At 54.3% G+C, this 112,308-nt stretch carries 121 protein-coding genes, 4 tRNA genes, 1 pseudogene and 1 other annotated feature (2 of these 127 running past the window's edge); of the genes and pseudogenes, 91 read left to right on the top strand and 35 right to left on the bottom strand.

All coding sequences use genetic code 11. The annotated features are described in order from the left end of the window. Window positions 1-544, bottom strand: the start of a protein-coding gene (gene mtaB / locus Dform_RS06545) for a tRNA (N(6)-L-threonylcarbamoyladenosine(37)-C(2))-methylthiotransferase MtaB (protein WP_076005091.1). It extends 656 nt beyond the left edge of the window; 544 of the gene's 1,200 nt are visible here — the first part of the coding sequence; the start codon lies at window positions 542-544; its stop codon lies off the left edge, out of view. A 114-nt stretch (window positions 545-658) separates the two neighbouring features. Here mtaB and Dform_RS06540 point away from each other — a divergent pair, with 114 nt between their 5' ends. Then, window positions 659-1,669 carry a DUF128 domain-containing protein gene (locus Dform_RS06540; RefSeq protein ID WP_076004308.1) on the top strand — a complete coding sequence of 337 codons (1,011 nt, stop codon included), beginning with the start codon at window positions 659-661 and terminating at the stop codon, window positions 1,667-1,669. A gap of 101 nt (window positions 1,670-1,770) precedes the next feature. On the opposite strand, the gene Dform_RS06535 is transcribed toward Dform_RS06540, so the two are convergent. Both Dform_RS06535 and Dform_RS06530 read right to left on the bottom strand, forming a co-directional pair. Further along, on the bottom strand, window positions 1,771-2,250 hold the full coding sequence (locus tag Dform_RS06535) for a ferritin-like domain-containing protein (RefSeq protein WP_076004307.1): 480 nt from the start codon (window positions 2,248-2,250) through the stop codon (window positions 1,771-1,773). A 23-nt stretch (window positions 2,251-2,273) separates the two neighbouring features. Beyond that, window positions 2,274-2,849 carry a superoxide dismutase gene (locus Dform_RS06530; protein ID WP_076004306.1) on the bottom strand — a complete coding sequence of 192 codons (576 nt, stop codon included), beginning with the start codon at window positions 2,847-2,849 and terminating at the stop codon, window positions 2,274-2,276. Window positions 2,850-3,016: 167 nt separating this feature from the next. On the opposite strand from Dform_RS06530, the gene Dform_RS06525 reads away from it, so the two are divergent. After that, on the top strand, window positions 3,017-3,226 hold the full coding sequence (locus Dform_RS06525) for a ferredoxin (RefSeq protein ID WP_076004305.1): 210 nt from the start codon (window positions 3,017-3,019) through the stop codon (window positions 3,224-3,226). Between the two features lie 19 nt (window positions 3,227-3,245). Beyond that, on the top strand, window positions 3,246-3,743 hold the full coding sequence (locus Dform_RS06520) for a CBS domain-containing protein (protein ID WP_076004304.1): 498 nt from the start codon (window positions 3,246-3,248) through the stop codon (window positions 3,741-3,743). 7 nt (window positions 3,744-3,750) lie between these two features. Here Dform_RS06520 and Dform_RS06515 read toward each other — a convergent pair whose 3' ends face one another. Continuing rightward, complete coding sequence (locus Dform_RS06515) at window positions 3,751-4,353, bottom strand: indolepyruvate oxidoreductase subunit beta (protein ID WP_076004303.1); 603 nt, start codon at window positions 4,351-4,353, stop codon at window positions 3,751-3,753. After that, a complete protein-coding gene (iorA, locus tag Dform_RS06510; protein ID WP_076004302.1) occupies window positions 4,350-6,149 on the bottom strand; it encodes an indolepyruvate ferredoxin oxidoreductase subunit alpha in 1,800 nt (599 codons plus the stop codon). Before iorA ends, Dform_RS06515 begins: the two co-directional genes overlap by 4 nt. 336 nt (window positions 6,150-6,485) lie before the next feature. Here iorA and Dform_RS06505 point away from each other — a divergent pair, with 336 nt between their 5' ends. The 4 genes from Dform_RS06505 to Dform_RS06490 all read left to right on the top strand — a co-directional run bounded on the left by Dform_RS06505 (window position 6,486) and on the right by Dform_RS06490 (window position 9,591). Next, window positions 6,486-7,214: a DUF362 domain-containing protein gene (locus Dform_RS06505; protein ID WP_076004301.1), complete on the top strand. Its 729-nt coding sequence runs from the start codon at window positions 6,486-6,488 to the stop codon at window positions 7,212-7,214. Between the two features lie 192 nt (window positions 7,215-7,406). Next, on the top strand, window positions 7,407-7,946 hold the full coding sequence (locus tag Dform_RS06500) for a sigma-70 family RNA polymerase sigma factor (protein ID WP_076004300.1): 540 nt from the start codon (window positions 7,407-7,409) through the stop codon (window positions 7,944-7,946). Further along, window positions 7,943-8,860, top strand: a complete 918-nt coding sequence (locus tag Dform_RS06495; protein WP_076004299.1) for a DUF5667 domain-containing protein — start codon at window positions 7,943-7,945, stop codon at window positions 8,858-8,860. The genes Dform_RS06500 and Dform_RS06495 overlap by 4 nt, the downstream gene beginning before the upstream one ends. Window positions 8,861-9,003: 143 nt before the next feature. Further along, a complete protein-coding gene (locus Dform_RS06490; RefSeq protein WP_076004298.1) occupies window positions 9,004-9,591 on the top strand; it encodes a hypothetical protein in 588 nt (195 codons plus the stop codon). Here Dform_RS06490 and Dform_RS06485 read toward each other — a convergent pair. Beyond that, a complete protein-coding gene (locus Dform_RS06485) occupies window positions 9,588-10,574 on the bottom strand; it encodes a tagatose 1,6-diphosphate aldolase (RefSeq protein WP_076004297.1) in 987 nt (328 codons plus the stop codon). The genes Dform_RS06490 and Dform_RS06485 overlap by 4 nt on opposite strands. Before the next feature lie 137 nt (window positions 10,575-10,711). Between Dform_RS06485 and Dform_RS06480 the strand changes: the two genes are divergently transcribed. The 11 genes from Dform_RS06480 to Dform_RS06430 all read left to right on the top strand — a co-directional run bounded on the left by Dform_RS06480 (window position 10,712) and on the right by Dform_RS06430 (window position 22,808). Beyond that, the gene (locus Dform_RS06480) at window positions 10,712-10,954 is read left to right on the top strand and encodes a helix-turn-helix domain-containing protein (protein WP_076004296.1); all 243 of its coding nucleotides are present in this window, start codon (window positions 10,712-10,714) and stop codon (window positions 10,952-10,954) included. A 3-nt stretch (window positions 10,955-10,957) separates the two neighbouring features. Beyond that, a complete protein-coding gene (locus Dform_RS06475; protein ID WP_076004295.1) occupies window positions 10,958-11,650 on the top strand; it encodes a LuxR C-terminal-related transcriptional regulator in 693 nt (230 codons plus the stop codon). Between the two features lie 75 nt (window positions 11,651-11,725). Next, window positions 11,726-14,071, top strand: a complete 2,346-nt coding sequence (locus Dform_RS06470; protein ID WP_076004294.1) for a GspE/PulE family protein — start codon at window positions 11,726-11,728, stop codon at window positions 14,069-14,071. A gap of 194 nt (window positions 14,072-14,265) precedes the next feature. Continuing rightward, window positions 14,266-15,480, top strand: coding sequence for a type II secretion system F family protein (locus tag Dform_RS06465; protein ID WP_076004293.1), 1,215 nt, complete (start codon window positions 14,266-14,268; stop codon window positions 15,478-15,480). Between the two features lie 9 nt (window positions 15,481-15,489). Continuing rightward, window positions 15,490-15,909, top strand: coding sequence for a type IV pilus modification PilV family protein (locus Dform_RS06460; RefSeq protein ID WP_076004292.1), 420 nt, complete (start codon window positions 15,490-15,492; stop codon window positions 15,907-15,909). Further along, a complete protein-coding gene (locus Dform_RS06455) occupies window positions 15,906-16,418 on the top strand; it encodes a PulJ/GspJ family protein (RefSeq protein WP_076004291.1) in 513 nt (170 codons plus the stop codon). Before Dform_RS06460 ends, Dform_RS06455 begins: the two co-directional genes overlap by 4 nt. Window positions 16,419-16,435: 17 nt before the next feature. After that, window positions 16,436-17,701, top strand: a complete 1,266-nt coding sequence (locus tag Dform_RS06450; RefSeq protein ID WP_076004290.1) for a hypothetical protein — start codon at window positions 16,436-16,438, stop codon at window positions 17,699-17,701. Window positions 17,702-17,736: 35 nt separating this feature from the next. After that, entirely contained in the window at window positions 17,737-18,333 is a 597-nt protein-coding gene (locus tag Dform_RS06445) for a hypothetical protein (RefSeq protein WP_076004289.1), read from the top strand. A 4-nt stretch (window positions 18,334-18,337) separates the two neighbouring features. After that, window positions 18,338-19,801 carry a pilus assembly protein PilM gene (gene pilM, locus Dform_RS06440; RefSeq protein ID WP_076004288.1) on the top strand — a complete coding sequence of 488 codons (1,464 nt, stop codon included), beginning with the start codon at window positions 18,338-18,340 and terminating at the stop codon, window positions 19,799-19,801. Window positions 19,802-20,090: 289 nt separating this feature from the next. Continuing rightward, the gene (locus Dform_RS06435) at window positions 20,091-21,212 is read left to right on the top strand and encodes a type IV pilus twitching motility protein PilT (RefSeq protein ID WP_083635487.1); all 1,122 of its coding nucleotides are present in this window, start codon (window positions 20,091-20,093) and stop codon (window positions 21,210-21,212) included. A gap of 117 nt (window positions 21,213-21,329) precedes the next feature. Beyond that, window positions 21,330-22,808, top strand: a complete 1,479-nt coding sequence (locus Dform_RS06430) for an ArnT family glycosyltransferase (RefSeq protein ID WP_158513477.1) — start codon at window positions 21,330-21,332, stop codon at window positions 22,806-22,808. On the opposite strand, the gene Dform_RS06425 is transcribed toward Dform_RS06430, so the two are convergent. The 4 genes from Dform_RS06425 to Dform_RS06410 all read right to left on the bottom strand — a co-directional run bounded on the left by Dform_RS06425 (window position 22,771) and on the right by Dform_RS06410 (window position 25,387). Next, window positions 22,771-24,066, bottom strand: coding sequence for a glycosyltransferase family 39 protein (locus Dform_RS06425; protein WP_076004285.1), 1,296 nt, complete (start codon window positions 24,064-24,066; stop codon window positions 22,771-22,773). The genes Dform_RS06430 and Dform_RS06425 overlap by 38 nt on opposite strands. A gap of 43 nt (window positions 24,067-24,109) precedes the next feature. Beyond that, complete coding sequence (locus tag Dform_RS06420; RefSeq protein ID WP_076004284.1) at window positions 24,110-24,472, bottom strand: type II secretion system protein; 363 nt, start codon at window positions 24,470-24,472, stop codon at window positions 24,110-24,112. 120 nt (window positions 24,473-24,592) lie between these two features. Next, complete coding sequence (locus tag Dform_RS06415; protein WP_076004283.1) at window positions 24,593-24,928, bottom strand: type IV pilin protein; 336 nt, start codon at window positions 24,926-24,928, stop codon at window positions 24,593-24,595. Window positions 24,929-25,015: 87 nt separating this feature from the next. Next, a complete protein-coding gene (locus Dform_RS06410) occupies window positions 25,016-25,387 on the bottom strand; it encodes a type II secretion system protein (RefSeq protein ID WP_076004282.1) in 372 nt (123 codons plus the stop codon). A gap of 1,389 nt (window positions 25,388-26,776) precedes the next feature. Between Dform_RS06410 and Dform_RS06405 the strand changes: the two genes are divergently transcribed. The 3 genes from Dform_RS06405 to Dform_RS06395 all read left to right on the top strand — a co-directional run bounded on the left by Dform_RS06405 (window position 26,777) and on the right by Dform_RS06395 (window position 31,520). Next, the gene (locus tag Dform_RS06405; RefSeq protein WP_076004281.1) at window positions 26,777-27,547 is read left to right on the top strand and encodes a prepilin peptidase; all 771 of its coding nucleotides are present in this window, start codon (window positions 26,777-26,779) and stop codon (window positions 27,545-27,547) included. A 122-nt stretch (window positions 27,548-27,669) separates the two neighbouring features. Then, entirely contained in the window at window positions 27,670-30,294 is a 2,625-nt protein-coding gene (locus Dform_RS06400) for a PAS domain S-box protein (protein ID WP_076004280.1), read from the top strand. A gap of 83 nt (window positions 30,295-30,377) precedes the next feature. Further along, complete coding sequence (locus tag Dform_RS06395) at window positions 30,378-31,520, top strand: GuaB3 family IMP dehydrogenase-related protein (RefSeq protein WP_076004279.1); 1,143 nt, start codon at window positions 30,378-30,380, stop codon at window positions 31,518-31,520. 217 nt (window positions 31,521-31,737) lie between these two features. Here the strand turns inward: Dform_RS06395 and Dform_RS11820 are convergent, their stop codons facing one another. The 4 genes from Dform_RS11820 to pdxS all read right to left on the bottom strand — a co-directional run bounded on the left by Dform_RS11820 (window position 31,738) and on the right by pdxS (window position 36,798). After that, the gene (locus Dform_RS11820; protein WP_076004278.1) at window positions 31,738-32,118 is read right to left on the bottom strand and encodes a c-type cytochrome; all 381 of its coding nucleotides are present in this window, start codon (window positions 32,116-32,118) and stop codon (window positions 31,738-31,740) included. 88 nt (window positions 32,119-32,206) lie between these two features. Beyond that, window positions 32,207-32,998, bottom strand: coding sequence for a phosphoribosylformylglycinamidine synthase subunit PurQ (locus Dform_RS06385; protein WP_225973652.1), 792 nt, complete (start codon window positions 32,996-32,998; stop codon window positions 32,207-32,209). Then, window positions 32,974-35,820: a phosphoribosylformylglycinamidine synthase subunit PurL gene (gene purL, locus Dform_RS06380; protein ID WP_225973651.1), complete on the bottom strand. Its 2,847-nt coding sequence runs from the start codon at window positions 35,818-35,820 to the stop codon at window positions 32,974-32,976. Before purL ends, Dform_RS06385 begins: the two co-directional genes overlap by 25 nt. An 84-nt stretch (window positions 35,821-35,904) precedes the next feature. Beyond that, complete coding sequence (gene pdxS, locus Dform_RS06375; RefSeq protein WP_076004277.1) at window positions 35,905-36,798, bottom strand: pyridoxal 5'-phosphate synthase lyase subunit PdxS; 894 nt, start codon at window positions 36,796-36,798, stop codon at window positions 35,905-35,907. A gap of 1,304 nt (window positions 36,799-38,102) precedes the next feature. Here pdxS and Dform_RS06365 point away from each other — a divergent pair. Further along, window positions 38,103-38,720: a hypothetical protein gene (locus Dform_RS06365; protein WP_145925541.1), complete on the top strand. Its 618-nt coding sequence runs from the start codon at window positions 38,103-38,105 to the stop codon at window positions 38,718-38,720. A gap of 23 nt (window positions 38,721-38,743) precedes the next feature. Here Dform_RS06365 and Dform_RS06360 read toward each other — a convergent pair whose 3' ends face one another. Further along, on the bottom strand, window positions 38,744-39,616 hold the full coding sequence (locus tag Dform_RS06360; RefSeq protein WP_076004274.1) for an IS1595 family transposase: 873 nt from the start codon (window positions 39,614-39,616) through the stop codon (window positions 38,744-38,746). A gap of 36 nt (window positions 39,617-39,652) precedes the next feature. Continuing rightward, the gene (locus Dform_RS06355) at window positions 39,653-39,895 is read right to left on the bottom strand and encodes a hypothetical protein (protein WP_145925540.1); all 243 of its coding nucleotides are present in this window, start codon (window positions 39,893-39,895) and stop codon (window positions 39,653-39,655) included. 144 nt (window positions 39,896-40,039) lie between these two features. On the opposite strand from Dform_RS06355, the gene Dform_RS06350 reads away from it, so the two are divergent. Next, the gene (locus tag Dform_RS06350) at window positions 40,040-40,744 is read left to right on the top strand and encodes a CDGSH iron-sulfur domain-containing protein (RefSeq protein ID WP_076004272.1); all 705 of its coding nucleotides are present in this window, start codon (window positions 40,040-40,042) and stop codon (window positions 40,742-40,744) included. Between the two features lie 49 nt (window positions 40,745-40,793). On the opposite strand, the gene frr is transcribed toward Dform_RS06350, so the two are convergent. The 6 genes from frr to Dform_RS06320 form a co-directional block, all read right to left on the bottom strand. Continuing rightward, window positions 40,794-41,354, bottom strand: coding sequence for a ribosome recycling factor (gene frr, locus Dform_RS06345; RefSeq protein WP_076004271.1), 561 nt, complete (start codon window positions 41,352-41,354; stop codon window positions 40,794-40,796). Beyond that, a complete protein-coding gene (pyrH, locus tag Dform_RS06340; RefSeq protein ID WP_076004270.1) occupies window positions 41,351-42,085 on the bottom strand; it encodes a UMP kinase in 735 nt (244 codons plus the stop codon). The genes frr and pyrH overlap by 4 nt, the downstream gene beginning before the upstream one ends. Before the next feature lie 110 nt (window positions 42,086-42,195). Then, window positions 42,196-42,699, bottom strand: a complete 504-nt coding sequence (locus Dform_RS06335; RefSeq protein WP_083635485.1) for a translation elongation factor Ts — start codon at window positions 42,697-42,699, stop codon at window positions 42,196-42,198. Window positions 42,700-42,725: 26 nt separating this feature from the next. Then, window positions 42,726-43,502, bottom strand: coding sequence for a 30S ribosomal protein S2 (rpsB, locus tag Dform_RS06330; protein ID WP_076004268.1), 777 nt, complete (start codon window positions 43,500-43,502; stop codon window positions 42,726-42,728). Between the two features lie 141 nt (window positions 43,503-43,643). Then, window positions 43,644-44,096 carry a DUF4064 domain-containing protein gene (locus tag Dform_RS06325; protein ID WP_076004267.1) on the bottom strand — a complete coding sequence of 151 codons (453 nt, stop codon included), beginning with the start codon at window positions 44,094-44,096 and terminating at the stop codon, window positions 43,644-43,646. 64 nt (window positions 44,097-44,160) lie between these two features. Beyond that, complete coding sequence (locus Dform_RS06320) at window positions 44,161-44,961, bottom strand: CPBP family intramembrane glutamic endopeptidase (protein ID WP_076004266.1); 801 nt, start codon at window positions 44,959-44,961, stop codon at window positions 44,161-44,163. Between the two features lie 57 nt (window positions 44,962-45,018). On the opposite strand from Dform_RS06320, the gene coaE reads away from it, so the two are divergent. Then, a complete protein-coding gene (gene coaE, locus Dform_RS06315; RefSeq protein WP_145925539.1) occupies window positions 45,019-45,651 on the top strand; it encodes a dephospho-CoA kinase in 633 nt (210 codons plus the stop codon). On the opposite strand, the gene Dform_RS06310 is transcribed toward coaE, so the two are convergent. After that, a complete protein-coding gene (locus Dform_RS06310; RefSeq protein WP_076004264.1) occupies window positions 45,641-46,531 on the bottom strand; it encodes a complex I NDUFA9 subunit family protein in 891 nt (296 codons plus the stop codon). The genes coaE and Dform_RS06310 overlap by 11 nt on opposite strands. 134 nt (window positions 46,532-46,665) lie before the next feature. Here Dform_RS06310 and amrS point away from each other — a divergent pair, with 134 nt between their 5' ends. From amrS to Dform_RS06215, 20 genes are all read left to right on the top strand, one after another. After that, on the top strand, window positions 46,666-47,682 hold the full coding sequence (amrS, locus tag Dform_RS06305) for an AmmeMemoRadiSam system radical SAM enzyme (protein WP_076004263.1): 1,017 nt from the start codon (window positions 46,666-46,668) through the stop codon (window positions 47,680-47,682). 9 nt (window positions 47,683-47,691) lie between these two features. Continuing rightward, window positions 47,692-49,014: an AmmeMemoRadiSam system protein B gene (gene amrB / locus Dform_RS06300; RefSeq protein WP_076004262.1), complete on the top strand. Its 1,323-nt coding sequence runs from the start codon at window positions 47,692-47,694 to the stop codon at window positions 49,012-49,014. A gap of 38 nt (window positions 49,015-49,052) precedes the next feature. After that, on the top strand, window positions 49,053-49,685 hold the full coding sequence (locus Dform_RS06295; RefSeq protein ID WP_076004261.1) for a hypothetical protein: 633 nt from the start codon (window positions 49,053-49,055) through the stop codon (window positions 49,683-49,685). Between the two features lie 106 nt (window positions 49,686-49,791). Further along, window positions 49,792-51,138, top strand: coding sequence for a replication-associated recombination protein A (locus Dform_RS06290; protein ID WP_076004260.1), 1,347 nt, complete (start codon window positions 49,792-49,794; stop codon window positions 51,136-51,138). A 234-nt stretch (window positions 51,139-51,372) separates the two neighbouring features. Beyond that, window positions 51,373-51,555 (top strand): hypothetical protein, encoded by a 183-nt coding sequence (locus Dform_RS06285; RefSeq protein ID WP_076004259.1) that lies wholly within the window; start codon window positions 51,373-51,375, stop codon window positions 51,553-51,555. Window positions 51,556-51,710: 155 nt separating this feature from the next. Then, on the top strand, window positions 51,711-53,258 hold the full coding sequence (locus tag Dform_RS06280) for an acyl-CoA carboxylase subunit beta (RefSeq protein WP_076004258.1): 1,548 nt from the start codon (window positions 51,711-51,713) through the stop codon (window positions 53,256-53,258). Window positions 53,259-53,381: 123 nt separating this feature from the next. After that, complete coding sequence (locus tag Dform_RS11380) at window positions 53,382-53,543, top strand: hypothetical protein (protein WP_158513476.1); 162 nt, start codon at window positions 53,382-53,384, stop codon at window positions 53,541-53,543. 11 nt (window positions 53,544-53,554) lie between these two features. Further along, window positions 53,555-55,561: a pyruvate carboxylase subunit B gene (locus Dform_RS06275; protein WP_076004257.1), complete on the top strand. Its 2,007-nt coding sequence runs from the start codon at window positions 53,555-53,557 to the stop codon at window positions 55,559-55,561. Window positions 55,562-55,669: 108 nt separating this feature from the next. Next, entirely contained in the window at window positions 55,670-56,923 is a 1,254-nt protein-coding gene (locus tag Dform_RS06270) for a 3-isopropylmalate dehydratase large subunit (RefSeq protein ID WP_076004256.1), read from the top strand. A 1-nt stretch (window position 56,924) separates the two neighbouring features. After that, window positions 56,925-57,419: a 3-isopropylmalate dehydratase small subunit gene (locus Dform_RS06265; protein ID WP_076004255.1), complete on the top strand. Its 495-nt coding sequence runs from the start codon at window positions 56,925-56,927 to the stop codon at window positions 57,417-57,419. Between the two features lie 61 nt (window positions 57,420-57,480). Next, on the top strand, window positions 57,481-58,557 hold the full coding sequence (locus Dform_RS06260; protein WP_076004254.1) for an isocitrate/isopropylmalate dehydrogenase family protein: 1,077 nt from the start codon (window positions 57,481-57,483) through the stop codon (window positions 58,555-58,557). A 41-nt stretch (window positions 58,558-58,598) separates the two neighbouring features. Then, the gene (locus Dform_RS06255; protein ID WP_076004253.1) at window positions 58,599-58,823 is read left to right on the top strand and encodes a type II toxin-antitoxin system HicB family antitoxin; all 225 of its coding nucleotides are present in this window, start codon (window positions 58,599-58,601) and stop codon (window positions 58,821-58,823) included. After that, window positions 58,820-59,053 carry a type II toxin-antitoxin system HicA family toxin gene (locus tag Dform_RS06250; RefSeq protein ID WP_076004252.1) on the top strand — a complete coding sequence of 78 codons (234 nt, stop codon included), beginning with the start codon at window positions 58,820-58,822 and terminating at the stop codon, window positions 59,051-59,053. Before Dform_RS06255 ends, Dform_RS06250 begins: the two co-directional genes overlap by 4 nt. A gap of 3 nt (window positions 59,054-59,056) precedes the next feature. After that, a complete protein-coding gene (mdh, locus tag Dform_RS06245) occupies window positions 59,057-59,980 on the top strand; it encodes a malate dehydrogenase (protein ID WP_076004251.1) in 924 nt (307 codons plus the stop codon). Between the two features lie 57 nt (window positions 59,981-60,037). Continuing rightward, entirely contained in the window at window positions 60,038-60,883 is an 846-nt protein-coding gene (locus Dform_RS06240; protein WP_076004250.1) for a fumarate hydratase, read from the top strand. Continuing rightward, the gene (locus Dform_RS06235; protein WP_076004249.1) at window positions 60,880-61,452 is read left to right on the top strand and encodes a Fe-S-containing hydro-lyase; all 573 of its coding nucleotides are present in this window, start codon (window positions 60,880-60,882) and stop codon (window positions 61,450-61,452) included. Before Dform_RS06240 ends, Dform_RS06235 begins: the two co-directional genes overlap by 4 nt. Then, window positions 61,449-61,790, top strand: coding sequence for a histidine triad nucleotide-binding protein (locus tag Dform_RS06230; RefSeq protein ID WP_076004248.1), 342 nt, complete (start codon window positions 61,449-61,451; stop codon window positions 61,788-61,790). Before Dform_RS06235 ends, Dform_RS06230 begins: the two co-directional genes overlap by 4 nt. A gap of 1 nt (window position 61,791) precedes the next feature. After that, a complete protein-coding gene (locus Dform_RS06225; RefSeq protein WP_083635379.1) occupies window positions 61,792-62,286 on the top strand; it encodes a GNAT family N-acetyltransferase in 495 nt (164 codons plus the stop codon). Beyond that, window positions 62,279-62,986 (top strand): AzlC family ABC transporter permease, encoded by a 708-nt coding sequence (locus tag Dform_RS06220; protein ID WP_076004246.1) that lies wholly within the window; start codon window positions 62,279-62,281, stop codon window positions 62,984-62,986. Before Dform_RS06225 ends, Dform_RS06220 begins: the two co-directional genes overlap by 8 nt. Then, window positions 62,986-63,306, top strand: a complete 321-nt coding sequence (locus Dform_RS06215; RefSeq protein WP_076004245.1) for an AzlD domain-containing protein — start codon at window positions 62,986-62,988, stop codon at window positions 63,304-63,306. The genes Dform_RS06220 and Dform_RS06215 overlap by 1 nt, the downstream gene beginning before the upstream one ends. Before the next feature lies 1 nt (window position 63,307). Here the strand turns inward: Dform_RS06215 and Dform_RS06210 are convergent, their stop codons facing one another. From Dform_RS06210 to Dform_RS06195, 4 genes are read right to left on the bottom strand one after another with little or no spacing between them, the layout of a single operon-like run. Further along, window positions 63,308-63,838, bottom strand: a complete 531-nt coding sequence (locus Dform_RS06210; RefSeq protein ID WP_076004244.1) for an NUDIX hydrolase — start codon at window positions 63,836-63,838, stop codon at window positions 63,308-63,310. After that, on the bottom strand, window positions 63,831-64,301 hold the full coding sequence (locus tag Dform_RS06205; RefSeq protein WP_076004243.1) for an N-acetyltransferase: 471 nt from the start codon (window positions 64,299-64,301) through the stop codon (window positions 63,831-63,833). The genes Dform_RS06210 and Dform_RS06205 overlap by 8 nt, the downstream gene beginning before the upstream one ends. After that, window positions 64,302-65,144, bottom strand: coding sequence for an NAD(+)/NADH kinase (locus Dform_RS06200; protein ID WP_076004242.1), 843 nt, complete (start codon window positions 65,142-65,144; stop codon window positions 64,302-64,304). It abuts the gene before it with no gap. Between the two features lie 30 nt (window positions 65,145-65,174). Continuing rightward, window positions 65,175-65,498 carry a hypothetical protein gene (locus tag Dform_RS06195; RefSeq protein WP_076004241.1) on the bottom strand — a complete coding sequence of 108 codons (324 nt, stop codon included), beginning with the start codon at window positions 65,496-65,498 and terminating at the stop codon, window positions 65,175-65,177. Between the two features lie 154 nt (window positions 65,499-65,652). Between Dform_RS06195 and ribD the strand changes: the two genes are divergently transcribed. From ribD to Dform_RS06160, 7 genes are all read left to right on the top strand, one after another. Continuing rightward, the gene (ribD, locus tag Dform_RS06190) at window positions 65,653-66,750 is read left to right on the top strand and encodes a bifunctional diaminohydroxyphosphoribosylaminopyrimidine deaminase/5-amino-6-(5-phosphoribosylamino)uracil reductase RibD (protein WP_076005088.1); all 1,098 of its coding nucleotides are present in this window, start codon (window positions 65,653-65,655) and stop codon (window positions 66,748-66,750) included. Between the two features lie 4 nt (window positions 66,751-66,754). Further along, entirely contained in the window at window positions 66,755-67,381 is a 627-nt protein-coding gene (locus tag Dform_RS06185; protein WP_076004240.1) for a riboflavin synthase, read from the top strand. Between the two features lie 12 nt (window positions 67,382-67,393). Next, entirely contained in the window at window positions 67,394-68,635 is a 1,242-nt protein-coding gene (locus tag Dform_RS06180) for a bifunctional 3,4-dihydroxy-2-butanone-4-phosphate synthase/GTP cyclohydrolase II (protein WP_076004239.1), read from the top strand. Then, a complete protein-coding gene (gene ribH / locus Dform_RS06175) occupies window positions 68,628-69,092 on the top strand; it encodes a 6,7-dimethyl-8-ribityllumazine synthase (RefSeq protein WP_076004238.1) in 465 nt (154 codons plus the stop codon). Before Dform_RS06180 ends, ribH begins: the two co-directional genes overlap by 8 nt. Before the next feature lie 136 nt (window positions 69,093-69,228). Then, window positions 69,229-69,465, top strand: a complete 237-nt coding sequence (locus Dform_RS11115; RefSeq protein ID WP_076004237.1) for a hypothetical protein — start codon at window positions 69,229-69,231, stop codon at window positions 69,463-69,465. Window positions 69,466-69,480: 15 nt separating this feature from the next. After that, window positions 69,481-70,089 (top strand): biotin transporter BioY, encoded by a 609-nt coding sequence (locus tag Dform_RS06165; RefSeq protein WP_076004236.1) that lies wholly within the window; start codon window positions 69,481-69,483, stop codon window positions 70,087-70,089. Between the two features lie 48 nt (window positions 70,090-70,137). After that, window positions 70,138-70,214, top strand: a tRNA-Val gene (locus Dform_RS06160). Window positions 70,215-70,421: 207 nt separating this feature from the next. Here Dform_RS06160 and Dform_RS06155 read toward each other — a convergent pair. Both Dform_RS06155 and Dform_RS06150 read right to left on the bottom strand, forming a co-directional pair. Next, the gene (locus Dform_RS06155) at window positions 70,422-71,501 is read right to left on the bottom strand and encodes a type IV pilus twitching motility protein PilT (protein WP_076004235.1); all 1,080 of its coding nucleotides are present in this window, start codon (window positions 71,499-71,501) and stop codon (window positions 70,422-70,424) included. A gap of 279 nt (window positions 71,502-71,780) precedes the next feature. After that, window positions 71,781-71,975 (bottom strand): hypothetical protein, encoded by a 195-nt coding sequence (locus Dform_RS06150; RefSeq protein WP_076004234.1) that lies wholly within the window; start codon window positions 71,973-71,975, stop codon window positions 71,781-71,783. Between the two features lie 432 nt (window positions 71,976-72,407). On the opposite strand from Dform_RS06150, the gene Dform_RS06145 reads away from it, so the two are divergent. From Dform_RS06145 to Dform_RS06125, 5 genes and pseudogenes are all read left to right on the top strand, one after another. Continuing rightward, window positions 72,408-74,093 carry an ABC transporter substrate-binding protein gene (locus Dform_RS06145; protein ID WP_076004233.1) on the top strand — a complete coding sequence of 562 codons (1,686 nt, stop codon included), beginning with the start codon at window positions 72,408-72,410 and terminating at the stop codon, window positions 74,091-74,093. A gap of 81 nt (window positions 74,094-74,174) precedes the next feature. Further along, entirely contained in the window at window positions 74,175-75,092 is a 918-nt protein-coding gene (locus Dform_RS06140; protein ID WP_076004232.1) for an ABC transporter permease, read from the top strand. Window positions 75,093-75,103: 11 nt separating this feature from the next. Further along, window positions 75,104-76,015 (top strand): ABC transporter permease, encoded by a 912-nt coding sequence (locus Dform_RS06135; RefSeq protein WP_076004231.1) that lies wholly within the window; start codon window positions 75,104-75,106, stop codon window positions 76,013-76,015. A 1-nt stretch (window position 76,016) separates the two neighbouring features. Next, the gene (locus Dform_RS06130; RefSeq protein WP_076004230.1) at window positions 76,017-77,018 is read left to right on the top strand and encodes an ABC transporter ATP-binding protein; all 1,002 of its coding nucleotides are present in this window, start codon (window positions 76,017-76,019) and stop codon (window positions 77,016-77,018) included. Beyond that, window positions 76,997-77,989 (top strand): annotated as a pseudogene (locus Dform_RS06125) (ABC transporter ATP-binding protein). Before Dform_RS06130 ends, Dform_RS06125 begins: the two are co-directional and overlap by 22 nt. Window positions 77,990-78,016: 27 nt before the next feature. Here the strand turns inward: Dform_RS06125 and Dform_RS06120 are convergent. Next, entirely contained in the window at window positions 78,017-78,301 is a 285-nt protein-coding gene (locus Dform_RS06120; RefSeq protein ID WP_076004229.1) for a hypothetical protein, read from the bottom strand. 196 nt (window positions 78,302-78,497) lie between these two features. Here Dform_RS06120 and Dform_RS06115 point away from each other — a divergent pair, with 196 nt between their 5' ends. The 15 genes from Dform_RS06115 (at window position 78,498) to Dform_RS06045 (ending at window position 86,827) form a co-directional block, all read left to right on the top strand. Then, entirely contained in the window at window positions 78,498-79,475 is a 978-nt protein-coding gene (locus tag Dform_RS06115) for a GNAT family N-acetyltransferase (protein ID WP_076004228.1), read from the top strand. Next, window positions 79,472-80,692 (top strand): glycosyltransferase, encoded by a 1,221-nt coding sequence (locus Dform_RS06110; RefSeq protein ID WP_076004227.1) that lies wholly within the window; start codon window positions 79,472-79,474, stop codon window positions 80,690-80,692. The genes Dform_RS06115 and Dform_RS06110 overlap by 4 nt, the downstream gene beginning before the upstream one ends. Further along, window positions 80,679-81,386, top strand: coding sequence for a PIG-L deacetylase family protein (locus tag Dform_RS06105; RefSeq protein WP_225973649.1), 708 nt, complete (start codon window positions 80,679-80,681; stop codon window positions 81,384-81,386). Before Dform_RS06110 ends, Dform_RS06105 begins: the two co-directional genes overlap by 14 nt. 180 nt (window positions 81,387-81,566) lie before the next feature. Continuing rightward, window positions 81,567-81,639, top strand: a tRNA-Thr gene (locus Dform_RS06100). A 13-nt stretch (window positions 81,640-81,652) separates the two neighbouring features. Continuing rightward, window positions 81,653-81,737, top strand: a tRNA-Tyr gene (locus tag Dform_RS06095). A gap of 56 nt (window positions 81,738-81,793) precedes the next feature. Then, window positions 81,794-81,869, top strand: a tRNA-Thr gene (locus Dform_RS06090). 35 nt (window positions 81,870-81,904) lie between these two features. Further along, window positions 81,905-83,107, top strand: coding sequence for an elongation factor Tu (gene tuf, locus Dform_RS06085; RefSeq protein ID WP_076004225.1), 1,203 nt, complete (start codon window positions 81,905-81,907; stop codon window positions 83,105-83,107). Between the two features lies 1 nt (window position 83,108). Further along, the gene (gene rpmG / locus Dform_RS06080) at window positions 83,109-83,273 is read left to right on the top strand and encodes a 50S ribosomal protein L33 (protein WP_076004224.1); all 165 of its coding nucleotides are present in this window, start codon (window positions 83,109-83,111) and stop codon (window positions 83,271-83,273) included. Between the two features lie 23 nt (window positions 83,274-83,296). After that, complete coding sequence (gene secE, locus Dform_RS06075) at window positions 83,297-83,524, top strand: preprotein translocase subunit SecE (protein ID WP_076004223.1); 228 nt, start codon at window positions 83,297-83,299, stop codon at window positions 83,522-83,524. Between the two features lie 47 nt (window positions 83,525-83,571). Continuing rightward, window positions 83,572-84,090 (top strand): transcription termination/antitermination protein NusG, encoded by a 519-nt coding sequence (gene nusG, locus Dform_RS06070; RefSeq protein ID WP_076004222.1) that lies wholly within the window; start codon window positions 83,572-83,574, stop codon window positions 84,088-84,090. Between the two features lie 23 nt (window positions 84,091-84,113). Further along, window positions 84,114-84,536: a 50S ribosomal protein L11 gene (gene rplK, locus Dform_RS06065; RefSeq protein ID WP_076004221.1), complete on the top strand. Its 423-nt coding sequence runs from the start codon at window positions 84,114-84,116 to the stop codon at window positions 84,534-84,536. 1 nt (window position 84,537) lies between these two features. Continuing rightward, a complete protein-coding gene (gene rplA / locus Dform_RS06060) occupies window positions 84,538-85,251 on the top strand; it encodes a 50S ribosomal protein L1 (RefSeq protein ID WP_076004220.1) in 714 nt (237 codons plus the stop codon). Between the two features lie 40 nt (window positions 85,252-85,291). Continuing rightward, window positions 85,292-85,431: a sequence feature (ribosomal protein L10 leader region), on the top strand. A gap of 12 nt (window positions 85,432-85,443) precedes the next feature. After that, on the top strand, window positions 85,444-85,983 hold the full coding sequence (gene rplJ / locus Dform_RS06055; protein WP_076004219.1) for a 50S ribosomal protein L10: 540 nt from the start codon (window positions 85,444-85,446) through the stop codon (window positions 85,981-85,983). A 27-nt stretch (window positions 85,984-86,010) separates the two neighbouring features. Beyond that, window positions 86,011-86,391 carry a 50S ribosomal protein L7/L12 gene (rplL, locus tag Dform_RS06050; RefSeq protein WP_076004218.1) on the top strand — a complete coding sequence of 127 codons (381 nt, stop codon included), beginning with the start codon at window positions 86,011-86,013 and terminating at the stop codon, window positions 86,389-86,391. 190 nt (window positions 86,392-86,581) lie between these two features. Then, a complete protein-coding gene (locus Dform_RS06045) occupies window positions 86,582-86,827 on the top strand; it encodes a hypothetical protein (protein WP_076004217.1) in 246 nt (81 codons plus the stop codon). On the opposite strand, the gene Dform_RS06040 is transcribed toward Dform_RS06045, so the two are convergent. Together Dform_RS06040 and Dform_RS06035 are read right to left on the bottom strand one after the other, a co-directional pair. Then, entirely contained in the window at window positions 86,824-87,483 is a 660-nt protein-coding gene (locus tag Dform_RS06040) for a DUF502 domain-containing protein (RefSeq protein WP_076004216.1), read from the bottom strand. The genes Dform_RS06045 and Dform_RS06040 overlap by 4 nt on opposite strands. 7 nt (window positions 87,484-87,490) lie before the next feature. Further along, on the bottom strand, window positions 87,491-89,011 hold the full coding sequence (locus Dform_RS06035) for a YifB family Mg chelatase-like AAA ATPase (RefSeq protein WP_076004215.1): 1,521 nt from the start codon (window positions 89,009-89,011) through the stop codon (window positions 87,491-87,493). Window positions 89,012-89,232: 221 nt separating this feature from the next. On the opposite strand from Dform_RS06035, the gene nusA reads away from it, so the two are divergent. The 14 genes from nusA to Dform_RS05965 all read left to right on the top strand — a co-directional run bounded on the left by nusA (window position 89,233) and on the right by Dform_RS05965 (window position 103,647). Beyond that, window positions 89,233-90,723, top strand: a complete 1,491-nt coding sequence (gene nusA / locus Dform_RS06030; protein ID WP_076004214.1) for a transcription termination factor NusA — start codon at window positions 89,233-89,235, stop codon at window positions 90,721-90,723. After that, window positions 90,710-91,000 carry an RNase P modulator RnpM gene (rnpM, locus tag Dform_RS06025; RefSeq protein ID WP_076004213.1) on the top strand — a complete coding sequence of 97 codons (291 nt, stop codon included), beginning with the start codon at window positions 90,710-90,712 and terminating at the stop codon, window positions 90,998-91,000. The genes nusA and rnpM overlap by 14 nt, the downstream gene beginning before the upstream one ends. After that, window positions 90,993-92,756, top strand: coding sequence for a translation initiation factor IF-2 (gene infB, locus Dform_RS06020; RefSeq protein ID WP_076004212.1), 1,764 nt, complete (start codon window positions 90,993-90,995; stop codon window positions 92,754-92,756). Before rnpM ends, infB begins: the two co-directional genes overlap by 8 nt. After that, the gene (rbfA, locus tag Dform_RS06015; RefSeq protein ID WP_076004211.1) at window positions 92,753-93,118 is read left to right on the top strand and encodes a 30S ribosome-binding factor RbfA; all 366 of its coding nucleotides are present in this window, start codon (window positions 92,753-92,755) and stop codon (window positions 93,116-93,118) included. The genes infB and rbfA overlap by 4 nt, the downstream gene beginning before the upstream one ends. Window positions 93,119-93,184: 66 nt before the next feature. Further along, window positions 93,185-94,075 (top strand): tRNA pseudouridine(55) synthase TruB, encoded by an 891-nt coding sequence (gene truB, locus Dform_RS06010; RefSeq protein WP_076004210.1) that lies wholly within the window; start codon window positions 93,185-93,187, stop codon window positions 94,073-94,075. A 120-nt stretch (window positions 94,076-94,195) separates the two neighbouring features. After that, complete coding sequence (locus Dform_RS06005; protein ID WP_076004209.1) at window positions 94,196-95,311, top strand: inositol-3-phosphate synthase; 1,116 nt, start codon at window positions 94,196-94,198, stop codon at window positions 95,309-95,311. A 33-nt stretch (window positions 95,312-95,344) separates the two neighbouring features. Beyond that, window positions 95,345-96,529: a glycosyltransferase family 4 protein gene (locus Dform_RS06000; RefSeq protein ID WP_076004208.1), complete on the top strand. Its 1,185-nt coding sequence runs from the start codon at window positions 95,345-95,347 to the stop codon at window positions 96,527-96,529. Window positions 96,530-96,543: 14 nt separating this feature from the next. Further along, complete coding sequence (locus tag Dform_RS05995) at window positions 96,544-97,128, top strand: CDP-alcohol phosphatidyltransferase family protein (RefSeq protein WP_076005087.1); 585 nt, start codon at window positions 96,544-96,546, stop codon at window positions 97,126-97,128. 97 nt (window positions 97,129-97,225) lie between these two features. After that, entirely contained in the window at window positions 97,226-98,509 is a 1,284-nt protein-coding gene (locus Dform_RS05990; RefSeq protein ID WP_076004207.1) for an adenylosuccinate synthase, read from the top strand. Window positions 98,510-98,668: 159 nt separating this feature from the next. Continuing rightward, a complete protein-coding gene (locus Dform_RS05985; protein WP_076004206.1) occupies window positions 98,669-100,066 on the top strand; it encodes a dihydrolipoyl dehydrogenase in 1,398 nt (465 codons plus the stop codon). Window positions 100,067-100,199: 133 nt separating this feature from the next. Next, the gene (locus tag Dform_RS05980; protein ID WP_076004205.1) at window positions 100,200-100,949 is read left to right on the top strand and encodes a sensor histidine kinase; all 750 of its coding nucleotides are present in this window, start codon (window positions 100,200-100,202) and stop codon (window positions 100,947-100,949) included. After that, a complete protein-coding gene (locus Dform_RS05975; protein ID WP_076004204.1) occupies window positions 100,946-101,644 on the top strand; it encodes a response regulator transcription factor in 699 nt (232 codons plus the stop codon). The genes Dform_RS05980 and Dform_RS05975 overlap by 4 nt, the downstream gene beginning before the upstream one ends. Before the next feature lie 87 nt (window positions 101,645-101,731). After that, window positions 101,732-102,940 (top strand): NAD(P)H-dependent flavin oxidoreductase, encoded by a 1,209-nt coding sequence (locus Dform_RS05970; RefSeq protein WP_076004203.1) that lies wholly within the window; start codon window positions 101,732-101,734, stop codon window positions 102,938-102,940. Beyond that, window positions 102,940-103,647: a carbon-nitrogen hydrolase family protein gene (locus tag Dform_RS05965; RefSeq protein ID WP_076004202.1), complete on the top strand. Its 708-nt coding sequence runs from the start codon at window positions 102,940-102,942 to the stop codon at window positions 103,645-103,647. The genes Dform_RS05970 and Dform_RS05965 overlap by 1 nt, the downstream gene beginning before the upstream one ends. Before the next feature lie 112 nt (window positions 103,648-103,759). On the opposite strand, the gene Dform_RS05960 is transcribed toward Dform_RS05965, so the two are convergent. Both Dform_RS05960 and efp read right to left on the bottom strand, forming a co-directional pair. Next, window positions 103,760-104,665 (bottom strand): amino acid--tRNA ligase-related protein, encoded by a 906-nt coding sequence (locus Dform_RS05960; protein ID WP_076004201.1) that lies wholly within the window; start codon window positions 104,663-104,665, stop codon window positions 103,760-103,762. A gap of 6 nt (window positions 104,666-104,671) precedes the next feature. Continuing rightward, complete coding sequence (efp, locus tag Dform_RS05955; RefSeq protein WP_076004200.1) at window positions 104,672-105,232, bottom strand: elongation factor P; 561 nt, start codon at window positions 105,230-105,232, stop codon at window positions 104,672-104,674. Window positions 105,233-105,513: 281 nt separating this feature from the next. On the opposite strand from efp, the gene Dform_RS05950 reads away from it, so the two are divergent. Continuing rightward, on the top strand, window positions 105,514-106,278 hold the full coding sequence (locus tag Dform_RS05950) for a fumarylacetoacetate hydrolase family protein (RefSeq protein ID WP_076004199.1): 765 nt from the start codon (window positions 105,514-105,516) through the stop codon (window positions 106,276-106,278). A gap of 29 nt (window positions 106,279-106,307) precedes the next feature. On the opposite strand, the gene Dform_RS05945 is transcribed toward Dform_RS05950, so the two are convergent. Next, window positions 106,308-106,682 carry a hypothetical protein gene (locus Dform_RS05945; RefSeq protein ID WP_076004198.1) on the bottom strand — a complete coding sequence of 125 codons (375 nt, stop codon included), beginning with the start codon at window positions 106,680-106,682 and terminating at the stop codon, window positions 106,308-106,310. A gap of 168 nt (window positions 106,683-106,850) precedes the next feature. On the opposite strand from Dform_RS05945, the gene Dform_RS05940 reads away from it, so the two are divergent. The 5 genes from Dform_RS05940 to acs all read left to right on the top strand — a co-directional run. Further along, window positions 106,851-107,417, top strand: a complete 567-nt coding sequence (locus Dform_RS05940; protein ID WP_225973648.1) for a cob(I)yrinic acid a,c-diamide adenosyltransferase — start codon at window positions 106,851-106,853, stop codon at window positions 107,415-107,417. 18 nt (window positions 107,418-107,435) lie between these two features. Continuing rightward, window positions 107,436-108,527 (top strand): fructose-1,6-bisphosphate aldolase/phosphatase, encoded by a 1,092-nt coding sequence (fbp, locus tag Dform_RS05935; RefSeq protein WP_076004197.1) that lies wholly within the window; start codon window positions 107,436-107,438, stop codon window positions 108,525-108,527. Between the two features lie 66 nt (window positions 108,528-108,593). Beyond that, window positions 108,594-109,190: an XTP/dITP diphosphatase gene (locus Dform_RS05930; RefSeq protein WP_076004196.1), complete on the top strand. Its 597-nt coding sequence runs from the start codon at window positions 108,594-108,596 to the stop codon at window positions 109,188-109,190. Between the two features lie 167 nt (window positions 109,191-109,357). Next, window positions 109,358-110,440, top strand: coding sequence for a nucleotidyltransferase family protein (locus Dform_RS05925; RefSeq protein WP_076004195.1), 1,083 nt, complete (start codon window positions 109,358-109,360; stop codon window positions 110,438-110,440). 16 nt (window positions 110,441-110,456) lie between these two features. Continuing rightward, window positions 110,457-112,308, top strand: the 5' portion of a protein-coding gene (acs, locus tag Dform_RS05920) for an acetate--CoA ligase (protein WP_076004194.1). The gene runs 137 nt beyond the window's last position; 1,852 of the gene's 1,989 nt are visible here — the first part of the coding sequence; the start codon lies at window positions 110,457-110,459; its stop codon lies beyond the right edge, outside the window.

Below are 112,308 nucleotides of genomic sequence, written 5' to 3'. Positions count from 1 at the left end.
TGCCGGTGAGGACTACCTCACGGAAACCCTCGGCCTGCCGCGCTTTGATCTGTTCGACGATGGTTCCCGCGGGAACGCAGCTTTTGAGGGACCTGACCAGTGGGACGACGCAGTAGGAGCACCGGTGATCGCAGCCGTCCTGAATTTTGACCATGGAGCGCGTCCGGCCCGCTTCGGCTTCGAAAGGAACTTCAGAAGGGGCGAATCCAAGGCGTTCAAACTCACTGGCGATGTTATTCTTGGCGTCATTTCCCAGTGTCGCCAGGATTCCGGGCAGTTTTGTTAACGTTTCTGCGTCCCGTTCAACGTAGCAGCCGGTAATGATGACCTTTAACCTGGCATTGGCCTTGATCGCCGAGCGCACGGCTTGCATTGCCTTGCGGTCGGCAACACCGGTGACGGTGCAGGTGTTCAGAAGCAGGACGTCGGCGTTATCGACGGCTTGAACGATACGGTAACCCGCCGCCGCTAAATCGCGGCGCATAACCTCCGATTCGGCCTGGTTCAGCTTGCAGCCGAGGGTCTCTATATATACGGTTACCACGATCACATTATATCAAAAATGATACCCGCGACGCCGGAAGATTGACCTGGCTGCTTGAATCCGTGGTATAATGGCAAATAAAATTATTAAATTGCCGTATCAATTTGAGGTCAAATGGCTAAAATAGACAGCCGCGAAGTTGAAAGAGAAAAGCTGGCCATCCTGAGGGTCCTGGGGAGTTCCTCCGGGTCGCTGGGGAGCCAGGTTATCGCCCGGCGCCTGCGCGATGAATACGGCATCGAACTCTCGGAACGCGCCGTGCGTTACCACCTGGGGCTGCTGGATGAGCAGGGCTTGACCACCAAGGTTTCCCGGCGCAGCGGCCGGAGTGTCACCACGGCTGGCCTCGACGAGCTTTCCAACGCGCTGGTTACCGACAAGGTCGGCTTCGTATCCGACAAGATCGAACTCCTGGCTTACCAGAGCACCTTCGATGCCGGAACCCAGTCCGGGCTTATTCCGGTGAACATCTCCCTGTTCCAGGCCGATCAGTTCAAGGACGCGCTCAAGGCGATGATCCCGGTGTTCAAAGCCGGTATCTGCGTCGCCGAAAAGGTGGCGGTGGCTGAAGCCGGGGGATCGCTTGGCGGGTTGCCGGTGCCTCAGGGTTACGTCGGTTTTGCCACGGTGTGTTCCATCGTGATCAACGGTACGCTGCTCAAGTCAGGCGTGCCAATGGATTCACGTTTCGGCGGCACGCTGCAGTTCCGCCAAAACCGGCCATGGCGGTTCACCGATCTCATCCACTATTCCGGGTCCTCTTTGGACCCCTCGGAGATATTTATCGCCAGCCGGATGACCGCGGTCGGCGAAACCGCCCGCCGCGGGGCAGGCAAGGTTCTGGCTAATTTTCGTGAGGTTCCGGCCATGAGTCTGCCGCTGGTGAGAGACCTTTTTGCCAAGCTGGAGAAAGCCGGCATTCGCGGCCTGGTGGCCATGGGTGAAAGCGGCAAGCCGGTCTGCGAGGTACCCGTCGGGTTGAACAAGGTCGGGCTGGTGCTCAGCGGCGGGTTGAACCCGGTGGCTGCCGCGGCTGAGGCCGGGATCGGCACCCGTAACCGCGCCATGAGCGGCCTGATGGACTTCAACAGCCTGCAAAGTTTCTGGGATGTAGTCAAGAAATAACCAATAACCAAGAGACAAATCCCACACAAATTTTCAAATCCCAATATTCAAATTCCAAAACTGTTTGTTTCTTGAGATTTGATATGGTTATTGTATCTTGGTCATTGTAATTTGGTTTTGATCTCCGCCAGTTTCCGCAGGTGTTCTTTTTCCTCGCTGATGATCTTGCCGATGCTTTCCGAGGCATCGCCCCCGGCAATGTCCTGCAGCTGCTCGTAAAACAGGATGGAATCCTTTTCCGCCCCCATCCCGATCTCGACCGCTTCCTTATCGCTGTCCACCTTGGTCACCAGTTCGCTGGTAGCCAGGTCGTCGTTGAATATGGCGGAATCGACCAGGGCTTTGAAGTAAGCGGCGTATTCCTCATCGCCATACCCTTCGCCGAAGGTTTTTGGGGCGGATGCCAGCATTTTTTGAAAAGCCTGGATATGCTGGTGCTCCATCGCCGCCAGCGCCAGAAACGACTGTCTTACCAGGTCGTTCTGGGAGGATCGGGCCAGGGTGTCGTAAAACGCGGCCCCCCTGCGTTCAACGGCGATGGCGATGTTGTAGAGCTCTGCCGGGGAGAAGGCGATAGTCATGTTTTCTCTCCTTATCGATAACTTTACTTGAGGCGTTTCTCGCAGGCCGCCCAATCGATATTCTTGAAGAAGGCATCGATATAGTCGGCGCGCTTCAGCCCGTAATCGATCATGAAGGCATGTTCCCAGACGTCCATTACCAGGAGGGGATTGCATCCGGCCAGGTGCCCGGATTCGTGGAGATTGATCCAGCAGTTGAATAAGGCGCCGCTAACCGGATCCTGGTAGAGCACCGCCCAGCCGACGCCCCGCAGCGAACCGACAGCCCGGAAATCCTTCTCCCACGCCTCGCGGCTGCCCCAGGCCTCAGCCAGTTTTTTCTCCAGCTTGACCGCGGGCGCCAGCAAACCGTCGCCGCCGAGGTTGCCGAAATACAGCTCGTGCAGTCTCATGCCGTTCCACTCGAAACCGAAGCGGCGCTGCAGTTCGGCGAATTCGGGGGTATCGGACTTGCCCGCTTTGGACAGGGCATCGAGCGTTTCGAAGAGCTTGTTGGTGTTTTTGATGTAACCCTGGTACAGAGTGAAATGGTTGTTAAGCAGAGTCTCGGAAAATCCCGGCATTCCTTTCAGGTGATTGAAATCCGTGGCGGTGTACATCGAGAGTCCTCCCTGATTATCGATCGCAATTGAGGATGCTTGTCCTCGAATCCATTATATAGTATCGAGAACACGGCTCAAACCATCATCACAAAAACATGCGCCGGGGCAGGTTGATAGATTGGGCGCATACCGGTGTTACAATGTCATTAGGGAGGGATGAATTCATGAGAGTAGAGATAGACCGCGACAAATGCATCGGCGCCGGGGACTGCGTTGAGGAAGCCCCGACGGTTTTTGAGCTCGATTCTTTCGGCAAAGCCGTACTCCTCGATCCTAAATCAGTGGATGACGGGAAGTTGTTGGCCGCCGCCCGTTCTTGCCCGGTTGATGCCATCGCCGTTTTCGATGATAATGGTAACCGCCTGTATCCCTGAAATGGCGAAAGGAGAACCAATGGACGAAACTCGAGTCCGGGACGTGATGATTTCCGGGGCAAAAGCCGTGTTTGCCGCCGAGGATGAACCCATGGAAAAGGCTATAAATGAATTTCTCTCCCAGCCCGACGTGCACACTCTTTTCATCGTCGACAGGCACAATAAATACAAGGGCGCCGTAAAACTGCATTACATCCTGAACTGGGTCAAACTTAAATTGGGCATGGAAATTGTCAGCCGCTCGAGCATACGGTCCGTCGATTCGCTCCAGGCTTTCGAAGTGGTGAAGCTGTGCCAGTCCCAGACGATCGGCGATATTCTTTCATCTGGGCCGGAGGTAAACCCGGAGGCGACCCTGGCCCAGGCGCTGCAGATCATGGTCCTCGAACAGGCCACCGAACTCCCGGTGGTAGATAAGGCCGGGGTGTTTTTAGGGGAGATAAAATTGCCTCAGCTTCTTTCAAAGATGCTGGGCGATGCTCTGAAAACCGGTCCGGTTTGCGAGACCGGGACTTAACCCGAAATTATTCCTGCCGGAACTGACCTGCGGCCAGGTCCCTGCCTGTTTCAAAGGCCGCCAAGTTTGTTTTCCGAAGCTTTTCCGGTAAGCCGGCTTCTATGGCAGAGGTGAGAATTCCCGGTTCGATATCCAACCAGCGGGAGGCGTAGCCTAGAAGCACCGTATTGACCATTTTGGGGTTGCCCAGGTTGGCGGCGGCGGCTGTCGCCGGAACCAACCGAATATTGGTCGAAAAAGCCGAAAGCATATCCAGCAGGTCTTGATCAGAAGGGTAGGTCTCGGTCCCGAGGGTTACCGATAACGGCGGCATGGCCAGGTCGTTGACGATGGCCGCGCCGTCAGGCTTCAGGAAATGAGCCCACCGGGCCGCTTCGAGTTTTTCAAAAGCGATAAGCAAATCGGCTTCTCCCGCCGGGATAAGCGGTGAGGCCACCGATCCGGCGTACCTTAAATGGGAGACGACGCTGCCGCCGCGTTGCGCCATGCCCAGCGTATCGGTTTTTTTGACCTCATAACCAGCCCTCAGCGCGGCTTCAGCCAGGAAATTGGAAGCCAGGACTACGCCCTGGCCGCCGACCCCAACGATCAGAATATCCTTGCCGCTCATGAGGAAACCTCTTTTGCCGAGATCGCGCCGCGAGCACAGAGTTGCAGGCAAAGAGTGCAATTCTCCCCCAGGCAGGCGCCGGGGTCGATCGTAATCTTACCGTTTCCGGTTTTCATGATGGCCGAACAGCCGATCAACAGGCAGGCGCCGCAATCGTCGCATTTTTGCGCCGAGAGTTCGAGCGGTTTGGCTTTTTTTCGTGCCAGGGTGGGACATTCGCCCCGGATGATCAGGACTTCGAGGGATTCGGAGGACATCGCTTGTCTCAATGCAGAACGGATTGTTTTCAAATCGAAGGCGTCGATGATGGCAACGTTTTTTACCCCGGCTCCCCGGACCAGGTCTTCGATGACCACCCGGTTGCCTGACTGGCCTTTAACCGATACCCCGCTTCCGGGATGTCCCTGGTGTCCGGTCATCGCCGTGGTGCCGTTGTCCAGGATGATGACGCAGATCTTGGCCTGATTGTAAACCGCGTTTATCAGGCTGTTGATGCCGGAGTGCATGAAGGTGGAATCGCCGATCACCGCCAGCGGTTTTTCGCTGATTCCAGCCTGGGCCATGCCGGCAGCGTGGGATATTCCGGCGCCCATGCAGCCGCAGGTATCGATGACGCCGAGAGGCGGGTAGGCGCCCAGGGTGTAGCAGCCGATGTCTCCGCAGACGGTGAGTTTCGGGGTTCGCTGGGTCTTTCCGGGCAACGTCGAGCGGTGTCCCATGCTGGACAGAGTGAAGAAAAAGCCGGCATGAGGACAGCCGGGGCAAAGCAGGGGCGGCCGTTTGGCCAGGCCTGAGGCGGGCGCCGGCTTCGATTTGGCTCCGGTGATGATGCCGGCTCTGGCGGCTGAGTCGCGGATGACGTCGGGAGAGAACTCACCTGTCCGCGGCAAGAATTCTTTACCGGTCACAGCGATGCCCATGGCTCGAAGCTCGGTTTCGATGAAGCCGTCCAGTTCCTCGATCACCAGCGGTCTCCCGACCTGCCCGGCAAAATCCCGAACGAGTTTTTCCGGCAGGGGGTAAGAAATTCCCAGTTTCAGAAACGAAGCACCCGGGAATACTTCGCGCGCGTACTGGTAGGAGATGCCGTTGGCGACGATGCCCAGGTCGGTCTTTCCAACGATGATTTTGTTGAGACCGGATGTTTCAGCGTAGAGGGAGAGTTGCCGCAGCCTTTCGATGATTTTGGCCCAGCGCATCCTTGCCGCACCGGGCAGCATCACGAGTTTGCCGGGGTCATGACGGAATTCGGGGTTTTGTCCGATAGGGTTTTTTTCTCTTGGAGCGACGATGCTCTTGGAATGGCAGACGCGGGTCGTCGGGCGCAGCAGCACCGGGGTATCGAATTCCTCGCTGATTTGAAATGCCGCGCGGGCAAAATCGTAGGCTTCCTGCGAATCTGAAGGCTCAAGGCAGGGAACTTTGCCCAGCCGGGCGTAATTTCGGGAATCCTGTTCGTTCTGCGACGAATGGATCCCAGGGTCGTCCGCGGAGACAATTACCAGACCGCCTCTGACGCCGGTGGTAGCGGCGGCCATGAAGGCATCGGCTGCCACGTTGAGACCGACGTGTTTCATGCACGCCATGGCGCGGACGCCGGTGTAGCTGGCTCCGGTGGCTACCTCGACCGCGACTGCCTCGTTCGACGACCATTCGCCGTAGATGTCCGGAATCCGGGAGATGGCTTCCATGATCTCGGTCGACGGCGTGCCCGGATAAGCAGCGGCGATCTTTACACCGGCATGGGCTGCGCCTAAAGCGATCGCTTCGTTCCCGGACAGCAAGAGACGTTCCAATTCGGCTCCTTGGCGATAGTGATTCAGGATAAATTACGGGCCGTTCAAAGTCAAACCTGACGTCTTATCCGATAGGAATGGGGTGATTTTGTCTCAAACCCTATTGACGAGAATGTTAAAATGAATGTATAGGAGGGGTTAGTTCTAGCCCGTTTCATCGCGTAAGCTGTGCCGAGATTAAGGCCTTGCGCCTTGGGTCTTTGGCCTGGTAAGAATACTCACTTGGGACCGATGCCAACTGACTTCGCACTTTGCACGCGTCTCAAGTTTTTTATTTTAGATTTGCCAAAAAGACTGCCCTAACCACATAAACATTCCTGAGAAGGGTTTTTCGAGTTGATATATAACGCATCGCAGTTTGTGTTCAAAGCCCCGGAAGCCATTTCACGGGCCAGGCGGGTCCTGATTAAACCCTCGGCTCATTTTGCCGCGGGCTACCCGGTGACCACCAGTAAGGATATTATCGCTCGCATCATCAAGGGCATCCGCTGGATTTCCGATGCGGACATAATCCTTTTGGACGGCACGCCTAACGGGGAACCTATCCGTCCCATTTATCAATCACTCGGATACGATTTTCCAAGGGTGCTGACCCTGGACGTGAAGGATTCCACCTGGGTTGAGGTGGATAACCCTTTACCGAAACCGTTCATCATACCAACGTTCTGGGTGCCCAATATTATCCTGTCCTCGGACTACCTGATATCGGTGTCGCCGCTCAGAGTGAACAAAGGGCAGGGCGAACTTACCATGTCCAACCTCATGTCGCTGCTGCCCATAGCCAAGTACGGCGGCAATAAAGACGGTTGGCGGAACCTGTATGCTCTCGGCTTGGACAAGGTGCTGGCTGACCTTTATTTTACCCTCCCCTTCGATATGAGCATCATCGAGGCGAAGCAAAAATTCATCGTCGGGGATGATCCGGTCCACGGCACCGCGGAAGAAGTGGGAAAGATATTCATGGGCAGGCCCCTTGATGTGGACACGGAGATTTCCGAAACCCTTGGCATCAAGGCTGACTACCTGGAGAATATCAAGCTGGGACGCCAGGAAATCGAAGTCTGACACTCCGTTCGTCATTAGAAGAAAGCCCGGGCAGCTCCCGGGCTTTCTTTTTTAAGCTCCCGCCCGGATTGGAACCATCCTGGTGCTATCCCGGCGCCAATCCTTTCGTTATAATTGTTGCACCGACTTAAAACCGGACGGTGTCGGTAGAAACTTCAACATTACGCTTGCCGACAAGGGGGTTTTTTCAAGGTGCAGGATGAGCAAAGTCTCATAACGCGGGCACAATCCCGCGATCCGGAGGCCTTTGGCCAGTTATATGAGGCCTATTTCGAAAAGATTTACCGGTACGTGGCGATCAAGATCGGCAACCGTACCGAGGCGGAAGATTTGACACAACAGGTATTCGTTAATGCCCTGGAATCGATCTGTTCCTACAAAATGCGGGAAGTTCCCTTCAGCGCCTGGCTCTACCGGATAGCTCACAACCAGGTAGTGGACACTCTCAGGAAAAGATCGCGGCGGCCGACTATGGAACTCGATGAATCCTTGGCGATTCCGGCTGACGGCGACCTGGTCGAAGAAACCGAACTGAAGCTCGAAACTAAAGAACTGGTAGAGGCGGCCAAGAAATTAACGAAATTACAGCAGGAGGTGATTGCCCTGCGTTTCGGCGCCGATATGCCGATAGCCCAGGTGGCGAAGGTCATGGGCAAGAACGAAGGGGCGATCAAAGCCTTGCAGCACAGCGCTGTCGGCGCTCTGCGGCGTATCATGGGTGAATCCAAATGAACAAAGCCAACGAAATAGATCAGATTTTCAGTACCTGCCTGGATGAAGTTCTCACCGGAGAATCTACCGTAGAGGACTGTCTCAAGCGTTATCCGGAGTATGCCGGGGAACTCAGGGATCTCCTCGATACCTCCCTCGATATTTCTAACGCCGCCAGGATCGAGGCGCCCGCGGGCGCCAGAATGCGGATCCGGGTCGCCTTGAACGAGCGCATGGCGGAGATGTCCGGCCGTACCGCGAAATCCAGGCCCTTCTGGCGGATCGGTTGGGCCAACGCCATCGTCACTTTCGTGTTGGGGCTGTCCATGGCGGGCGGCGGCGTGGCTTATGCCGCGTCTTCAGCCATGCCCGGACAGGCTCTTTACCCCTTGAAGCTCGATCTCGAACAGGCGCTGGTGAATGTTACCTTCTCCTCCGAAGCCAAAGTACAGTTGTATACTGCCCTTAATGATCGGCGGGTAAGCGAGATCGTTTACCTTGCCCAAAAAGGTGATTCTCAGGGTATCGCCCAATTGACCAGCCGAATCGAAGGCAACCTTTCGGCGGCAGCGTCCGCTCTCGGGCTTTCCGCCAACGATTATGCCGCCGCCAAGGCTTCTTCAAATTTCCCGAGAACACCGGGCAATACCGTCACGGATACGACCTCACCCGGAGTCACCCCGCCTCCCGGCAGCTCCACGGTAGCCGGAACCGCCGGTCCTCCGGAGGCGAATATCCCGATTTTTGGGACATCGGTAACCGCGCCGCAGAATGGCTCGGCGATCGATTCCGGTATCGTTGTCAGTGCCAATAACCAGATCGCTTCTCTTTCCGGCGCTTTCAACCCCTCCAATTCCCCGGCGGTTCAGCAGGCGCTTGACAGAGCTTTGGCGGCGATTGTGAATGGTTACCAGGCTTTGATCGAAAATCCCTGAACCTTTCTCAGCTTTCATTTTAGATCATACCTTGGGTGTTTCGGTTCTTTGGTGATTGACAGCCTCTGCCTGTCACCTTATACTTCCTGGTGATTGCACGATTGGCCCAAAGCTGTAGGGCCGGTCTCTGCCGGAGGTCCGGATTGAACGACAGGGACAACGAACCATCCAACGTTTTCGAAGGCAAGGCGAGGATGCTCGCCGAGATTGAAGAACTGGCGCGCCGCGAAGCCGAGTCTCTGATCCGTCAGTTGGAAGAACATATTCCCGCCGGCCAAAAAGCTAACGTTGACTGTACCGCCATCGGAGTTCCGGACAGGCCTGATCCCGAAATTAACGCCATCGGAGAACCCGATGCGTCACCGATTCGTCAACCCTGCTTGACCGGGGAACAAGAACAGGAAGGCACCGGCGTCGACATCAAGAATCCGGATGGTTCACCGGATGCAACGATTGAGGCACCCATTGTAGAGGTTGCCGAAGAATTCGCCCCCGGAAACTATCTGTTACAACTGACCCGGTTTACAACCCCGGACGCGATTGCATTTCAGAATGCTTTGAGAAAAATACCCGGAATCATGATTATGACTACGTGCGGGGCAGCATCGGGAATAAAATTACACCTAAAACTGGGCGCGGCCCTGCCCGGGGACTTCTTTTCGAAGATGCCGGGAGTGACGGGCTTGAACCGCAAGAATGACCAGGTATGTGTCTCCGGCCGTTCCCCCTAGTACCGTTCATGCCACCCCTCGTCCACCGCCGCCAGGAATCCCAGCTCGAGGCCGAGCCTGCGATACCAGGGACGCCCGGAGTTTTCCGCGATCAGGCTGATTTCTTTTAATCGCCCGGCTGCCACCGTATTCAGGAATTTGATCCTTTTATCGTCCGTTTCTTTTGCGACCGCTTCCTGCCACAACGCCCGGCCCGCCAGAAAACCCGAAGCCCCCGCCTTGCAGGCTATCTCAACTTCTTTTCGGAATACCTCGAATTCCGCTCCCGCGGACAGGATGACCCATGGTTTGGCGGATGCTTCATCCAATCTGCGGCAGGCTTCAAGCATGGCATCATCGCTGCCTGACGCCGTGTCCGCCGGGAACTCCGCCTTGAGAACGTCTATAGGCAGCGCGGTCATGACCCTGGCTGTCTCGATTACCAGTTCAGTCTTCCTGGAATGGAAATCCGCGGCGGTTTCGGACTCCAGGGGGTACGCTACCGGTTCAACCAGGAATGGTATATCAAAATTGCGGCACTCGATGGCGGTTTTTTCTACTGTCGATAGCTGGGTTGCCGCCAGTCTCCCGGTATCCGGCCGGAAATAGACCAGCATCTTGACCGCTGAGGCCCCCATCCGCTTGATCTTCTCCACTCCCCACCCTTCCAAAATCCGGGTGACTCTGGCGGTGCTCTGCCCCTCGTAGCCGGTGGCTTCGACGCTGACCAGCAGGCCTGTCCCTTTCGGCAACACCGAGCTTGAGATGGCTTGGGCCGCTCCGTAGATAGGGTCCAGCAGCACGGCGCTGGCAAAGGGCGCCAGGGCCCGGCACAGTTCCATTTTGAACTCGACCATCTCGGCGTAACACTCCGGACCGTCAACCCGGCACAAGCCGCGCTCCAGCGAACCGCGGTGGTCGAGCGCCGCCATGGTGAAGATGCCGCCGCTACCCGCTATTTGCTGCAGCCCCCGGATTTTCCCGATACCTAAACTTTCGTTCATACCGTCATTATGCTACTCGGCTTCATGGGACGCAAAAATATTTTTCCATTAGTACGAAAGTCATCTTGTGGAGGTACTTTCAATGAGTTATAGTTCTTTCTTGTAAGTTATGGTAAGGTTGAGAAAGGTAAATCAGCATGGCTCAGAAAAACGGGTCGCCAGTCACTCCGATGCTCACCACGAGCGAAGTGGCGTCGATACTTAACGTCCACATCAATACCGTCCGGCGCTGGAGCAACCAGGGCAACCTCAAGGCTTACCAGCTTGGCCCCCGCGGCGACCGGCGCTTCCGGCGCGAGGATATCGACGAGTTCCTGGCGGTGCACCAGAATCACAACGGCGCCGAAGAAGCGGCTGAAGACAGCAAGGAGATGGCATAAAACATGACCAGAATTATGGTTTGCGATGAACAACCCTTTTTCCGTTCCGGCGTCGCCCAGGCGCTTTCATCCCGGGAGAACCTGGAAGTAGTCGAATGCGATCCCAACGAAGACCCCCTGGGCAAGGTGGAAGCCGCCATGCCCGATATCGTCCTTTTGGGCTCTGACCTGACCGCCGCCAACGGCCTGGAACTGGGCAGGAAGATCGTGCGGTATTACCCCAACATTCGCGTCATCATCCTGTCCCCGGATCCCAACGACACCGAACTCTTCGATGTCATCCGCACCGCAGCCGTGGCCTGCCTCAAGAAGAGCACCACCGCCGGCGAACTCCTGGAGACCATCGACCGCGCCGCCCGCGGCGAATATCCCATCAACGAACTGCTCACCCGTCCCCTCATCGCCCAGCGGGTGTTGAAAAACTTCCAGGAGCTCTCCGAGATGGACGCCGGCCTGGATGTCGTCGCCCCCCTCACCTCCCGCGAGCGCCAGATCCTCATCCACGTCACCGACGGCCATACCAACAAGCAGATCGCCCTGGCCCTGAAGATCTCGGAACAGACGATCAAAAACCACATTTCGGCCATCCTGCGCAAGCTGAACGCCAATGACCGCGCCCACGCCGCCGTGCTGGCTATCCGCCGCGGCTATATCCCCTTGGGCCGTGAAACGGAACAACCGACAAAGGCAAGTTGAACAATATTAGATAGTTAGTATTCATATGATTTATAATTCACGATACACTTCTACTGAATGCGAGGTCAGGCTCCTATGACACCGACCAAGGTTGCCGAAAAGAAGTCCATCGGCGCCCGCTTGTCCGCCTACCTCACCAGCCAGGGCTACGAGGTCACGGAGCAGGCCAAGCTTAAAGGCCGCTCCGGCCTGGAGCATAATTTCGACGTCCTGGCCCGGCGTGACGACGGTTTTGCCCGGCGCACCATCGCCTTCGCGGTGTTGACCGGCCTTGCCGACCAGTCGGCGGCCGAAGCCTCCATCTTCGCTTTCGCCAACAAGACCTATGACTCCGGCATCTCGGAGCGCGCGGTCATCCTGCCCACCGATCTCGCCAAGCAGGCCCAGGAGTTCGCCGACAGCCAGAAGGTCCAGCTTTTCGATGAAGCCTCCCTCCAGGTCCTCTTCAGCCATGCGGAAACGTCCCCCGCCCCCGAAGCCCCCAACCTGGACCGCCCCCTGAAGTTTGTCGATAAGGCCGACCTCATCGAATCGCTCAAGAAGACCGGCTACAAGGTGGATGAGAACGCGCGGCTGACCGGCAAGAGCGGCATCGAGCACACCTTTGACCTGGTCGCCTGCTCACTTGGCAACGGTGCCCAGGAGCACTGCCTCGGCATAGACATCATCAACCACGCCCCGGTGCTGAACCTGGAAGAGATCGCCCTGTTCGACACCAAGGCCTATGACGCCCGGGTCGGCTCCAAGTTCATCGCCACCTCCGCCCACCTGTCCGAGGAAGCCGAGAAATTTGCCGACAGCCAGAAGATCCGCATCATCACCTTTACTCCCAAGGCGGATGAAAAAGTCACGCCGCTCACCACCGTCCCCGTCACCGCCCCGCCCCCCCAGATGGAGATCAAGCCCGCCGAAGGCGGCAAGCTGGGCCGGGAACTGCGCCAGCTGCCCACCCCGGAAGCTTTGAAGATCATCCCGGAGATCATGGCCCGGCGCTACAACGCCATACCGGTGCGCCTCACCGGCAATACCCTGGAAGTGGCCATGGCCAACCCGTCGGACATCCTGGCGCTGGAAGCCCTGACCGCCTACTCCAAGCGGCGCATCAAGGCCCTGCCTGCCGATGAGCGTGAACTCCGTGAGGCAATTGACTTCAACTACAAGGGTTACGGCGAGGTCGACAAGTTCCTGTCCCGCATGTCCATGTCGGCGGACATCTCCGATGAAAAACTGGCCGTGGACGCCGCCGTCGACGCGCCCCTCGCCCAGGCCCTCAACCTCATTATCGAAGAAGCGGTCAAGGCCCGCTCCTCGGACATCCACCTGGAGCCCGATGAAGAGCGCCTCCGCGTCCGCTTCCGCATTGACGGCTCGTTACAGGAAATGATGAGTCTGCCCATCTCGGTGCAGCGGGCCATAATTTCACGCATCAAGATTCTGGCGTCTTTGAACATCGCCGACCATCACCACGCCCAGGACGGCCAGTTCTCGGTCACCGCCGGCGGACGGTCCATCGATATCCGCGTCGCCACCGCCCCCACCGTCCACGGCGAGATGTCGGTCATGCGCCTCCTAGATAAGTCCCGCGGCCTGATGCAGCTGCCCCAGCTCGGCTTCAACAAAGAGTCGATGGCCAAGTATGAGAGCATGCTGCGGGTGCCTTACGGCATGATCCTGATCTCCGGCCCCACCGGCGCCGGCAAGACCACCACCCTTTACGCCTCGCTGGCCACGGTCGATACCAAGACCCGGAACGTCATCACCATCGAGGACCCCGCCGAATACCGCTTCAAGGACATCAACCAGATCCAGGTCAACGTCCAGGCCGGCATCACCTTCGCCTCGGGCCTGCGCTCCATCCTCCGCCTGGATCCGGACGTCATCATGGTCGGCGAAATCCGCGACGCCGAAACCGCCAACATCGGCGTCCAGGCCGCCCTGACCGGCCACCTGATGCTTTCATCCATCCACGCCAACGACACCGTCGGCGTCCTCTTCCGCATGGTAGACCTGGGCGTTGAGCCCTTCCTCATCTCGTCGGCCGTCATCGGCGTCGTCGCCCAGCGCATGGTTCGCCGCGTCTGCCCCTATTGCAACCACCAGGTTGAAGCGCCGGTGGTGGAGCAGCACGCCTATGAGCGTGAGACCGGGGAAAAGCGCGCCAAGTTCAATTACGGCACCGGCTGCAAATCCTGCGCCTACACCGGCTACCTCGGCCGCGTCGGCGTCTATGAGATCATGTACTTCTCTGAAACGCTCAAGCGGATGATGCTCGACGGCGCTAGCGCCGTCGATATGCGCGCCCAGTCCATCCGCGAGGGCATGGTCACTATGATGAAAGACGGCATGCTGAAAGTACGAGAGGGTATAACCACGCCATCGGAAGTACTAAAGAATGCCTATTCACCAGAAGAAAGTTTCTAAAATAACAAAACGTGTCACGATTGGGTGGATTGTATAGAGGGGTATAATTATATAAATAACGGCGTTCCGTTTTGGAGATTAGGCGCTCATAAATTTAGATTGTAAAATTAATTAAGAAATATTCAGCAATAGTTGTTCAACTGGCGGAAACTGATAACTGATAACTGTAAACTGAAAACTGGCAGGATTTATCGATGAATTACGCCTACGTAGCATACACCCAGGATCGCAAATTGGTGCAGGGCAAGATCGCGGCCATGGACCGTGACTCCGCCGCCAAGCTGCTTGTCCATAACGGCTACCAGGTCCTTTCCCTCAAGACCCAGTCCCGCCTGTTTTCGATGCCTGATTCCAGCATGTTCGCCAAAAAGGTGAAACTGCAGGAGATCATCCTCTTTTCCCGCCAGCTTGCCCTCCTCCTGGAGTCCGGCACGGATATCGTGACCTCGCTGGAACTCCTCCAGGAGCAGACCACCAACCCCACCTTCAAAAAGACCCTCGGCGCCGTTGCCAACGACATCCGCGGCGGTTCTTCGCTCTCCGCCGCCATGAGCAAGCACCCCAAGGTCTTTTCGGCTCTCTTCCACCGCGTCCTTTCCGCCGGCGAACAGGGCGGCAACATGGAAGCCGTCCTCCGCAACATGGCGGACTTCCTTTCCCGCATGAACGAGACCCGCAAGAAGTTGAAGAGCGCCATGACCTATCCGGTCGTGGTTGCCGTTGTGGCTGTCGTTGTGGTGTCGATCCTGATGCTTTTCGTCATGCCGACGTTCACTGATCTCTATCGAAACCTGGGCGTTAACCTGCCGACAGCCACCAAGATACTTATTACCCTTACCGATTTCTCAGCCAAATGGGGCATTTACATCCTCGGCGCTCTGGTTTTGACTGTGGTTGGTTTGGTAATGTGGGCCAGGACGCCAAACGGCCGGTACAACATAGATAAGGGTTTGTTGAAGACCCCGGTGATTGGCCGGATCATTCAGCTTTCGGAACTTTCCCGCGCCTGCCAGACCATTGCCCTCCTGTTCCGGGCTGGTCTACCCCTCCCTGAGATCATGGCCCAGGCCCAGAACGCTACTTCGAATAAGATTATCAGCGAAAATTTGGGGCAGGTACAGAAAGAACTCATCCGCGGCGAGGGCCTGTCCGGCCCAATGAAACGGCGCAAGGTTTTCTTACCCATGATGGTCGCCATGGTCGGTGTCGGTGAGGAAACAGGTAAATTGGATGATACCCTGTCCACTGTCGCTCATACCTATGACATGGAAGCTGATGACAAGATTAAATCTGCCGTTGAACTGATTCAACCAGCTATGACCGTCATTATCGGTTTGATAGTTGCCTTTATCGCTGTCGCCCTTGTGGGTTCGATGTACTCGATGTACGGTCAACTGGGCGCTCAATAGGAACTTGAAATGGGATCCGCTGCCGAACGAAACAAAAAGAAAGGGCAAAAAGGCTTCAGCCTTGTTGAAGTCCTGGTAGCTATGGCGATCATGGCGGTTATCGCGGGTGCGGTGTTGTCTGGATTGGCGACCTCCCAAAAAGCGACCCGTCTTACTGATATCCGGACTCAATCAGAAACAATCGCCCGGAGCCAGATCGAGTATCTTAAAGCACATGTTGACACTTGGTACGATGTCTCGGATCCCCCGAACTACGATGCATACATTTTGCCGCCGCCCTCAGGATATACGGTTTCCATTGTGGCGGAGCGCATGGATCCTAAGCAAGATGGCTACACCAACGACGATGAACTTCAACAGATCACCGTAACCGTGTCTCATCGAGGCGAAGTAATCCTCAGTTTGACAGATTTTTTATTTAAGCCATGAAGCGATTTTTAACTCATATCGGGAATGCGCGAAAGGGCTTTACATTGGTGGAGCTTCTAGTAGCAATTTCGATCGCTGTCGTGATTGGAATCGCACTTGCTACCACTGTATTCCAATTGTTCGTGATCAGCGCCAGAAGTGATTCCCAGATGGAAGCCGTTCGTCAGGTGCAGATTGCCGGACGTTGGATTAGTGACGATACCCAGCGGGCTGAGTCCGCACTTCCGGATACTCCCGTTGGTTCCCTGGTCACTTTGAGTTGGAAGGATTTGTCAGGCCACACCACTTATACCGTCGTTTACACAATCGTTAACGGTGACCTGTGGCGTGCTTACTCGGAGAACAACCATCAGGTGAGCAATGTTATCGTCGCCAAATATCTGGATTCCACACAGACAAGTTTCACGCTTGATTCCGTTGGGGTGACATTTATCGCGACGGTAACGGTGGGAGACATTACCCAGTCTCATACATACACCATTTTGTCCAGGCTTTATACTCCTGCTTAAACAGGTGGAGGCTCAAGATGATTGCCGTTAGATGGCCGAAAAAGTTAATACGGGAGGAAAAAGGAGTAACCTTTATCCTCGCTTTAATTGTGTTGGCTGTGGGCAGTCTCATCATGGTTCCGATGCTTAGTTTTATGGCTAGCGGATTGGCGGTTGGGACCAAGTTCGAAAATAAAACCGAAGAATTGTATGCTGCAGATGCGGGGGTCGCTGATGCGGTCTGGCAGATAAAAAACGGTACGGAACGCGTACCGGTCAATCAATTTGAAACTCTCGGGCCTTATTATTTAAACAACGATGATTCATCGTTTAGGGTAAATAATCAGGTTGTGAAAGTTAGTATCCAATTGTGGGATCAGCATGATCGGATTTATAAAGTCGTATCTGAAGCGACAAACCCTAGTGGCAAGAAAACAACGGTCCAAACCTACGTCACGCCTTCAGGATTGCCAATCATTTTCACCGAGAACGCTATAACCAGTCCCGGGAACGTGTCGTTGGGATCGAATGCGACCGTGAACGGTCCTGTCATGTATAACGGATTTATGGATAACAAGGGTACGATAACTGGCGACATTACTAAGAATCCCATCCCAAATTGGCCATACACGCAACCCAATCCAGAAGCACCAGCTTCCTGGGTTCCACCTACCTCAGGTGATCAGGTGGCGTATTTTTATTGGCAGCAAGTGAAAAATCTCAGTCCCCTTTATTATCCTGATAGCAAAATAACCGTCGCTCCCGGGGGCACGATTGGGCCGTTATTCAGGTATGGTGACCTGGAGATTCAAAGCGATACCAAATATCCCACCTATGTGTCTACAGATCCTACGTCCTACACTACTTTGAACGGAACAATTTTTGTAAATGGTGATTTTAAGATAGCGGAAAACGGTCAGAAAAATCCAATCATTAATCTTAACGGGAACACCATTTACGTCAATGGTTCAGTAAGTATTGCTTCAGCCATTAAATTAGTTGGAGCCGGCTGCATCATCGCTAAAGGGGATATCGATTTTTATCCCAATACATCCGCGGCAGGCTTCATTTTTATCATGTCCATCGAGGGCACCACTCAATTGAAGCCAAATGGGGATTTCATGGGTTCAGTGGCAGGTGCGGCTGAAGTTGAACTCCAACCTGGAGCCGAACTCGTTCACCCTAGCACATTTGAGCCTCCTAACGATGTTGTCCCACCATTGAATGTGCCCGATTTTGCCACACTAGGCGGTACCCCTGACATCCGATGGAAGACACTGCTCTGGGAAGTAACTGTAAGTTAGTCGAATCCAACGCCAAAACCTGTTAAGGAGAGTCAATGAAGATCAGCAAAGCTTTTATATCGGTTCTCTTCCTCGGTTTAATCGCAATTGGGGCCGGACTTCTCTACACCATGTACCAAAAAGAGCTTGATCGTCAGTCAACGCTTAATGATACCCTGAATTCAACATCGGCGCTGTTGCCACCAATACAGGCTAACATCACTAAGGCGCAGGCTGATTTAGCAGCTGCTCAGGCCAAAGTTGCTGCAGCTCAAGCTAACCTGCAAGCATACAAAGCTAAATTCCCCACCCCACCGCCCGTGGCAGCCATCCAATCTATAGATTACGGTGAAAAACTATTCATTCTTGCTGCGAACAATACCTTGAATTTGACTGAATTTAGCGCCTCTGGACCGGATAAGGTAACCATTGATAAGATCGCGTACCAAAAAACCGTAATGGTTATCAAAGTATCGGGTGCCATAGAACGTATCAATGATTTTGTAGGCAACCTGGAAACCGGCACCGCCTATCTCACCGCGACGATCGATTCGGTCGATATCACCTTCTATACCGAATTCGACACCGAACTCGGCGCCGTACCGCCGCCGGATGCCACTATCACAATCAGCCTGATGGCGCTGGAAGGATAAACTGATGGCAAAAACTCTTACTACCGTCTACATCGAAGACAACGAGATAGAACTCCTGGTCACCGCCGGCAAGCAGGTTGAAAAATGGGCCATGGCCCCCCTTGATTCCGGCATGGTCAATGAGGGCGTCATCATGCAGGAAGACGCCGTTGCGGAACGCCTGAAGAAACTGGCATCGGACAACGGTGTTGCCGGGCATCAGGTTGTTGCCGCCGTTTCCGGCCAGAACTCGATCTTCAGAATAATCAACATACCGGAAGTGCCCAAGAATATCCTGGATGATGCCATTATGAGTGAGGCCACCCGCGTTATTCCCGTCCCCATGGACCAAGTCTATGTTGCGCGCCAGGAATTACAGACCAAGGTTCCTCACGAGATGCGCTTTTTCCTCGCCGCCCACCCCAAGAACGCCACAGACTCCCTGATGCGCACCCTCACCAAGGCCGGCCTCAAGAGCAAGGTGCTTGACGTCGCCCCGCTGGCCCTGGCTCGCAATGTCAACCGCTCCCGCTGCGTCGTCGTCAACACCTGGCTTTCCACCATCGATATCATCGTCTTGGTTGACCGCGTTCCGGAAGTCATCCGCAGTTTCTCCCTCGGTTCTGAACACCTGACGGACTCGGAGCGCCTCGGTACCATCGCCGAGGAGATCTCCCGCACCGTCGTCTTCTATAATTCATCCCATACGGAAGACCCCCTGGGTGCTGAAGTTCCCATTCTGGTCGCCGGTGAACTTGCCGCTGATAAAGAGCAGTGGTCTGTTCTGGGCGGCACCGACGGCCGGCCGGTGGAGGCTTTGACCACCGAATTTACCGCCCCTGAAGGCTTCGATGCCTCCCGTTTCATGGTCAACCTGGGCATGGCCCAGCGGGACCTACCGAATGAGTTCGGTTCGGTCATCAACCTGAACGCCATTCCGGCTATCTACCTGCCCCGCGGCGTCAACTGGTTCAATATCCTGGCGCCGGCTGTCGGCGTGCTTTTGATCGGCGCGCTGGTTTATGGCTGGACCTACGTCGATAAAGCCAAGAAAGACGCTGATGCCATCCAGCCCCAGATAGACGCCATTACGCTGCAGGTAACCCAGGCTCAGGCTAAACTTGCTGGCATTAAACCTCAAATTGATGCCGCTAACGCCGCCGTTACCCCGGTGCAGACGGAAGCCGCCGCCTATGCCTCCTTCTACCAGGTGCTCCAGGACCAGCGCTCCATGGCTTCAGGGTACGTCCGCAGCGCCTGGCTGGAAAAGAGGAATATTACCCAGATCCAACTGGATTCGATCTCGTGGGACGGCACCAGCGTCGTTATCGTCGGCACCGCCACAACGTCTGAGTCTATCGTCTTTGACTATGCCACGGAACTACGGGACACCTACCGTTTCCAGAACGTCATCGTCACGTCGATAGTCAAAGAACTGACCACCGACACCATGGTCTATGTCTACCACTTCACCCTGACCTGTGTTTAAACTGAAATCCCCTCGCCCGCGTAAAAAGGGCCATTCATTTTTATTCCCTCTCCCTCTGGGAGAGGGCTTGAGAGTGAGGGCGCGCGGGAGAGGGTAGGGTGAGGGCGAGATAGTCTTACCTGATGGTCACGCCTCATTGTTATTAATTGCATTTTTGGAACATTGGACAGATTGGATAATTGGTATTATTGGTGACATTGGTATTATTCTGTAAATGGCCACTGATAACTGACAACTGATAACTGATAACTGATAACTGATAACTATTGACTGTGAACTTCATAAAATGATCGACGTCTTTTCACTCATAACCCAGGCCCGCGACCGAGGCGGTTCAGATCTCCACCTCGTGGTGGACTCCCCGCCGATGGTGCGCACCAAAGGTTCCCTGGAGAAACTGAACACCCCGCCCCTCTCCAGCCAGGACACCGCCGAGGCGCTCAAACAACTGGCCTTGCCCGGCGACCTGGACACTTTCCAGCGGGAACTGGAATTGGATTTCGGCTTCACCATGCCGGGCGTCGGCCGCTTGCGCTGCAACGCCGCCCAGCAGCGCGGCGCCATCAGCTTGGCAATCCGCCTTCTGCCTCCCGTCATCCCCACCATTGACGAACTTGAACTCCCTGATATCTGCAAAGACCTGGTCTCCCGTCCCCGGGGCCTCGTCATCGTCACCGGCCCCACCGGCAGCGGCAAGTCCACCACCCTGGCCGCCATGATCCAGCATCTTAATCATACCGAGGCCAAGCACGTCATTACCATTGAAGATCCAATTGAGTATATCTATCCCTCGATAAAATGCGCCGTCACCCAGCGGCAGCTGGGCACCGATACCAAATCTTTCGCCCAAGCCCTCAAGCACGTCCTGCGACAGAATCCTGACGTTATCCTTGTCGGCGAAATGCGTGACCTGGAGACCGCCGCCGCCGTTTTGACCATCGCCGAGACCGGCCACCTTGTCCTCTCCACCAGCCACGCCCCCAGCGCCCACCAGGCCCTGGAGCGAATCATAGACCTCTTCCCGCCCCATGAGCGTCACCTGGCTTATACCAGGCTTGCCTCGCTTCTTGTCGGCGTCCTGTGCCAGGCACTGGTGCCGCGGCATCCTATTGACGGGCGTATCGCCGCTGTTGAAGTCCTTCTTGCCAACACCGCCGTCCGTAATCTGATCAGGGAAGAAAAGATCTACCAGTTGCCCAATGTCCTCCGCACCAGCCGGGACGAGGGCATGGTCTCCCTCGATGATTCCCTCGTTGATCTCTACCGGAATCAGAAGATATCCCGTGAGACCGTTTTTGACTATTGCGATGATCCGGATGAGGTGGGGAGGTTGCTTGGGGGACGGACCAAAAAACCGGACCAACGCCGCAGACCACCCTCAAGCGGCGGCATGATTTCCTCGTTCCTCTAATCCATGGGGAGTACACTTAGGTTGTGGTTGCAACTTCGCATTAGATTATTTTCTATCTTCAAACGCCCCGATATTCTAATTCTTCTTGGCATTCTGTGCGTTCATTTGTTCGTGAGAATGTGGTATGCCCAGCATTTATTCGCTTGGATCTATGACTATGATGAAGGCGCTTATTCTCTCGGCGGAAGGTTTATCTCGGAAGGATTCTTGCCGTACCGTGATTTTACGCTAGTTCATCCACCTCTTTATGATCTGACACTCGGCTTTATATATAAGATATTCGGGTACGACTTTTTCTTAGGTCGGTATTTTTCAGTACTCCTTTCTGTTCTTTGTATCATTCTGGTTTTCATAATTATTCGCAAGTTGTTTAATTCAACCGCAGCGCTCGTAGGCGCTGCTTTGGTTGCTTTTTTCCCCGGATTTTTTCTTCTTTGGTATAGGGCTGTTCAGGAACCTTTGGGCATTTTCTTTGTTTTATTGAGTCTGTTTTTTGCCATTGATTTTATTCGCGAAAATAAGATTGGGTGGAGAATATTATTAAGTGGCGTGTGTCTGGGATTAGCATTAGCGACTAAGTACACATTCTTGCCTGTTGTCGCCGGTCTGTCACTCGGATTTTTATTCTTATCCATGCGAGGAAGGTGGACTTCACTCAGAGATTGGTTTAGTAGAGAAAACCTTTTATTTGGCGGTGGAGTTGTTTTTGGGTTTTTAGTGGTCACCGGTTATTTTATTGTCTTGTTTCCTGATCAATTCATCTCACAGACTTTATCGGCACAGGTGGGATATCGTCTTAATTTCGTGATGCCCGATTTGTTACATTTTTTCAACTTCTTTCAACTTCCTCTTTGGAGCCAGAAAATTACCTCCATTTGCGTTATCCTTGTCATCGCAGTGGCATTTTTCGCCTATTTCAGGAGGAAAGTATCCCGCGCCAATTCTTTTATATTTATCGCCCTGTTCGTTTCCCTTGTTTTGAGTTCCACCTTCAATAGGTTTGGCGAACTAAGGTATTTCGTGAGTCCATTTTTAATGACAATCATCATGATTGCCGCTTTTGTTCCTGAGTTAGATGCCAAAACGATTGTTCAGCCGATTGAACGGCTATCCATACACAAATTGAGTTCTTTCGCCTTTGGTTTGGCTGTTCTTATTTTTGGGGTTGCCAGCCTTCTCATTCTCCAGAGATATGATTATAGTTACACCGGTCCCGAGGGGATAACTTTTGAAAAAACTGCGTATGATCAAGTAAACAGATATCTTGAAGGACATCCTGACAAAACAGTTTATTCAATGAGCCCGATTATTCCGGCACTATCCTCAAAGATAGACACTACTCTACAATTCGACACGTTTGCGTTTCTGGAAATCTTCGGAGAAGATCCAGAGGCGCTTATTTTAAGAGAGCAAAGCCTGGGAGTTGATTATTTCATCGTTGATCCGCTTTACCTTCTCGGATTCCAAAAGCCTCAATTTGGCGTTTTGGCTGCTGATCTCGATGCACGTGGAAAATTGATCGCATCTTTTGTTCCCGCCGGCTTAAAAATTCTTTCAGTTAACGTCTACGAAGATTATTCAACTTTTCCGCGCTAAGTGGCTCATAATTACCCTCACTATTGGTGAACAGTCTGAATATTGTGTATACCATCACGCATATCGGCAGTTTCCAGATATAGGGTACGGGCGCTAAAAAGGCGAAAATGGCGAGTTGGGCTAGTACAAATCCTGGTATGATCCATTTTGAGATTGAGGTTGATACCGATTTTACATTTGTAAAATAATTAACAAGATCCCAAAGTGAAACCGCTACCGCCATGCAGATTGCCCCAACTGTGGGATAAAAATAGAAAACATAACTGGTTCGGTCTGTTATGAGACTGATCGGTATCCATAAAATAAACGTGCCGGTGAACCATGCGGCGATGAACTTAGCGGCCTTATCGCCCTTGATTGATTTATAGACCATATACCCTATTGAAGGGACTATTGCTATCCAAATTGGGGGGCTAATCATCGCAAGGTAATGCGGATCTGCCCAGTAGGTAATTATCTTAAGGTTAATTATCCAGTCCCAGGGCCTGCTCAAGATTGGGTCATGGATTGTGGCGAAGGTTGAGACGCTGTTCAGATCAAGCATCGTCATGGTTTCTATGACCGGGTTGACGAATTTGCCCCAGATGATGAAGTCGAGGGGAACCAGAAGCGAGAGATATAGCATCGGTACTGCAGCTATAGCTGGAACGAAATGCTGCCAACGATTCCTGTTGGTAAGCAGCCAATGCAACGCTATAACCGGGATCGCCAGGATACCGGTGAATTTGGTTAAGGCTGATAGAGCGATCAATGCCCCGCTTGTGAAACACCTATTCTTCAGATACGCCAGGAACGCAGCCAGCATAAAAGTTACACTGAAGACATCAAGCATGGAGATGCTGGATTGAACGAAACTGAGATTTTCGAAAGCTAAAAGGAACGCCGCCAGCCAGGCCAGTCTGTTCGGTAGTTTCAACTCGAGGCAAATATAGAACAGCAGAACAATTCCACCAGCCCCAAAAATTATTGGGAAAAGCCGCCAACCTAAGCTGTTATCCCCAAAGATAAAAATTCCGGATGTGATTAATAGCTTACCTAGAGGTGGTTGCTGAGGAAACGACGTGCCTAGGCCGTTTATGATATTTGTGCCAGCGTCGGCTGCATACCATTGTTCGTCGAAAATATACTCTTGAGGTTGATTGATTACAGAAAAATGGAGTATCAGGACAGCCAAAACGAGAAGCGCCAGCCAAAAGTGATGCTGGCGCTTTAATTTATCTACGAAGGATCGCGTTTTACCGATTAGAGATCCAACCACGGCCTAAGTTTACTCGTTTTGGCAGTGATTATTAATTGAACGTTTATTTGAGGGGATTATTGGTTCCGGGGCTTAACACTCCGCCTGTGGTGATGATCCATTCAAATTCAGTACCGTTGTGGAGATACTTGGCAGGATCGTTATCCGCAGCGTCAGCATTTGCATACACTTTGCCGCTGCTTGTGTAATCCGAAACAATAGCTCCGCCACCCTCTTTCATCGCCACCCCGACCGCGACGATGAGATTATGTTCTTCCTCGAGAGCCGCGTTTCGGTTACCAACTCCAATATATTGCAACACATTTGGAATCGCTATCGCGGCGAGAACCCCGAAAATTACAAGGACGACAAGCACTTCCATGAGGGTGAAGCCATGTCGCCGCTTCGTAAGATTAATTAACGACAATTTTCCGCCTCGGATAGAAGAAATGATATTTAGAATAGAATATCAGACAACTGTAATCAAGATGGTTTTATTGCGAGTTTGTAGCGTTTTGTTGTCACGTTTCGGTGGCAATTCAGGCGTTTAGGAGACTCTGCCACCTTGTGTAATGTTTCCAGAAGCATCTATCGTATATTTGAATTCAGTGTTCTGAACAAGAAATTTACCGACACCAACGCCTACGATAATTTGTGCGTCATCAATGGTCGGATCTACCGGAGGATTTGAGGCAAGAGCTGCAGACGTTGCAGCTGCGACATTTAACAATTCTTGTTTAGCGGCGGCGTCGTTTCCCTTGCCGATGAAACTTAAAACGTTGGGAATTGCTACAGCAGCAACAACCCCCAAAATCGCAATGACCACGAGAAGTTCAATTAAAGTAAAACCGGCTTGTCTTTTACTAGTTCGATTGGAAACCATATTTGTCTCCGGATTTTCGCTTTAGTAAAAAACGGAGGCATTCCTTTTGAGATCTGCCTCCGTTTTTCATTATTTGTTTGGAAGTTTTTAGTTAGCTGCAGACCCCAAGGATCCGAGCGGATTACCATTTGCTTTGGTATCAGGTGAGACGGTACCAGTGTCGGTGATCACCCATGGGTATTCAACATTGTTGATGAGGTAAGTTCCGTAACTACCCTTCGTACCCACGCCGATCGTTTCGGCAACCGCTACTCCGTCATGCTCAGCCATATATGCGGCAACGGCGACCTGAACGTTATGCTGCTCAGCCTTGGCGGCCTCGGTCTTGCCGGAGCCCATGAAGCTGAGGATGTTCGGCACGGCGACGGCGGCGATGACGCCCAGGATGGCAATGACCACCAAAAGTTCGATCAGGGTAAAACCTTTGCGGCCCTTGCGGATTTTCTGTAAGAACTTCATCTGTTTGTCACCACCTTCCCGTTCTAGTTTATTTTATTTACTCACTGAATTAGCGTTCAGTTAAGTACCCAAGGATTATAAGTGGGCGGCTTGGATATAGTCAATAGTATTTTAGTTTACCTGTTTTAACGAATTATTAGGTTTTTACCCGTACTGGGGTACTGATTCCGAGCTTTCAGCCTGACGCTGGTACTCCATATTGCGAACTTTGTCAGGTAAGTATAGGTGATGTCGGGTCGCCTGTGTATAGCGATTACGATGAAATATGACGGCGTAACGTTGTGTGATCATAGCGGTCTGTTGTCATCAAAACCGCTACAACTATCGTTCCCCGCCCGCCAAGACCTTTGTCTTTCTGAACGTAGTGAAGAATCTCGGTTTCACATTTAGTAAACATTCATTTAATACTCTGTCTTTGCGAGTCCGCGATGAAATCGGGACCTGTCCCCGATAGAATCGGGACGTGGCAATCTCCAATTAATATTGTGTCTTTGCGAGGAGTTGCCAGTTGGCAAATCCGTGGCAATCTCCCACTGAGTCCACCGATGCCATTGGGTAGGGGGCGAGCGGCAGCTCGCCCGCCCAGTCTCACTTTCCCCTCGCCCGCAGTCTTGCGGGAGAGGGCTAGGGTGAGGGCAAGACAATCTTTCCTTCAAACCTCCGATCCATCGTACCAACGGTGGCACAAGTGTGATCAGGCGGATCATCTTGCCCGTCTCACTAGACATAACAAAATATCGCCCCAAAAACGACACCAAACGCTTGACATCCCCAACGAACTCATGTGCTATAGTAATCTCCTCGCCCACGTACGATTGGCCCTTCATTTTTATTCTCTCTCCCTCTGGGAGAGAGCTTGAGAGTGAGGGAGTGTGGGAGAGGACTAAGGTGAGGGCAAGACAATGTCTCCCAAATTGTCTTTGCGAGCCCCCGATGAAATCGGGGGCGTGGCAATCTCCTCGTCACGAAATTGTCCACCGATCCCGGGAAATGCCGGAACCTATTGGCGGGTGGGTGATGGTAGGGGCGGGCGGCGGCTCGCCCGCCTCGTACTGTCAACTGATAACTGTAAACTGATAACTGATAACTGTAAACTGTCAACTATTTGAACGTATTGAATGAATTGATTGAATTGACCGCACCAAACAACTCCACGATTGGACGATCCAAAACCCAATCGTAAAAATCGTAGTTGTTTCCCCAAATCTCCTTTTTTGTGCCCGTTCAATTCACGATCGATCGGGGATCCGGGGGAACTGATTGCTGAAAGCCGATGGCGATAGCTCGATACTGTTAACTGTAAACTGATAACTGATAACTGATAACTGTGAACTGTGAACTATCCAACATGTTTGACACTTGTCCCCCAACCCGCCACAATATCGCGAAATGGAAATAGCCTACGCCGTCATCTTCGCCCTGTTCGGCGCCGTCATCGGCAGCTTCCTGAACGTCCTGTGCGACAGGCTGCCCCAGGAACAATCGGTAGTGGCGCCGCCTTCGCGATGCCCCGGCTGCGGCCGGCGGCTCACTCCTCTCGACATGATCCCGGTTATCTCCTGGCTGGCCCTCCGGGGCCGGTGCCGCACCTGCGGGGAACAAATCCCGCAAAGGGTATTCTGGGTGGAACTGGTGACCGCGCTGGCTTTCGCCGGGCTATACCTCTATTTCGGCTTCTCGGCGGTGCTGTGGCTGAGCCTGGTTTACGCGGCCTTCACCATCGTCATCTTCGTCATCGATATGGAACACCAGCTGATACTGAACGGCATCCTTATTGCCGCGTCGATAGTGGCTCTGGCCGCCAGCGTCTTCCATTCTCAGATCGATCTTTCACCGAATCTACTGCACGCGGTCATCGGCGGGGTGGTGGGATTCCTGATCTTCCTGGTCGTTTACGTCGTTTCTCGCGGCGGCATGGGCGAGGGCGATGTGAAACTCGGCGCCTTCGCCGGGCTGGTGACCGGCTGGCCCAACATCATCGCCGCGGTCATCATGTCCTGGATTTTGGGCGGCATCATCGCCATCGGGCTGCTCATATTCAGCCGCAAAGGCCGCAAGGAGGCCATCCCCTTCGGTCCTTTCCTCGCCCTGACCACCTTCATCACCTTCCTGTGGGGGAACCAAATCATTGACTGGTATCTCGGGGTTTTCACCCGTTAGAACAATCGGCATGCAATTGACAAATACCGGGCTTTGGTACATCATTACGATTATTAATTAGCGCATCGGTCCGGGACCCGGTGCGTCCACCCGCGCAAACCAACCATTCTAAACGGGGAACGATGACGGGAAACGGAAACAGGTCTCACAAATCCCTGCGGCAGGACATCTTGCGCATCGAGCGCATCGGCCGCGTCCTCGGTTTCGGCAACTGGGAGATAGACCTCCAGTCCAAAAAAGTCACTGCCTCCGATGCCGCCAGGGCTATCTACGGCCTTGAAGGCGACCACTGGTCGCTGGCCACCATCCAGGGCATGCCGCTGGAAGAGTACCGGGCATTGCTCGACGACGCTCTGCACAACCTGATAGAGCACGGCCAGCCCTACAACGTCGAGTTCAAGATCCGCCGTCCCTCCGACGGCGCCATCGCCGACGTCCAGTCCGTCGCTGAGTATGACGCCGCTGCAGGCAAGGTTTTCGGCGTCATCAAGGACATCACGGAGCAGAAGCGGGCGGAGAACGCCCTCCGGGACAGCGAGCACCGCTACCGCCTCATCGCCGAAAAGTCGACCGACGTCATCTGGACGTTGTCCCTCGACGGCAGGTTCACCTACGTCAGCCCGTCCGTGTACGAGCTGCGCGGTTACACCCCGGATGAAGTGCTGCGGCAATCGATCGAAGAAGCGGTTTGCCCCGGTTCTCTTTCCGCAGTCGCCCAGGGGATGAAACTGGCCGCCGCTGAGATCATGACTGGTGACAGGCAGGGTCCTGCTCCGCTTTATGAGGTTGAACAGCCCCGCAAGGACGGCACGACAGTATGGACGGAGGTTTCGGCATCGCTGGTCTATGACGAAGGACGGCCGTCGCACATCCTCGGCGTCTCCCGCGACATCACCGAACGGAAGCGCACCGAAGACGCGTTGAGGGAACGCGAGGGCAAGCTCGATGCCATATTCAGGACGGCACCGGTCGGCATCGCGGTCGCGGTCAACCGGATCATCAAAGAGGTTAACGATACCATTTGCCGGATGGCCGGCTACACGCGCCAGGAATTGATCGGACAGAGCACCCGCGTGTTGTACGATGACGTGGCCGCTTACGAGAGCATGGGCCAGACCATCCAGGACGAACTAACAGCCCGCGGCCAATTTACCACCGAGATCAACGGACGGCGCAAAGACGGCAGTCATTTCCCGATGATACTGTCCGTGACTCCGCTCGATGCCTCGGATCCCTCAAAAGGGATTGTGTTTACGGCGCTCGACACCTCGGAATCTGCCCGGGTCGAGGCAGCGCTGCGTGAGTCCCTGTCGGAGTTATCAGCCACACTGGAATCAACCGCCGACGGCATCCTGGTAGTTGGCCTCGGCAGAAAGGTCCAACGGTATTCCAGCCGGTTCGCCAAAATGTGGGGCATCCCCAAACAGCTCTTGGAGCAGGGCGACGATCCGGAATTGATCAAATTTGTTCGGGGACAACTCATTGATGATCAAGGGTTCGTCAGGAGAATCGATGAAATTTTAGACCAACCCGAACTTTCAAGCACCGACAGTCTTCTGTTGAAAGACGGTCGTGTTTTCGAGCGTTATTCCCGCCCGTTACGTCTTGAAGGCAAGATTGTCGGCCGGGTATGGAGCTTCAGGGACGAGACGGAACGCAAGCGGATGGAGCTCCGGCTGGTGCGGGCGGCCCAGGAATGGCGGTCCACCTTCAACGCCATCGCGACGCCGATTTCAATCCAGGATGCTAACTTTAAGATTGTTCGTGTTAACAAGGCCTTCGCCGAGGCTTTGAAGACCACGCCTGAGGCGCTCGTGGGGAAAACCTGTTACCAGGTATCCCATGGGTCTTCGGAACCGGTAACGGGGTGCCCGCATGTTCAAACTATTAAAAAGGGTGTGCCCGCTGAAGTTGAGATCCATGACGCCGACAAGGGAACCTACACCCTCGTTTCAACCTACCCGATGTTCGGTCCTTCGGGAGATGTGATAGCTACTGTCCATATTTCCCAGGATATCACTGAGCGCAAGCGGATGCAGGAAAAGTTGATGGTAACGGACAGACTGGCTTCCGTCGGAGAACTGGCGGCCGGAATAGCGCATGAAATCAACAACCCTCTGACCGGCGTACTTGGTTTTTCGGAGTTGGTTCTTTCTTCGGACATACCGGCAGGTATCCGCCAGGACGTCCAAACGATTCACTCCGAAGCCAGGAGGGCTGCGGAGGTTGTCAAGAATCTTCTGGTTTTCGCCAGGAGGCACAGCCAGGTTCGACAGAACCTTCTGGTAAGTGAAGTGATCGATAAAGTGCTGGCCCTTCGCGCCTACGAGCAAAAAACAAACAATATTTCTGTCACAACCGAATATGACGCAAACCTGCCAGAGATTGAAGCGGATTATTTCCAGCTTCAACAAGTGTTTCTTAACATCGTCATCAACGCCGAGTTCTTTATGGCTAAATCTCACGGCAAGGGTAACTTGCTGATAAGCACCAATACTCTTCCTGATATGGGTGGTGTACGCATAACCTTTTCCGACGATGGCCCAGGCATTCCGGCAGAAACATTGTCAAAGCTGTTCGATCCCTTCTTTACAACTAAAGATGTCGGGCAAGGGACCGGATTGGGATTATCTATCAGCCACGGTATTATTCAGGGTCATGGCGGCCGGATATGGGCGGAGAGTGAACTCGGTAAAGGGGCCACCTTTTTTATTGACCTTCCCTTATTTTCCCCCGCTTCATCTTGAATTTGTGAAGTCAGTCATGCCTGAAATTCTTGACCCAAGTTGAGCCTATTTGTTATAGTAACTCTTCAAACAAGGAGGCACTGATGACCCATCCCCAATTCAAAGAGCTGAGGCGCTCTTATGGTTTCGATGAAGTTGCGATCGTTCCAGGCGATGTGACCATTAATCCTGAGCAGACCGATATCGGATTTGCTATCGGTGATGTTAAGTTCAAAATTCCCGTTATCGCAGCGGCGATGGATGCCGTTACCGATGTAAAAATGGCCGTGAAGATGAGTCAACTCGGTGGTTTAGCGGTTCTTCATGGTGAAGGCATTCAGGCTCGTTACCATGACGCTGAAGCCGTTCTGGCCGAAATCGCTGTAACACCACAGGCAGAAGTTACTGCTTTACTGCAAAAGATATACACTGAACCCATTAAAGATGACCTCGTCGCCGAGCGGGTCAAAGCCATTAAAGCCGCGGGCGGTACAGCAGCCGTTGCTTGTATGCCCGCCAATGCCAAGAGGTTGGCTCCGGTAGTCGCCGAGGCCGGCGCCGATATCTTTGTCGTTGCTTCGACAGTTACTACTGCCCGTCATATTTCCAAGAGCTATCGCGGATTGATTTTTTCCGAGCTTTGTTCGTCACTGAAGATCCCGGTAATGGTTGGCAACTGCGTCAGCTACTCCGCGACATTAGAACTGATGCGGCAGGGCGTATCAGCCGTTCTGGTCGGTGTTGGGCCCGGCGCCGCCTGCACCTCCCGTGAGGTACTGGGTTTAGGGGTGCCACAGATCACTGCCACCATGGATTGTGCCGCCGCCCGCGAGACATACCTGGCGGAAACCGGCCGTTATGTGTCCATCATCACCGACGGCGGCTTCAAAAAGGGCGGCGATTTCTGCAAGGCTATCGCTGCCGGCGCAGATGCCGCTATGTTCGGTTCCATTATCGCCCAGGCTAAAGAAGCACCCGGCCACGGCTATCACTGGGGGATGAGCCACCCACATCCGTCGTTGCCTCGGGGTACGCGGATTAAAGTGGGGACCACGGTCCCGCTTGAGCAAATCCTGTTTGGCCCAACTTCAGTTGTGGATGGCAGTCAGAACTTCGTTGGCGCTCTCAAAACTGTGATGGGTGTTTGTGGCGCCGCCACGATCCGAGATATGCAGCGCGCCGAAATGGTCATTGCGCCGGCCATTACTACCGAAGGAAAAAGCTACCAGCTTTCCAAGTGCGTTTAACTACGTAAGGTAATTTGAAGAGGGGCGAAAGCCCCTCTTTTTTTATTTCTCCCTAATATAGACCGAAACTCCTCCATCTTTGTACCCAACAATTATCGATCCCAAAAACTGGCGATCGAACCGATAGCTGTCCGTAAGACCCGGATGGTTCGGTAAATATTAAAGAGGGAGAGCAAACGCTCTCCCTCTCGGTCAAAGACATCCCGGCTAAAGTTTATTACGGGGCTTTTAGAAACTGGGCAATTTGAGTATTTTGATCAGCCGTGAGGTTTTTACCGGTCTGATGACCGGCGATAAATGTGGCGAGGCTGGCTTCAGTGGTGAACTTTGTAATTGTAGGCGAAGTTACCAGAACTGCAGGACCGATGACTGTAGTTCCGGAAGTTACACCTTGGCGGTTCTCACCATGGCACACCGCGCAGCTGGCCTTGTAAAGGGCAGCGCCCGGGCTTGTGGTCGGGGGCGCGGTTGTGGTCGTGGGAGGATTCGTCGTGGTTGTCGATGTCGTGCCGCCGCCACATGCGATCAGTGTGGTAGAGGCTAACACGCTAATAATTACGAGAACGCTGCAAACAACAAACTTCCGAGTAATGCGCATTTACAACTCCCTTAGCTACTCTTTATTTTTAGTAATAATCTACCATAGAGCGTTTGGAAAATAAAATGTAACAACCTTCACGTTGAGGTCAGAAATCACGTGCTGCCGCTATCCCATTTCTGAAGATTTGGAGACCCTGCCCCGGTTCATCGATATCTCGGCGAGTCCATTGAGGGTGTTGAGACGCGCGAACGAATCTTTCTGGATGGGGCATTAAGGCGAAAACTCGTCCCGTGTCATCGGTGAGCCCTGCGATGTTATTCACCGATCCGTTAGGATTGGACGGGTAGGTCGAGGTCGGCTGCCATTTGCTGTTAGCGTAATAGAACACCGGGCGAAGCCTTGAGAGCATTTCCGGCGCGGCAATCAATTTTCCCTCACCATGGGCTATGGGGGCTTCCATCCGATCGATATTATTCGTCCAGACACAACTTGCCGTCGGCTCGGATACTAATTTGATCCATCGGCATTCAAATTTACCGGAGTCGTTATTGGTCAGTGTCACGTGGGGAAGTTTAGGATCCGGGGGCCCTGGAAGTATTCCCGTTTTGATGAGGGCTTGAAACCCGTTGCAGACTCCGAGGATGAGGCTGCCTCTTTCAACAAAGGTTTTAAGATCATCGAAAATTCGAAGGCGCATTTCATTGGCCTGCACCTTCCCCGCTCCTAAATCATCGCCGTAGGAAAAGCCGCCCGGTAGAGCCAGAATGTGATAATCAGCAAGTTTCTGGGAGCCAGAAATGAGTTCATTGATGTGAGTCAGCCGTGCCGTGCCACCGGCAAGTTCAAATGCGAATGCCAATTCGCGATCGGCATTGGTGCCGGGTGCGCGCAAAACCATCACCCTAACGTTTTTTACCATTTGAGCGGTCTTTGCCATGCTTCCTTCAAGTCGGCTATCAGTTGATTGACAATAATGGTACTGTCCAAACCTTCAATCTCGAGTCTATCTGTGTTTGTCACTTCGCCAATGATGTTGATTTTGGTATCGCCCATGACCGTTTCGAAATCGTGCCGATGCTCCGGCGAGATTTCAACGATAAAGCGCGAGTTGGATTCGGAAAACAGCAGATAGTCATCCCGTTTCAGACTTCCATCCTGGGGTATCCGGGAGAGGTGAACCCGCGCTCCCAACCCTCCCGCGAATGCCATTTCCGAAAGGGCAACGCCCAATCCGCCCTCGGACAGGTCATGGCAGGAACTGACGAGTTTGTTTTCGGTAGCCGCCGCTAACCGATCATAAAGGTATTTTGAGATCGACGGGTCAACTCCCGGGGCTTTGTTCCCGATAAATCCTTTTGAAGCGAAATACGCCGAGCCACCCAATTCAGCTTTGGTCTCACCGAGGACATAGATGAGATTTCCCGCAGCCTTAAAGTCCATCGAAACGGCTTTTTCGGCATCCGGCATGACGCCAAAGGCGGATATCAACAGCGTGTGGGGGATGGAAACTATTTTATCTCCCGCACGGAATTGGTTATTCAGAGAATCCTTGCCTGAGATGAAAGGCGTTTCATAGGCTAATGACAGGTCCGCACATGCCTGGGTGGCTCTTACGAGAGCGCCGAGCGACTGCTCATCGGTTGCCGAGCCCCAGCAGAAATTATCCAGCAGCGCCAGGCGCTCCAGGGAGCCGCCCGAAGCGATTACATTCCGGACTGCCTCATCGATGGCCGAGGCGGCCATGTTGTAAGCGTCAATGCCGGAGTAAGATGGGTTGATGCCGCAGGCGACGATAACCCCTCTGTTGGAATCCAGAACAGGACGTATGATAGACGCGTCGCCGGGGCCGTCGCTCTGGTCACCGACGAGCGGTTTGAGAACGCTCGCTCCCTGAACTTCATGGTCATACTGGCGGATGACCCATTCTTTAGAGCAGGTATTCCAGCGCCCGAGCAATCTCAGAAGATCATCGTCGAGGCGCGGCGGACATGGGAATTCGGGTTCCGGATAGCTGGGAGGGTTATAGGTGGCTTTTAAAGTAATCTGCGGTCTACCGCCATGCAGGAACACCATATCGAGATCGCAAACAAGACGATCCCGATAGTAGAGTATGAGATGTTTATCATTAGTGAATTCGCCGATGGAAGTCGCTTCGACGCCCTCACCACGGCAAATCTCGAGTAGCCGATCCAAATTCTGGGGTGGGACAGCCAGAACCATGCGTTCCTGGGATTCGGAGATCCAGATTTCGGAGTATGAAAGGCCTGAATATTTGAGCGGCACCCGGTCGAGATATACCCTGGCGCCGGTGTCCTCGCCCATCTCGCCTACAGCCGATGATAAACCGCCGCCGCCGACGTCGGTGATGCGGACGAACAGCTTTTCGTCGCGGGCCTTTAATATAGCCTCGGCCATCCGCTTTTCAACAATCGGGTTGCCGATTTGGACCGACGAGAAGGACTGCTCGGTGGATTTATCGGATAACGCCTCGGAGGAGAAGGTGACGCCGTGGATACCGTCGCGGCCGGTTCGCCCTCCCATGAGGATGATCAGGTCCCCCGGCGATTGTTTGCCCGGCTTGGCCGCCCAGACCGGCATTATTCCGGCCGTGCCGCAGTACACCAGCGGATTACCGGCGTAGCGCTCATCGAACAGGATCGCACCGTTTATCGTCGGTATGCCGATTCGGTTACCATAATCGGCAACGCCGGCTCTAACCCCTTTGAACACCCGTTTTGGGTGCAGGGCCCCAGCTGGCAGGTCGGCGTAAGGCATGTCCGGCTCGCCAAAACAAAACACATCGGTATTGAATATCGGACGAGCCGCAAGCCCGGTGCCTAAAACATCGCGGATCACCCCTCCCAATCCGGTGGCGGCGCCGCCGTAGGGTTCGACCGCCGAGGGATGGTTGTGAGTCTCCACCTTGAAGCAAACGGCGTTCTCGCCATCAAAGTCGATGACTCCCGAATTGTCCACGAACACAGAAAGGCACCATGGCTTGTCCAGTTGTTTGGTGGCGCGCGCGATCGTCGATTTTAGAAGATTGTCGATGACCTGCCCGTCGAAATCGAATCTGGCTTTGAAGGTCTTATGGACGCAATGTTCGCTCCACGTTTGAGCCAACGTTTCGAGTTCAACATCTGTCGGCTTGCGGCCGATTTTGGCATAGTAACTGGCGGCTGCTTGAATTTCCGAGGGCGAGAGGCAAAAGAGTTTGCCGACATCGCACAATGCCGCAGGGTTCCCAGGTAAATCGATCTCTCGAAGCTTGAAATGGTAAACCGGGTTTTCGCCAAAGATCACGGAATCAGCGGTGACCGCGTGCTGGACGATAGGATTAAGCAGGCGCTGGTTGGTAATGGCATTCAGGGTAGCGGCATCGAATTCACCGCCGAGGAGATATAGCCGCCCGGTTCTCGCCGCCTCGAGGTTAATACCCAGGTCTGAAGCGGCTTTGAGAATCGTTTCTTCGATCGGGTCGGTAACGCCGGCGTTGTGGGCGACAAGCACGGAATGATCGGCTGTCGAATTCTCGGTCGGCTGATCAAGTTGGAAAGTTTCGGTTACCGGGTCGGTCAAAGCCTCTCGTGCCAACCGTTCGACGGAAGGGGAGTCAATCTCACCCTTGAGCCAGTAGACATCGATAACCCGGGCTGAAGCCGGTCCGGAAAAATTCAGGTCCTTGATGTCTTTAAGCAGCGCCGCGCCACGGCGGTCAGGCATGCCCGCGGCGGGAAGAACGTCAATGCGGTAAATCAAGATATCGTAATTATAGCTAAAAAAGTCCGAGGGGGCTAGTATCGCCGTCCCTCGAACCGGTTTTCTTTTATTTGACCGTGGTAGCTACCAACCGCGTTTGGCCAAAAGTTGCTCAGGTTTGATCTGGCCGATCTCGATGCCGGGCATGGCCTCGCCAAGAGCTTCTGAAACCTCGGCGATGACAACCGGGTCCTGGTAGTGAGTGGTGGCTTTGACGATGGCATGAGCGCGCCGGGCCGGATCGGAACTCTTAAAAATACCGGAACCGACAAACACGCCCTCGGCGCCAAGTTGCATCATCAGCGCGGCGTCGGCAGGAGTGGCGATGCCGCCAGCGGCAAAATTGACAACCGGCAGTTTCCCGGTATTATGCAACGCGAGGATTTGCTCAAACGGAGCATTGAGTTCCTTGGCAATCGCCATGAGTTCTTCCATCGGCGCCGCGACAACCCGTCTGATACCATCCTGGACTGCCCGCATATGCCGGACGGCTTCGACAACATTACCGGTTCCGGCTTCACCCTTGGTCCGGATCATGGCGGCGCCTTCGCCGATGCGGCGCAAAGCTTCTCCCAGGTCACGGCAACCGCAGACGAACGGGACTTTGAAATCTTGTTTCCAGACATGATAAGCCTCATCGGCGGGGGTCAGGACTTCTGATTCGTCGATGAAGTCCACTCCCATGGCCTCCAGAACCCGGGCTTCCACGAAATGTCCGATGCGGCATTTGGCCATCACCGGGATGCTGACGGCTTTCATGATGGCCTTGATAACCGTGGGATCAGCCATCCGGGCAACCCCGCCCTCGGCACGGATATCCGACGGCACACGCTCCAAAGCCATGACCGCACAAGCACCTGCCTCTTCGGCGATGCGGGCCTGGTCCGGGGTAGTGACGTCCATGATGACGCCACCCTTGAGCATCTGGGCTAAGCCGCTCTTGACTTTAAACGTACCGACGGTTACTTCCTGTTCCATTTTCCGAACCCCTTCAACAGACGATGAACTATAATTCTACAATCTCGGTGCCTGCGATAGCAATCGAAACGTTTGTCCGGGCGCAGATCATACGATTTTTAGAAACGACACGATTGGATTGTTAGGGTTCCAATCGGGGAGTCGTATGGCATACTTGGGCTGTCAGCAATCAGCTTTCAGCTATCAGACCTCCCTCAAAGTTTACAGTTCACAGTTGACAGTTAACAGTTTGTCCCGGACGAAAACGAATGGAACGAATCCCGCCTTTCAGGAATACCACCAATACTACCGATGCCAAATACGACCAATAAGGCAAAAACAAAGGGAACAATCCGTTCTGATTAACGCGGGGCGGCGGGTGGCATTTGTTTTTCGGCGTTTCGGAAAACCTTTTAATGCGAAACGAATCCCTGAATTTTAGCTTTGACGCAATCGTAGGAATTGTTTTCAAAACCAAATCATTTCGAATCCCGCCCGGAGGGAAAGATACCAATAATACCAATGTCCAATATTCACCGCCCCGCCCGGGTTTGAATTGTTTGGGCGCGGGCGACGAATTTTTGGGAAACGACACGATTGGGTTATGAAGGTTTTAATCGTGGAGTCGTATCGCACGTTCAATTCATTCAATCCTTTCAATTCGAACAAGTCGACAGTTATCAGTTTTCAGTTATCAGTTGACAGTACGAGGCGGGCGAGCGGCCGCTCGCCCTACCCCTGCCCACCCAATAGATTCCGGCATTTCCCGGGATCGGTGGACAATTTCGTGGGGAGGAGATTGCCACCCCCGATTTCATCGGGGGCTCGCAAAGACAGTGAAGGGTAGGATTTGTTGGGCGAGCGATATTATAGCACAAGGGTTCGTTAGGGGTGTCAAGCGTTTCGTGTCGTTTTTGGCTAAATATTTTTGGTACATATCCCTTAGGGACAAGTATTGCGTTTAAATAGCTTAGGGATATAATAAAGGCACGGCGGATTGATCATCCCGCTTTAGTTAGGTGTCGACCGATAGAACGGCGGCACTATCACTTTTTGCCCGTTCACGTATTTTGTATATCCGTGAACATAGACGATCTTTTTATCCCCTTGTGTTTTAGCCATCGTCTTCTCCTTTCTCGGCTATTAGCCGCGCCTTTTCAGCTAAATTGCCAAGTGGATTAGACGTAGGATTCCGCCGTGCCTACCCTTTCGGGTGAGTTTATTCTACTCTCAAAAATAAGTCTGTCAATGAAATAGTTCTATGTAAGTTGGGACGTTTGAAGTATACTACTCTTCAAATTGTAGTTTATTTGGGAGCTTTGATTGTGGCAATAACTGATTGGGGTAGTCCTACTTCAATCGTAACGCTTGCCATTTTGATTTTAACGGCGATCATTTTACCTTTAATCAGATGGGGATATTCAACTAATCTTAAACACAATCCATTCAAGATTGAGCATGGATATAAAAAGGGATCCATTTCAGATCCAACCGATGCTGATATTAGAGGGGGGAGGGCACAAGAAGCACTTCCTCAAAACTGGTTACGCCAAGACCAAATAAGACTGATCAAGCATTCTCAAAAAGACGACAGGCATGTCATATTTTTAGAATTACAACCCAGAAAATCTTGGAGTGTCGATGGAATCTCCTTGAGATTGGTTGGGGATGACAAAAATAAACCCAGGCTGATTAAGATATCGGACTTAAACCAACAATCGTTAAATATAACTAAGACATATGGTAAAAGATTAGGTGATGTTGATATTTGGTACTCGCCCGAATTACATAGCCACAAAAATAAAACCCTTGATTATTTGGTACAATTCTTTACGAACGGGGAATGGAACGGGGATTTAGTAACAACGATTCATCTGTTTAACGAATCGTCACGTCAACTTAAATCCTTCGAGTTGAAGGTTGTAGATGAAACAGCAAAATGAAAGTATTACGCGAGATCAATTTTTCAAGGACTTAAAGAAGGCTTGCTCGCGATCTGACCAAGGAAAGACTGAAACATCGGAGTCTCGTCCTGGCGATGATTGTAACGAAACGCATACTCATTCACATAGTTCTGCAAATACTTGGGTGAAACAGCGTGGTAAACACCCGAAATCCCGCGCTTCATCAAGGACCAAAAACCCTCAATAGTATTCGTGTGAACGTCCTCGCGTACCCATTCGTCATTATCGTGATCTACAGTCTCGTGTTCACCAACGTAGAAATCTAATCCATCATATCCTCGATAATTGTCTGTGTATAGCTTGGTATGCCAGTCAACGTGATTGTTGATAAACGGTTGAAGTGAATTACATTTGCAATCACCGACCACTTTAGCGGCTATCTTTCCTTTGCGCTCCACAATACCGACAACGGGAGTTTTACCCGCAGCACCACGTCCGCGCTTGCCCTTCCTTGCGCCACCGATATATGTCTCGTCAGCCTCTGCTTGCCCCTTAAATACGCCTACATTCTCTTGAAGTAGTGTCCTTATATGGTGAAACATTCGCCACGCTGTTTTATAGGTTACGCCTGTCTCGCGTTGAATTTGCTTGGCAGAGATCCCGCACCTTGTTTGGCTCATCAGGAATATGGCATAAAACCAAGTCTTAAGAGATGTACTGGATTTCTCAAAGATTGTACCAACCATCGGATAGACTTGAGTTCCGCAATTATCACAAACAAAACAGGCGCGGTTGGTAACGCGATGATGCTTAGTTACCTTGCCACAAGCCTTGCAAGTAATCCCTTCAGGATACAGATAACCTCTTAACCATTCGAGACAAGAGGCATCATCGGGAAAGTCCTTGTTGAAGTCTTTGATTGTGTAGCGTTCCATAGTCAACCCCTTTGGAGTAAATTATGAGATCAATCGTTACTGATTCTTGGTACTACCATAATCTGCAAGATAAGAGTGAATGCGCTCAACATCAGACTTCGATTCCACAGAAATATAGGCTGCTATCCAATATCGTTTCTTGTTTTCGTCGATGTATTCGCCGCTTTTACCAAAAATCTCGACACCGCGAGTCGCAATAGGAAGTTCCCTGTTAATGATGTCGCGTTCAAGTTCTTTAAGGTTGTTTATCATCGTGTATCTAAGTTCTGAATCCAGCACTTGAACACCTCTCTAACTTATTAAACCCAGTCTAGCATAGGTGAGTACTTGTTGTCAAGGGATAATTACCATATTTTTTATCGAGAAAATGCCGGTGGAATCCTCCTCTCATGATATAATAATGCACTTTTCTGAGGATGTCGTATGAATACGGGACACGAACCGAGTGAAGATAGTTACCGGATCAAGATCACCAAAAACGGACCCTATGTAGTGAGCGGCGGCCTGCCGCTTGCCGAACAGATCATTTGCCAGGACGCGGAGGGTCATTGCCACGGCTGGCGCCAGGGAAAGGTATTTGAAGTTCCTGAAACATACACCCTGTGCCGGTGCGGCAAGTCGAAGAATAAGCCGTTCTGCGATGGATCACATTACCGGTCGGGTTTCGACGGTACCGAAACTGCCAGCCGTGCGTCTTTTTCCACTCAATCAGTCGAAGTCGTAGGTCCGGATTTGACCTTATCTGAAGTGCCGATTCTATGCGCCGAAGCGCGTTTCTGCCAGCGAGCCGGAGACACCTGGCACCTGGTGAAAAAATCGGACGATCAGGAATGCCGTAAGATCGCCATTGAAGAAGCGTCAGAGTGCCCGTCCGGAAGAATCGTTTTGAAAGACAAGGACGGTAACGTTATCGAGCCCGAGTTAACGCCTTCGATCGGGCTTATCGAGGACGTTCCGGCCGGGTTTTCAGGTCCAATCTGGGTGCGGGGCGGCATCCCCATCGAATCGTCCGATGGCTTCGATTACGAACGGCGTAACAGGGTTACCCTCTGCCGCTGCGGCCATTCCAGCAACATGCCTTTTTGCGACGGCAGCCACCTGGAATTCAAATTCAGATCGAGCGAATAACAGACAGGGCGCCTTTGGGGGCGCCCTGTTCATCAACCAGATACGAAGATCAGCCGCTGAGCAGTTCCTGCTCTTTGTCCTTGCCCAGTTTCTCAGCCCTGGCGGTGTAGGCGTCGGTAACTTTCTGAAGCTGGTCCTGGGACCTTTTGCTCTCATCCTGTGACAACTCTTTGTCTTTTTCCAGTTTCTTGATCTGTTCCAGGGCATCGCGCCGCAAGTTACGGATGGCCACTTTATCTTCCTCGACGCGCTTATGCACCATTTTGGTCAGGTCCAACCGGCGCTCCTGGGATAACGGAGGGATGATGAGGCGAATCACTTGACCGTCACTGGAAGGCGTCAAACCCAGGTCCGACTTCATCAGCGCTTTTTCAACATGACCCACCATGGTCCGGTCCCAGGGCTGAATCAAAATCTGCCGGGCGTCCGGGACCGAAATATTCGCCAGGTGATGGATCGGTGTCGGCGTGCCGGCGTAATCAACCCTGACATGCTCGATAATAGCCGCCGAAGCCCGGCCGGTCCTGATGGCTCCCAATTCCCTGTGGAGCACATCTATCGAGGTGGACATTTTCCTTTCGATCTGCTGCATGATCTCGGCTACAGTCATGGCGTTACACCTTCACTCGAAATTAACGTGCCGACAGCCTCCCCGGCGACGGCCCGCTCCAGATTACCCGGGGCGGTCATGTCGAAAACAATGATGGGAAGTTTGTTTTCAAGGCAAAGGGACAGCGCGGTGGAATCCATCACCATCAGCCTTTTGGACAAAGCCTCGATGTGGGTTAAACGATCGAACTTCACCGCGTCTTTGTGCTTCAGAGGATCGGCCGAATACACGCCGTCAACTCTGTTTTTCGCCATCAGGAGCACCTGGGCCTCTATTTCGATCGCCCGCAGCGCCGCGGCCGTATCCGTGGTCATGTAGGGGTTGCCCGTACCTCCGGCAAAGATGACCACGCGGCCTTTTTCCATATGGCGGATGGCCCGCCGGTAGATGAAGGGCTCAGCGACCTGCTGAACGGTTATGGCAGACTGGGTGCGGGTGGTAACGCCTTCTTTTTCCAGGCTGTCCTGAAGAGCCAGCGCGTTGATGACGGTGGCCAGCATACCGGCGTAGTCAGCGGTGACCCTGTCGATACCGTGCCTGGAAACGGTGGCGCCGCGCCAGATGTTCCCCGCTCCGACAACGATACCAACCTGAACGCCCATCTGAGAAAGGGCCTTTATCTGCCGGGCAATGCCCCTGACGATGGGAATGTCGATGATAGAGTTGCCGGTTCCGGCGAACGCTTCGCCGGAAAGTTTAAGGAGAACCCGACGGTATTTCAGTTCGGTCAAGTCAGTCGGCTCCCGTTTTTTATTACACGTCCCGGAGGACGAAAGGCGCTTATTAACAATCGCGGCGCCGTAGTCCCAGAGGACACGCGCGCCGCGAGATCAAGCCTAGGTTAACCGCCCAGTTCGAACCTGACAAACCTTTTAAGGCGGATATTCTCACCGGTGCGCGCAATACCCTCGGTAATAAGATCTTTGATCGTCCTCGAAGGATCCTTGATGAAAGGTTGAAGCATCAAGCAAGCGCTGCTGGCTTCAACTTCACAGGTCTCCGGACGGTCGGACTCGTTGACGTAGATCGGGCACATAGCGGCCACCTGCATCGCAACGTCATGAGCCAGTTTTTTGAATTCGTCAGTCCTGGCGACAAAGTCGGTTTCGCAATTGAGTTCGATCAGGGAACCAACGCGCCCGCCGGTATGCACGTACGCTTCAACCAGGCCCTGTCCGGTGACCCTCTCGGCTTTTTTGGCAGCCTTTAAAAAGCCCTTGGCCTGAAGGGCCTCGAATGCTTTGTTGACGTCACCCTGCGATTCGACCAGGGCATTCCGGCATTCCATAACGCCCGCGCCGCATTTTTCGCGCAGTTCTTTTACTTGTTCGGCTGATATCTGCAATTTCATAAACCTCTAATTAATTCAGCTTAGGCACCGAGTTCGGCGTCGGCAGCCTGTTTTTCAAGGAGTTCGGCCTCGGCCGGGGCATTGTTCACCTGTTCGACCTCGACCTTGGAAAGCCCTTCTCTGGCGGCGATAGCGGTGTCGGCGACTTTGCCGAGAACCAGCTTGATGGCCCTCATGGCGTCGTCGTTCGAGGGAATCGGATAATCAATACCCTCCGGGCTGCAGTTGGTGTCGACCATGGCGACGATCGGGATACCCATGCGCCGGGCTTCCGCCAGGGCGATCTTCTCTTTAGTCGGGTCAACAATGAGAATGACATCCGGTAAGGCAGTCATTTCTTTGAAGCCGCCCATCATCTTGTTCAGACGGGCCATTTCATCGGCCAGGTTCTGCTGTTCCTTCTTGGGCAGGCGGGCCAATTCGCCCCGGGCCTGCTGGTCTTCCAGCCTGACCAGGTAATCAATCCGGTTTTGAATGGCGGCAAAATTGGTGAGGATACCGCCGATCCATCTCTGGTTAATGTAGTACAGGCCGCCGCGCTTGGCTTCCTCAGCGACGATTTCCTGGGCCTGCTTTTTGGTGCCCACGACGAGGATTTTGCCGCCCTCGGACACAATTTTATCGACAAACGCCAGCGCCTTATCCAGCATGACGACCGTCTTTTCCAGGTCGATAATGTGGATATCGTTACGCTTGGTGAAGATGTACTTCTTCATTTTGGGGTGCCAGCGGCTGGTCTGGTGACCGAAGTGCGCCCCGGACTCTAGTAATTCCTTAATGGTGGTTGTGGTCGGCAAGTGATCTCCTCCTAAATTTAGGCACGCGTATTTAGCCAAGTGGTAAGTATAACACAGCAGTATATCACAACGCCATAAGCCGGGCAACGGAAATAAACCGGTGCTTGCGCCCCGGATCCGCCTTCGGCGGGCAGCAAGAGACTAGCCGCCGTGCGGGGTTCCCGGGGGATTTAGACGGTTTGGTTGATCTTCGCCCGGGAAAGTCTGCCGGGAAGCCCTAGATTCAAACTCCGGTTTGGACAGGGCCATGAAAACCAGGGCGGGAATAGCGGTGGGTAAAAAGACAAACAAGCCAACGATCGAACCCGCCAAACCCAAACCCCATGCCCTACGTTTGAGGGCATAAGCACCTGCCACGATAATGAAAATGGAGAGAAGTATGCCCGCTACAGCCATGAAGGAGAAAACCCCGGTCATCAAATCTGCGGCCGCCTGTATCTCAGCCGGAGTGAGGGTGGTATCAGGTTGAAAAGCCGGATCGGTCATGGTCCGGTGGATCAAAGGAATAAAGGCGAGTAAAGCCAGGGAACCCAGAATCCCGATACTGCCAGTAATTATGGTCAGTATTCCGGCGGGTTGCGATTTATTGGCCATCAGATTTTCTCCAGTGTTTTGGCGGCGTATCTAAGTATACCATTGATAACCGGGGTGAGGCCGTTCAGGTCATAAAACTGACCTGGATCATGGACACCAGGTTCCAGGTGGCGTGGATTACAAGCGGAGCATACAAAGAGCCCGTCCTCAGCCGGACGGTGGCCAGCACCAGTCCGAGGACCATGATCACGCCCCTGTCGAAGCCGCCGTACTGGGCATGCAGCAGCCCCCACCATACGGATGGCAGGATTATGGCGAGCGCGGGACCAAGGCGGGTCCGGAGGAATCCTTGAAACATGAAACCGCGGAACATGACCTCTTCAAAAACCGGCGCAACCGCAACCACGGCAAACCAAACGAAAACCGGCCACACTCCTTCGTAAACCGGACCTGTCTGAGGGTTTGGCGCGTTCCTGAAGGAGTCAACCAGCGCGCTCACACCGATAAGTCCGAGAGTCAGGATGATAAGTTGACCGATCGTTTTCAATGGAATCGGCTTCAGAGCCAGGTATTCCTTAATGGTCGCGCCGCGGCGGGCGAGGATCAACCCGCCGATAACCGCCACCGAAACGATGTCCGAGACGATGACAGAGGTGACCACCACCGCGTTGAACTGGGTGCCGAGGCTGTTGAAAATGTAGTCCGTCCAGTTGAAATTGGGATTGGAAATAAGTTTCAAGTCGATCACGGCGAGCACGGCCAATATCCCGGCGATACCGTTGACGAGACCGATCACCAGGCTGAAACCAAGAGTCGCCCAAAAATGCCAAACGGATAAGCTTGGCGCCTCAGCGAGTTCCGCTGATGATTCCGGGAGAAGGGCCGTATCCTCCCCCGGTTTCGAAGGGGTCTCTTGTGTCGACATCGCTTCAGGATAGCCTCAGGTTGAAGCCATGTCAATCGACAGAAAGTACTTTATGCCTTGACTTTGGATGTCGCCCTGATTAGACTCATACCTCATATGATCGTTATCGGATTAACCGGCGGTATCGGCAGCGGCAAGAGCACCGTCGGCGCCATGCTCAAAGACCTGGGCGCGGCATTTATCGACGCCGACAAGGTCGGCCACCGATTGCTCAGGGAAGACAACGATATCAAATGGGCCATCGTCTCCGCCTTCGGGGAAGGAATCCTCGACGCCAATGAAGCCATTGACCGGAAAACACTGGCGGGGATAGTTTTCTGCGATCCCGAAGCGCTGAAACGGCTCAACGCTATTACCCACCCGGCGATAAGCCAGGCGGTGTCAGAAGAAGTGGCGGAGCTACGTTCCCAAGGATTAAAAGCGGTCGTCGTCGAAGCGGCTTTGCTGGTCGAAGCGGGTTGGATGGAGCAGACCGACGTAATCTGGCTTACCGTCGCTCCCGGCGACGTCATCCTGCAAAGGCTGGTGGACCGGATGGGTTACTCGGATGCCGAGGCCCGGTCCCGGATCGCCTGCCAGACTTCGGACGAAAACCGGAGGCGTCACGCCACCGCGGTGATCGACACCAACACCTCAATTGACGAACTCAAGGCCAAAGTCACCGGCATGTACCGGGCGCTCAAGGTCTGACTTTCAGGTAACCCAGACCTTCTTTCAGAGCCAAGGGTTTAAAGCCGAACTCTTTTTCCACCGAATCAACGCCGGTGATGTTGGGGATCTCCATCGACTTGAATTCAACCATGGTGATCGGAGGGTTCTTTAACAAAGCATCCATCACGGCCACCCCCGGCCGCATCAACCACCGGGGAACATGTATCTTGGCTTTCTTTTCATCAAGAGCCGCCAGGATCGCATCGATAGTCTCCTCATAGGTCAAAATCTCAGGCCCGCCGATCTCGATGCTTCGACCGCTTTTCTCCCCTGATACCAACTTCATCACGCAACTTGTCACATCGCCAACCCAGATGGGTTGCAGCTCGCTCTTGCCGTCTCCCGCGATGGGCACGATAAACGGAGCGATGTGGATCGAACGGACCAGCGAGGCGATAAATCCGGCGCCTTCGCCAAACATTACCGAAGGCTGGAGGATGGAGAAGTCCAAGCCGCTGTTCTTCACGATTTCCATTCCCAGCCATTTGGAATTGAGGTACCGGTAGGCGGGGTCCGGGGTCGCTCCCAAGGCGCCCATGTGGATAAATCGCCGGACACCCGAGGATTTGGCGGCTTCAACCATATTGCTTGTTCCGGTTACATTGATATCTTCAAAAGTGGCATTCTTCGGTTCTCTGATCACCGCCACCAGGTGGATGACCGTATCCACACCCCGGCAAGCCGCCGCAAGGCTGCCGGGATCCGTGACGTTACCGATAGCGAGTTCGGCTCCCGGGGCTTTTATCCTGGCGCCCTCCGCTTCATTGGTGACCAGGCAGCGCAGGGGCTGCCCCGTTGCTCTGAGTTTAGGGATCAGGTGACTGGCAACAAAACCGCTGGCGCCGGTAATGAGGATCATGATCTACCTCCTGCCCGAACTACTTCAAGCATAGCACCTTATATCGGCGCGGGATAGAACTTTCACGAGAATATTTAGTCGGCCTTCCGGATTAAGCCCGATTGAGTGATATAATCGAAATTGAGGCGAATATCATGCATCCAGCACTATTGTGGGAAACACTTCCGGACAAACGGGTCAAATGTCATACCTGCCAGTGGTATTGTGAGATCAACGAGGGTAAACTCGGTGTCTGCCGCATGTATCAGAACCGGGGCGGCGAACTCTTCAACCTGAACTACGCCAGAGTCTCGTCGCTGGCTATCGATCCGATCGAAAAGAAGCCGTTGTATCACTTTCATCCCGGTACCGACGTGTTTTCACTGGGCTCCTGGGGCTGCAATCTCCACTGCCAGGGATGCCAGAACTGGGAGATCGCCTGCCCGGAGACGGATGAAGGTTTAAAGAACTCCCGGGAGGTTTTGCCTGAGCAAGCCGTAGCAACGGCACAAAATTCCGGGAGCGCCGGGATTGCCTGGACCTACAACGAGCCTTCGGTATGGCTTGAATACACCCTTGAATGCGCCAAACTGGCGAAGGAAAAAGGCCTTTATACCGTTTACGTTACTAACGGCTATGCCTCACACGAGCACCTCGACACCATCGGACCCTATCTCGATGCCTGGCGGGTGGATGTTAAGGGATTCAACGACGAAACGTACAAAAAGATCGGCAAAGTGCCCCATTTCGAGGGCATTCTGTCTACCGCGGAGCGGGCAAAATTGAAGTGGGGGATGCACGTTGAGGTGGTGACAAACGTCACCCCCGGCGTCAACGATGATGATGCTCAGATTAAAGGAATAGCGGAATGGATCGCCCGCAAACTGGGAAAGGACACGCCCTGGCACATAACGCGCTTTCACCCTCACCGACTAATGCGAGATTATCCGGCAACGCCGATCGACACCCTCGAACACGCCTACGAACACGCTAAGGCGGCCGGGTTGAACTTTGTTTATCTGGGCAATGTGCCCGGCAATGAACACTCTGATACGATATGTCCTTATTGCGGCAACCGGGCTGTCATAAGGACCGGGTTTTCTTCCCGTGTGATCGGTTTGAACGGGTCGAAATGCGCTAACTGCGGAACCGACCTGAATTTCAGGGTTTAGGAGCTAATTATGGCATCAGTACGTCCCCCAATCGCTTCCGGAAGGTTCTATCCAGGCACCAGCGAGCAAATCAGAGCCCTGATCGATAGTTTCGCGGAAGACATCGAGGGTAAAACCGACGCGGTAGGGGTTGTCGCCCCGCACGCCGGATATATTTATTCGGGTTCGGTGGCTGCCGCGGTTTTTTCCCGCATCGAGACGGCTGACACCTACATCATACTGGGACCGAACCACACCGGCATGGGCAAACCGTTCTCAATAATGACGCTGGGGTCATTTCAAACGCCCCTTGGAAACGTCCCGATAGATTCAGCTTTAGCCCAGAACGTATTGGCTAAATCCAAGAATCTACAGGAAGACCGTACGGCGCACCAGAATGAGCACGCCATAGAGGTTCAGTTGCCGCTGCTGCAGTATTTCAAACCGGATCTCAAGATCGTACCGATCATCCTTTCAGTAGCTACCCTTGAGATCTACCGCGAAATCGGCGGGGCTATCGCCCAGGCAATACAGGAATCAGAAGGGAAAAAAATACTCATCGTCGCTTCGTCGGACATGACGCACTACGAATCACAAGAAACCGCTTCCGCAAAAGACCACCGGGCGATCGAAGAAATCCTCAAGCTGGACGAAGAAGGGCTCCTCAACAGGGTGGTCAAGGAGCGCATTTCGATGTGCGGCTACGCGCCCGTGGTGACGATGCTGACCGCGGCAAAAATTCTCGGCGCAAAAGCCGCCGAACTGGTGCGATACCAAACATCGGGGGACGCATCCGGGGACTATTCGGCGGTAGTTGGTTACGCCGGGGTCATTGTCAGCCGCTACGAGATGTCACCGCTGGTAAAACTTGCCAAGGCAACCGTCGAGGCCTACGTGACAGAACGGAGAGTCACCAAACCGCCCGAAGAGTTAACACCGGAAATGAAAGAACGCGCGGGGGTCTTTGTGTCGATCAAGAAAGACGGTCAACTACGCGGCTGCATAGGCACGTTCGAGCCGACCCGGCCGAATGTCGCTGAAGAGATCATTGCCAACGCTATCTCCGCCGCTACCCGCGACCCGCGATTTTTGCCAATTACGCCGCAGGAACTCGATCGCCTTTCGATCAGCGTGGACGTCCTTACCAAACCCGAACCCGCCGAATTCAGCGAGTTGGATCCCAAGAAGTATGGGGTGATCGCCGAATGCGGCTGGCGGCGCGGCTTACTGTTGCCTGATCTAGAGGGTGTTGACACCGCAAATGAACAGGTAAGCATCTGCTGCCAGAAAGCCGGCATTTCTCCAAACGAGCCGATCACGCTTTCAACGTTCCAGGTGAAGCGGTACCGGTAAAAGGATTATAATCAGCCGGTAATATCAGGCGGAGCCGAATGGCCGTAGAAACTGACACTGAGAATGGAGTGTACCGCGAGGAAATCCCGGTACCTGCCATGGTTTGGTTGGCGATCGGGCTGGTAACTGGGGCAGGCGTTTTGACCGTCCTGGCCTTTATCAATCCATTCGCATCAAGCGGCTCCGATTTAGCCGGTGGTTTATTCATACCTGCCGCCTTATTTTTGATCCTCGCGGCTTTTGCGGCATCTTTCGGTCGGTTCAAGATATTCGCAACTAACCGGCGGTTCACCATTAGCGCCGGCATGAATGCCCAGTCAGTTTCTTGGAGAGACATCGAATCAGCGGCCGAGGATCTTAGTCCCCACCCTGCGGGGAACCCATTGACCGCAACCCTGGGCGAGATCGCCGGGCAACCGGGAATTATCTACGCCATAGGCGCTCTCCGGAGGATCGAACTGGTGCTCAAGAGTGAAAAGCTGCGTTACCTCGTCTTTCCAACACGGCATTCCGATATCCTGCTCGGTCTGATTCGAAAAATGTCCCGGGAGGCCCGCCAGACCGAAGCCAGCAAATCGGAGCTCTCAAGCTTTCTAACCGATGACGACTCCGGCGACTGCGGGCAGCCGGATGGCATCGGAGGCCCTCCCCCGTTCCCGATACCGTTGTGATCTATTCCGGTGGGCCAATGGGGAATTATTAACGAACGTTGCCAACTTAAACCCGAAACAAACCAACAAATCCAGGATTGGGGAAATCTTCGCGAGAGGCTGAAAAATGCCCCGGGATATGTTTGAAGCCCATTTTGAGAAACTACGGGACCAGGCCGCGCCACTGGCCGCCCGGATGCGCCCGAGGACGCTCGACGAATACGTCGGCCAGGAGCACCTGGTAGCCGAGGGTCACGCGCTGAGACGCGCCATCGACGCGGGTGAATTGCCTTCGATAATCCTTTGGGGACCACCGGGATCAGGCAAGACCACCCTGGCTAATCTGATGGCCAAGGCTACCAACGCCCATTTTGCCCAGGTCAGCGCGGTGTCCGCGGGCGTCGCCGATCTGCGAAAAAACATCGACGAAGCCAAACAGCGGCGGCTGGCGCAAAACCAGAAGACCATCCTTTTTATAGATGAAATCCACCGCTTCAACAAGGGCCAGCAGGATACGATACTCCCTTACGTAGAAGACGGCACAGTTACCCTTATCGGCGCAACGACGGAGAATCCATCGTTCGAAGTTATTTCTCCCCTTTTGTCCAGGGCTCGCACCTACGTCCTCAAGGGACTGACCGGGGAGCAAATGCGGACCATCCTCGACCGGACGATTGCCGATACAGAACGCGGCATCGGCGCTTCGAATGTCGTCCTGACCGACGACGCGGCCAACCACATAATAAACCTGGCATCCGGAGACGCGAGAATAGCTCTCAACATCCTGGAACTGTCAGCCCGCACCACGCCACCCGATGAAAAAGGGAAAAGGCAGTTAACTATCGAGGCCATCGAAGACGCCGCGCAGTCAAAGACCCTCCTTTACGACCGGGCAGGGGAGCAGCATTACGATATCATCTCTGCTTTACATAAATCTCTCAGAGGGTCCGACCCGGATGCATCACTATACTGGCTGGGGCGGATGCTGGAGGCGGGGGAAGACCCGCTGTACGTTGTCCGTCGCTTGATCCGGTTTGCCTCGGAAGATATTGGAATGGCCGATCCTCAAGCCCTGGTGATAGCCATGGCCGCTCAGCAGGCGGTTCATTTCGTGGGGATGCCTGAATGCAACGTGGCTTTGGCTCAATGCGTCGTTTACCTGGCTACGGCTCCAAAAAGTAACTCGCTTTACGTTGCATACAAACGAGTGCAGGAAACCATTTCCAAAAACCCGATCGAGCCGGTGCCCCTCCACCTCCGCAACGCTCCCACCGGATTGATGAAGGACCTTGGCTACGGCAAGGGCTACAAGTACGCCCATGACTTCCCCGGCGGGTTTGTGAAGCAGCAGAACCTGCCGGATTCACTCAAGAATAAGCGTTTCTATTTCCCGACCGAAATAGGGCAAGAGAAGGTTATCTCTACCAGGCTTAAGAACTGGTTTCCCGGGAGGGAAGAGAAGAAACCGGAATAAGTCAAATCAATTCGGTCGTCGTGCAGGGGCTGGTATTTCTGGCTCCTGCATTATTTTTTTGCCTGAATCAAAATAGGTAGCGTTTAATCGAATAGTAGGTACTAGTACCTATTGACAGGTACTAGAACAGGACTATATAATTAGCTCACTTCCTCAGACCGGTACTAGTCCTACAGTACAATACCTTTATTGTACCGCGACTGGAGGGGGAATCAAATCGGGAGGCACGGTCAGATGAAGCAGTCCAATTTCAATGTCGCTACCCAGCACTGCGGTCTTTGCCACTACTCCGGCTATTCCAACCGATGTACCTTTTTCGATGACGGGTACTGCCCCTACATTCAGAGCGTGAAAGAGATCAAGCAGACCGGCAAATTGGTCCTGGAACAGGAAACGGTATCAACCATCGCCGCCTAATCAGGGGAACTCCCAAGAATTGAATATTTCTTCATTTAGCTGACGTTTTGAACAGGCGTGTAGACGACCGCTGGATAGCGGTCGTCTTTTTGTTTGCCCCTCCCAATACCTTGTGCTAAGATAGCCCCAATTTGGTTTGGGTGAATGATTGTTCAATGAATGACAAACTGACCGAACTTGAAGCTAAAAAGAAGGAAATTGCCGGGGGAGGAGGGGAGGCGCGGGTCAAAGCGCAGCATGCCCGCGGCAAACTGACGGCGCGTGAACGCATCGAGAAACTGCTTGACGCCGGCTCTTTCGTCGAACTATCAGCGTTTTGCGCTCATCGCGCCTCCGATTTTGGCCTTGGAGACACGGTTCATCCTGGAGACGCGGTGGTTACCGGCGGCGGGACCATCGATGGGCGGAAGGTCTTCATCTATTCGCAGGACTTTACGGTTTTGGGCGGCTCGATTTCCGAAGTTGTAGGGCAGAAAGTACGCCAGATAGTGGAAATGGCTATCGACCAGGACGCTCCGCTGATCGCTATTAATGACTCCGGCGGCGCCCGCATCCAGGAAGGTGTTGCCTCGTTGTGTGGCGTCGGCGACATCTTATTGCTGAACGCCCTGGCCTCAGGCTCGATTCCGCAGATATCAATTATCGTTGGTCCCTCAGCGGGTGGGGCGGTCTATGGTCCGGCACTGACAGACTTCGTTTTTATGGTCAAAGGCATGGGCCAGATGTATATCACCGGCCCAGACGTTGTGAAGGCGGTGACCGGCGAGGATGTTACCCATGAGGCTTTGGGCGGCGCCGACGTTCACGCCAAGAAGAGCGGAGTTTCTCATTTCACATTCAATTCTGAAGTGGATTGCTATGACGCGGTAAGGCGCCTGCTGTCTTTCATTCCATCAAGTTTCAGAGATCCACCGCCTCGCATCGGGACTAAGAAAACCCATGCTCTTCAGATCGATGAGACTCTGAACGCCGTTGTGCCGGATGATCCAAAAAAAGCCTACGACATGAAGAAGATCATCACCGCCGTGGTGGATGGCGGTGATTTCATGGAAACCCACGCGGCGTTTGCTCCCAACATGATCGTCGGTTTTGGCCGATTGGACGGTCAGAGCGTCGGAATCGTGGCGCAGCAGCCCAATTACCTGGCGGGCGTGATCGACATAAACGCCTCGATAAAGGCAGCCAGGTTCGTCCGTTTCTGCGACGCGTTCAATATCCCCTTGATCAGCTTCGTCGACGTTCCCGGTTTCATGCCCGGCGTCGATCAGGAGCACGGCGGCATCATCAGGCACGGCGCCAAGCTGATATTTGCCTATGCCGAGGCGACGGTGCCCAAGATCACGGTAATTACCCGGAAGGCATACGGCGGGGCTTACATAGTCATGAGTTCCCGCCATCTGCGGGGCGATATCAACCTGGCGTGGCCTTGCGCCGAGATCGCAGTCATGGGGGCGGAAGGCGCGGTAGCGGTGATCCATCGCAAGAAGATCACGGAATCGACTGAACCTGAAGCTGAACGGCAGCGCTGCGTCTCGGAGTACCGGGAGAAGTTCGATAATCCGTACCAGGCCGCAGCTCTGGGCTACATTGATGATGTCATTATCCCGGCTGAAACCCGACCGAAACTCATCCAGGCTTTGAAGGTTTTGGCTGGGAAAAAAGGCAAGAATCCGGCGAAGAAGCACGGGAATATCCCGCTCTAAAAGCTTTTGCATTTTATCTGTCGATCGGGATCGGTCTTCTTAACAGCCGAGGGTCAATTGCGCGCTTCAATCCGAGGCTCTTTTCCGCTAGAATAGCATGGGTTTTTATTTTCCGGTATCAAGATGATTGACAGCTCTGAAATCGCTATAATAAGCGCTGCCGTTCTTGCCTACCTCGATTCCGAAGGTATTGATACCTCGGGTCTGGATGAAACCAGGCTGCGTGTCATCATCGGCGCGGCCATCACCCGCTATATCGAAACCGAACACACCGTCACAGTCTAAAGGGGGAAAAAATGCCGGCTCAGCCATTAAAAGTAACCGACCTGACCCTTCGCGACGGCCACCAATCCCTGTTTGCCACCCGGATGCGCACCGATGACATCCTGGGGATCATCGGCGAAATGGATGAGGTTGGGTTTCACTCTATGGAAGTCTGGGGCGGCGCCACCTTCGATGTGCCGATCCGTTTTCTCAACGAGGATCCGTGGGACCGCCTGCGAGAGATGAAGAAGCGGGCGCCGAAGACTCCCCTTCAGATGCTCCTCCGCGGGCAGAACCTGGTGGGCTACCGCAATTATGCGGACGACGTGGTCACCGCTTTTGTCGAGCATGCCGCGGATTGCGGCGTTGATATTTTCCGCGTGTTTGACGCAGTGAACGATGAGCGTAACTTTGAAACCGCCCTCAAAGCTATCAAATCAAAAGGAAAGCACGCCCAACTGGCGATCAGCTATTCCCTGACCGCGCGTGTCATGGGCGGTCCTGTTTACAACCTTGATTATTACATCGAAAAGGCCAAAAAGTTCGAAGCGATGGGCGCCGATTCTTTCTGTATCAAGGATATGGCCGGCATCATCGCGCCGAACGATGCTTACAATTTGGTGAAAGCGCTGAAGAAGGCCATCAAGATCCCGATTCAGTTCCACTCGCACTATACCTCCGGCATGGCCTCTATGAGCATGCTTAAGGCTGTTGAGGCGGGGGCCGATGTTGTCGATGCCTGCCTGGCCCCCTGGGCTTTACGCACATCCCACCCGGCGGTAGAGCCGATGGTTGCCTCATTGACCGCCACATCGCGGGATACCGGCCTCGACCTGCACCAACTCCTGAAGCTCGGCGAATACTTTGAAGCAATATCTCCCAAGTACCGGGACTTCATGGATACCACTAAAACAGCGGTTATCGATACCGCCGTGCTGGAACACCAGGTGCCGGGCGGCATGATCTCGAACCTTGTCTCCCAACTCCGCGAGGCCGGCGCTTTGAACCGTATCGACGAGGTTTACGAGGAAATTCCGCGCGTACGCAAAGAGATGGGTTATCCCCCACTGGTCACCCCGACTTCCCAGATCGTAGGCATTCAGGCAGTCCAGAACGTCCTCTTTGGCCGTTATAAAGTTATATCCGCCCAGGTCAAGGATTATTTCTATGGCCTCTACGGGCGCCCGCCGATGCCGGTTGATCCGGAGATTCAGAAATTGGCGCTCAAAGGCTATGAGCGCGGTGAGACCCCGATCACCGTCCGGCCTGCCGACGTGTTGAAACCGGAACTCGAAGCTGCCAGGGAAGCTACCGAGGGGATTGCCAAAGATATCGGCGACGTGTTGACCTACGCGCTGTACCCGCAAGTCGGCTTGAGGTTTTTGAAGTGGAAGTACGGCCTCGAAACACCTCCGGCTGATACGAGGGCGAGGACACTCGAAGACGTAAACAAAGAAGACGAAATTATTGCCAAGGCCAAAGCCGGCAAACTGGTGGAGAAGGGCTCGGAAAAGCTCGTTGCCCAGGCTTCTGTCTCATCCCCAGCTCCAGTCACCGGCCTACGCCATTTCAATGTTCACCTGGATGGGAAAGTCTATTGCGTTGGTGTTGAGGCCACCGCGGCAGCTGCGCCGGCCGTCGCCTTTGTCGCGCCTCCGCCCGCTCTCGCCCAACCGGCAGCGCCTCCGCCGCCTCCATCGCCCGTCGAACCAAAACCTGCTGCCAAGCAAGTAGAAACGGCTAAGCCTGTCGAGGCTCCAAAGTCTGTTGAAATCCCCGCGGCCAAAGTCGAAGCTAAAGCCGCCGCCGGGCCAGAGCCCTGCGGAGAAGATGTCCTGGCGCCTATGCCCGGCGTCGTTCTGCGCTACGAGGTAAAAGTCGGCGACAAGGTCAAATCCGGTGACACGGTGGTTGTTCTCGAGGCGATGAAGATGGCTATCGATCTGCCGTCTCCCGCCAACGGCACAGTAGCGGCGATCAAGTTCGCAGTAGGCGATAGGGTCTCGCGGGACGACGTGCTGGCGATCATCGCAGCGTAATCGATAACAACCCAGGAGGCTTAAGTCGTAGGCGACTTAGAGTTATGGGCTGTTGATGCGAAAAATTTATTTCGGATTTCGCGCTCCGATATTGGTATTTGAGGTTGTATGGGAAAGACACTAGCAGAAAAAATACTATCAGAAAAAACCAAACAGGACGTCAAACCGGGTGATATCGTTGTGTCTCCGGTGGACTGGGCGCTAGTTCAGGATACTACTGGTCCGCTTACCGTCCGCGAGTTCCTTGGGCTGGGGTTGCCCAAGCTGGCTAACCCGGCTCACACAATACTGTTCATCGACCACGCCGCTCCTTCCCCCCAGAAACAACTTTCCTGCGACCACACTTTTCTGCGGAAATTCGCCAGGGATTACGGCGCGGTGCTATCCGATGTTGGCGAAGGCGTCTGTCATCAGATCATGGCTGAAAAATACGCCCGTCCCGGCGATGTAATCGTCGGAGCTGACTCTCACACGGTGACGGCCGGAGGTCTGGGAGCCTTTGCGACCGGCATGGGATCTTCCGATGTCGCAGCCGCTTTCGGGCTGGGGAAAACCTGGTTCCGCGTCCCGGAAACGTTCTTCATCCGCCTGACCGGCAGGCTTCAAAAATATGTCACCGCCAAAGATATCATTCTTCATCTAATAGGCAGCATCGGCGCGGATGGCGCGACGTATAAAGCTCTTGAATTTGGCGGCGAAGGGTTGAGCAGCCTCCCGGTACCTGACCGATTAACCATCGCCAATATGGCTGTCGAAGCCGGCGCCAAAGTCGGTATCTTCCCTTCCGATGATGCGACACTGGAATACCTGACCTCGCAAGGCCGCGCAGCAGATCACCGCTATGTCGCCGCTGACGCCGACGCCAGGTACGAACGTACTATAGAAATCGACCTGAACAAACTCCAACCGACGATAGCCAAGCCCCATACCGTTGATAACACGGCCACTATCTCCGAAGTCAAGGGTACCAAAGTCGACCAGGTCTTTATCGGTACCTGCACCAACGGCCGTCTTGAAGATCTGAAACTGGCCGCCGACATTCTCCGCGGCAAGCGGCGTAACCCGGCCACACGACTGTTAGTCGCTCCGGCGTCACCCCAGATCGTGCTGGCCGGTATGCGCATGGGCTATATCCAGGACCTGGTACAAGCTGGGGCTACTATCCTGCCGCCCGGATGCGCCGGATGCCTCGGCGTCCACCAGGGCGTCCTGGGCGATGGCGAAACCTGCCTGTCCACGGCCAACCGGAATTTCCTGGGGCGGATGGGCAACCCGGAGGGACTGATTTTCCTTTCCAGCACGGCGACCGCCGCGGCGTCCGCCATCACCGGTGTCATCACCGATCCTCGGGAGGTTGCATAAAATGCTCAAAGGTAAAGCTTTTAAATTCGGCGATGATATTTCTACCGACTTGATCGCGCCCGGACGCCTGGTGCACCTCCGAAGCAATCTACCGGAACTCGCCAAGCACGTGATGGAGGATGCCGACCCCACTTTTGCCGCAAGGGTTAAGCCCGGCGATTTCGTTGTCGGCGGTAGCAATTTCGGACTTGGGTCAAGCCGGGAGCACGCGCCCGTAATTCTTAAAATGGCTGGCGTGTCCGCCGTACTGGCTAAGTCAGTTGCCCGGATATTCTTCCGTAACTCCATAAACGTAGGGCTGCCCGTCCTGGTCTGCGATACGGACCGAATCAACGACGGCGACCAGCTTGAAGTGGATTTGGCCGGCGGCGTTATCCATGACCGGACAAACGGCGAAACATTGACGTTCGGCAAGATCCCGGATGCCATGCTGGCTATCCTCAATGAGGGCGGATTGATGCCGTACATCAAGAAACACGGCGATTTTAAGATTTGACGAATTGTCATCCTGAACGCAGCGAAGAATCTCAATTTTCGACAGCACCTGAAGGAGCATAATGATTCACAATGTTACGTTAATCCCAGGTGACGGTATAGGCCCGGAAATCTCCGATGCCACCGTGCGCGTCCTGGAAGCCACCGGAGTCAAGTTCAACTGGGAAATAGTTCACGCCGGCACCGATGTCATCGCCCAATACGGGACCCCTCTACCGGAAAATGTTCTTGAATCTATCCGGAAGAATAAAGTCGCCATCAAAGGCCCCATTACCACTCCCGTGGGCTCCGGCTTCCGCAGCGTCAACGTCGCCATCCGCAAGGCTCTCGACCTTTACACCTGCCTCAGGCCCTGCAAGAGCTACAAGGGCATCCCGTCCCGGTACGATGACGTCGACCTGGTTATCGTCCGGGAAAACATGGAAGACCTGTACGCCGGTATCGAATTCGAGCGCGGCACCGAATGGGCCGAAAAGCTGAAGCAGATGCTGAAGGACAAGGGCGAAAAGCAGATCCGGGAAGACGCCGGCTTTTCGATCAAGATGATCTCGGAAACCGGCACCCGGCGCATCGTAAAATACGCCTTCGATTACGCGCGACGCTATAACCGGAAAAAAGTCACCGCGGTCCACAAGGCCAATATTCTGAAATTCTCGGACGGCCTGTTCCTGGCTGTCGCCCGCGACGTTGCGGCCTCTTATCCGGAAATCGAATTCGAAGACCGCATCGTCGATAATATGACAATGCAACTGGTTAAAAACCCGCTGCAGTTCGATGTACTCGTCTGTCCCAATCTCTACGGCGATATCCTGTCCGATCTTTGCGCCGGGCTTGTCGGCGGACTGGGTGTCGCTCCGGGAGGCAATATCGGAGACGAGTACGCCGTTTTCGAGCCCACCCACGGCAGCGCCCCCAAGTACAAGGGTTTGAACAAGGTCAATCCCATGGCGATGATGCTTTCCGGTGTTTTGATGCTGCGCCATCTCAATGAACCCGAGGCTGCCGACCGGCTGGAAAAGGCGATTGCCGCCGTTATCGCCGAAGGGAAGCATGTAACCTATGATCTGTTGCCTCCAGAGAAGCAATGCCTGGCGGTGGGGACGTCCCAGGTAGCAGATGCTATAATAGCCCGATTGTAAGCCATAATTCCCCGTAGATCGGGCAAGATTTGGGGGACCCAATGAAATACACCGTCATTATCGAGAAAGGCCGGGAATCGGGCTTCATCGCCAAAGTTCCGGCACTCAAGGGGTGTATATCGCAGGGTAAAACCAGGGTTGAAGCCATGAAAAACGTCCAGGAAGCGGCCGAGGCATATATCGAATCTCTTTTGGAAGAAGGTTATGTCGTTCCAATCGAAGTCGGCCGGGACTATCTGCAGATCGAGGTCAAGGCAACAAAATGACCCTGAACGCCAGAGGGCTCACCGGCAACGCCATGTCCCGGCTGATGCAAAAAGCCGGGTTCAATGTTACCCATAAAAAGGGCCATCACCTGGCGCTATTACGGACCGAACCCTTCGCGACCATGGTAATCCAGGACAATCAGACATTGGATCCCGGCACCATCGACGCCCTGCTGGATGATGCCTGCATCTCCGACGAAGAATTCAAAAAATTATTACAAAGAAAGTAACGTATGAAGATCACTGTTGTCGGCGCCGGGAATGTAGGCGCAACACTGGCTCAACGCCTTATTGAAAAAAACTTCGCCGATGTTGCCCTCGTGGACGTCGTCGAGGGGATCCCGCAAGGTAAAGCCCTGGATATGAGGCAGTCAGCCAACACGTTGGGATTCACCCATAAGATAACCGGCTCAAATTCGTACGATATAACTGCCGGATCTGATATTGTAGTTGTAACTGCCGGTATTGCCCGCAAACCGGGCATGACCAGAGACGAACTGGTGGGCATCAATGCCAAGATACTACGAGAAGTGATCGAGAAATCCCTTGCGGTGTCCCCCCATGCGATATTCGTCATAGTTACCAATCCGGTGGATACCATGACCTACCTGACGCTCAAGGTGAGCAAATTGCCGCGAAACCGGGTTTTCGGTCTTTCCGGGGTGCTCGACGGCGGCAGGTTGGCGGCCTTCATCGCTGAAGAATTAAATGTGAATGCCTCCGATGTGACGCCGTGCGTCATGGGCGAACACGGCGGTTCCATGGTGATTTATCCCCGTTTTACTATCGTGAACGGCAAGCCGCTGTCCGAACTGGTTGATGAACCGAAACAAAAAGCACTGGCGGAACGAACCGTCAACGGCGGTGCCGAGATTGTCGCCATCATGAAAACCAGTTCCGCATTCTACGCCCCGTCAGCTTCGGTAGCCCACATGGTCAACGCCGTCGCCACGGATTCGGGGGCGATGATGAACTGCGCCGCCTACCTGGAAAGCGAATACGGCCTTTCTGACGTGGTCATCGGCGTTCCGGTGAAGCTGGGAAGAGGCGGTATCAAGAATATCGTTGAACTCCCTCTTAACGCTGAGGAGCTGGCGGCTTTGAAGGCATCCGCTGAGGCCGTCCGCAAAACCATCGCCGCATTGCCAGCCCAATAATCGATCACACACGTTCAGCCAATGACACGATAGCCGCTCCTGCCATATAATATCGGCATGCGCGAAATCAATTCATCCGTAGTCACAGCTACTGTGGCCAGGCTTGCCGAAAAAGCTAACTACGAGCTTTCTTCCGATGTGCTGGGCGCCCTCAATAATGCTCGGGTGGCCGAGAAATCGATGCTCGGTCGCGAAATTTTAGACCTTGTTATCGAAAACGCCAGCCACGCTCCTGAGATAAGAAAGCCACTGTGCCAGGACTGCGGAGTGGCGGTTGTGTTCATCGATATCGGCCAGGAAGTCCATATCTCAGGGGGCGATCTCGAGTCCGCAGTCAAAGAGGGTGTCCGCAAGGGCTACGGAGAAGGTTTCCTGCGGAAATCGATGGTGGCCTCGCCATTCACCGGCAGGAATAACACCGGAGACAACTCACCACCGGTGATCTATTACCGCATCGTACCCGGTGATCGGCTCAAGATTAGCGTGATGGCCAAGGGGTCCGGCGCCGAGAACATGAGCCGCCTTTTCATGCTTAAGCCGGCGGAAGGCCGGAGCGGAGTCATCGAAGCCGCAGTTCGCGCCGTTGAGGAAGCCGGGGGCAAACCATGCCCGCCGATTATCATTGGCATTGGTATCGGGGGGACGGCCGAGGAGTCGATGCTGATGGCCAAACGCTCGCTGCTCCGAAAGGTAGGTCAACCGAGCGAGGATGTTGATTCCGCCGCTCTTGAAAGGGATATCCTGGATAGAGTTAACAAGCTCGGCATTGGACCTCTTGGCCTTGGGGGCAGCGTCACCGCCCTCGCTGTACATGTCGAGAGTATGCCATGCCATATCGCCAGTTTACCGGTGGCGATCAATCTCCAATGTCACAGCGCCCGGCACAAAGAGGCCGAGATATGAGCGAATGGCGCGAAATTTGTTTGCCCATATCGGCAGAGAATATCGCCGAGTTAAGAGCCGGGGACAAATTGCTGCTGAATGGAACCATTTACGCCGCCCGGGATGCCGCCCACAAGCGGTTTATCGACGCTTTGGACCGGGAAGAAAAGCTACCTATCGATCTGTCGGGAGCAGTTATATATTACATGGGGCCGTCGCCGACCCGGCCGGGAGAAATCATCGGTTCCTGCGGACCCACGACCTCAGCCCGGATGGACAGGTACACCCCCAGGCTTCTGGATGAGGGATTGCGAGTGATGATGGGCAAGGGCGACCGGTCACCGCAGGTAGTTGATTCCATCAAAAAACACAAAGGCGTTTATCTGATCACAATCGGGGGGGCTGGGGCGCTTCTTTCTCTCAAGGTGAAATCATGTGAAGCTGTGGCTTACCCTGATCTCGGCGCCGAGGCGGTACTCAAGATAGAAATTCAGGATTTCCCGGCGGTAGTTGCCGTCGATTCGCAGGGCAACGATTTGTGCAAAATCGGCCCAGCCCAATATCGCGCCATGGATAAGGAGACCAAATGAGTTGCATCTTTTGTCAGATCGCCGAGGGTATAATTCCAGCAACCGTATTATTCAAAGATGACAAAGTAATCGCTTTCCGAGATATCCATCCCCAGGCTCCGGTACATATAGTGATTATTCCAGTGAAGCATTTCACAAATCTTAACGACATCCGAGGTGATGATTTTGCTCTAATCTCCTATATTTTCAGTGTCGCCACCGATCTAGCACGATCTGAGGGAATTGCCGAAAGCGGCTATCGCATCGCCGTGAATTCCGGAAAAGAGGGCGGACAGGTGGTCCAGCACCTGCACTTCCATCTGCTGGGCGGACGCCAGTTGTCAGGAGAACTCGGTTAAATTGCCTTCTTCCGAAATTGTACTCGAAGAGGGTTTCAAGCCCGGCTACATAGGCCGGATGATCCAGATGCAGGGCGAGTACTACGACGTTGCCTGGGAGAGGCCCGGCGTATCATTCGAGGTGATGATGGCGCGCCAGATGTGCGATTTTCACGATCAATATTTACCCGGAACGGACCTTCTGATTACTGCCCACGTTGATGGAATTATGGCGGGAAACATTGCCGTTCTCGGTTCGCAAAATGAGCGCCCCGGTGCCCGGCTCCGGTGGTTTCACGTCGATCCGGCATGCCAAAATCGCGGCATCGGGCGGATACTTTTGATTCGGGCGATAGAGTTTTGCCGCCAGGCAGGGTTTAAATCGGTTTGGCTCTGGACCATGGAAGGACTCGATGCCGCACGACATCTGTATGACAGCCTGGGCTTCAAGCAAATAGCTGACTTTTCGTCGGGCTTGCCGTTCCTCGGGGTCACCATGGAGCTGCTGCTTGAGTAAGGAAATCCGCCAGGGCGTCAAGGCGGCTCTGCCGATTGTCCTGGGTTACCTTCCGGTAGGCATGGCTTACGGCGTCCTCGCCAGGGCTGCCGGGCTATCGACTCTGGAGACCGGCGCCATGAGCCTCATGGTGTTCGCGGGCGCCTCACAATTCATCGCCGTGGGGATGTTATCCGCCGGAATCGCGGCTGTTCCGATAATAATAACCACTCTCGCAGTTAACTCCCGCCATCTTCTTATGAGTTCGGCAATCGCTCCATATTTTAAGGGTTTGTCGCTGAAAAGGGTTGTTGTTCTAGCTTCGCAGTTGACCGACGAATCATTCGCCGTGGCCATGGCTGATACTTCCAAGATCGCCGGCCGGCCGAGCTATCAAATGGGACTTCAGATAACCGCCTGGCTGGCCTGGTTCACCGGTTCGCTCACCGGCGCTGTGTTTGGCTCGGTCATCGATAGCGCTTCTTTTGGAATCCCCTTCGCCATGACAGCCCTGTTTATATGTTTGCTGGTAATTCAGATAAAGAGTAGAACCCACCTTCTGGTCGCAATGGCTGCCGGGATGCTTGCACTCTCGTTAAAGGGGGTCTTGCCTAACAACCTCTTTATCGTCGCCGCCGCCATAATTGCCCCAATTTGTGGATTGCTGCTGAGCCAAAGACGAACAGCCGCTGTCCCCGCTAGTTTGGAAGTGGAAAACTGATGCGCCTGGAAATGTTTCTATTGTTCACGGGAATGGCAGCGGTCACGTTCCTGCCGCGATTTTTACCGATGGCTCTAGTCAGCCGGATCGTCATCCCGGAAAAGGCAAAAGCCTTCTTAGAATATATCCCGGTGGCAGTTTTGTCGGCGCTTGTTGTACCAGCCGTTTTTGCAGTTGATGGAGGTGGAGTTGGACTTGATGCCCGGCTGCTGGTTTCAGCTCTGGTTGTCTTTGTCTTTGCATGGAAGATGAGAAACTTGTTTGGATCCGTCATTATAGGGATGGCAACCTACTGGCTGATGGGGGTTATCGGAGTATAGGTTAAGCAGACCCGATTACATTAAAATAATAGAGCAGACCCGCTATGCTTTTGCCGTCGCGAATAGCGCCGTTCCTTATAGATTTCACTACTTCTGCTCTGGACATCCGCACCAGCGTGATCTCATCGGAGTCCTCGGCTGTCAACCGACTTTCAACCAGGTTATTTACCAGGTAAACATGAAGAATTTCGGTTGAATATCCTGGCGCCGAATAAAAACTGGTGAGGTGTTCAACCGTCTTTGGCAGGTATCCGGTCTCTTCCTGCGTCTCGCGGCACACTGCCTGTTCGGGGGTTTCTCCAGAGTCTATCCCACCCGCCGGGATTTCCAAGAGTTCGCGCCCGGCCGCATGACGGTACTGTTTCTCCAGGATGAAATTGCCGCCGTTATCTACAGCCACCATCGCGACCGCTTCAGGGTACTCGACTATATCCCGGGTTTTGATCTCGCCTGTTGAACTGGCGAAAGTGTCCTGCCGAACGCGAAAATGGCCGGCGAACTTGATTTCACTTAAAACGTTGTGATCAGACATCGGCTGTCGCCCCGATGGCGAATGTCATCGCCGATTCGTCACAGTCAGGGAACTTGGGACAGCGATAGCATTCGCCCCAGACCTTGTGAGGCAGTTCCTTTTTTTCTACTTCTTTGAAACCGCATTTACCGAAGAACACCGGCTGATATGTCAGGCAGAAAACGGTAGTGATGCCTAATTCCGCTGCTTCATCAATACATGCTGACACTAATGCGTCGCCGATTCCCTGGCGGTGATGAGAAGCCTCGACCGCAAGAGATTTCACTTCTGCCAGGTCAGACCAGCTGATGTGCAGGGCGGCGCAGGCTATAACATTGCCTGCTTCCCGAACGACGAAAAAGTCCCTTAGGTTTTCATAGATCTCAACCAGCGGCCGGGCCAGCATCTGACCGCGTTCGGCAAAAGAATTCACCAGTTTTTGGATCTGGGGGGCATCTTTAATAGTGGCTTTTTCGACGTTCAATTAATTTAGACTACCTTTCAACTTTTTGTCGAGTTCAGCGTAAAAGGATTCCGGGGGACGAAGGCGAAGGAAACGCAATTTTCGATGACTTACCCTGGCGCGGACGATGTCCCCGGTAGACAGGCTGCGGTTGATGTGGCCGTCGACACACAATGTCGCTTCGTGGAACGTGCTGATTTTAAACGCGATCGTCTTTTCGGCGGGAACCACCAGGCTGTAGCTGCGTCCCAGGTGGGGCAGGATCGGGGTCAACAGCATATCGGAAGAGTCGGGATGGAGCACCGGACCGCCCCCGGCGAAATTGTAACCCGTCGATCCGGTGGCGGTTGAAATTATTGCCCCGTCACCTTTATAGGTGGTGTAATGCTGCCCGTCGATGTGGCACTCCACCGTAATTATCCGGGCGATGCCGCCACGGGCGGCGACGACGTCGTTGACCGCCATAAAATTCGATATCGAGCCGGACTGATGTTCGCTCAGCTCGACATCGAGAGTTGCCCGGGTGTCGATCCATCCCTCTCCTGCCAGGATCCGGGGAATCTGGACCATCGCCTCGGCTGCCGGGACTTCGGTCATAAACCCCAATTTACCAAGATTGACGCTGAAAATGGGGATGTCCAACGGCAAAATCGCCTGGGCGGCCCGAAGAATGGTTCCGTCTCCCCCGGTGGTAATAACCAGGTCCGTACCCGCTATTTGACTCATGAGGTTCTCGTTGTCCCACGCGGAACCGAGCCAATTCGGGCAACCGGAGACGTCAAGAAATGCCGAAATCTCGGTAGCCAGCTGGTGAGCGGCCTTGTTAAGAGGGTGATAGATAATGCCGATGCGTTGGTATGTCATAGCGGTTGCCCGTACATCAACGACCCGGTCCTACCGGCGGCGCGCCAAAATAATGAAAGCGATGCCGACAATCAGAACGCCGATACCGGCAAGTGAAAGTGTGCCAAGTAATTGCTGCTCATCCAGGTAAGCTAGAACCGCCATGGTTGCGCCGGCCAGCATGACAAGGACGCCCAAAAGCTGTAATTGCGGGTGTTTGATCGGCGCTTTGTCGGGAACCGCCTTCATTTTCGCCTGTCGATCGGCTTCCGCCTTAGCCCTGGCTTCATCGGCGGCTTTCCTGGAGCGGGAAATCAGCACCATGACAATGATGATGATCGCAACGATCAGGAGTTCGCTGGGGCCAATTCTCATATATCGGCAAGCCTCGCTAATTTACGTAATGATAGCACACTGTTCTGCAGCGGTAAACGTTCAAGCGCTACCGGAACAGTTCCCTTGCCAACGTGTTAAGGGCGGGCTCCCCGTTTGCGCCCGTTCGATGACGGGTGTTAGAATGGCTTTCACAATGGATTACATGGAACAAGCTCTTAAATTGGCCCGACTAGCTTTGGGCGAGGTCTCACCCAATCCGGCTGTAGGCGCGGTTATAGTACGCGGCGATGAGATTGTCGGGGAAGGTTTTACCCAACCGCCGGGCCAGGACCACGCCGAGATCGTGGCGCTCAAGCAAGCTGGTGAACAAAGTCACGGGGCGACGATGTACGTCACTTTAGAACCGTGCTGTCATTTTGGACGCACTCCGCCATGCACCCGGGCGATAATAGCTGCCGGCATTAAAGCGGTCCATATAGCGACACTCGATGATAACCCAAGAGTTTTCGGGTGTGGCAAAGCGGAATTGGAAAGCGCCGGTATCGAAGTCCACATTGGCGAGCGTCGCGAGGAAGCTCGAGAACTCAACGAAGCTTACTTTAAATACATAAACACGGGTTTGCCTTTCGTGACCGCCAAGTATTCGATGAGCCTCGACGGGAAGATCGCCACACGCACCATGGATTCAAAATGGATATCCAATGACGATTCTCGCTTGTTCTCCCATACGCTACGGCACGCTTCTGATGCCATTATGGCCGGAGTGGGCACTGTTTTGGCCGATAACCCGAGGCTGACCGCAAGGGGTTGCGCCGGGCGCGGAGGGACTTCACATAAACAACCGATGCGAGTCATTGTCGATAGCAACGGCAGGACACCGCTCGACGCTTGCGTGTTCACCGAGCCCGGAAAAACGTTGATTGCACTGGGAAGAGCCGTCCCCGAAAGCCGTCTGGACGCCTATCGTAAAGTGGGCGCCGAGGTTGTGCAGTTACCTGGCAGAGACGGGCGGGTAGGTCTCGAACCACTCCTGAGGTATCTCGGCGAACGTCAGATCACCAGCCTCCTGGTGGAGGGCGGCGGCACGCTCCTGGGCAGCCTGTTCGACGAACGCCTGGTGGATAAGGTGGTGGCCATTGTTGCCCCGATAATTATCGGCGGGGCGGGCGCTAAAACCCCCGTGGCGGGGGTGGGCGTTGAGAAGATCGCGCAGGCTCTCAGCCTGGAGAATGTCCGCGTCACCCGGTCCGGTGACGACACAGTCATCTCCGGGTACGTGGTTAAGGAGTAGAGCCGTGTTCAGCGGCATTGTCGAAGAAACAGGCGTAATTGCATCCGTTTCCCCGTCATTCCTTTCGATTAAGGCTGGAATTATTTTTGACGACCTGAAACTTGGTGACTCTGTTGCAGTTGACGGCGTGTGTCTCACCGTCACCAAAATCAGTAACCGGACTTTCAGTGTCGATGTCATGCCTGAAACACTGAAACGTTCGACACTGGGAGGCTTGAGGGCAGGAGATTCGGTAAACCTTGAACGCGCTCTGACCCTCTCGGGCAGGCTCGGTGGCCACCTGGTCGAGGGGCATGTCGATGCGACAGGCACGGTCGAAAGAATCGATTGGGAAGGCGAAAGCGAAATACTCACAGTTAGTGCGCCTTTTGAAATACTGCGTTACATTGTGGAGAAGGGCTTTATCGCGGTGGACGGTCTCAGCCTGACGGTTACCACAAAATTCAAAACGAATTTCAAAGTCTCGCTGGTTGCGTTTACAAGGTCTCATACCACGATTGGACACAAGAGAGTCGGCGACAGGGTCAATCTTGAAGTCGACATAATCGCCAAATACGTCGAGAGTTTTGTCGCGAAGAGCGAACCTAGGGTTACCGAAGGATTCCTCGCCGAGCATGGTTTCATATCATAGGAGAAGAAGCAAATGGTAATGGCGCCGATATCCGGGCTGATTGAAGATATTAAGGCCGGTAAGTTCGTGATCATCGTCGATGACGACGACCGGGAAAACGAGGGCGACCTCTTCATAGCAGCCGAAAAGATCTCACCGGAAGCCATCAACTTCATGGCTAAAAACGCCCGCGGCTTGATCTGTGTGTCCCTCACCGGAGAGCGGCTGGACGCATTGAACATTCCTCTGATGGTTCAGGAGAACTCCTCCAAGCACTGTACCGCGTTTACGGTGTCCGTCGAGGCGCGGCACCGCGTCAGCACCGGGATCTCCGCGGCCGACAGGGCGGAAACGGTCAAAACACTCATCGACCCGCGGTCCCGGCCGGAAGATCTGATCAAACCAGGTCACACTTTCCCCCTTAGAGCTCGTGAAGGCGGGGTTTTGGTGCGAGCCGGCCACACTGAAGCCTCGGTTGATATGTCCAGAATGGCCGGGCTTTATCCTGCCGGCGTCATCTGCGAAATCATGGACGACGACGGCACGATGGCGCGCCTTCCCAAGCTTGAGAAACTGGCGGCGGAATGGGGGCTAAAAATCGGCAGCGTTGCCGATCTCATCGCATACCGGCGCCGAACTGAAAAGTTAGTGCGTCGTGTCGCCGAGGCGAAATTGCCAACCCGTTACGGTGAGTTCACCGCCATTGGATTCAAGAGTTCGGTGGATCCCGGGGAGCACTTGGCGCTGGTCTATGGCGCCGCCTCCAGCTTGCCTGGCGACCAACCGGTTTTAACTAGGGTTCATTCCGAATGCCTGACCGGCGACGTCCTCGGCAGCCTGCGCTGTGATTGCGGCGAACAGTTGGATTTTGCCCTGAAACAGATCGCCGCCGCCGGAGCGGGCGTGCTCCTTTATATGCGGCAGGAGGGGCGGGGAATAGGTTTTCACAACAAGATCTGCGCCTATGCCCTTCAGGACCAGGGATTGGACACTGTCGAGGCGAATGAGAGCCTTGGATTTGATGCCGATCTTCGGGATTACGGTATCGGGGCTCAAATTTTGGCCGACCTGGGGCTTAAAGAGATCAAGCTGTTGACCAATAACCCCAAAAAAGTTGTCGGGCTTGAAGGCTATGGGCTGAAAGTGGTAGAAACTGTACCAATACAGATTCCGGCCAACCCGCACAACGCTAAATATCTTGAAACCAAACGCCAAAAAATGGGGCATATATTGAGCCCGAACGGTAATGGCGCTGAAGGAGCGAAAAATGGCTAATTTCGAAGGTTCTCTAATCGGCCAGGGGCTTAAATTCGCGGTGGTAGTTTCCAGGTTCAACGAGTTCATGACCGGCAAGCTGGTTTCGGGCGCTAAAGATGCCTTTGTCCGCCATGGCGTCGCCGAATCCGACGTCGATTTTGCCTGGGTTCCGGGCGCTTTTGAAATTCCCCTGGTAGCCAAGAAACTGGCGAAACGCGGTAAATATAACGCCGTCGTCTGCCTCGGCGCAGTCATCAAGGGCAATACTCCTCACTTCGAATATATCGCCAACGAAGTCGCCAAAGGTGTGGCCGCGGTCAATCTCGACTCAGGGGTTCCGGTAATCTTTGGTGTCATTACGGCGGAAACACTGGAACAAGCTATCGAAAGAGCCGGTTCCAAGATGGGTAACAAGGGTTTCGATGCCGCCGTCCAGGCTATTGAAATGGCGAACCTGATTAAATCTCTTGCCTGACAAGATCGGCCAGTAATTTCGAAAAGGGGTTTTCACTCTCACCACCGCAACGGTGGGCTGATTCCCTGACCCGAAGTTTTTGACACTCTTCAGTCTTAATACCTATAATGTGGCATCTATTTCCCCGGAGCTTATCTTGGCAGACAAACCTAAAGTCCATTTACACGGACAGTTAACAGAATTGACTCTTGAGAATCTGGCTCAACAGCTCTCGATGATGGACGAACGCCTGGACAATATCGATTCCATCGTGACCAATGTCGCCGAGCGGGTAATGAACCAGCCCATCACGATTTCGGTTACTTGCTCCGGGTGTGGCAAGACCAGCACCTACACCCTTTTGGCCAGTGAAAAACCCACCGTTCGTAAGTAAAATCCGGAGTGCTCAATGGAATTAACCGCCCGTTTCGACCGCGTAAAAACTGATGTCTTTCGCCGCCGAGCTGCCCTGTCTGTCCCGGCGAAGATTATTTTAGCCTTATCGTTCGCCGCTCTGACCGGATTGCTGGCCCAGGTAAAGATTTACCTGCCGTTTACGCCGGTGCCGGTGACTCTTCAGACGTTCGCCGTGCTGCTGGCGGGTGTCGCGCTCGGCCGCTGGTGGGGTGGAATATCGATGGCTGCCTACGGCGGCCTGGGAATCCTCGGTGTGCCCTGGCTGGCTAACGGCGCTTCTGGTTTCGGCGCCACCTTTGGTTACCTGGTCGGGTTTGTGCTGGCTGCCATGTTCGTCGGTTATATGGCAGAGACCTTTGTCAGATCACGGGGTTTCACCCCGATGTTCGGCATTATGGCGGCCGCTGGCCTATTGTTGGTCTATGTTCCGGGCGCTATCTGGCTGGCTATCTGGCTGGGCATGGCGGGAAAGATGGTCACGCTCGCTTCAGTCATCAGTATGGGGGTGGTTCCGTTTATCGCCGGCGACATTATCAAAACCATGGGCGCCGCGGCGATTTCCAAGATCATTACCCCTAGGTCCGATTACCGGGGCACCTAGCTCAGCTTGCCATTCATCCTGACTTCAGCTAAAATCTTTAAGCTTTTCGGGCGGTTAGCTCAGTTGGTTAGAGCACTGCGTTGACATCGCAGAGGTCAGTGGTTCGAGACCACTACCGCCCACCATTAAGCCCTGCCCAATTCCCTACCCTCATACTCTGCAATATATTCATTAAATCACCATAGCATCGCCCGGTCATCCCGATTAGGATCGGGATACCGCCACCATTAAACCTTGCCCGATTATCTGTCCTCATACTCTTCGGACCGGGACACTGGCCTCCCATCAACCCTATCGCAAAAGTACAAGAAGAGATTTTAAATTCGATTACCCTAATAAACGGTGCTGCGTTCCGATTGCAGCAGTTGCTGTAACCGGGCTTGAGAAGAACTGTAAAGCATGCCCTCGTCCCGGGTAATCACTTTGCGCTTGATCAGGTCGGCCAGGGCCTGGTCCATAGTCTGCATGCCCTCTTTGTGGCTGACCTCGATGTTGGCCTGCAGGTCGAAGATCTTTTCCTCGCGTATCAAGCGTGAGATAACCGGATTGTTCAACATGATCTCGAAAGCGGCGATGCGCCCGCCCTTGGCGCGGTGGGGCAGCCTTTGAGACACCACCCCGATAAGCACCTGTGAAAGCTGATAGCGGATCTGGCGCTGCTGCTCCGGCGGGAAGATGTCGACGACGCGATCGATTGTCTGCGCGGCGTCCAGGGTATGCAGTGTCGAAAGGACAAGGTGTCCCGTTTCGGCGGCGGTCAGCGCTGTTTTCATGGTGTCGAGGTCGCGCATTTCGCCGATGACCAGCACGTCCGGGTCATGGCGTAAACTGTGGACCAGAGCATCGGAAAAATTATGGGCATCGTCACCCATATCCCTTTGGCGTATCAGGCACTTCACGTTCGGGAACAGGTATTCTATCGGATCTTCGATAGTGATGATATTGCGTTTCACGGTCTCGTTTAGATGGTTGATCATGGCGGCCAGAGTGGTCGACTTGCCAGCCCCGGCGGCTCCGGTAATCAGAATCAGGCCGCGAGACTTGGACACGAGTGTCTTGAATATCTGGGGCAATTCGAGCTCATCGATGCTAGGGATCTTGAACGGCACCGGCCTGATCGCCAGCGAGATCGAGTTCCGCTGAGAAATGGCGCTTACCCGGAACCGGGAAAGGCCGTCCATGCTGTAGGAGAAGTCCAATTCCCGATCCAGCTTGAAAGCGGCGCGCTGTTCCTCGGTGGTGATCAGGTTGAACATAGTCTCGATGTCCTGGGGGGTAAAGGGAGGCACCTCGGTCAAGGGGATAAGCTCACCGTCAACACGAAGCACCGGTACGCTCGGCACCGTGATATGGAGGTCAGTGGCATCTCGGAGGACGATAAATTCCAGCAGTTTTTCAATGGGTACAGTCATACGCCAATCCTATGTGTCGAATATTGCCTTAAACGTATCAGATGGGACACGGGTTTACAATGGTACTTAGGTATGTTTAACCATAGTAAATGGTACTAAAGACTTCTGTTCCACGGACCGCCAGCATGTCCCTGCCTCATTCTTTGCAGGCCGACTCAGCGCTTTCCCTAACCGTAATATATACGAAAACGAATGGAACGAATCTCGCCCGCTAGAAATACTGCCAATACTCCCAATAAGGCGATAGGCATGAAAAACAAACGGAACAATTCGTTCTGATTAGCGCAGGCGGCGGGTGGCATTTGTTTTTCGGCGTTCCGAAAAACCTTTTTTGCGAAACGAATCCCTGAAAAACAGCTTTGGCTCAATCGTAAGATTCGTTTTAGATGGCGAACCATTACGAATCCCGGTCCAGACGCCGGAGCCGTCATCCACGATCCCAAAAAGGACATAGAAACGTGCCGTTATGTTCATCACAGGCACCGTCGGCTGGTAGGCGGGATCAGATTCCCGCGGCAGGAAGGTACAAGCGTGCTAATATACATACTGGTATTATAGCACCAGTGTTCCTATGACCTGTCAAGCGTCTCGTGACGTTTTAGGGGCCTTCTTCAAAATATTTCCAAGTCGATGACCACCGCGCCGTTGTTGCCGCGCTTTTCTCCAGGGTAATTGAAGAGTAGGTGAGATCTGAAACGCGGTTATGATCGGGTGGTTACCCTGAAGGTGACATAAAGACGGCTTTATGGTAAATTAACTACCACCCAGAATTCTTGGGAATCACTGCTCGATGCTGATGTTGCGTATTGACATTTAACCATTGCAAGATATAATAGAAGTTATTCAAAATGGACAGTGCCTTTCGCCCTGTCCCCGGTCCAAAATTTTAGAAGGAGGAACCTAGTAATGGCCGAACATGGCATGGAATTCACCCGAAGGGACTTCGTCAAAGGCGCCACGGTTATCACCGGCGGCATTCTGGTCTTCGGCGCGGAAGCCTGTGGTAACAACAACCCGGCAACCTCAACCGTCCCGCCAACTACCACTGTTCCACTGCAGAAGCTGCCAGAACTCAAATTCCAGTTCTCTAACACCGGCACTAACCCGAACATCGCCGCCTTCCTTCAAGGGCAACTGAAACAGAATCTAAACATCGATCTTACTCTCGAACCCATGGAATCCGCCGCCTTCCAGAACCTGGTCAATGCCAAGAACCACACCTGGTCATTTTACGGCTGGGGCGCCGACTACCCGGATCCAGAAAACTTCCTCCAGACCATTTACGGGACTAACCAGGGCAACAACAAATCCGGTTATTCAAACGCTACTGTCGATGCGAACATCGCCAGCGCCATGAAAGAACTGGACAATACCAAACGCCTGGCATTGTGGGACTCAGTCCACAAGCAGGTCGTTGACGACTGCCCCGCGATTTATGTTTTTAACCGCGAGCGCTTCAATCTTGTCGCTCCAACCTTGAAACCAACCTTGAAGCCCACCGGTCAAGACGGCCAGATCATGGGCGATCGCCTATTGCGCAATGTCAGCATGCCGAATGGAAAGCTTCGCCTGAACCTCGGCGGCGATTGTAATACCCTGGACACAAACATCGCCTCATGGGCGAGCAGTCTGTCAATTCTTTTTAATATCTATGATGGTCTGTTGGGTTTTGATCAGAATTTGAACCTCGTGAACGTGGTAGCTGCTGAGATTCCTAGCATAGCCAACGGTGGCATCTCGGCTGACGGGAAGACCTATACCTTCAAACTAAAGAGTAATGTTACCTGGAGCGATGGCAAACCGGTAACCGCTAGTGATTTTGAGTATAGCATTAAGCGAATGTTAGCTAAAGATACAGCCGCTGAATATGCCTCAATGTACTTCGCCATCGTAGGTGGTGAAGCTTACAACGCAGGCACAGGTTCGGCAAGCGGTGTTGGGGTCACGGCATTGAACGCTACCACTCTGGAGATCAAGATCGTCGCTGCTCAACCTACCTTCCCGCAGGTAATGGCTTTATGGCCCGTTTACCCGGTCCGAAAGGACATCATTGATGCTAAGGGTCCGACAGCCGCTTTCCAGCCTCCGAATCTCGTCAGCAATGGGCCATTCATGTTGACGGAATGGGTTCCTCTGGATCATATGACCCTCAAAGCAAATCCGAATTACTGGGGCACAAAACCCTCATTAACGGAAATCACCTACAAGCAGATCACGGATATTCAGGCTTCGCTCGCCGCCTACAAGAATGGCGAACTTGATATGACCGGCGTTCCAGCCGGCACGGAAAAAGCCACTATAGCGGATCCTACTTACGGATCTCAGATCGTTCGGGGAGCTGATCTCACGACTTACGCTTTCCAGTTCAACATCACCAAGTCACCGCTTACAAATAAGACCCTACGGCAGGCTCTGGCAACCGCCATTGACCGCGATGCCTATATCAACAACATTCGCGGCGGCGTCGGACATGCAACCACCAGCTGGATTCCGCCCGGGATGCCGGGTTACGATGCCACGATTGGCGCTGCCTACAAGTTTGATGCCGCCAAGGCTAAGCAACTGCTGACTCAGGCTGGTTACACGCCGTAGTGAGCCCCTGGTTTACTTTTACAGATTCGAGCAGGGGATTGGGATCATCCCAATCCCCTGCTTCTTATCCAGGAACAGTGAATGGCTAAATTTATTGCCCGTCGCCTGTTATGGATGCTGGTCGTCCTGTTCGCAGTCGCGACAATCACCTTTATTCTTATGCACCTGGTACCCGGCGGACCATGGGACCGGGCGAAAGCATTGGCTCCTCAGGTTATCGAAAACCTGAATGAGAAATATGGTCTCGATAAACCCCTGATCGTTCAATTTGGCACCTACATCTGGAATGCGCTTCACGGTAACCTTGGGGTATCCTATATTTTTCAGGACCGTGGAGTTACCGATATTATCCTGGGGGGTCTTCCGGTCAGCGCCGCCCTTGGGCTGACTGCCTTCGCTCTGGCGATTATCATGGGAATCACGCTTGGAGTCGCAGCAGCCCTAAAACAGAACTCCTGGATCGATTATTTTTCCGTTGGTTACGCGACCATATTCGCGAGTGTTCCAGGGTTTGTCCTTGGTATTTTCCTGATGTATCTACTTTCAATTCAATTACACTGGCTGCCTACAGGTGGTTGGGGGGGTGTAAATCATGTCATAATGCCGGCAATCGCATTGGCGGCGTTACCGGGAGCGTATATCGCCAGAATCACCCGCGCTTCCATGCTTGATGTAATACGTCAAGATTACGTTCGAACGGCTAGAGCCAAGGGTTTACCAGAGCGTTGGGTGTTGATTCGCCATATCGGACGGAACGCGATGATCCCGGTGGTGACGGTAGCCGGTCCGGAACTTGCTGCTCTTATCACGGGTTCATTCATCATTGAGACGCTCTTTTCGGTGCCGGGTATCGGCAGGCTATTTGTAGCCGGAGTTTTCCAGCGTGATTACGGGTTAATCATGGGATCAATACTTTTTTATGCGTTTGCAGTAGCCATTGTTAACCTCGCGGCGGACGTAATTTACGCTGCTATAGATCCAAGGATTCGATATGACTAAGGAAGTTACCAATGGCCGTTGATGTAGCCGCGGCCGCACCTTTAAGCATGCGCCAACATCGATCGTTATGGGCCGATGCGTGGATCAGGCTGCGTCGAAATAAACTGGCGGTGGCTGGGGGCATAACCATCATTGTAGTCGCGTTGGCTGCGATTTTTGCTCCATGGATCACCCATTATAATTATGCCTTCCAGGATTATTCCGCGGTGATGCAGCCGCCGAGCGCGGCCCACTGGTTCGGAACCGATGAGCTGGGGCGTGACGTATTCGCCAGGATGCTCTACGGCGCCAGAACTTCTCTAATGGTCGGTGTTTTCACCCAATTCATCGTGATTCTTATTGGTATGCCTATCGGCGCTTTTGCCGGATTTATCGGGGGCAAGGTTGACAACGTACTGATGCGCTTTGTCGATATCATGTACGCTTTCCCAGACATCTTGTTGATCATCCTGTTAAGCGCGGTCATGAGAGATACGAGTTTCGCCAAATTCGGCGGCGGTATTTTCGTGATCTTCCTTGCCATCGGCTTTGTAAATTGGGTAGGGATCTCGCGTTTGATCCGCGGGCAGGTCCTTTCTCTTAAACAGCGAGATTTCGTCGCCGCAGCCCGTTCTCTGGGCGGGGGCAGCGGTTATATCACCCTGAGGCACGTGCTACCTAATGCTTTGGGTCCTGTCATCGTGGCGATAACCTTTGGCATACCGAGAGCTATTTTCGCCGAGGCGGCGCTAAGCTACATCGGCATAGGTATCAAACCGCCGACACCGAGCTGGGGCGCCATGATAAGAGACGGCTTCGCCGTCCTGAATGCTTACCCGCATTTGGTCATCATTCCGGCGGCAGCTATCGCGATTCTGATGCTGGCATTTACTTTCCTCGGCGATGGCTTACGGGATGCGCTCGACCCCAGGATGAGAAGATAACATGGCTCTACTTGACGTAAAACACCTCGTTACCGAATTCCACACTCAGGACGGCGTCGTTCACGCGGTCAATGATGTTTCTTTCACCGTCAACAGCGGTGAATTGGTAGCACTCGTCGGGGAGAGCGGCTGCGGCAAGACGGTAAGCTCCCTTTCAGTCATGCGCCTGATACCCGAACCGCCCGGCAAGATTGCCAGCGGCGAGATTATGTTTGACGGGGTTAATCTGCTGCGTCTTCCAAAAGACGAAATGCGCAAGATCCGGGGCTGCAAGATTTCGATGATCTTCCAGGAACCGATGACATCGCTTAATCCTGTCTTGACCATCGGCAGGCAGCTTACTGAATCGATAATGCTGCATAAAGGCATGAAAAAGAAAGATGCCATGGACGAGGCGGCTAACCTGCTGCAAAAGGTCGGCATTCCGCAGGCTGACAAACGCCTGAAAAGCTATCCTCACCATTTCTCCGGCGGCATGAGGCAGAGGGTGATGATCGCCATGGCGATTTCATGCCAGCCAAAGCTGATCATCGCTGACGAGCCGACCACAGCCGTCGATGTCACAATTCAGGCCCAGTTGCTCGAACTTCTAAAAGGCATCGTCAAAGACCTGAACAGCGCCCTCATACTCATTACCCATAATCTCGGAGTCGTCGCCAGATACGCGCACCGCGTATATGTCATGTATGCCGGACGGGTAGTGGAATACGGGACATCGGTCGATATTTTCCACAACCCATTGCATCCTTACACTGTCGGACTTCTCGGTTCGGTCCCCCGCTTGGATGAACCACGGAAAATGCGCCTGCGTTCCATCGAAGGTCAACCGCCGGACCTGATCTGTCCGCCTTCGGGTTGCGCATTTGCCGCCCGGTGCAATTATTTCATCAAGGGTGAATGCGACGTCATGAAATTCCGCATGGTAGAGATGACGCCCGGGCATTTCACCAGTTGTTTGGTCGCTATCAACGGAGAAAAACCTTGGCAAAAGACAACGTCCTAGTCGAAGTCAACAACCTGACTAAATATTTCCCGATTGGGTCGGGAGGATTTTTACGCAAAAAAGTCACCGAACTTAAAGCGGTTGATGGTGTGACTTTTGCCGTTCACCATGGGGAAACGCTCGGCCTGGTAGGGGAATCCGGATCCGGCAAGACCACCGTAGGCAAATGTGTGCTCCAACTCCACCGTCCTACCTCCGGTGAAGTCAGTTTCAAGGGTAAGAACCTGGTCGATCTGACCGACAAGCAATTGCGGCCGTTTAGACCGAAACTCCAGGTCATCTTCCAGGATCCCTATGAATCCTTGAATCCCCGCTTCACCGCCTACGACATCATCACCGAGCCCCTCAGGCTGCACCATGCCACGAAAACGGAATGCCGCAACAGGGTAAAAGAACTCCTGGACATTGTGGGCTTGGCTCCCTATATGGCCGAACGGTATCCGCACGAATTTTCCGGGGGACAGCGGCAGAGGCTCGGTGTGGCACGGGCGCTCGCGCTGCAGCCTGAATTCATCGTCTGCGACGAACCATTATCCGCCCTCGACGTTTCTATCCAGGCGCAGGTTCTGAACCTGCTCGATGACCTCCAGCGGCAATTCGGCGTCGCCTACCTGTTTATTTCGCATGACCTGTCCGTGGTCAGGCATATCAGCCACCGGGTTGCGGTGATGTACCTGGGCAAGATCATGGAGATCGCGCCCCGCGACGCGCTGTACGATCGGCCCCTTCACCCATACACCCAGGCATTGTTGTCCGCCGTACCGGTGCCCGACCCCAAGGTGTAGGCAAAGCGCAAGGTCATCCTCTTACAGGGCGAACCGCCCAGCCCGTTGAACCCGCCTTCCGGATGCGTTTTTCATCCCCGCTGCCCCAAGGCGTTCGAGGAGTGTAAAAGCGTGGTGCCGCTGCTGAACGACGCCGGGGACGGCCATTTCGTCGCCTGCCTGCTGCACAAGACGTCCTGGCCGTAGACCAGGTTGGCGAACCAGGCAGGGGCGTTACGTCCGGCTTGTTGAAGGCGCGGTTTCTTTACTGGCAGGGAACATTTCCCCAAGCGATTTTTCGATGCGGTCCAATCGCGAGGTTCCCCATGACACTATTTTTCCATCGATAAAGACAACCGGCAAAGACCAGATCGAGTGTGAATCAAACAGTTTAACAACCGGGGCGTAGTTTTCATCTTCAGTGTCTATCGATTCGATATCGACGACCTCGGAAACCGTCCCCGTTTTGGAGTCAACCAATTTCTTGATAGCTTCAATCGTCTCCGACGATTGTCCCACCGGGCTTCAACCGCCGCCGCAGCCATCCTGTGGAAGTACCACGATCTTCACCTTGAGTTCAGCCATCATTACTCCCTTACCCTATATGGTGATTTGATATACTCTCTAGTATGCGCAACCACGCAACTAGTATACGTTAAATGCCCTCTATGGTCAAGACTTGGCTTGAACGGCACCGCGTGTTATCCTTTATAGAATGCCGACCCACCTGAAACCGTTGACTCTTACCGAGTTAAAAGACAACTGGCCGAAATATCAGAAAAATTTCCATGTGCCAATTCCTTTCATCACCCCCGGGTGGCTCGAGGCGTGGTGGGCGAACTTCCGGGGCGGCGATGATCTATTCCTGACTGAGATCTCTTCCGGTAACGATGTTATCGGTATCGCGCCGCTACGCACCGGCGGGGACACCACGCGTTTCATCGGCAGCGCCGATGTCTGCGACTACCTTGATTTCATGGTAAAAGAGGGCTCCGAGAACGAATTCTTCCAGGCTCTCCTGGAAAGCCTCGATCACGCGAACACTAAAACGGTCGAATTGGAATCACTCCGCCCGGACTCCACGGCGTTGAAACACCTGTTACCCATGGCAAAATCCAGAGGCCTGAGAGTCGATGTGGCAGATACCGATGTGTCGCTGGATATGCCCTTAGCTCCAACCTGGGACGCCTACCGGTCTTCATTGACCACTCATCAGCGGCACGAAATCGGCCGCAAGATGAGGCGCCTGGAAGAGGCGGGCGATATCCGGTTTGACATAACGGTACCCGTCGACACCGATACGGAGCTGGCGACGTTTATCAGGTTGTTGCGTGCCAGCAGGGCGGACAAAGCCGGTTTCATGACCGCGGCGATGGAGTCGTATTTCAAGAACCTGGCCGAATCGATGAACCGCTCAGGGTACCTGCGGTTCGGGCATCTCCGAATGGGCCGGGAAATTGTAGCCAGTATTATGTGTTTTGATTATAATGGAACCCGTTATCTCTACAACAGCGGGTATGATCCGCAATATTCATCGCTTTCGGTCGGTTTGCTGTCGAAAATTTATTCGATCAAAGACGCCATCGAACAGAAAATGAACCGCTACGATTTTCTGAAAGGCACCGAAACGTACAAATACCATCTCGGTGGAGTCGAAATGCCGATTTCACGCCTGCGAATCGAGCTCAAATGATAGCCCAACAGCTTCGTATCGCCATGTTGTCGGTCCATTCCTGCCCCATCGGGCAGTTGGGCGGGCGGGATACCGGCGGGATGAATGTTTACATTCGGGAACTGGCGGCAGCCCTGGGGCGTCGCGGCCACCTTGTAGATGTATACACCCGCGCCCATGACCCCAGAGACGCTGAGTTGGAATACCTGGCGCCCGGGGCCAGGCTCATCCATATCAGGGCGGGCGCCGTCGAGGAGATGGGTAAACTGACCCAGTACAATCACCTGCGGGAATTTCACGACAACCTTGAGAAATTCCGCTTTGGCGACGGCGCTTCTTACGACCTTGTCCACAGCCACTACTGGCTTTCCGGGGAGGTTGGCCTGAGGCTTGCTCAAGAATGGCGCGTACCGCAGATTTTTGCCTTCCATACTATCGGCGCCGCCAAGGATGAGCTTGACCTGGGAGAAAACGAACCGGCCATCAGGCTCATCACTGAAAAAGAGGTGGCCACCGGTTGTCAGCACATCACCGCCGGGACGGCGGCTGAAAAAGATGCCATACTGCGGCATCACGGATGTGATGGTGCTAACATATCCGTCGTTCCCTGCGGGGTCAATCCGGCGCTTTTCAAACCGGTCGACAAACGACAGGCGCGGACGGCGCTGGGTTTTTCGGATGAACCGCTGGTCCTGTTTGTAGGCCGGCTGGATAAACTGAAGGGCATCGACCGGTTGATCGAAGCCATCAGCCTGATTGAGGCACCGGCATGCCGGCTGGCGATCATCGGCGGCGACGAATACTCAAAGCCCGCCCTGGAACGCCTCAAAGACCTGGCCGCCAGGCTGAACATCTCCGGGCGGGTGGAGTTCATCAGGGCCGTCCCCCAGCCGAAACTGCCGTTGTACTATAGCTCGGCTGACGTGGTGGCCGTGCCCTCATATTCCGAAACTTTCGGCATGGTGGCGCTTGAAGCCGTTTCGTGCGGCACTCCGGTTGTCTCAACCGATGTCGGCGCCGCCAGGATCATTATTAAAGAAGGACTGTCCGGCTCCGTCGTTCCGGGTAACGAGCCATCCGTGCTGGCAAGGGCGCTGGCGCCGTGGCTGGAAAACCGGGACATGGATAGGATGAAACTCCACGGTTCCGTGGCGGGTTTCGGCTGGGACGCGGTAGCCGGGAGAATGGAGCATGTTTATAGAAACGTTTTGTCGAAGACCCCAGTTGGAGTCAAATGAAATGAGTGCCGCGGATGTGCTGGTGATCATGGCTCACCCCGACGACCCGGAGTTCGGGGCGGGCGCGACTATCGCCCGGCTGACCCGCGAGGGGAAGAGGGTGGTTTACGTTATCTGTACCACCGGGGACAAGGGATCCGCTGACCGGAATATGACACCGGCCCGGCTGGTGAAAATCAGGATGGGGGAACAGAGGGCCGCGGCGAAAACCCTGGGGGTTGATGACGTTATCTTTTTGGGACATCCTGACCAGGCGCTGGAGGCTGACGCCGAACTTAGAAAAGAGCTGGTCGAAATTATCCGAACCTACCGGCCGAACCTGGTTATCACCCACTCTCCGTACACCCGTTACATCTGGTGGCACCGGGACCACCGGAAATGCGGCGAGGCGGTCATGGACGCGATCTTCCCGCTGGCCCGCGACCACATGGCTTTTCCCGACCTGCTGGCCAAAGGTTTGGAGCCGCACAAAGTGAACGAAATCTGGCTGACCGGCGCAGATGACGCCAACTACAAATCAGATATCACGCAGACTTTTGCCCAGAAGATAGATGCCATCAAGTGCCACAAAAGCCAGGTCGAGGAAGATTTCTTTCAACGGCTGGACCGTATCAAGGCCAGGGCTTCGGCGGCGGCTGAGGGCGAGGAATTCCTGATGGCAGAAGCCTTCCGCCGGGTAGAAATACCCTGGTAATCATGCAAATACCAAATCGCAAACAAATCCGAAATCTCAAAACGCACCTGTCTCAAAACACCGATTGTTTGGGATTGGGGTATTAAAGCTCAAAGTCTTGACTTGACCTTGTCAAGTTACGTATAATATCTTTCTGTTTGAATGCAGGAACTGGTGCTTTACCAGAGTAACCAGCTTTCTGCCCGAGTGGCGCAATGGCAGCGCAACCGACTTGTAATCGGTAGGTTAGTGGGTTCGACTCCCCTCTCGGGCTTGCCTCAACACATGGAGAGGTGCCGGAGTGGCTAATCGGAGCAGTCTGTAAAACTGCCGCTCGAAAGGGCTTCACTGGTTCGAATCCAGTCCTCTCCAGATTTTGGCTTTACTTGCTGGACAACTTGAAACGGAAAACCTATAATAGCAGGGTTGCCCACATAGCTCAGTAGGTAGAGCACGTTCTTGGTAAGAACGGGGTCATCGGTTCGAATCCGATTGTGGGCTCCAGTAAAGAAAATTAAAGAGGGAGATAAAAGGATACCATGGCTAAACAGAAATTTGACCGCTCTAAACCGCACGTAAACGTCGGTACCATCGGGCACGTCGACCACGGCAAGACGACGCTCACCGCCGCCATCACCACGGTGCTGGCCGCGGCCGGCCTCGCCGAGAAGCGCAGTTTCGATTCTATCGATAACGCGCCGGAAGAAAAAGCCCGTGGCATGACGATCTCTATCTCTCATGTAGAGTATCAGACTGCGGTCAGGCATTACGCCCACATCGACTGCCCCGGACACGCCGACTTCGTTAAAAATATGATCACCGGCGCTGCCCAGATGGACGGCGCCATTCTGGTCGTTTCGGCTCCGGACGGCCCGATGCCCCAGACCCGCGAGCATGTCCTGCTGGCCCGCCAGGTACGGGTTCCGGCCATCGTCGTCGCCCTGAACAAGGTCGACGTCATGGAAGACGAAGAGCTGCTGGAACTCGTCGAAATGGAAGTCCGCGAACTTCTGAACAAATATAAATTCCCGGGTGACGATACCCCGGTTGTCCGCGTCGCGGCGGTTAAGGCTCTGGAATGCGCCTGCGGCAAGAGAGAGTGCGAATGGTGCGGCAAGATCATGAAGCTCATGGACGCCGTCGATTCATTCGTTCCCTTACCGGAGCGCCCGAAGGACAAGCCGTTCCTGATGCAGGTTGAAGATGTCTTCTCCATCAAGGGCCGCGGCACCGTGGCTACCGGCCGCGTCGATCGCGGTACTGTCAAGGTCGGTGAAGAAGTCGAGATCGTCGGTTTGCACCATGACATCCGCAAGGTTGTCGTCACCGGCGTCGAAATGTTCCACAAGCTGCTTGATTTCGCCGAACCCGGCGATGCCGTCGGTCTGCTGCTGCGCGGCGTTGAGCGCGAAGATATCGAGCGCGGCCAGGTGTTGGCCAAGCCCGGTTCGATCAAGCCTCACACAAAGGCTGAAGCCGAGGTCTACGTCCTGTCCAAGGACGAGGGCGGCCGCCACACCCCGTTCTTCAACGGTTACAAACCGCAGTTCTACATCGGCACCACCGATGTCACCGGCAATATCGAGTTGCCCGAGGGCGTAGAAATGGTCATGCCGGGCGACAATATCAAAATGAAGATCAGCTTGATCTACCCGGTAGCCATGGAAGCCGGTCTCCGCTTCGCCATCCGCGAGGGTGGACGCACCGTCGGCGCCGGAGCCATCTCAAGCATTCTGGAGTAATATGCCTAAATCGGAAAACCGGATTGTAGTGACCTTTGCCTGCACCGAGTGCAGCGAGCGGGTTTATACTTCTTCCAAGAACAAGCGTAATGACGCCCGGCGCCTGGAGATCAAGAAGTATTGTCCCCGTTGCCAGACCCATCGTCAATTCAAGGAGACGAAGTAACGCCGCGGGGGCACACTGACACTATGCAAAACACGGCTTCAAAGTCGCCGGCTGCCAAGCCGGTGACTCCCGCCAGACCCAGTTTTTTCGGCGACATAATCGCCGAGCTGAAGAAAGTTAACTGGCCCACCCGCGACGAGATCCGCAAACTGACCGTCATGGTCCTTGTGGTGTCTTTCGGTGTCGGCGCCGTTTTGGGCGCGCTGGATTACGGGCTTTCTTTCCTGGTTGACCACTTCCTGTTGAAATAACAGGCTTAACGGCATCTTAAAGGTATTGTAAATTGACTGAAAACAACATGAAGTGGTATGTCGTTCATACCTATTCCGGGCATGAGGAACGGGTCAAGAAGAACCTTGGCGAACGGATCCAGACGCTTGACCTGGGAAGCGAAATCGGCCGCGTAGAAGTTCCCACCGAAGAAGAGGTGGAGGTCAAAAACGGCCAGCGGCGCAGCGTCCGGCGCAAGATCCTTCCCGGTTACGTTATCGTCCAGATGAACATGAGCGATCGCAACTGGCAGATCGTCCGCAATACGCCCGGTGTCACCGGCTTTGTCGGCACCGCGGGTAAGCCGACACCTCTTCAAGACCACGAGGTACAACGCATCATAACTCAGATGGAAGCCGAAGCCCCGAGGGTCAAAGTGGGATTCAAGAAAGGCCAAAGCGTCAGGGTTATCGATGGTCCGTTTATCGATTTTATCGGTGTGATCGACGAGGTCAACACCGAAAAAGGCAAGATCAAGGTGCTCTTGTCCTTATTCGGCCGGGAAACTCCGGTGGAATTAGACTTTTTACAGGTAGAGAAGCTCTAGCGCTTCACCTGGGGGAGACATAGTTGGCTAAGAAAATCAAGGCAATTGTAAAACTTCAGATTCCGGCTGGTAAGGCCAATCCGGCGCCGCCAATCGGCCCGGCCCTGGGTCAGCACGGCGTCAACATCATGGGTTTCTGCAAAGAATACAACGAGCGTACCGCCTCTATGGCCGGAACGGTCGTACCCGTCGAGATTACCATTTTCGATGACCGGTCGTTCACTTTCGTTACCAAGACGCCCCCGGCTACCGACCTTTTGAAAAAGGCTCTCGCCCTGGATAAAGGCGCGGGTAATCCGGGCCATAACACCGCTCCGGTGTTGAGCCGGGCAAAACTCAAAGAGATCGCCGCGTTGAAGATGAAGGATCTGAATGCCGCCGATTTGGCCGGGGCGGAACGCATTATCGAAGGTTCAGCCCGAAGTATGGGGATAAAGGTAGAATAATATGGTTGATCACGGCAAACGTTTTGACGCAGTTGAAAAATTGGTAGAGGCGGGCAAAGAGTACACTCCCGCAGAGGCCATCGCCCTTGCCAAAAAGGCCGCCACCGCTAAATTCGATGAAACGGTCGAGGTTCATCTTCGAATGGGTCTGGACCCGCGCAATTCGGCGCAGGTGGTCCGCGGGGTTGCCCTGATGCCCGCCGGTTTGGGCAAGCAGGTGCGAGTCCTGGTTTTCGCCCAGGGTGATGCCGAAAAAATCGCCCGCGATGCCGGAGCCGATTTTGTTGGCGCCGATGACTTGATCGCCAAGATCAACGAAGGTTGGACAGAATTCGACATGGCCATCGCCACTCCGGACATGATGGGTAAAGTCGGCAAACTGGGTAAGGTGCTCGGCCGCAAAGGCCTGATGCCCAATCCCAAGGCGGGTACCGTTGTGGCCGCCGGCGACCTGCCCCAAACCATCAAAGAAGCCAGGATGGGACGCGTTGAGTTCAAACTGGATCGCAGCGCCATCATTCACACTGTCCTGGGCAAGGCCAGTTTCGACGAAGCCGGCCTGATGCAGAACCTGACCTCCCTGATGGAAGCCATTGTGCGCGCCAAGCCTTCAGGGGCTAAAGGGCAGTATGTCAAAAGCGTTTACGTGACCACGACCATGGGGCCCGGATTCAAACTGGACTTGAGGCCGACCATGGCCCTCGGCGGCGCCTAAACCCTGAGTTGTACCCGGCAGCGCCGGGTGCTATTATAGCCACTGGAAAATTGAATATCCTGAGACAGCCGGTGTCCCGCTTGTTCGGGACTTAATGAACGCCAGCCGAGGAAAAAATCAGACTCATAAGAGTTGATTCTAAGTCCTTGTGCATGGCACAGGGACTTTTTTATTGAAAGGGGTGATATTAGAATGCCAAATGCCAAGGTAAGGCTTAAGAAGAGCCAGGCTATCGACGAGCTGCAAAAGATTATCGGCGAGTCAAGCGTTGCCATCATCACCAACTATCGCGGCATCAAGACAGCCGAACTGACCGCCCTCAGAGTAAAACTCCGCAATGCCAAGATGGGCTTCAAGGTAGTCAAGAATACGCTGGCCCGGAACGCCGCCGGAGGAGCCAAGAAAGCGGCGCTGAAAAGCGTTTTTGACGGACCGATCGCGATGGCTTACGGCTATGGTGAAGATGTCGCCGCGCCCGCCAAGCTGATACTTGACCACATCACCAGCGCCAAGTCCACCATGACTGTCGCCGGCGGTTTCCTGGGAGACCAGCCGATCACGGTACCCCAGGTGACGGAATTGTCAAAAATGCCGCCCAAGAAGGTGGTCATCGGTCAGGTCCTGGGCGCTTTACAGGGGCCTCTGTATGGGCTGGTCGGCGTGCTCAACGCTCCGGCTGCCGGTCTGGTAGGTGTCCTGGAAGCCAGAATCAAGCAATTAGAAGCAAAATAAATGACTGAAAAAGAAATAAGGAGAAACATGTCGAACGTAACCGAAGCCCTGGCACTAATTGAAAAAATGACCCTTTTCGAAGTCGCTGAACTTAAAAAGGGTATTGAAGAGAAATTCGGGGTTAGCGCCGCCGTCCCGATGATGGCCGCCGCCGCTCCCGCCGCCGCCGCCGAAGCTGCTCCCGCCGCGGAAGAGAAAACCGAGTTTGATGTTGTTCTGAAAGACGTCGGCGCCAACAAGATCAACGTTATCCGCGTCGTTCGCGAACTCACCAACCTGGGTCTGAAAGAGTCCAAGGACCTGGTTGAGGCCGCTCCGAAAGCGGTTAAAGAAGCGGTCAGCAAGGATGAGGCGGCCGCCGCCAAAACCAAGTTGGAAGCCGTCGGCGCTACCGTCGAAGTCAAATAACACAACAATCGAAATCCGAGTCAACTGGAAGCCCCGTTCGGGGCTTCCAGTTTGTGTTTCAAGACGTTGAGCGGGAGATTACCCGCCAGGTCCCGGTTGAGATGATTCTTGATAACCGGCAGACGACGAACTATAATTCTGAAAATCACCAAATTGGATTCCTACCCGAAAAACACAAAGGAGGCTGAACGTGTCGGGACAAAGCGTTATCGTCCTCGTCTTGGGCTTTTTGTTCCTGGCGGTCGGCCTCGTCATGATTCTCAGCGGAATTGCCGAGGAACGCGGCTACTACAACGCGCTGTCGCGAAAGCGGGACCTGAGGGAGTTTGTCACCCACAATCCGGAACGTCCCGAACCCGGGTCACTGCGAATGGGCGGCTGGATCGCTATCGCCGTTGGCGTGCTGATCCTGGGGCTCTGGATCTGGCTTCACTAGGAAATTTCCGGTTCTTTTACCCTGGCCCCCAGTTCCGGCGGTGAGGCGATTCCCCCCGAAATAACCATTTTCATAGCCGTATCCACAGAGATATCGGTACGGATCAACTGGTCATCGGTGACCAGGATCAACCATCCGGAAGTCGGCACCGGGGTTGTCGGCAGGTAAACGGCCGTCAATTTTCGGCCGCCGGAGTCGATAATTTCGTTGGTGACGAATCCGATCGATCTCAGGCCTTTTCTGGGATATTCGATCAGGACGACCTCCCGGAAAGCCGCTTTAGTCCGGGACAGGCCGGAAATACTGGACATTGCCTGCTTGGCGGCATTGTACAACTGTCCGAGCACCGGCAGTTTACAAACGAGCCATTCTCCAAACTGGATGATCCGCCGCCCGACGATGTTGGATGCCAGTACGCCGACGAGATAAATCAATACGAAAGTGATCGCAAATCCCAGGCCGGTAATGGTGTGTCCGAAAAGGAGCCTTATCACCGGTTGGAGTATGCCGTCGATGGCGTGAAAGAACCAGAGGATGACGAAAATGACAATGGTCACGGGCACCAGGACAAGGAGTCCGGCCAGAAAATTACGCCGCAGATTCTTCCCGAACCAATTCTGCCGGGGTCTGTCTTCTATTGAGATAGGCTTATCCATGGGGCTCCTACGGGCTGAGCCGAGGCCGGTATTGCAGCGCCTCAGCCATATGATGGGCTTTTATTATCTCGCTTGATTCAAGATCAGCGATGGTGCGGCTTAGCCGCAGCGTCCGGTGAAAGGCCCGGGCGGATAACGAAAGCTGGCGCATGGCGGTGCGCAGCAGGCTTTCAGCCGCCGGATCAAGGACACAATACTTTTTAATCTCGGGGGCGGTCATATCATTATTGGCATTGAGGCGGGTGCCCCGGAAACGGCCGGTCTGGACCTGGCGGGCGGCCATGACCCGCCCGGCGATGACCGCTGAGGCTTCACCGTTGTGTCCGCCCGACAGTTTGTCAAAATCGACCCTCGGCACGTCGATGAAAATATCGACGCGGTCAATAAAAGGTCCCGATAGCCGGGCCTGGTAGCGGGTGATAGCGGAAGGCTGGCAGCGGCACTCTTTCAGGCTGTCGCCGTAATAGCCGCACGGGCAGGGATTCATGGCGCCGACCATCATGAAATTAGCCGGGAAAGTCACCGAGCCCTGGGACCGGGATATGGTCACCACCCGGTCTTCAAGCGGGGCGCGGAGCACTTCAAGCATATTATGGCCGAATTCCGGCAGCTCATCCAGGAAGAGCACGCCGCGGTGCGACAGGGTGATTTCACCCGGCCGGGGCCAATGTCCCCCGCCGACCAGGCCCGCCGCTGAAGTGGTGTAATGCGGCGTCCGGAAGGGGCGTTCCTTGACCAGGGCGGTACCCGGTCTGAGACAGCCGGCGACGCTCAATATTTTGGTAACTTCAAGGGCTTCTTCATTGGTCAATGGCGGCAGGATGGTGGTCAGCGCCCGGGCGAGCATGGTTTTGCCTGAGCCGGGCGGTCCCGACATGACGACGTTATGAGCGCCGGCTGCCGCCACCTCCAGGGCCCGCTTGACATGCTCCTGGCCTTTGATAAAAGTCATGTCGACGCCCTTGGCGGTTTGGACAGTCCCTTCCTCCAAGGGGCGGGCAGGGCAGGCGGGGGCTTCAATCTCTCCTGACAAAAAAGCGGCGAGTTGGGCCAGGCTTTCGATGGGTATGATCTCGACGCCGTCAACCAGGCAAGCCTCCAGTGCGTCTTCAGCCGGTACCACGACCCTTTTAAAGCCCTTTTGATACGCCAGGGCAACCATGGGCAGGATACCGGTCGTGTGGCGCAATTTGCCTTCCAGTGAGAGTTCGCCGAGCAGAATCAGGTCAGACACGTCAGCCGAAAGCTGCCCGGAGCTCATGACTATGCCCAGGGCAATAGGCAGATCATAAGCGGGACCGGTTTTCTTGAAGTCGGCGGGCGCCAGGCTGGCCACCACCCGCTTGTTTGGAAAAAAGAAACCGGAGTTACGGACGGCATAGCGGACTCGTTCCCGGGCTTCCTGGATGGCGGTGTCCGGCAGTCCGACGACGGTGAAGTTGGGCAAGCCGGGGGCGGTATCGACTTCGACCTCGACGATGGTGCCTTCCAGACCGAGGAGAGCGCAGGTCAGGACTTTGGCTAACATAGATGTGTCCCCTATGTTAACCAGACGTTCTTTCGGTGTCAAACGGGAAATTCATCTCCGGTTTAACGTCCTTGTATTTGATGGTTTCAAAGGTTATCAGAACTTACGTCTATTGCATTCGTATGAAAATCGTGTTATACTCCAAAGCTAGTTGAAGAGAACCTGTGAAGTGGGTTAAATCCCACTTTTTTATTGTAAGAGATAAGGAGTGCAAATACGAGATGAAAAGCGACTTCATGCTCGCTATCACTCAACTCTCCGCCGAGAAAAACCTTTCCAAAGAGGTGGTACTGGCGGCGGTTGAGGCGGCGCTCGTTTCCGCCTACCGCAAAGAGAGTTTTGCCCCCAATCAAAATATCCAGGCCAAGATCGATCCCGCCACCGGGCGGGTTAAGGTCTGGGCTGAAAAAACAGTCGTCGAAAAAGTCGAGGATCCCCGCAAGGAGATAACCCTCGCCGAAGCCAAGCGCGTTCAACCGGGCATCCAGCTGGGCGAACCAGTCGTGGTCGAAGCCACCCCCGCCGACGCCGGACGCATCGCGGCTCAAACTGCCAAGCAGGTAATCCTGCAGAGGCTTCATGAAGCGGAAAATACCGCTATTGTCGATGAATACGCCGGAAAAGCCGGAGATATCGTTTCGGGCGTCATTCAGCGGATCGAACCCAAGCAGATCATCGTCGATCTGGGACGCGCTGAAGCGGTCATGCCCCTCCAGGAACAGGTACATACCGAGCGTTACAGGCCGGGACAGCGCATCCGCGCTTACCTTGTTGAAGTCGCCAAGGGTATCAAAGGCCCCACCGTGGTGCTGTCCAGATCGCACCCGGGGCTGCTGCGGCGTTTGTTCGAGATGGAGATCCCGGAGATTTTCAGCGGCATGGTGGAAATCAAATCTGTCGCCCGGGAAGCCGGCGCTAGAAGCAAGGTCGCCGTCGCCGCCCGGCAGACAGGGATCGACCCCGTCGGTTGCTGCGTGGGACTTCGCGGGATCCGCATCCAGAATATTGTCTCCGAGCTAAGCGGGGAAAAGATCGATGTCGTCGCCTGGAGCCCGGACCCGGCGGTGTTTATCGCCAGCGCCTTATCTCCGGCCCAGGTGGTCAGGGTCATCCTGTCCGAATCCGATAAGTCGGCCACCGCCGTCATCCCCGACCGGCAGCAAAGCCTGGCTATCGGCAAGGAAGGCCAGAATGTCCGGCTGGCGGTCAAACTGACCGGCTGGCGCATAGATATCAAGAGCGTCTCGGATTATGAAGCGGCTCACCCGGTGGTCACGCCTGAAGCTGTGGTCAGGACACCTGAGGTCGTAACCCCGGCGGCCGTGGAAAAAGCGCCGGAAAAACCGGTCGAAAAGGCAGCCGAGAAGACCCCGGTCAAGCATATTGAAAAGCCTGAAAAGCCCGTTGAGGCAGCGCCCGCGGCTCCGGCCGCCGAACCGGTGATACCGGAACCTGTGGCTGCGGCTGCGCCGGTGGCGCCTGGCCCGGTCGAAGAAGAAGTCGGCCTTAAACTATCGCTCAACGCGCCCGAACGCGCGCCTGTCGGCGCCGGCAGCAAGTCCGGGGTACGCTTTGCCGAGGATATCCTGGGACGTTCAGGTGACCGTGGCGCCGAGAAGAAGAAGCGAAAAGGTAAGGATGACGAAGGCGGCCGCGGCAAGAAGAAACGCTCCGGCGGCGCCGGCGAGTTCGACACCGATGAATACGATTAAAAAGACGCCCCAGCGTACCTGCGTTATCTGCCGGACCGTGGGCAGCAAACGCGGGTTACTAAGGGTGGTCAGGACTCCCGAGGGTCATGTCCAGGTCGATCCTTCGGGACGCCTTTCCGGCCGGGGAGCGTATCTGTGCCGTGAAGGCAGATGCCTCAACATGGCTTTGAAAGATAACAAGATAGAGCATATATTGAAGGTAAAGATCAGCCCGGAAGACCGGGAAAGTTTGAAAACCGCTATCGGCGAATATATTAAGGAGCAGGCCGTTGTCTGAGGAACGTAAAGATGTTTCCACGCGGGCGCCTCAGTCCAAGGCGGTCGAATTACCGGCCGCGATAAGCGTGCGTCAACTGTCCCAAACTATTCGCCAGAACCCCATTGAAGTCATCAAACAGTTGATGCGCAACGGCCTTATGGCCAATATCAACGAAGTCATCGATTACGAAGCAGCCGCCCGGATCGCCGCGGATTTTGGCATCGAGGCGCGGCCTCAGACCGTACGCGCCGCCACCAAGCGCAAGAAGCCGGAACATGAAGAAACCAAAAACCTGCCGCTGAGGCCACCGGTGGTCACTATCATGGGCCATGTAGACCATGGCAAAACGCGCCTTTTGGACGCCATCCGCCAGACCCATGTTATGGAGAGCGAGGCCGGAGGCATTACCCAGCATATCGGCGCCTACCAGGTCGAGGTCAAGGGCCAGAAGATAACCTTCCTCGATACACCCGGCCATGAGGCTTTCACCGCGATGCGGGCCCGGGGCGCCCGTTCTACAGACATTACCGTACTGGTGGTCGCTGCGGATGATGGCATCATGCCTCAGACGCTGGAAGCCATAGATCACGCCCGTGCCGCCGGCGTGCCCATTGTCGTGGCGATAAACAAAATTGATAAACCAACCGCCAATCCCGACCGGGTCAAGCAGCAACTCGCTGACCACGGCCTGGTAGTGGAGGACTGGGGAGGCGATACCATCGCCGTCGGGACCTCCGCCAAGGAGCGCAAGGGTATCGACGACCTGCTGGAAAACCTCCTGCTGGTAGCCGAGATGGAAGACCTGCACGCCGATCCGAACGCGCCGGCGACCGGCGTGGTGATCGAAGCGGAAATGGACAAGAGCCGCGGCGCCATGGCTACCGTCCTGGTACAAAACGGTTCTCTGAAGATCGGCGACACCATCGTCGTCGGCGATACCTTCGGCAAGGTCAAGGCGATGTTCAGCGACCAGGGTAAACACCTTCGCAAGGCCGACCCTTCGACCCCGGTGGCTATCTTGGGTTTGCCGTCCGTCCCCGGCGTGGGTGACAGCTTCTCCGCTGTCGAATCGGAACGCCAGGCCCGGCAGATTATTTCAGAGCGGACGGTCAAAAAACCGGCCACTGTCAGCCTGGCCAGCCTGCACGACCAGATCGCCGCGGGCAAGGTCAAGGAGCTAAATATCGTCCTCAAGACCGATGTCCAGGGCTCAATCGAACCCATCCGCACCTCATTGGAGAAACTGGCCACCGAAAACCTGACGGTGCACATTATTCACGCCGGCACCGGTAACGTTACCGAAAATGACGTCATGCTGGCTATTGCCTCTCACGGCCTGGTTATCGGCTTCTCGACCGGTGTCGAGGCCGGCGCACTGAAGCTGGCCGAAACTGAAAAGATCGATATCAAGCGCTATGACATTATTTACAACCTGATCGAAGACGTCGACAAGGCTCTAAAAGGCTTGATCGAACCGGAACTTGTCGAAGTGGTGGAAGGCCGGGCTGAAGTCCGGGCCGTTTTCCCGGCTGGTAAGAAAGCCAAAGTCGCCGGGGTTTACGTCACCGAAGGCAAGGCCTCACGCGGCGCCCGGGTCCGGGTTATGCGGGGAGCTGCCCAGCTCGCTGAAAGCGCCATTATTTCACTCAGGCGGTTCAAGGACGATGTCCGCGAGGTTGCCGCGGGGTTTGAATGCGGCGTGGGACTGGAAACGTTCAATGATTTTCAGCCGGGCGACGTGCTGGAGTTCGTGCGTAAGGAAAAGAGCGGGTGAGCCACCGCATCGAGCGGGTCAACCAATTGATCCGCAAAGAGATAAGCGAGTCTCTCCAGCGTGAAGTGAATGATCCCCGTTTGTCCGGGGTTATCTCGGTCACCGCCGTGGAGACCGCCCCCGACCTCAAATTCGCCAAAGTCTACGTGAGCCACCTGGCCGGCGCCGAGCGCCGGGATGAAATCCTGAGCGCTTTAAATTCCGCCGCCGGGTTTTTTCGCGGCGAATTAGGCAGAGTCCTTACAATGCGTTACGTCCCGGAGATCCATTTCTATTGGGACGAGTCCATTGAGCGCGGCGCCCGTCTGAGCCAGCTCATAGACCAGGCCAAGGCCGCCGATGCCCGGCTGGACAACCAATAACCACGGTACAAACACCCGCCCAATTCCAAGATCCAGTCACCAATCCCCGGAATTTGTAGGTAGCATATGTTGCTCGACGGCTGGTTGAACATCGATAAACCCCCGGGTATGACCTCTTACGGGGTAATCGCCCGGCTGAAACGGCTGACAGGCCAAAGACATATCGGCCATGCAGGGACCCTTGACCCCTTGGCTACCGGCATCCTTCCGGTAGCTTTCGGCCAGGCAGCCCGCACTATCGAGTTTCTTCACCAGGTCTCCAAAACATATCGCGCCGTGATTGAACTCGGGGTCGAGACCGATACACTGGACGCCGAGGGCAACATCCTGTTCAGGCGCGATGCCTCAAGCGTAAGCCATGAGATGGTGAACTCAGCCCTGGAGAGTTTCACCGGCACCATCCAGCAAGTACCGCCGATGTTTTCCGCGCTCAAGCGAAACGGCGTTCCCTTATATGAAATCGCCCGCCGGGGCGAGACGGTCGAACTTAAACCCAGGACGGTGACCGTCTATAATATCCAGCTATTGGCCTTCGATCCGCCTTTTGTAACGCTCGAGGTCGATTGCGGCTCCGGCACTTATATCAGGTCTATCGCCCGAGACCTGGGACAGGTTCTGGGGGTGGGGGCTTGCCTGAAATCCTTGAGGCGTACCAGGTATGGTGTATTTGACATAAAAGGAAGCATTGAACTTGCAAGTTTGGAAACGGCGGGCATGGTTGCAGCGCGGCTTTTACCGCCAGGGTATCCCTTGGCGCACTGTCCGGCGGTGTACGCCGGTTTTGAATCAACCGAAAGGATTACCCACGGAGTAATACCCGCGGAGGTGCAGTCCCAGATCACCGAAGCCAGGACGTACCGCCTTTGCAGCCAGGACGGGGCGCTGCTGGCGATAATCGATGCTACCGGCGCGGATTTACGGTTAAAGGTGTTCAATCTGACGGCCGGTGATACCTAAATAGCTTGACAACGTCACTCCAATAGATAATGATATGGGGCTGAAATTACGGTTACTGTGAGCAACCCTGGTCAAGCAAGGGAATGACCATCGGCAAATTTAGAAAGGAGTTCTCATCACTTGGGTAAGATTAATGTCGCCATTATCGGCGTCGGCAACTGCGCCTCATCTTTCGTTCAGGGAGTCTATTACTATCGCAAAGCTAAAGAAACCGAATTTGTTCCGGGCTTGATGCACGTCAACCTGGGCGGCTACCACGTCTCGGATATCGAATTCGTGGCGGCGTTCGATGTCGATAAGAATAAAGTCGGCAAGGATCTTTCGGAAGCGATTTTTACCGCTCCCAACAATACCTTTAAATTTACCGATGTCCCGCTGTCCGGGGTCAAGGTCGAACGTGGCATGACCCATGACGGCCTTGGCAAGTACCTTTCCCAGGTCATCGAAAAAGCCCCCGGACCGACGGCGGATATTGTCGGTATCCTGAAAGCCAAGAAAGTCGACGTGGTGATCAACTACCTTCCGGTCGGCTCCGAAGAAGCCACCAAGTGGTATGTTGAGCAGGTGCTTGAGGCCGGCTGCGCCCTGATCAACTGCATCCCGGTATTTATCGCCCGGGAAAAATACTGGCAGGACCGCTTCATCAACAAAGGACTTCCGGTTATCGGCGACGATATCAAAAGCCAGGTCGGCGCCACTATCGTCCACCGCGTCTTGACCCACCTTTTCCGCGAGCGCGGCGTCAAACTGGAACGAACCTACCAGTTGAACTTCGGCGGCAACACCGATTTCATGAATATGCTGGAACGCGAACGCCTGGAAAGCAAGAAGATCTCCAAGACCAACGCCGTGTCTTCTCAACTTGATTACAAGATGAGTCCCGGCGACATCCATGTCGGTCCTTCCGATTACGTACCGTGGCTGCTCGACCGCAAGTTCTGCCACATCCGCATGGAAGGCCGCACCTTCGGTGATGTCCCGCTGCTGCTTGAATGCAAACTGGAAGTCTGGGATAGCCCCAACTCCGCCGGTGTCGTTATCGATGCCGTCCGGTGCGCCAAGCTGGCTCTGGAGCGTGGCTTGAAAGGCGCGCTGTTTGCCCCGTCTTCCTATTTCATGAAATCACCGCCTGAACAATATTCTGATTCCGAAGCCCATGAGGCCACGGAGTGCTTTATCGCCGAGAGCGTGGCTGAACTTCAATCCGCCAAGAAGCCAGCCAAAGAAGGCAAGTAAGGCCGGTCTATTGAACGGCGGGGGAAGCGGACGATGAAAATCGCCCTGGTGGTGCCTTATGATTTTGCCTACCCGGGAGGGGTGGCAAATCACGTCACCTCCCTGGAGAAACAGCTCACCGCTTTCGGGCACCAGGTCAAGATCATCGCGCCGACTTCACGTCCGGTCAGCCAGTATGGCAACCGGTTCATCCACATCGGCACGCCGAGGCCGGTACCCGGTTCCGGTTCGGTGGCCAGGATAACCCTTTCGGTCAGGCTGGCGAATAAAATAAAAGCCGTCCTGGCCAAGGAACAATTTGACGTCATCCACCTGCATGAGCCGTTCATGATCATGCTGTGCTCCGCCATTCTCCGGTTTTCAAATACGGTCAATATCGGGACCTTTCACTCTTTCGAAGCTAAACCGGGGTACAATTTTGCCTGGCCGATCAGCCGCTGGATGCTGAACCGCCGGTCCCGGAAATTATACGGGCATATCGCCGTATCCCGGGCTGCCGAGAGCTTTCATTCCAGGTTCGTCAAGGCGGACTACACAATCATTCCTAACGGCATCGACCTGTCCCATTTTAAGCCTTCGGTAGAGCCGGTATACGAGTACCGCGATGGCAAGACTAACATCGTTTTCGTCGGCCGGCTGGAAAAACGCAAAGGCGTGAATTACCTGATTGACGCCTTCAAGAAAGTGCACAAGGCGCACCCCGACACCAGGCTGCTTATTGTCGGCCCCGGGACCCGCCTAAGGCCGAAATATGAAAAGATGGTTCGCCGGGCGCATCTTGAGGACAGCGTCGTTTTCACCGGCGGGGTATCCTACGCCGATTTACCGCGTTATTATCAGACCGCAGACATCTGCTGCGCCCCGGCTACCGGAAAGGAAAGTTTCGGCATCGTGCTGTTGGAAGCCATGGCCCTGGGGAAACCGCTGGTGGCATCAAATATCCCCGGTTATGCCTGCGTGGTCAACCATGAAAAAGAAGGTTTGCTGGTCAAACCCTCAAGCGCCCACCACCTGGCCGACGGCATCAACAGGCTGATCGAAGATAAAGCGTTACGCACCAGACTGGGAGAACAGGGGTTGGTTACGGTTCAGGAATATTCCTGGGAGAAAGTCGCCCGCCGCGTGGAACAGTACTACCATCAGGTGCTTCTTAAAATGGGAAAAACCCCTGCGGATGTTTCCGGGCGGATTCCCGAATTGACCGCAATTTCGGCATGACCTTGGAAGACAAGATGACGCTGAACGATACCCGCCGGCGGATTGGCCGGGGCTTGACCGGCGGATTGTCCCGTATTTTAGCAAAATCCGGGATTACTCCGAACGCGGTTACCGTGATCGGATTCTTGATCACCCTTATTGCCGCCTATATGATCTCCACCGGTTCACTGCTTGCGGGCGGCTTGGTATTTCTGTTCTCCAGTTTTTTCGACATGCTGGACGGCGCCGTTGCCCGGGCGACCGGGAAGATCACCAAATTTGGCGGTATCCTCGACGCAGCCCTCGACCGTTTGTCTGAAGCCGCCGTTTTTATCGCGATCATGGTCTATTACGCCCCGCAAGCCAACTCCTGGGCTTTGCTTTTGGTAGGGCTGACCCTGGCCGGTTCCCAGGTTGTCAGCTACCTTCGCGCCCGCTCCGAGGCCAGCGGGTTGGAAGGCAAGGAAGGGATTTTTACTCGGCCTGAGCGGGTTATCGTTCTGGGCATCGGGCTGATCACCGGCTGGCTGATTCCGGCTCTGGCGGTTATTTGCGTATTGTCGTTCTTCACCATCGGCCAGCGTCTGGCATCGGCCTACCGGCAGCTCGGTGGCAAGTGACTTCTACCTCTCCACTCTGATACAATAACTCCTTGGTTTGTTTGCCGCGCCGGTTTGGGTAGTTCATCCGGCCAGGGCGGATCAAGGGGGGATTGACATGGCAGTAACCATTATCGTCGGCGCCCAATGGGGTGACGAAGGCAAAGGCAAAGTTATCGATATGCTGGCCGAACGGGCGGACGCTGTTGTCCGTTTTTCCGGCGGCGATAATGCCGGCCACACCGTTATCAACCCCCAAGGCACTTTTAAACTGCACCTCATACCCTCGGGCGTTTTCTATCCCCATTGCACCTGCGTCATCGGTAACGGTGTCGTTGTCAATCCTGAAATTTTTGTAAGCGAAAGACGCGAGCTCAACACGAGGGGCGTCAGCACCGATAATGTCTTCATCAGCGACCGGGCCCACCTGGTGATGCCTTACCATATTCAACTTGACGGGCTGGAAGAGCAGGCCCGAGGCAAGAAATCTTTGGGGACTACTCTCAGAGGCATCGGGCCGGCGTTTGCCGACAAGGTGGCGCGCATGGGTATCCGGGCGGGTGACCTCCTTGATCCGGGCATTCTCCGGAACCGGCTGGAGTATGTCCTGGAATACAAAAATCAGATCCTGACCCGTTTGTACGGCGAAAAGCCCATCGACATCAACGACCTTTATGAACGGTGCCGCGGCTACGCCGAAGCGCTCAAGAGCAATATCCGGGAAACCTCCACCATGTTAAACGACATGGTGGATGAGGGTAAGGCGGTGCTGCTGGAAGGCGCCCAGGGGGCGCTCCTGGACACCGATTTCGGTACCTATCCATACGCTACTTCATCCTCACCGCTGTCAGCCGGCGGTTGCCTGGGCGCGGGAATCGGACCGACCAGGGTCAACGATGTCCTGGGAGTGTTTAAAGCATATTGTTCCCGGGTGGGCGCCGGACCGTTCCCGACCGAACTGCTGGATGCCACCGGCGACCGCATTCGCGACCTGGCTCACGAGTACGGCACCACCACGGGGCGGCCGCGGCGAATCGGGTGGTTCGATGGAGTTGCCGCACGTTTTTCTACACGGATAAACGGCATGACCGGTATGGCTATCACCCGATTGGACATCCTGGACTCATTCGATGAAATCAAGGTATGTACTGCCTACCAACTCGACGGACAAACCCTCAACGATTTCCCCGCCGAACCGGCGCTGCTCAATAAGTGCAAACCTGTTTACGAGACCCTACAGGGCTGGAAGAAATCGACAACGGGGCTGACGCGACTGGAAAGCTTGCCGCGGGAAGCCCGGGCGTTTATAGCCCGCCTCGAGGAACTGGCCGGTTGCCCCGCCTGTTATGTCTGCATAGGACCCGTCAGGGAACAGACTATCGAATTGAAAAAGCTGATTTAGCTTTTTCTTCCGTCTCCGTTACCCTTGCCGCCCGAATCGGTCGCGCCGCTTTATTCTCCGGAGCTTCAGATAGTCAACCGGTTACAAAAGCCATAACTATTTAATTGCCGACCGGCATTCTTGTTAGGGATTCAAAATGCCCGGTGTTACAATTAAGTTATGAATAAACCCAGGGTTTCACCGGTCAGAGAATACGATATCATCATCGTCGGTTCGGGAGCCGGATTGGATATTCTCGATATGGCGGTCGAACACGGGCATACTGTAGCCCTGATCGATCGCGGCCCTATCGGCGGCACCTGCCTTAACGTTGGCTGCATCCCCTCCAAAATGCTCATCTTTCCCGCCGACCGCATCATGGAGATACGTGAGTCGGCCAAGCTTGGCATCGACACCGCAATACCGGCTATCGATTTCAAGGCCATCATGAACCGCATGCGCCATTTGGTAAACAGTGACAGCGCAAAGATCGAAAAATACCTGAAGGAATCCAAGGCGTTAGATTTTTATCACGGCGAAGCGGAATTCATCGACGATTTTACCCTCGCGGTGGGCGACGAAACAATCAAGGGGAAACAGATATATTTGGTCTCCGGATCCCGGCCTCTTATCCCCCCTATACCAGGCTTGGACACGGTAGAATATTTAACTAACGAGACCTTGCTGGACCTGGAAGAGGTTCCAAAAAGCATGGTAGTCCTGGGTGGGGGATACATCGGCGTAGAGTACGCCCATTTCTTCGAGGCGATGGGCACGGATGTCACGATAATTGAGATGAGATCCCGCCTCCTGCCTAACGAGGAACCGGAAGTTTCGGCTTATTTGCAGATGGCCCTGTCCCGACGGATGACCGTTCAAACCGAGTGTACCGCTGAATCCGTGGAAAAAGCTCCGGGCGGCGGGGTAATAATCCATACCGGTCATTCCAGGACGGGGATGAAGGCGGAAATTCGAGCCCAGAGGCTACTGATGGCTACCGGGCGCCGTTCCAACGCCGACCTGTTGAAAGTAAGCCGCAGCGGTATCGCCATCGCTAAAAACGGCTATATCAAAGTCAATTCGCGTTTGGAGACCAACGTCAAAGGTATCTATGCCCTGGGCGATGCCATCGGCAGAGAAATGTTCACCCACACCGCTCATGCGGAAGCGGAAATAGCCGGCGCCAACGGCATTCACGGGCAACACCTGAGAATGGACTTTACCGCTTCACCGCATGCCGTATTCACCCACCCCCAGATCGCCTCGGTGGGTTTGCTGGAAGAGCAGGCGGCGCAAAAATTCAAGATTAAAGTTGGGCGGGCCGATTACGGGGATATCGCCCTGGGTTCAGCGATGATGCAGGACGAAGGCTTTGCCAAGATCATAATGGAGGCGCGGAACAACCGGATCTTAGGTTGCCACATTATCGGTCCCTGGGCCTCGGTGCTGATACAAGAAGTGATCAATGCGATGGCTCGAAGAGGTACCATGGATGACATCGCGGCCGGAATTCATATCCATCCTGCTCTTTCGGAATTGATAGTCAAGGCGTTGTTCAATGCTGCGGAGGCGGAATAAACGTTCGGTTGAATTATTTTTGTTTGACCGCCGATTAGTTGTTCACAACACGCCAATTATTGAATGTAATCGAGAAGTAATAATGAATAGTCCGCCCCGGAACGCTCGGGAAACGCCGCAAGAGCATTCTTTAATGAATGAAGAATTAAACAGGCTCAGAAACCAGAATGCGATCCTGGAACAGCGGGTAAAAAACCTTGAAGATTACATCAAGCAACTGGCTCATGATCTGAAAACACCACTGACCCCTATAGCCGGCGCCAGTGAATTGTTGGCATCGGGGTTTAATGAGCAACCATGGTCCGACCTGGCGTTGAGCATCAAGATAAGCGCCGAAAAGCTGCTCCGGATGGTCAATGATCTAATGGATCTTGAACTCTGTGAATGCGGGAAAATCAAATTCAATCTATGTCGGTTCGATCCGGTCAAGCCGGTCAGTGAAGAGGCAAGAAGGATTGAGGCCGAATTGCCTACAAAGAGCGTAATTCTCACCATGAATTCACCTGATGTCCCGGTTTACGTTTGGGCCGACGAAAAGCGGTTGCGACAGGTGATATCAATATTTATCTATAGCGCGTTGAAAGCAAGCCGTAGCGGCGGCAAAATCTCGGTGACCATCTCCGGGGGCGGAAGCACCACAACCTTCGAGATAGAAGACGACGGCAACTCCGTCCCTGAATCAGACTGGCCTTATCTCTTCGAGCCCTATCGTTCGCCTGAAGCGCAAAGACGGCGGGCAGCCAATAACAGCCTGGTGCTGGCCAAACGGCTGGTTGAACTTCAGGGGGGTTCCATCGGCGCCAGGAATTTCCGCAACCAGGGTAATACCTTCTGGTTTGGTCTTCCGGCAGCAGAATCGGTTGTCGCGACGGGGGTGACATGAGCAAGATCCTTATTATCGAAGATGATCCGGCGATCGTTGACTACCTGCGAACGGCGTTCCAGGTGAACTGGCCGGAGATTGAGTTTGCCAGCGCCGGATTCGGTATCGAAGGAATAGCCAGGGCGCAAGCCGAAAGCCCGGATCTGGTAATCCTTGATCTGGGGCTCCCTGACATCGATGGCTTCGAAGTTTTGAAAACGCTGCGAAAATTTCCCAGGATCCTGATTGTCATTCTCACAGCCAGGAGCGACGAGAAAGATATCGTCAAGGGTCTTGAACTGGGGGCGGATGATTACGTGGTTAAGCCGTTCCGGCAACTTGAACTGATCGCCAGGGTGAGGACATTGCTCAGGCGTCAGCCGGGCGTACCGGAGCAGGAAGTTCTCCATTGCGGAAAATTGACTTTGGACACCGGAAGAAACGACATCTCTACCTCATCGGGGAGTCGGATCGAACTTACCCGAACGGAGAGTATAATCCTTGCCCAACTGATAAGGAATTGCGGTCGGGTGGTTGACCACAGTAAATTAGCCGAAATTATCTGGGGCGAGGATTATCCCGGTTCAGTCAATGCCTTGCGCGTTTATATCGGCCGGCTGCGGCGCAAACTTGAAACTGACGCCGCCAGCCCCGCGTTTATTCTGTCAAAAGCCGGGCAGGGATATTATGTTCCGGCCGGAGGTCCTCCCGGTTAGGGGGCAGTTTCCGGATTCGGCCGTCAACTTGACGTAACCCGTCAAAATACGATACCCTTCCTTATATTTGCTAACCTTGGAGTCTTAATGGATATTCCTTTCGGCCGTTCCGCCATTGCCGAGATAGAAGAAATTCTGAAATGGCACCGGCCGCCTCCCTTGAGAATCGGCCAGCACACGGCGCGTCTGCCCATTGTTCAAGGCGGCATGGCCGTCGGCATTTCACTATCCGGACTGGCGTCAGCCGTAGCGAACGCTGGTGGTATCGGCGTCATTGCCGCGCCGGGCATCGGGCTTTTCGAGGCCGACTATTTTACCAATTTCTTCGAAGCCAATATCCGCGGACTGCGTAAAGAAATCCGTTTAGCCCGTTCCAAAACCAGGGGCGTACTGGGCGTGAACATCATGGTCGCTCTTACCGATTTTGCCGAGTTGGCGAAAGCCGCTATCGAAGAGGGTATCGACATCATTTTCGCCGGCGCCGGGCTGCCTCTGCGCCTCCCTGAAATTCTTGGGAAGAACCGGCACACCAAACTAGTGCCGATTGTTTCATCCGGCCGCGCGGCCAGGATTTTGTGCAAAAAGTGGCAGGATGATTTCAACTATACTCCCGACGCCTTCGTCGTCGAAGGCCCCCTGGCGGGCGGGCACCTCGGATTTAAAGCCGAAGAATTGGGCCTGCCCCAAAATCGTCTTGAGCACCTGGTTCCCGAAGTGCTGGAGGCGGTGAAACCTTTTGAACAAGCCGCCGGACGCCCCATCCCGGTGATCGGCGGCGGAGGAGTCTTCACGGGTGAGGACATTTACGACCTTTTGAAACTCGGCGCCAGCGGCGTTCAGATGGCTACCAGATTTGTAGCTACCGAGGAATGTGACGCTTCACCTGCTTTCAAACAAACCTACGTTGATTCCCAAGAAGGTGATGCCGTCATCATCAAGAGTCCGGTTGGCATGCCGGGCCGGGCTATCCGAAACGCTTTTATCGAAAGCGTGGCTGCCGGGAATAAAAAGCCTTTCAAATGTCCCCAACACTGCGTCAAGACCTGCGATATCGCCCAGAGCCCGTATTGCATATTCCTCGCGCTGATCAACGCACAGCGGGGGCGTCTATCCGGAGGGTTTGCTTTCTGCGGCGCGAACGTACACCGGGTCAAGGAGATAACAACGGTTAAGAAACTGATAGGCTCACTGGTCAAGGAATACAAGACCAAAGCTGTCCAGGAACTTATCGAGGCTATGACGCGTTATATGAATGGGCTGATGATCTCGCCCGCCAATGGAATGAGCCTGGCCTGATGAGGATTGCCGTCTACCAAATCGCCGATGCCGGTGATCCCGATCTCAACATCGCCAAGGCTTACGATAAAATAATCAACACCGACGCCGATTTTTTTGCTTTGCCCGAGTTTTTCACTATCCCCGGGGGCGATAACCGGCGGCCTTATACGCTCCAGAGCAGCCTTGAGCTTACGGCTTTGCCCGCATTGGAGATGTTCAAAAAAGCAAGCACGATTTTCCACGGCTATATCATCGGCGGCAGCATCGTGGAGCGCGAAGGCGATTGTTATTACAACACCTGCTACGTTTTCAAGGGCGGCGAACAGGTCGCCAAATACCGCAAGATCAACCTGACCCACGAAGAGGTAGCCTTAAACCTTTGCCGGGGCAATGAACCGGTGAAATTCGAAACATCGTTCGGCACAGTGGGGCTGATGATCTGCGCCGACTGTATCTCATGGGACGTGGTTGACGCCGCCTGCGCCGGTTCGAGATTGGTGTTCTTACCGGTGTCGTTAACCGATCCTAATCACCCCCCTTTTACAGGCCATCCCGTTTCCGACATTATCGCAAAAAAATACGGCTCAACGGTGATCAAGATTACCCGGGTCGGCACCTTCGGCGGGAAGATTCTTTCCTCCCGCAGCGCGATTACCAACCCGTCCGGGACGATTTGGGAAGCCCCCGATGCCCAGGAATACTTCGAAGTCGTCGAAGTTCCCTAAAAATTGGACTCATAAGAACGATTGCCGAAACCTTAGATCCGCCAGTGGGGTCTTCAGGCGTTGCCGGTTTTTGCTGGGACGTTAACACCAGGGAGAGGCGGTTCGAGAATCGCTAAACCGGGAATGCGGTGACTTCATCTATCGTACCGGCATCACACAACAGCATCACCAATCGGTCCATCCCCAACGCCCCACCCGCCGCTTCCGGAAGTTTTGCTAGAGATTCAAGGAAATCCTCGGGCATTTTGGCGTCTTTTCTCCGCGAACGGGCGACATCAAGTTCATTTTCGAACCGCCGGCGCTGTTCTTCGGGATCGGTTAATTCCGAAAAAATATTCGCAAGTTCCAGCCCGCCGATGAATATCTCGGTTCTTTCCGCTAATTTCGAGTCGCTTGGTTTAAGGCGGGCCAATGAAGCCATCCTGGATGGAAAATCGTAAAGGATCAGGGGGCGCTCATTCGACATGGCGGCGACCCTGGTCGCCAGTTCGAAGTCGAATTTTTCGTCGTCGTGGACGTTCACAGGATCCCAGCCACAGGTGGACATAAAAGAATCACTGACGGTAACACGGGGCCACGGCGGCGTCAGGTCGATCTCCTTACCCTGGTACTGGATCTTGGCTGACCCGATAAGACATTCTGCCAAATTAATGATTAACGATTCCGTTTCGATTGCGAGATCGAGATAGGTTCTACCGATCCGGTAATATTCGAGAAGTGTGAACTCTTCACGGTGCCGGGCACCTTTTTCTCCCCTGCGAAAGGCGTGGCATATTTGAAAAATGTCGCCATAACCGGCTGACAGCAGGGGTTTCATATAGAGTTCGGGGGAAGGGAGGAGGCAGCCACATTCGCTGGTAATGGGTTCGATGAAGGCTTCAGGGATCGGACAGGGCGCTAATGAAGGCGTTTCAACTTCAAGATAACCCCGTTCGATGAAAAAACGCCGGGTGAGATTCAAGATCTCAGCCCGGCGTTTCAGATTTCCTTTTTTACCTGAAAGAACACCCAGGTCCACGGGATTCTAGCCGCCGACACGCTCGACGTATGATCCGGTAATGGTGCTGATCCGGATAACATCGCCTTCCTTGACGAAGGCGGGAACGCCTATGGACATACCGGTTTCAAGCTTTGCCATTTTCTGCTGTGCCGTAACCGTGGCGCCTTTGAGGGCGGATTCGGTCTCTATTACCTTAAGTTCGACAGCTTTGGGCAGGATGAGGTCGATAGGGCGGTCTTCCCACATCATCACCTGGACACCGAGGCTGTCTTTAAGGTAAAGCTTTTTGTCGCCGACATTTTCTTCGCCCATGACGTGCTGTTCGTAGCTCTCGGCATCCATGAAGGTGTAATGGCCATGCTCCTCGTAGAGGTATTGCATATCTCTGACGGTGATCGTGGCTTCATCAAACTTGTCGCCGGAATGGTAAGTCGGCTCGGATAATGTCCCGTTGATCAAATTGCGCAATTTGAGATGGTAAATGGCCCGGCCTTTACCGGGTTTAACGAAATCGACGCCTTCAACGTTGAATGGGACACCGTCGATGAGCAGTTTTTTGTTCTTTGAAACCTCAGAGACTTCCACAGATTTTGGGACATCCTCCAGTTATATTATTCATTAGTTCTAAAACCGGACGTTATTATAGGGCGTTCAAATAGGCGGCGCAAATATCCGAATGTTCAGACAGGTTTCGAAAAATACTGCTTCACAAAGCAGATACCACCATAGCGACTCCTAAGGGCAGGGTCAATATTTCCTCCATCAGTTCCATTATAAGTACCATCAGGTTTGGAACCAAAACTGTTTTAAGTATTTTATAAGTCGCTGCTTGTATAGCTCACCGCCTTGAAGGTACAATGCCACCCATGAAAATTGCTCGTTTTTCTACGCCCGATGGGTCGGAATCCTATGGTGTCATTGATGGTAAAAATATTCTTGGGATAAATGGCACGCCGTACAAAAGCCTTGATTATTCCGGCGCGGTATATCCGTTACATTCGGTGAAATTGCTGGCGCCATGCGCACCTTCAAAGATTGTCTGCCTGGGAGTTAATTATCACGGCCATGCCAGAGAGATGGGGCACACGCTGCCTACCGCGCCGTTGATTTTCCTCAAACCATCAACGACGGTAATAGGTCCGGAGGAGGGTATCATTTATCCTCCGATGTCGCAGCGAGTCGACTATGAGGCGGAACTGGCGGTGGTCATCAAGAAATCCGGTTGGCGAATCAGCCGGGAAAACGCCCTTAGCCACGTGCTGGGCTATACCTGCTTTAACGATATCACCGCCCGTGATCTTCAAAAGATCGATGGACAATGGACGCGGGCTAAGGGCTTTGATTCATTTGCCTCGATAGGGCCATGGATTGAAACTGAAGCGGACCCGGGTAATCTGATTGTCGAGACCTATCTGAACGATGAACGTAAACAGCAGGGTAACACTTCAGATCTAATCTATCCCGTGGATTATCTAATTCATTTTATTTCGCATGTGATGACCTTGTTGCCGGGGGATGTGATCGCCACCGGAACCCCTTCAGGGATAGGACCGATGCAGGTGGGAGACACGGTAGAAATCAGGATTTCAGGAATCGGGTCCCTCAAAAACCGGGTGATTCGGCGAGACTAAAAAACGGACTAGACCGTCGTTAATGGACTTCATTGAAAATACGCCCTGACATCGGACCGGGTTAGATAAACAATCTGCAGCACTCCGATGACCGTGCCGACCGGGAAAACAAGGAGGCTGAACCCGCCGTGAATGAGCGACATGATACGGCCGTATTCTTTTCCCGAAAGAAGCCCGATACCCGCGGCCAGGGCTAACACGGCATAGATCAAGCAGATCACGCCGCCGACGATAAGACCGAAGTGAATCCATGGGCTGTAAAGATCAAAGTCGACATTCTGACGCATCCACCAGGTTCTCGTTTGTAAGCCGACCACGATGATTGCGCCCAAACCTACAATAGACATTAGAGAGGTCAGGAATTCCCAGACGGCTATTAATACGAGCAGGTCAGGTTTTTTCATATACCCTCCGTTGCAGGCTTAATTTCAATTCTATGGTCGAAATCGCCGGGTGTCAAAATGGTACGGTCGGCGGTTCATATTTTTATCTTGACACTGCCAATCACCCTTGTTAAACTTCACCGGATATTCGCAAGCTACCCAAGCGCCGCATATTCCCCGGAGGTTCTGTTGACCCACACCGAAGAACACGCCGATGCCTTCAGGCTGGAAAAAGGACTGGTTTCCGTTTTTACCGGACACGGCAAAGGCAAGACCTCCGCGGCCATCGGAATTGCCGTCAGGGGGGCCGGGTGGGGCGCCCGGGTGTTTATGCTGGGGATGATGAAAGGCGGAGACTACGCCGGGGAACACGGCGAATATTTTATTCTGAAGAACCTGCCCAATGTCACCGTCCGATATGTCGGCGATCGCAGTTGGTTGAGAGCAAGCCCATCGAAATCGGCCTATCGCGCCGCGGCCAAAGAAGAACTGGCTGCAGCGAAAAACGCTATGGTTTCCGGCGACTACGACATTGTCATTATTGACGAGATCAATCAGGCGACAGCTAAGGGTCTGGTGGATGTGGCCGACGTGCTTGACCTGATAAATAACCGGCCGGAGCACGTTGAACTCATTCTCACCGGACGGGACGCCGCCCCAGAGGTGGTGCAAGCCGCTGACCTTGTTTCCGAGATTTTGATGATCAAACATCCTTTTACCGAAGGCATCCGCGCCCGCAAGGGCATAGACTATTAACTAACAGGAGGAGTTACCATGAAGCTTACCCTTAGCGTCATCAAGGCGGACATCGGCGGGTATGTCGGTCATTCCGATTCGCATCCCGAGTGCCTTTGCGAGGCCGACAATAAGCTCGCCAAGGCCAAGGAAAGCGGCCTGCTGATCGATTACCATGTCACCAAGTGCGGCGACGACCTGCAACTTATCATGACCCATCAGAAGGGCGAGAACAGTCCCGACGTTCATGAAATGGCGTGGGATACGTTCGTCGCTTGCACCAACGTGGCCAAGAGACTGAAACTTTACGGTGCCGGGCAGGACCTCCTGACCGATGCCTTCTCCGGAAACATCAAGGGCATGGGTCCGGGGGCCGCGGAGATGGAATTCGAGGAGCGAACCTCTGAACCGGTGGTCATCTTCATGGCTGACAAAACCTCCTCCGGCGCGTGGAATATGCCTCTATACAAAATGTTCGCCGATCCGTTCAATACCATCGGCCTCGTAATCGCCGAGAACATGCACCAGGGTTTCAATTTCGAAGTCCATGACGTTAAAGAAAGCAAGAAGATCACCTTTTCAACTCCTGAGGAAATCTACGACCTGCTGGTCTTCATCGGCGCACCCAACCGCTACCCCGTTAAAGCGGTCTACACCAAGTCCGGCGAAATCGCGGCTTCATCATCCACCCAGAAACTGGCTTTCCTTGCCGGCCGCTACGTCGGCAAAGATGATCCGGTCTGCATCGTCCGCTGTCAGGGAGCCTTTCCCGCCGTCGGCGAGGTCCTGGAACCCTTTGCCCAGCCGTACCTGGTAGAAGGCTGGATGAGGGGCTCTCACTGGGGACCGATTATGCCCGTGGGCGTAGCCGACAGCCTCCCCACCCGGTTCGACGGCCCGCCCCGGGTCATCGCCCAGGGCTTCCAGTTGTCCCAGGGACGTCTGGTGGGTCCCCGCGATTTCTTCGCCGATGTCTCCTATGACAAAGCCCGCGAAAAGGCGAACGAAATGGCATATATGATGCGCAAGCATGGTCCATTCGAACCCCACCGCCTGCCGCTGGATGAGATGGAGTACACCACCATGCCGCAGGTCTCACGCAAACTGGAATCCCGTTTCAAACCAATCTAGTCATCATAGGGTCCGATTATTATGTGGGGACACGGCATGCCGTGTCCCCACTTTAGGTTAAGGGCAATGGAAGCTGAATTACTCCTGGCGACCAATAACAAGGGCAAATTAAATGAATACCGGGAACTCCTGGCGGGCTGCGGTTTCCGCCTGGTGACCCCGTCAGACAAAGGCATTGTCACCGAAGTCGCCGAGACAGGCAACTCCTTCGCTGATAACGCCGCGTTAAAAGCCCGCGCCCTGGCCAAGGCATCCGGTCTATTGACCCTGGCTGACGATTCCGGCCTCGAGGTCGATGCCCTTGGCGGTGAGCCCGGTGTCCGTTCAGCCCGTTACGCGGGAGACAATGCCACTGATACCGGAAGAATCGACCTGCTTCTTCGGCGGCTGGAAACAGTACCGGTCGGCAAGCGGACAGCCCGTTTCCGCTGTGTCATCGCCATTGCAACTCCAACCGGTCAGGTTAAATTTGCCGAAGGCAAGATTGAGGGTTTGATCTCTTTAGCCCCTCAGGGAAGACACGGGTTTGGGTACGACCCGGTATTTTTTTTACAGGAACTCGGCAAAACGATGGCAGAAATTGCGCCGAAAGAAAAAAATCACATCAGCCACCGGGCTTTGGCCGCGGCTGATGCTTGCCTCATTTTGAAGGATCTAAAGTAGCCTATAGTCAGTAAAAGACTATAAAAAGTAAAAAAGAGATAAAAATTCCCGTAACAAACGCGGCTTGATTTCGAGGTACTAGTTCCTATAAGATAAGCTAGCCGCGGTATTAAAACTGGAACCCATCGTCTCCAACAAAATTGAAGGGTGAGTACCGGTATTTATTTATGAAAGCGCTCATTTTAGTTGGCGGCCTGGGCACCCGATTGAGACCCCTGACTATCAACACCCCCAAGGCCATGATGCCGGTGCTCAATAAACCTTTCATGGCTCACGTCGTGGATCATCTTATGGGGCACGGCGTCGATGAGGTTATTTTTACCCGGGGGCATCTTGCCGGGCAGATGGAAAGATATTTCGGAGAAAATTACCGCAGCTGTAAGGTGACTTTTATTGACGAGGAAAAGCCGCTCGGCACCGCCGGGGGCATCAAGAATTGTGAACGTTTTCTGGACAGCACTTTTTTTGCTTTGAACGGCGACGTCTTTTCCACCATAGATTTATCGGCGATGCTGGCTCAGCATCGCTCCAATAACGCCGTGGCGACTATCGCCTTGACGCCGGTTGAAAATCCTTCGGCATTCGGCCTGGTAGAGACTGAAAAGGACAACCAGATCAGGCGTTTCATTGAAAAGCCCAGGGCCGAAGAGATAACCACCGATTTGATCAACGCAGGATGTTACATCCTGGAGCCTGAGATATTCGGGTATATCGAACCGGGCAAAAATACCAGCATCGAGCGGGAGACTTTTCAGTTCCTGTTAACAGATCACCGCCCGTTTTACGCCTTTGTTGACCGCAATTCCTATTGGATAGATATGGGCAATTGCGAAAAATACTTTCAATTCAACATGGATATGCTGAACGGCCGTTGCCAATGTCCGCTTACCCCGCCGGCCGGCACCAGTATAGGGGACGGGACTTTCGTGGATCCTTCAGCCGTGTTTGCCGGTAATGTGATGGTAGGCCGCGGTTGCAGTATTGGCCCAGGCGTCAGGATCGAAGGGCCGGTAATTATTGGCGATCGATGCGCCGTTGGGAACAACACGGTGCTGCGGAATTCCATTGTCTGGGAGAATGTTGAGTTCAGCCCAGATGACGTTGTGACCGGATCTATTATCGCCGGTCGCAGCCGGCTCGGTGGGCAGAATCGAATTTCAGACTCAACCCTGGCTGATGGCGTTTACACCCCTTCCGATTATTCCCTGTCCGGGTCTCAAATTTGGCCCGGAACGGCGCTCAGTAATTAAAAGAGGAGAGAGAAAGATGACACAAGCAGCCGATTCCCGCGTCGCTCACTTGCCTACTACTCAGTACTTTTGCCCGTCGGGTGACTACGACGAAATGTGGCGCCGCGCCGATCAGGACCCGGAAGGCTTCTGGGGCGAGCAGGCGATGGACCTCGATTGGTTCAAGCGCTGGGACAAGGTGCTCGACTGGAAAGTCCCGTATGCCCGCTGGTTTGTCGGCGGCAAGCTGAATTTGTCGTATCAGTGCCTCGACCGCCACATGAAAACAGAGGTCAAAAACAAAGTCGCCTTCCATTGGGAAGGAGAACTTGGCGATACCCAGGTTTTGACCTACGCCGAACTTTACCGCCTTACTAACAACTACGCCGCGGCTTTAAAGAGACTCGGCGTCAAGCGCGGAGACCGGGTTGCCCTTTACCTGCCTATGATTCCAGCCCTCCCGATTTTTATGCTGGCCTGTGCCCGGATCGGCGCTATTTTCACCGTGGTCTTCTCCGCCTTCTCCGGTCAGGCGCTGGCTGACCGCGTTGAAGACGTGGAAGCCAAAATTATCGTGACCTCCTCCGGCATGCATCGGCGCGGCAAAATTCTGCCCCTTAAGGATAACGCCGTCGAAGCTGCCAAAAAATGTCCCTGCGTGGAGAAGATAGTAGTCGTCAAGCATACGGGACATAACGTCGAAATGGACCCCGCACGAGATGTGTGGCTAAACGATCTCCTGGCCGGGTGCGATGAGTACGTTGAGCCGGAGCATATGGACTCAAACGATCCGCTGTTTGTCCTTTACACATCCGGCAGCACCGGCAAGCCCAAGGGCATTCTTCACGGCACCGGCGGCTACTCTTTATGGATCGCCAAGACGATGCAATGGGCGTTCAATACCGATAAGAAAACCGTGTGGTGGTGCACCGCCGACATCGGCTGGATCACCGGGCATAGCTACGTTGTCTTTGCCCCTCTTGAACTTGGCCTGACCTCAGTTATGTATGAGGGCGCGCCTGACTACCCAACCCTCGACCGCTGGTGGCAAATTATCGCCAAATACGGCGTAACTATTCTGTATACTTCACCCACGGCTATCAGGATGTTCATGCGCCATGGCGAAGAATGGCCGGCCAAACACGACCTTTCCAGCCTCAGGATCCTCGGTTCGGTCGGCGAGCCGATCAATCCCGAGGCCTGGCTGTGGTATTACCGCAATATCGGTCACGAGCGCATCGGCATTTCGGATACCTGGTGGCAGACCGAGACCGGCGGCTTCATGATCTCCCCAACCCCCGGCATCCAGCCCCATTTCCTGAAACCCGGTTCGGCCACCAAGCCCATGCCCGGTATCGTTCCGGCTGTTCTCGATGCCGAGGGCAAGGAACTACCTAACGGCGAGACCGGCTTCATCGTGATCAAGAAACCATGGCCGGGGATGCTCCTGGACATCTACCATAACCCGGAACTCTACCAGAAGACCTACTGGTCGCGCTTCCCCGGTTACTATCTGCCGGGTGACTATTGCATGAAGGACCAGGACAACTTCCTTTGGCTCCTCGGCCGCGCCGACGAGGTCATCAAGGTTGCGGGACACCGCATCTCCACCGCCGAACTGGAAAGCGCCATCGTCGGCCATTCCGCGGTCGCCGAAGCCGCCGCGACCTCACGGCCCGATGAGATCAAGGGCGAGGCGATCATTATGTTCGTGACCCTGCGCAAGGGCACGCCGCCGTCGGTCGAGATCAAGAACGAACTGACCCGGCACCTCAGGGCGACCATCGGTACCCTGGCCACCCCTGAAGAGATTTTCTTCGTCAACCTGCTGCCCAAAACCCGCAGCGGCAAAATCATGCGCCGCCTGCTCAAGGCTGTGGCGACGGGCG

Source organism: Dehalogenimonas formicexedens (assembly GCF_001953175.1).
Lineage (GTDB): Bacteria > Chloroflexota > Dehalococcoidia > Dehalococcoidales > Dehalococcoidaceae > Dehalogenimonas > Dehalogenimonas formicexedens.
This window is presented reverse-complemented; position numbering and strand designations above follow the sequence as displayed.

What these genes read in the sequence shown, in the direction of transcription:
- Dform_RS06540 (WP_076004308.1), top strand. Translation starts at nt 659, where the DNA reads ATGGCTAAAATAGACAGCCGCGAAGTTGAAAGAGAAAAGCTGGCCATC.
- Dform_RS06535 (WP_076004307.1), bottom strand. Translation starts at nt 2,250, where the DNA reads ATGACTATCGCCTTCTCCCCGGCAGAGCTCTACAACATCGCCATCGCC.
- Dform_RS06530 (WP_076004306.1), bottom strand. Translation starts at nt 2,849, where the DNA reads ATGTACACCGCCACGGATTTCAATCACCTGAAAGGAATGCCGGGATTT.
- Dform_RS06525 (WP_076004305.1), top strand. Translation starts at nt 3,017, where the DNA reads ATGAGAGTAGAGATAGACCGCGACAAATGCATCGGCGCCGGGGACTGC.
- Dform_RS06520 (WP_076004304.1), top strand. Translation starts at nt 3,246, where the DNA reads ATGGACGAAACTCGAGTCCGGGACGTGATGATTTCCGGGGCAAAAGCC.
- Dform_RS06515 (WP_076004303.1), bottom strand. Translation starts at nt 4,353, where the DNA reads ATGAGCGGCAAGGATATTCTGATCGTTGGGGTCGGCGGCCAGGGCGTA.
- Dform_RS06495 (WP_076004299.1), top strand. Translation starts at nt 7,943, where the DNA reads ATGAACAAAGCCAACGAAATAGATCAGATTTTCAGTACCTGCCTGGAT.
- Dform_RS06485 (WP_076004297.1), bottom strand. Translation starts at nt 10,574, where the DNA reads ATGAACGAAAGTTTAGGTATCGGGAAAATCCGGGGGCTGCAGCAAATA.
- Dform_RS06480 (WP_076004296.1), top strand. Translation starts at nt 10,712, where the DNA reads ATGGCTCAGAAAAACGGGTCGCCAGTCACTCCGATGCTCACCACGAGC.
- Dform_RS06475 (WP_076004295.1), top strand. Translation starts at nt 10,958, where the DNA reads ATGACCAGAATTATGGTTTGCGATGAACAACCCTTTTTCCGTTCCGGC.
- Dform_RS06470 (WP_076004294.1), top strand. Translation starts at nt 11,726, where the DNA reads ATGACACCGACCAAGGTTGCCGAAAAGAAGTCCATCGGCGCCCGCTTG.
- Dform_RS06465 (WP_076004293.1), top strand. Translation starts at nt 14,266, where the DNA reads ATGAATTACGCCTACGTAGCATACACCCAGGATCGCAAATTGGTGCAG.
- Dform_RS06460 (WP_076004292.1), top strand. Translation starts at nt 15,490, where the DNA reads ATGGGATCCGCTGCCGAACGAAACAAAAAGAAAGGGCAAAAAGGCTTC.
- Dform_RS06455 (WP_076004291.1), top strand. Translation starts at nt 15,906, where the DNA reads ATGAAGCGATTTTTAACTCATATCGGGAATGCGCGAAAGGGCTTTACA.
- Dform_RS06450 (WP_076004290.1), top strand. Translation starts at nt 16,436, where the DNA reads ATGATTGCCGTTAGATGGCCGAAAAAGTTAATACGGGAGGAAAAAGGA.
- Dform_RS06445 (WP_076004289.1), top strand. Translation starts at nt 17,737, where the DNA reads ATGAAGATCAGCAAAGCTTTTATATCGGTTCTCTTCCTCGGTTTAATC.
- pilM (WP_076004288.1), top strand. Translation starts at nt 18,338, where the DNA reads ATGGCAAAAACTCTTACTACCGTCTACATCGAAGACAACGAGATAGAA.
- Dform_RS06430 (WP_158513477.1), top strand. Translation starts at nt 21,330, where the DNA reads ATGTGGTATGCCCAGCATTTATTCGCTTGGATCTATGACTATGATGAA.
- Dform_RS06415 (WP_076004283.1), bottom strand. Translation starts at nt 24,928, where the DNA reads ATGGTTTCCAATCGAACTAGTAAAAGACAAGCCGGTTTTACTTTAATT.
- Dform_RS06410 (WP_076004282.1), bottom strand. Translation starts at nt 25,387, where the DNA reads ATGAAGTTCTTACAGAAAATCCGCAAGGGCCGCAAAGGTTTTACCCTG.
- Dform_RS06405 (WP_076004281.1), top strand. Translation starts at nt 26,777, where the DNA reads ATGGAAATAGCCTACGCCGTCATCTTCGCCCTGTTCGGCGCCGTCATC.
- Dform_RS06400 (WP_076004280.1), top strand. Translation starts at nt 27,670, where the DNA reads ATGACGGGAAACGGAAACAGGTCTCACAAATCCCTGCGGCAGGACATC.
- Dform_RS06395 (WP_076004279.1), top strand. Translation starts at nt 30,378, where the DNA reads ATGACCCATCCCCAATTCAAAGAGCTGAGGCGCTCTTATGGTTTCGAT.
- Dform_RS11820 (WP_076004278.1), bottom strand. Translation starts at nt 32,118, where the DNA reads ATGCGCATTACTCGGAAGTTTGTTGTTTGCAGCGTTCTCGTAATTATT.
- Dform_RS06385 (WP_225973652.1), bottom strand. Translation starts at nt 32,998, where the DNA reads ATGGCAAAGACCGCTCAAATGGTAAAAAACGTTAGGGTGATGGTTTTG.
- pdxS (WP_076004277.1), bottom strand. Translation starts at nt 36,798, where the DNA reads ATGGAACAGGAAGTAACCGTCGGTACGTTTAAAGTCAAGAGCGGCTTA.
- Dform_RS06360 (WP_076004274.1), bottom strand. Translation starts at nt 39,616, where the DNA reads ATGGAACGCTACACAATCAAAGACTTCAACAAGGACTTTCCCGATGAT.
- Dform_RS06350 (WP_076004272.1), top strand. Translation starts at nt 40,040, where the DNA reads ATGAATACGGGACACGAACCGAGTGAAGATAGTTACCGGATCAAGATC.
- frr (WP_076004271.1), bottom strand. Translation starts at nt 41,354, where the DNA reads ATGACTGTAGCCGAGATCATGCAGCAGATCGAAAGGAAAATGTCCACC.
- Dform_RS06325 (WP_076004267.1), bottom strand. Translation starts at nt 44,096, where the DNA reads ATGGCCAATAAATCGCAACCCGCCGGAATACTGACCATAATTACTGGC.
- Dform_RS06320 (WP_076004266.1), bottom strand. Translation starts at nt 44,961, where the DNA reads ATGTCGACACAAGAGACCCCTTCGAAACCGGGGGAGGATACGGCCCTT.
- Dform_RS06310 (WP_076004264.1), bottom strand. Translation starts at nt 46,531, where the DNA reads ATGATCCTCATTACCGGCGCCAGCGGTTTTGTTGCCAGTCACCTGATC.
- amrS (WP_076004263.1), top strand. Translation starts at nt 46,666, where the DNA reads ATGCATCCAGCACTATTGTGGGAAACACTTCCGGACAAACGGGTCAAA.
- amrB (WP_076004262.1), top strand. Translation starts at nt 47,692, where the DNA reads ATGGCATCAGTACGTCCCCCAATCGCTTCCGGAAGGTTCTATCCAGGC.
- Dform_RS06295 (WP_076004261.1), top strand. Translation starts at nt 49,053, where the DNA reads ATGGCCGTAGAAACTGACACTGAGAATGGAGTGTACCGCGAGGAAATC.
- Dform_RS06290 (WP_076004260.1), top strand. Translation starts at nt 49,792, where the DNA reads ATGCCCCGGGATATGTTTGAAGCCCATTTTGAGAAACTACGGGACCAG.
- Dform_RS06285 (WP_076004259.1), top strand. Translation starts at nt 51,373, where the DNA reads ATGAAGCAGTCCAATTTCAATGTCGCTACCCAGCACTGCGGTCTTTGC.
- Dform_RS06280 (WP_076004258.1), top strand. Translation starts at nt 51,711, where the DNA reads ATGAATGACAAACTGACCGAACTTGAAGCTAAAAAGAAGGAAATTGCC.
- Dform_RS11380 (WP_158513476.1), top strand. Translation starts at nt 53,382, where the DNA reads ATGATTGACAGCTCTGAAATCGCTATAATAAGCGCTGCCGTTCTTGCC.
- Dform_RS06275 (WP_076004257.1), top strand. Translation starts at nt 53,555, where the DNA reads ATGCCGGCTCAGCCATTAAAAGTAACCGACCTGACCCTTCGCGACGGC.
- Dform_RS06270 (WP_076004256.1), top strand. Translation starts at nt 55,670, where the DNA reads ATGGGAAAGACACTAGCAGAAAAAATACTATCAGAAAAAACCAAACAG.
- Dform_RS06265 (WP_076004255.1), top strand. Translation starts at nt 56,925, where the DNA reads ATGCTCAAAGGTAAAGCTTTTAAATTCGGCGATGATATTTCTACCGAC.
- Dform_RS06260 (WP_076004254.1), top strand. Translation starts at nt 57,481, where the DNA reads ATGATTCACAATGTTACGTTAATCCCAGGTGACGGTATAGGCCCGGAA.
- Dform_RS06255 (WP_076004253.1), top strand. Translation starts at nt 58,599, where the DNA reads ATGAAATACACCGTCATTATCGAGAAAGGCCGGGAATCGGGCTTCATC.
- Dform_RS06250 (WP_076004252.1), top strand. Translation starts at nt 58,820, where the DNA reads ATGACCCTGAACGCCAGAGGGCTCACCGGCAACGCCATGTCCCGGCTG.
- mdh (WP_076004251.1), top strand. Translation starts at nt 59,057, where the DNA reads ATGAAGATCACTGTTGTCGGCGCCGGGAATGTAGGCGCAACACTGGCT.
- Dform_RS06240 (WP_076004250.1), top strand. Translation starts at nt 60,038, where the DNA reads ATGCGCGAAATCAATTCATCCGTAGTCACAGCTACTGTGGCCAGGCTT.
- Dform_RS06235 (WP_076004249.1), top strand. Translation starts at nt 60,880, where the DNA reads ATGAGCGAATGGCGCGAAATTTGTTTGCCCATATCGGCAGAGAATATC.
- Dform_RS06230 (WP_076004248.1), top strand. Translation starts at nt 61,449, where the DNA reads ATGAGTTGCATCTTTTGTCAGATCGCCGAGGGTATAATTCCAGCAACC.
- Dform_RS06215 (WP_076004245.1), top strand. Translation starts at nt 62,986, where the DNA reads ATGCGCCTGGAAATGTTTCTATTGTTCACGGGAATGGCAGCGGTCACG.
- Dform_RS06210 (WP_076004244.1), bottom strand. Translation starts at nt 63,838, where the DNA reads ATGTCTGATCACAACGTTTTAAGTGAAATCAAGTTCGCCGGCCATTTT.
- Dform_RS06200 (WP_076004242.1), bottom strand. Translation starts at nt 65,144, where the DNA reads ATGACATACCAACGCATCGGCATTATCTATCACCCTCTTAACAAGGCC.
- Dform_RS06195 (WP_076004241.1), bottom strand. Translation starts at nt 65,498, where the DNA reads ATGAGAATTGGCCCCAGCGAACTCCTGATCGTTGCGATCATCATCATT.
- ribD (WP_076005088.1), top strand. Translation starts at nt 65,653, where the DNA reads ATGGATTACATGGAACAAGCTCTTAAATTGGCCCGACTAGCTTTGGGC.
- Dform_RS06180 (WP_076004239.1), top strand. Translation starts at nt 67,394, where the DNA reads ATGGTAATGGCGCCGATATCCGGGCTGATTGAAGATATTAAGGCCGGT.
- ribH (WP_076004238.1), top strand. Translation starts at nt 68,628, where the DNA reads ATGGCTAATTTCGAAGGTTCTCTAATCGGCCAGGGGCTTAAATTCGCG.
- Dform_RS06165 (WP_076004236.1), top strand. Translation starts at nt 69,481, where the DNA reads ATGGAATTAACCGCCCGTTTCGACCGCGTAAAAACTGATGTCTTTCGC.
- Dform_RS06155 (WP_076004235.1), bottom strand. Translation starts at nt 71,501, where the DNA reads ATGACTGTACCCATTGAAAAACTGCTGGAATTTATCGTCCTCCGAGAT.
- Dform_RS06150 (WP_076004234.1), bottom strand. Translation starts at nt 71,975, where the DNA reads ATGAACATAACGGCACGTTTCTATGTCCTTTTTGGGATCGTGGATGAC.
- Dform_RS06145 (WP_076004233.1), top strand. Translation starts at nt 72,408, where the DNA reads ATGGCCGAACATGGCATGGAATTCACCCGAAGGGACTTCGTCAAAGGC.
- Dform_RS06140 (WP_076004232.1), top strand. Translation starts at nt 74,175, where the DNA reads ATGGCTAAATTTATTGCCCGTCGCCTGTTATGGATGCTGGTCGTCCTG.
- Dform_RS06135 (WP_076004231.1), top strand. Translation starts at nt 75,104, where the DNA reads ATGGCCGTTGATGTAGCCGCGGCCGCACCTTTAAGCATGCGCCAACAT.
- Dform_RS06130 (WP_076004230.1), top strand. Translation starts at nt 76,017, where the DNA reads ATGGCTCTACTTGACGTAAAACACCTCGTTACCGAATTCCACACTCAG.
- Dform_RS06115 (WP_076004228.1), top strand. Translation starts at nt 78,498, where the DNA reads ATGCCGACCCACCTGAAACCGTTGACTCTTACCGAGTTAAAAGACAAC.
- Dform_RS06110 (WP_076004227.1), top strand. Translation starts at nt 79,472, where the DNA reads ATGATAGCCCAACAGCTTCGTATCGCCATGTTGTCGGTCCATTCCTGC.
- tuf (WP_076004225.1), top strand. Translation starts at nt 81,905, where the DNA reads ATGGCTAAACAGAAATTTGACCGCTCTAAACCGCACGTAAACGTCGGT.
- rpmG (WP_076004224.1), top strand. Translation starts at nt 83,109, where the DNA reads ATGCCTAAATCGGAAAACCGGATTGTAGTGACCTTTGCCTGCACCGAG.
- secE (WP_076004223.1), top strand. Translation starts at nt 83,297, where the DNA reads ATGCAAAACACGGCTTCAAAGTCGCCGGCTGCCAAGCCGGTGACTCCC.
- nusG (WP_076004222.1), top strand. Translation starts at nt 83,572, where the DNA reads ATGAAGTGGTATGTCGTTCATACCTATTCCGGGCATGAGGAACGGGTC.
- rplA (WP_076004220.1), top strand. Translation starts at nt 84,538, where the DNA reads ATGGTTGATCACGGCAAACGTTTTGACGCAGTTGAAAAATTGGTAGAG.
- rplJ (WP_076004219.1), top strand. Translation starts at nt 85,444, where the DNA reads ATGCCAAATGCCAAGGTAAGGCTTAAGAAGAGCCAGGCTATCGACGAG.
- rplL (WP_076004218.1), top strand. Translation starts at nt 86,011, where the DNA reads ATGTCGAACGTAACCGAAGCCCTGGCACTAATTGAAAAAATGACCCTT.
- Dform_RS06040 (WP_076004216.1), bottom strand. Translation starts at nt 87,483, where the DNA reads ATGGATAAGCCTATCTCAATAGAAGACAGACCCCGGCAGAATTGGTTC.
- Dform_RS06035 (WP_076004215.1), bottom strand. Translation starts at nt 89,011, where the DNA reads ATGTTAGCCAAAGTCCTGACCTGCGCTCTCCTCGGTCTGGAAGGCACC.
- nusA (WP_076004214.1), top strand. Translation starts at nt 89,233, where the DNA reads ATGAAAAGCGACTTCATGCTCGCTATCACTCAACTCTCCGCCGAGAAA.
- rnpM (WP_076004213.1), top strand. Translation starts at nt 90,710, where the DNA reads ATGAATACGATTAAAAAGACGCCCCAGCGTACCTGCGTTATCTGCCGG.
- truB (WP_076004210.1), top strand. Translation starts at nt 93,185, where the DNA reads ATGTTGCTCGACGGCTGGTTGAACATCGATAAACCCCCGGGTATGACC.
- Dform_RS06000 (WP_076004208.1), top strand. Translation starts at nt 95,345, where the DNA reads ATGAAAATCGCCCTGGTGGTGCCTTATGATTTTGCCTACCCGGGAGGG.
- Dform_RS05995 (WP_076005087.1), top strand. Translation starts at nt 96,544, where the DNA reads ATGACGCTGAACGATACCCGCCGGCGGATTGGCCGGGGCTTGACCGGC.
- Dform_RS05990 (WP_076004207.1), top strand. Translation starts at nt 97,226, where the DNA reads ATGGCAGTAACCATTATCGTCGGCGCCCAATGGGGTGACGAAGGCAAA.
- Dform_RS05985 (WP_076004206.1), top strand. Translation starts at nt 98,669, where the DNA reads ATGAATAAACCCAGGGTTTCACCGGTCAGAGAATACGATATCATCATC.
- Dform_RS05980 (WP_076004205.1), top strand. Translation starts at nt 100,200, where the DNA reads ATGAATGAAGAATTAAACAGGCTCAGAAACCAGAATGCGATCCTGGAA.
- Dform_RS05975 (WP_076004204.1), top strand. Translation starts at nt 100,946, where the DNA reads ATGAGCAAGATCCTTATTATCGAAGATGATCCGGCGATCGTTGACTAC.
- Dform_RS05970 (WP_076004203.1), top strand. Translation starts at nt 101,732, where the DNA reads ATGGATATTCCTTTCGGCCGTTCCGCCATTGCCGAGATAGAAGAAATT.
- Dform_RS05965 (WP_076004202.1), top strand. Translation starts at nt 102,940, where the DNA reads ATGAGGATTGCCGTCTACCAAATCGCCGATGCCGGTGATCCCGATCTC.
- Dform_RS05950 (WP_076004199.1), top strand. Translation starts at nt 105,514, where the DNA reads ATGAAAATTGCTCGTTTTTCTACGCCCGATGGGTCGGAATCCTATGGT.
- Dform_RS05945 (WP_076004198.1), bottom strand. Translation starts at nt 106,682, where the DNA reads ATGAAAAAACCTGACCTGCTCGTATTAATAGCCGTCTGGGAATTCCTG.
- fbp (WP_076004197.1), top strand. Translation starts at nt 107,436, where the DNA reads ATGAAGCTTACCCTTAGCGTCATCAAGGCGGACATCGGCGGGTATGTC.
- Dform_RS05930 (WP_076004196.1), top strand. Translation starts at nt 108,594, where the DNA reads ATGGAAGCTGAATTACTCCTGGCGACCAATAACAAGGGCAAATTAAAT.
- Dform_RS05925 (WP_076004195.1), top strand. Translation starts at nt 109,358, where the DNA reads ATGAAAGCGCTCATTTTAGTTGGCGGCCTGGGCACCCGATTGAGACCC.